The organism is Halomonas sp. B23F22_10 (assembly GCF_043496975.1).
GTDB classification, from domain to species: domain Bacteria; phylum Pseudomonadota; class Gammaproteobacteria; order Pseudomonadales; family Halomonadaceae; genus Halomonas; species Halomonas smyrnensis.
Map to the genome: position 1 here is coordinate 275,305 of NZ_JBIEKF010000002.1, position 110,342 is coordinate 385,646.

The following is a 110,342-nucleotide window of genomic DNA, read 5'->3' on the forward strand; positions in this document are numbered from 1 at the left end:
ATCCCGGGGCGGGCCCGGTCGATTCTCCGAAAAGCAAGGTTACCAAAAGTATACTGGTTGTTTTTGGTTACCCCTCGCGTCATCTTAACGCCTGCAGAGCTTGTTGATCCACTACTCGTTGCCCGTCGTGGCGGAGGATTTCATGCGTAAGATCTTGATCATCAACGGACACCAGCCCTACCCGTTTGCCAAGGGTACGCTCAACGACAGCCTCGTCGAGCGCGCGCGCTCCTGGCTTGACGCCCAGGGGCACGAGGTGCGCGTCAGCCGCATCGCCGAAGGGTATGACGTCGAGGAGGCGATCGACGCCCACCAGTGGGCCGACGTCGTGATCATGCAGTTCCCGATCAACTGGATGATGGTGCCCTGGTCCTTCAAGAAGTACATGGATGAGGTCTATACCGCCGGCATGGACGGCCGCTTCTGCGAGGGCGACGGGCGCACCGCCCAGAAGCCGAAGGAGAACTACGGGCTGGGCGGCACTCTCACCGGCACACAGTACATGCTCAGCGTCACGCTCAACGCCCCGGCCGAGGCCTTCAACGACCCCGACGAACCCTTCTTCGCCGGCAAGTCGCTGGATGACCTGGTCGCCCCCGTGCATCTGAACGCACGCTTCTTCGACATGAGCGCCCTGCCGACCTTCGGCGCCTACGACGTGATGAAGAACCCCGATATCGACAGCGACCTCGCCCGCTTCGACGCCCACCTCGAGCGCGTCTTCGGCTGATGCATCCGTCACACCCAGGAGATCACCTCATGACAACGTCTCAATGGCCCGACGCTGGGCGCCCGGTACCGCTGGCCGACCAGGCCTCCCCGGAGTTCTATCGCGAGCTCATCAACACCGGCGAGACACGCCTGGTACACATGACCATGGCCCCCGGGGCCGCCGATGCGCCTCACCGCCATCCGGAGGAGATCGTCTACTTCCTCTCCGCCGGCCGCCTGCGCATCGCACTGGAAAGCGGCGATGTCGTGGAGCGGGACGTGGTGGCAGGCGACGTCATGCACAACGAGGCCTGGGCGCACCAGGTGACCAACGTCGGCGCGACGCCCGTCGAGGCCATCATTTTCGAGCGCCTGGATCACGACGACCTGGCGTAACCCCACTTATCTCGAGGAGAGAGACGATGAAAACCATTCTGATGACCGGGGCCGGCAGCGGCCTGGCGGAAGGGGCGGCACTGGCACTGGCGCAACAAGGGCACCGGGTGATTGCCACGGTGGAAATCTGGCCCCAGGTGTCGGCCCTGAAAGAGAAGGCGCAGCAGCAGGGCGTTGACCTGGAGGTCGAGAAACTCGACATCACCGATGCCCAGGATCGCGACAGCGTCTTTGCGCGCTACGGCGCCGAGGTGGATGTCGTGGTGGCTAACGCGGCGATCGGCGAGACCGGCCCCATCGCCGAGATTCCCGTGGACCGCGTGCGCAAGGTCTTCGAGACTAACGTCTTCTCGACGCTGGAGTTCGTGCAGCCTTACGCCAAGGCCTTCGCCGACCGCGGCCAGGGCAAGATCGTGCTGGTATCGTCCATCGCCGGCTTCACCACCTTCCCGTACCTCGCGCCCTATGTCGCGTCCAAGCATGCCCTGGAAGGCATTTCTCAGCTGCTCCACGAAGAGCTGGCACCGCTGGGCGTGAAGGTCGCCACCATCAACCCGGGCCCCTTCCGCACCGGCTTCAACGACCGCATGTACGACACCCTCGACCAGTGGTACGACCCGGCGACAAACTTCACCCCCGAGGCGCCGATCCGCGAGACCCAGCAGCTGTTCGCCGGGGACGATCTGCAGCTCGACCCCTCCTCCATGATCGATGAGATGGTGCGCCTCATCCCGCTGGACGAGCATGCGTTCCGCAACGTGCATCCCGCACGATTCGAGGAAGACGTGAAGCGCTACCAGGAGAGCCTGTGGGACCGTCAGATATGACCGTCCACAGGCAACAGGCAATGCGCGTCGGGCCCGATGCAAGAGGGTACCGGGCCCGACGCGCATTGCCCTTCATCGCGTCACCCCCATGAGGACACTCCCCATGTCACAGCCGGACATTCACCTGTACACCGCCGCCACCATGAACGGCTACAAGCCGGTCATCTTTCTCGAGGAAGCGGAGGTGCCCTACGAATTGACCTTCATCGACTTCGGCAAGAAGGAGCAGAAGGCGCCCGACTATCTCAAGCTCAATCCCAACGGGCGCATTCCCACCATCGTCGACCGGGGCAACGACGACTTCGCCGTGTTCGAGAGTGGCGCCATCCTCTGGTACCTGGCCGAGAAGTACGACCGGTTCCTGCCCAGAGAGGCCAAGGCCCGCAGCGAAACGCTGCAGTGGCTGATGTTCCAGATGGGCGGCATCGGCCCGATGATGGGCCAGGCCATGTACTTCCAGCGCATCGCCGCCCCCAACGGCCAGGAAGAACCCTTCTCCATCAAGCGCTACGTGGAGGAATCCCGTCGCCTGCTGGAGGTCCTGAACACCCGCCTGGAAGGCCGCGAGTGGCTGGCGGGGGATCAGTACAGCATCGCCGACATGGCGACCTACCCCTGGGCCCGCGCCTACGTCTGGGCCAAGGTGTCGGTCGAGGGTCTCGACCACCTGAAGGCCTGGTTCGAGCGGCTCGATGCGCGCCCCCAGATCCAGAAGGCCTTGACCATCCCGAAGGCACAGCCCGCCTTCTGGGGTGACGCCGACGACAGCGAGTTCCTCAGGGAGAATGCCGCTCGCTTCGCCACCGATGTCAGGAAGTGAGAGCCCATCACGCAACCTGGGGCTCAGCCTTGCACGTCAGGATCATCGCAAGGACAGACAGTCCAAAGGGCAGCTGGGGCAGTGTCCGGGGCAGTTGAATACGAAACGCCCTCGTGGGCAGGATATCGGCTGAACCAGCCCTGCCTCAGGATGCAGCCCCCGTCCGACACGGGGGCAACGCAAACACCGAGACCGACGTTATCACGCGGGCTGGACCATTGACGTCGAATAGCGATGGATGGCCATGAAAGAACTGACCCAGCAACTGCGGACCTTGCTCAAGGTCGCCGAACATCAGAGCTTCGCTGCGGCCGCGCGGGAGCTGGATATCGCGTCCTCGACGGCCACACGACATGTCAACCAGCTGGAGCGTCACCTGGGCGAGCCCCTGCTGGTTCGTACGACCCGGCATGTGCGTCTATCGCCAGCCGGAGAACATGCCTTGGTGCGCTTTCGCGCCATCCTCGCCGAAGTGGAGCACCTGACCCGCGACCTGGACACCCTGGGAGAGCGCGTCGCCGGGCCGCTCAGAGTGTCCGTGCCCTGGCGCTACTCTCGCCTCTACCTCGCTCCAATGGTGAGCGAGTTCATGCAGCTGTATCCCGAGGTGGCCCTGGAGATCATCAGCAGCGATGACATGGTCGATCTCGTGAAGAACGACTTCGATGTCGCCATTCGCATCGGTCATCTCGACGACTCCAGCCTGATTGCGCGCCGCATTACCGATCAGCGTTTCATGCTGGCGGCAGCCCCCTCCTACCTCGAAGCCAGGCCCCCGATCAGCGAGCCGAACGATCTGGATCAACATCGTTTACTGACGTTCAGCTACAGCGCCAGCAACCATTACTGGCGGCTGACGCAGGGGGGGATATTACACCGCATCTCGGCGCGATCCGGCGCTCTGCGGACCAATAATGCCGACATCCTCACCCATGCCGCGCTGGATGGAGCCGGCGTGGTGGTCCAGCCGCTCTGGGCTATCCGTCACGAACTGGCCATGGGTCATCTGGTACCGGTGCTGGAGGACTATCATGTGACATCGACCGATTTCGATACCGGCATTCATGTCGTCTTCGCCCGAGAGAATCAGAGTAACCCTCGTGTACGCGCCTGGGTCGATTTCTTGATAGCGCGACGCGAGCGCCTCTCCTGTTGAATGCCTCTCGGGATGCAAGAGGAAGCGCCGCACCAAGGGGCCCTCGGCAAGGATTAGAAAAGAATATCGCTGCGGATGATGTACTTGGCCCCCTCCGTGATCGGTTCGCTGGCATGCACGCAGTGCTGCGGATGAGAGCCATGCGGGAAGCACAGCACCGCGCCCTTGGGGGTCGAGACCGAGACGGTCTGGATGTCATCGCGTGACCGGGCCGGCTTGCCGGGATCGGTGCGGCTGACCAGGAACTCGGTGCGACCGCCGGTGTAGCCATCGCTCAGGAAGATCAGGAAGGTGTAATGGCTCATCAGGGCCGGGTAGGCATCCGTGACGACTTGACCGTCGATGACGCGACTGCCGGGCCAGGCCCCATCGGTATGCGGCTTGAAGAAGTCGCCCGCCTCATAGCGATAGACGCGAAAGCGCGCATTGATACCCTTGGCCTGTTCTCCGTCGATACGCTCGTTGACCAGAGAGGCCACACGCGACCAGATCACCCTGTCGATCGCCTCACTGACGATCCAGTTGACGTTATGGTTGTGACGGACCGAGCGCGGCAGGGAAACGGGAGCGTCCTCCTCGAAGCCCATCTCCTCGACGGCCTGCACGAAGTGGTCGGCTTCCCGGGGGGTCAGTACGTCGAGTAGCTGGAAGGCGCCCGGAACGCCCTCTACTTCCTGGCGGGTGGCGGCAGCCACGTCATCGGTGTCGAAGAAGTCGCCCACCTCGCCGTTGTCACTCCAGATAGGGAGGGGCTTGGGATTGAAGCCGCGTTCGTGACTCACGGCATGGAAAGACAGGCTCATGACAAAAGCTCCTGAGTGACGAGAAACATGTGATGGATGACAGGCGCGCGGCTGAGGTCGCCCGGCGCCAGCCGAGGCAGGCGACGGGGCGCGAGTCTCAGTCGGCATAGCGCACCAGCACCCGCGTCTCGAGACTGGTGCGTGTCGGCGCCTCGGGCGCGGTATTCAGCAATTCGGCGGCAGTATGCGCGACGGGTGGCTTGCCGGCGCTATCGAAGGCATTGAAGAGGATGGCCTCATTCGGCCGCATGCGGGAGGCGAAGTACCAGCGGTGAGCGGGATTGTGAACCAGCCCCTGAATCTGACCGCGGCGATCCGGATAGAGAATATCGATGTCGACCCAGTCATCGGGCTGAACGGTAGACACATCCACAAACGCCAGTGGGTCACGCTCCACGCTATGTTCCACGGGCTGCCACACATTGACGATGCCATAGTGGCCGCGCAGCCATTGCTCGGCCTGTGCCGGTGGCAGAACGTCACGCAGACGCTGGGAGCCGGCATCTGACGAATAGTCGACGTGAACATGCTGGGCCGGCACACGTTCCCCCTCGAAGCCGCGCAGGGTGTGATCGAAGACATGCACGTCGCTTGCCCCCAGCTGTTGCTTGAGCAGTGTCTCTATCGCCGGCGTGTGCTGGCGGTCTCGTGTTTCGGGATCCCGCACGTCCACGGCAAGGGACGGCGTCTCCAGCAAGACCAGCCCCTGCGTGACGAAATCGGTCGGCACCACGCGAAGATCATGCAGTCTGACCCCACGACGATCGTGCTCCGGCTCGATACGTCGTCCGGTCTCCCCGTTAGGATCCACCTGAATCTGCAAGCCTTCGGGGCGATCGACCTGATAATTGACGTAGGCAAGGCGTGTCGATGTGGCTGTTGACATGAGAATGGAAGCGCTCTCCCTCACGATGAACGATCCGTCGGCAAGTCATTGAAGCAGCACGCTCTTCTTCTCCTTGCCAGTAACGGCCTCACCTCCCGAGGCTAGGGCAGGGCCCAGGCGGGAAAAAGGCGACAAGATGCAATTGGCTATTGCCGATTCGGCAATGGTGTCATCCCGCCAGCCGAAGTCGCATGGCGGATCGTCGATCGCCGAGACGCTCGCGCCGGGCGTCGACGTCGCCGCCCGCGGGCAGGGCGAGAAGCCCCGCGACGCGGGCTCCAACGAGGCGCGGCCCGATATAGCCAAATAAGGTTATTACATTGAAAAATAGCCCTGAGAATCTATCCTGAGGCATGACCGTCGCCCTCGGGAGTCTCCATGGCCACACGTCTCGCCGTCATCACCGGCGACATCATCGATTCGCGCCGCCTCGAGGAGGGCCAGCGCCTCCACCGGGTGCTCGAGACGACCCTGGAGGGCCTCGCCGAGCGCCACGAGGGAGACTATCAGCGCTATCGCGGCGACGGTTTCCAGCTCGCCATCGCCCGGGTCGAGGCGGCACTGGAGGCGGCCGTGGCGCTGCGCGCCGCCCTGATCGCGCACTCCGAGGCCGGACACCGCTGGGACGCCCGGCTCGCCATCGCGATAGGGAGTGACGACTGGCGGCCCGGCGAGGCGCTGGCCTCCGCCGACGGCCCGGTCTTCGTCGCCTCCGGCCGCACCCTGGATGCGCTGGACGCATCGGACGCGCACCTCGCCCTGCGGCACACCGACGTCGATGAGGCCCCCTGCGAAGCATTGCTGATCCGCCACCTCGACGCCCTGCTGGCCGACTGGTCGCCCCGCGCCGCCGAGGCGGTCGGCCTGCGTCTGGCCGACGATCTCACCCAACAGGCGCTGGCCGAGCGGCTGGGCATTCGTCAGCCCAGCGTCCACAAGCGCCTGCGCGCCGCCCGCTGGCCCCTGCTGGCCGACACCCTGACGCATTTCCGCACATCGCTCGCCGACGAGGAGGCGACGCCATGACCGCCACGGCCCTGACGACGCTGTTCGCCCTGATCCTCGTCCACCTGGTGGGCGACTTCCTGCTCCAGCCGCGGCGCTGGGTCGAGGCACGCCAGCGCGACAAGGCCCGCGCCGGCGTGCTCTACCTGCATGCCGGGATCCATGGGCTGCTGGCCCTGGCGGTGCTGGTGGTCGCCGGCATCGATTCGCTCGCCGCCGTCGCCTGGGGGGTGACCATCGCCGCCAGCCACGCGCTGATCGACCTCGGCAAGGCGCATCTGGACCCGCGGCGGCTGTGCTGGTTCGTGCTCGATCAGGCCCTGCACCTGATCGTGCTGCTGGGCGTCTGGCTGGCCTCGCTGGGCAGCCTGGCGCCTCTGAGCGCGGCGCTCGACTGGCTGAGCCGTCCCGAGGTGATGGCTCACGCTCTCGCCTATCTGCTGGTCACCCGCCCCATGGCCATCGCCATCGCGCTGGCCATGCGCCCCTGGAGCGAGGAGGTCACCGACCCCGGCACCCTGGTCGCCGCCGGGGCTCGCATCGGCATGCTCGAACGGCTGCTGGTGCTGACCCTGGTGCTGCTCGACGAGCTGACCGCGGTGGGCTTTCTGCTCACCGCCAAGTCGGTGCTGCGCTTCGGCGATCTGCGTGCCCGCCGCGACCGCAAGCTCACCGAGTACGTGCTGCTGGGCACCCTGCTCAGTGTCACCGCCACCCTGGCGCTGGGGCTGGCGGTGCGCCAGCTGCCCTGGGCAGCCTGAGCCATGCGATCCATGACACTGCTCTACATGGTGCTCGCCCTGCTGCTGGGCGGCTGCGCCGGCGGCGAACGCCCCGTCGGGCCCGGCGGCGTGGCGATCGACGACAGCCACCCGTCCAGCGCTCACTCCAGCCGGGTGCGCTTTCTGGTGCTGCACTACACCGACGAGGACGAGGCGACCTCGCTGGAGATTCTCCGCGGGCCTCGCGTCAGCGCCCACTACCTGGTGCCGCGCCGGCCCGGCCGGGAGCGCGGCGCGCCGCGGGTCTATCGCCTGGTCGACGAGTCGCGTCGCGCCTGGCACGCCGGCGCCAGCGCCTGGGCGGGCCGCACCCATCTCAACGACAGCTCGCTGGGCATCGAGCTGGTCAACGCCGGGCCGGATCGCCCGTCCATCGAGGCCGCCCCCACGGTGGCCTGGGCGCCCTTCCCCGACGAGCAGATCACGGCGCTGATCGCCCTGCTCAGGGACCTGATCGCGCGCCACGACATCGCCCCCACCGATCTGCTCGGCCACGCCGAGATCGCGCCCACGCGCAAGATCGACCCGGGACCGGCCTTCCCCTGGCGGCGCCTGTATGCGGCCGGCATCGGCACCTGGCCGCTCGAAGCCGACCTGGCCCGCTACCGTCGCCTGTTTGCCGCGGGCCCACCGCCGCTCGCCGTACTGCAGCGGGCGCTGGCGGCCTGGGGCTACGCGGTCACGCCGAGCGGCGAACTCGATAGTGCGACCCGAGGCGCGCTGCGCGCCTTCCAGATGCGCTATCGGCCCGCCGACCATCGCGGCCGGCCGGACGCCGACACCGCCGCTCGGCTGTGGGCGCTGCTCGCCCGCTACCGGCCCGAGGCGCTGGTCGATCCGGCGCTCGCCTCGCCGCTCTCGCCGTCCGCGGCGACGCCCGGGAAGCCACCCGCGCCGCGGGGATAGTGGATGACGTCGTGGAAGCGCGCCGGCCCCTCGCCCGGGTTGCGATAGGCGTGGGGCCGGTCGGCGGCGAAGCGCAGTCCCTCGCCCGCCGCCAGACGCCGCCAGACGCCGTCCACCCGCACCTCCAGCTCGCCCTCGACCACCACAAGATGTTCGACCACGCCCGGTGCATGGGGCGCCGACTCGCTGACCGCGCCCGCGGCCAGGGTGCCCACCAAGAGCTCGAAGCCGAGCACGGGGTCGAAGGGAAACAGCGGCACGGCCGCCATCCCGGCGGCATCGCCCTCGGAGGCCGGCGCAGCCTGAGGCGCGGCACCGGCCAGTCCCGCATCCGGAACAACGGCCTCGGGTTCGAACAGGCTCGAGAACGGCACGCGAAAGCCGCTGGCGATCTTCCACAGCGTCGCCACCGTGGGGCTCGATTCGCCGCGCTCGATCTGGCCCAGCATGGCCTTGCTGACCCCGGTCTCCCGGGCGGTGCGATCGAGGCTCCAGGCCTCGACGCGGCGCAGCGCCCTGAGCCGTTCGGCAATATGCTGCGAGATCTCCTGCATCGGCCTCTCCCGGTCGCGTTCAGACAGTTCCGATAGATCGTTCGGATAGATGGAAAGGCGCCATTGTAGCGCGGCCGCCGAGGCCTGCCTGTCCATTTGTGCGTTATAGCGCACGGTGCTAGGGTGGCGCCATCGTGCGCTATCACGCACAGCCACCCGGAGCCCTCCCATGCCCACGCCCAGCCGGCCAACGCCGAGCCCCGCCAGCGCCGAGCGTCCCTCGCTGTGGCGCGACGGCAGCCTGTCGACCCTCACCGCCGGCTTAATCGCCGTGCTGATCGGCTATTCCAGCTCGGCGGCGATCATCGTTCGGGCCGCCGAGGCGGCCGGCGCCAGCCAGGCCGAGATCGGCTCCTGGCTGTGGGCGCTGGGCATCGGCTCCGGCGTCACCACGCTGATCTTCTCGCTGCGCTACCGCATGCCGCTGCTCACCGCCTGGTCGACCCCGGGCGCGGCGCTGCTCGCCACCAGCCTGCCGGGGCTGCCCATGAGCGAGGCGATCGGCGCCTTCCTGTTCTCGTCGCTGCTGATCACCCTGTGCGGCGTGACCGGGGTGTTCGAGCGCCTGATGCACCGCCTGCCGCGGGCGCTGGCCTCGGCCATGCTGGCCGGCGTGCTGCTGCGCTTCGGACTCGACCTGGTGATGACCGTGGAACACCGACTGGTGCTGCCGCTGGCGATGGGGCTGACCTATCTGGTGGCCAAGCGGCTGTGGCCGCGCTATGCCATCCCGCTGGTGCTGGCCGTGGGGGGCCTGGTGGCCAAGGCCCAGGGCCTGCTGGATCTCGGCGCCATTACCCCGGGGCTGGCGGTGCCGGCCTATACGGCACCGAGCTTCGACCTCGGCACGCTGATTGGCGTCGGCATCCCGCTGTTCGTGGTCACCATGGCCTCCCAGAACCTGCCCGGCGTGGCCGCCCTGCGCGCCGCCGGCTACCGGCCGCCGATCTCGCCGCTGGTCGGCGGCACCGGGCTTACTGGCCTCGTGCTCGCGCCCTTCGGCGGTTTCGCCCTCAATCTGGCGGCGATCAGCGCCGCGGTCTGCCAGGGCCCGGAGGCCCATCACGACCCGCAGCGACGCTACGCCGCCGGGGTCGCGGCGGGCGGTTTCTACCTGCTGCTGGGGCTGTTCGGCGCTACCGTGAGCTCGCTGTTCGCCGCCCTGCCAGGCGAACTGGTGGTCGCCATCGCCGGTCTGGCACTGCTGCCGACCCTCGGTGCCTCGCTGGCCGACGCCCTGGGCGATGCCCACCAGCGCGACGCCGCCCTGCTCACCTTCCTGGTCACCGCCTCGGGCATCGCGCCGGGCGGCATCGGGGCGGCCTTCTGGGGGCTCGTGGCCGGGCTGGTGGCACTGGCCATCGGCCGCTGGCGCGCCACCGGAAAAGACGACTGAACCATGTCGCCCTGGGCACTGCTGGCGTCGCCTCGGTGCCGCACCATGGCGGTGGGACTGCTAGGCTGCCGCGATCCAATAACAACTTCCCTGGAGCATGCCCATGGCGATCCCGACTCTCTCCATCTGCCGGGGGCGCGACATCACCCCGCACCTGCCGGCCCTGGCCCAGCTGCGCATCCGGGTCTTCCGTGACTACCCCTATCTCTACGACGGCAACGAGGCCTACGAGGCCAGCTACCTCGAGCGCTATGCCGCCAATCCGGAAAGCTTCTTCGTGCTGGCCTTCGACGGCGACACCCTGGTCGGCGCGGCCACCGGCCAGCCGCTGGACGACGAGATCGACGACTTCCGTGCCCCCTTCGAGGCCGCCGGCTACCGCCCCGAAGGCGTCTTCTACTATGGGGAATCGGTGCTGCTGCCCGAATACCGCGGCCGCGGCATCGGCAAGGCCTTCATGGAAGCCCGCGAGAGCCACGCCGAAAGCGAGGGCTTCGGCCATGCGGCCTTCTGCGCCGTGGAACGCCCGATCGACCATCCGCTCAAGCCCGACGACTACCGGCCGCTGCACGACTTCTGGAACGCCTGGGGCTATCGCCGCACGCCGTCACTCTCGACCACCTTCACCTGGAAGGACATCGATGCGGACGAGGAGACCGCCAAGCCGATGATCTTCTGGTGCAAGACGCTCGACGGGTAAACCACGGGAGACGGCCCGGCGGCTTTTGCCGCCACTGGCGCTTGGTCGTACAATGCCGCTCATCGCTGGGCGGCCTTCCGCCCCACCCGACAGACGCTTTCGAGGACATCCCGGACCCATGCGCGCCAGCCAACTGTTGATCTCCACCCTCAAGGAAACGCCCGCCGACGCCGAAGTGGTCAGCCATCAGCTGATGCTGCGCGCGGGGATGATCCGCCGCCTGACCTCGGGGCTCTATACCTGGCTGCCGCTAGGCCTTCGCACCCTGCGCAAGGTCGAGCGCATCGTCCGCGAGGAGATGGATCGCGCCGGCGGCCAGGAAGTGCTGATGCCGGCCGTGCAGCCCGCCGAACTGTGGCAGGAGTCCGGCCGCTGGGACCAGTACGGCCCCGAGCTTTTGCGCCTCAAGGACCGCCACGAGCGTGACTACTGCGTCGGGCCGACCCACGAGGAAGTCATCACCGACCTGGTGCGCCGCGAGATCTCCAGCTACAAGCAGCTGCCGTCGAACTTCTATCAGATCCAGACCAAGTTCCGCGACGAGATCCGCCCGCGCTTCGGCGTGATGCGCTCCCGCGAGTTCGTGATGAAGGATGCCTACTCCTTCCACATCGACGAAGCCTCGCTGATGGACACCTATCAGGTGATGTACGACACCTACGTGCGCATCTTCACTCGCCTGGGGCTCGACTTCCGCCCGGTGATCGCCGACAACGGCTCCATCGGCGGCACCGGCTCCCACGAGTTCCACGTGCTGGCCGACTCCGGCGAGGACGACATCGTGTTCTCCACCGAGTCCGACTACGCCGCCAACATGGAGAAGGCCGAGGCGATGGCGCCCCAGGGCGAGCGCGACGCCCCGCGCGAGGAGCTGCGCCTGGTCGACACGCCGGATGCCAAGACCATCGCCGCGCTGGTCGAGCAGCACGGCCTGCCGATCGAGAAGACCATCAAGACGCTGATGGTGCACGCCACCGAGGGCGGCCTGATCGCGCTGCTGGTGCGCGGCGATCACGAGCTCAACGAGGTCAAGGCCGAGAACCTGCCCGAGGTGGCGAGCCCGCTGACCATGGGCACCGAGGAAGAGATCCGCGCGGCGGCCGGCACCGGCCCCGGTTCGCTGGGTCCGGTGAACCTCGACATGCCGATCGTCATCGACCGCAGCGTGGCGATGATGAGCGACTTCGGCGCCGGCGCCAACGTCGACGGCAAGCACTACTTCGGCATCAACTGGGAGCGCGACCTGCCGCTGCCCAAGGTCGCCGACCTGCGCAACGTGGTCGAGGGCGATCCCTCCCCGGACGGCCGGGGCACCCTGTCGATCAAGCGCGGCATCGAGGTCGGCCACGTCTTCCAGCTGGGCCAGAAGTACAGCGAAGCGATGAATGCCACCGTGCTGGACGCCAACGGCAAGGCCGCACATCCCTGGATGGGCTGCTATGGTATCGGGGTGACCCGGGTCGTGGCCGCCGCCATCGAACAGAACCATGACGACGGCGGCATCATCTGGCCGGACGCCATCGCGCCCTTCCACGTCACCGTGGTGCCGATGAACGCCCACAAGTCGCAGCGCGTGCGCGAGGAAAGCGAGCGTCTCTATCAGGAGCTCAGCGCCGCCGGCTTCGACGTGCTGCTCGACGATCGCGACCTGCGCCCCGGCGTGCGTTTCGCCGACCAGGAACTGATGGGCATTCCCCATCGCCTGGTGGTCGGCGACCGCGGGCTGGACAAGGAAGAACTGGAGTACAAGGGACGCCGTGACAGCGACGCCACCATGGTCCCCGCCGGGGACATCCTCGCCTTCCTGCACGAGAAGATCGACGCCCGCTAAGCGGCGACTGACGGCCGCCCTGGCGGCGGCCGCCTCCCTGCTGCTGGCGACCCCGCTCGTCGCCCAACCGCTCGACGGCCAGGCGGGCAGCGACTTCCTCGATGCCCTCTCCGCGCACCCGGTCCCGGACCGGGCGCCGGTGGTTCGGGCCCTGCCGCCGCTCCCCGCCACGCTGCGCCCGACCCTGGACGGCGCCCGGCGGACGCCGCGCTCGCCCGCCGAGGTGTGGGCGGCCCGTCAGTGGATCAACGACATGGCACCGCGCCTGGCGCGCTACGTGCCCGATGCCGATCGTCGCCAGACGCTGCTGACCCGCATCCATCAGGAGGCGAGCCTGGCCGGCCTCCCGCCGGCGCTGGTGCTGTCCGTCATTGAAGTGGAGAGCGCCTTCCACGCCGAGGCGGTGTCATCGGCCGGCGCCGTGGGGCTGATGCAGATCATGCCGTTCTGGATCCGCGAGCTCGGCCTGCCCGCCGACGACCTCAAGGATCCCATCCGCAACCTGCGCTATGGCTGCACGATACTGGCCCACTACCTGGCGGTGGAAGACGGCGACCTGACCCGCGCCCTGGCCCGCTACAACGGCAGCCTGGGAAAGACCTGGTACCCCGAGCGGGTGATGCGCGCCCTGGCCCGTCGCTGGACGCCCGCGGCCCTCGGCCTGCCCGAGCGCCTGACCGCCGACCGCTGAGCGACCCCCTCTGCCGAACGACGGCACAAAAAAAGGCCGGCCCCGAAGGGTCGGCCTAGTGGGGGGTAGCCCCCCTCCCCTGACGACTGTGGAACGGCGGATCAGCGCTTCTTGTTTTCGCGACGATGGTGGTCGCGGATGACGAAGGCCACCCAGCCGCCCATGAAGGCGATCATCATGCCGACGGTGGCAAGCCCGAAGATCACGGCATCGTCCCAGTACATGGTGCTTGCCTCCCGTCGCGATGTGATGGCCCTACTCTAGCGGCCCGTCCCGGGCGATACGCTGATCTGGGTCAAGTGCGCCACCCGGTGTGAACAGGCCGGCCGTACGGGCTTGATCCAGGTCAGTTTCACGCTCGCGACGCTGCCGCTGGGAGCTCCTCGGCCCCGGAAACGATGCCGCATCGCGCCGCAGGGAAGGAGGGGGGGCAAGGAGGAGGGAGAGAAACGCGGGAAACGCGGCCGCGCCGAAGGGCGACGCGGCCGGCGCTCCCGAGCCGAGGGCTCAGACCATCTTCTTGTCTTCGACCTGATCCGGCGTGGTGCCCGGCGGCAGCGGGTGGCCCTTGGCGAGCTCGGCGCGGGTGGCCTCGCGCACCTCCAGCACCTCCAGACGATAGTGCAGGTGGCGACCGGCCAGCGGATGATTGGTGTCGATCCGCACGCCGTCGTCGCGCACCTCGAGCACGGTGACGATCTCCGGGCCGTCATCGCCCGGCGTCTGGAAGCGCATGCCCGGCGCGAGATCGGGCACTGGGAAGGCCTCGCGGCCGACCTCGCGCACCAGCGCCTCGTCGCGCAGGCCATAGGCCTCGGCGGGGGCCAGGGTCACCTCGAGCTCGGCGCCGGCCTCGCTCCCGGCCAGGGCCTGCTCCAGCCCGGCCATCAGGTTGCCGTGGCCGTGAAGGTATTCGAGTGGCTTCTGGCGCGCGCGGGAGTCGTCGAGGACCTGGCCGTCCTCGTCGCTCAGCACGTAGTGCAGGGTCACGACCCGCTGGGGGGCGATGGTCATGGGGCCTCCGGTACTGGGGAATGAAAGATAGGGTTAAAGGGCATCAGTCGCGACGGCGCAGTCGGGAGACGGGCATCTCCAGTCGCTGCTGCTGATGCAGCATGTTGAGCAGCACGATGGCGCGCTCCTCGCCCTTGTGGCTGGCGAAGACCGCCTGCAGGTCCTTGAACGGCCCCTCGGTGATCTCCACCGCCTCGCCGGCGCGGAAGTAGACGTGGGCGACGTCGTCATCATCCTGGCTGGCCTGACGGCGCAGGGCCTCGATCAGCCCGTCGCCGACCGGCACCGGCATGTCGCCGCCGAAGGTCACGAGCTTGAGCACGCCGCGCGTCGAGCGGATCGGCCGCCAGTTGCTGATCAGCCGGTCGAGGCGGATGAACAGATAGTAGGGAAACAGCGGCTCGCTCACCCACTCCAGCTTGCCGCGGCGCTTCTTCTGAACCTCGAGCACCGGGTGGAAGACCTCGTAGCCCTGGTTGCCCAGGTGCTCGGCGGCACGGAAGGACTCGCCTCCCTTGCACTGGATGGCATACCAGCGGGGCACCGCATCCTCGGTGGCCTCGAGAGAAAGGTCGTCATCACGCATGTCGTCGATCGTCTCTGGCTGGTGTCGGCGCCGGGGCTCTGCAACAATCGGCGGCGCGTGCCGCCGGTGTCGTCGGCCCCGGTCGAGACCGAGATTTTAACATCGATGGCCCGGCACGTGCCCTGACCCATCGCAAGGAGAGCCCCTCATGCCGCCCCCCACCGCGCATCGCAGCTGGCGCAGCGCCCTGTCGGTCTACCTGCGTGCCCCGGTGCTGACCATGCTGTTCCTGGGCTTCTCGGCGGGCCTGCCCTTCCTGCTGGTGTTCTCGACACTGTCGGCCTGGCTGCGCAGCGACGGCGTCGAGGTGGCCGCGATCGGCTTCTTCGCCTGGATCGGCATCCTCTACTCGATCAAGTTCTTCTGGGCCCCGGTGGTCGACCGGCTGGCGCTCCCCGGCCTGACCCGCCGGCTCGGCCAGCGCCGCGGCTGGATGCTGCTGGCGCAGGCGATGATCGCCGCCGGCCTGGCGGGGCTGTCGAGTCTCGATCCACCGAACCAGCTGCCGCTGGTGGCGTTGTTCGCGCTGCTGGTGGCCTTCGGCTCGGCGACCCAGGACATCTCCATCGACGCCTTTCGTATCGAGTCGGCGCCGGAGGACCTGCAGGCGGCCATGGCCTCGACCTATATCATCGGCTATCGCGGCGGGCTGATCGCCGCCGGGGCGGGAGCGCTCTACCTGGCCTCGCTGGTGTCCTGGCACGTCGCCTACCTGGCGATGGCGGCGCTGATGGCGGTGGGCATGGTGACGGTGCTGGTGCGCCCGGAACCCGAACGCCAGGCGCTGGGCGTCCAGCTGATCCACGAGCCGCGGGTGCGGGCCTTCCTGCGCGCCAGCCGCGGCCGGCCGGCCTGGCTGCGCCGCCTGGGCGCCTGGGTGATCGGCGCGGTGGTCTGCCCGTTCACCGACTTCTTCGGTCGGCACGGGCTCAAGGCGCTGTGGCTGCTGGCCTTCGTGGCCGTGTTCCGGATCAGCGACCTGGCGATGGCCTCCATGGCCAACCCGCTCTACATCGATCTGGGCTTCAGCCTCGAGGCCATCGCCAACGTGACCAACGTGTTCGGCATCGCCATGAGCATCGGCGGCGGGCTGATGGGCGGCCTGCTGGTGGCGCGCTACGGAGTGGGGCCGATCCTGATCCTCGGCGCCTGCGCCACCGCCCTGACCAACCTGCTGTTCGTGGCCCTATCGCTTGCCGGCGACAGCCTGCCGATGCTGGTGGTCACCATCGTCGGCGACAACCTCTCCAACGGCCTCGCCAGCGCGGTGTTCATCGCCTTCCTCTCGGGGCTGACCTCGCGGGCCTACACCGCCACCCAGTACGCGCTGTTCTCGTCGCTGATGACGCTGCCCGGCAAGTTCCTGAGCGGCTTCGGCGGCCTGGTCGTGGCCTCGCACGGCTACGCAGACTTCTTCCTGGCGGCCTCGGTGCTGGGCCTGCCGGCCATCGCGCTGGCGATCTGGGTCAGCCGCGACCGCCGTCTGGCACCGGCGCCGACCACGGCCTGAGGCCGCCCCTCTCGGCCCCGCCGCTCAGTCCAGCCGACCGGCGAGCCATTCCAGCGCGCCCGGGGTGGCGCGCCACTGGTCACGCATCAGGGTGCGGTACTGCCAGGCCTCGGCCCGCGAACCGGGCGCCGCCGTACCGTCGCCCGACGGGCTGGCCGGACGCGGATTCTCGGCGCACAGCAGCGACAGGGCGTGACCGTTGTGGCGCCGGGACTCGCTCAGCGCCTCGACGGCCTCGTCGAGGCGCTCCAGGCGGTAGAGCGCCAGCGCCCGGCCCATCAGCAGCCCCAGCACCGCCTCGTCCTCGGACGGCTTGGCCAGCGCCGACTCGCTGAGCGCCAGCGCCTCGGTGTCGCGGCCCTCGCGCAGCAGCTGGTCGAGCACCAGCTCGCGCAGCCCCAGGCTGTCACGATCATCCAGCTCGAGCAGCCGCTCGGCCAGATGCCGGGAACGCTGCCGCGCGCCGCGTTCCATGCCGACCACCAGCGCCAGGCCGGTGCGCAGCAGCATGGCGTTATCGGCGGCGTCCCAGTCCAGTGAGGCGTCGCCCGGCGAGGCGTCGCCGGACGCCGCCTCGCGTGCCTGATCCAGCCAACGTTCCAGGCGCTCGGCCAGCGGCTCGAACAGGCTCGGCGCCATCCACGGCAGGCTGCCGAAGCGGCTGGTCAGCGCCAGCGCCAGCGACTGCACCACCGCCGGCGAATCGAGCCACTCCGGCTGGGCACACAGCGCCGGCAGCCAGTCGCCGGCCGCCTGCCAGGGATCGTCATCGAAGCCCAGCGGGGCCTCGTTCTCGACCTCGGCGGGGAACACCGCGCGGAAACCGGCATAGAGCGTGTCTTCCCGGGCGCTGCGGTGATAGGCCAGCTGGCCCTCCTCGACGCGCAGGTCCAGCGTCGGTGCACCGTCCAGCGACTCGAGCAGCGCCTGCAGCGCGACCAGCGGCTCGGCCAGATCCTCCTCGGCGTTGAGCAGCTGTTCGGCCAGGGTCGCGCCGGGGTTATCGGCCAGGTCGGAGAGGAACTGCAGCTGGTCGGGATCGAGCTCGCCTTGACGGGACAGGCGGCGGAACCAGAAGCTCGAGCGCTCGCGGGCCTCTTCCTCGTGCCCTTCATGCAGCAGCAGCATGGCCTCGATGTAGGCCAGGGTCGGCGAGTCCGGCAGCGCTTGCTGGGCGCGCACGAAGGCGGCCCGGGCGCTGTCCAGGTCATCGTTGTCCAGGTGCATCAGGCACAGCCGCTCCAGCGCCACGCCGCGCAGGAACAGCGGGCCGCGATCGAGCACCGCGTCGAGCAGCGCCTCGCGCTTGCGATGGAATCCGCGCTCCTGATAGAGATCGACCAGGATCTCGAAGGCCGGCTCGGCCTGCTCCGGCAGGCGCGACCAGTCGGCGGTCTCGAACAGCGACTCGAGGATCTGCTGGGCGCGACCGCGCTGGCCGGATTCGGCGGCGATCAGCCCGGCCTCGAGCAGCGCCTGGGCGGGCGCCTTGCCGCTGGCCAGCGCGGCCTTGAGGGTATCGCCCTTCCACTCGCGCAGCGACAGCATCCACATCAGGTGATCGGGCACATCGCCCGGCAGGCTGACGGCGCCGCAGCAGCGCTTGGTCTTGCGCCCGGAGTCGCACCAGCAGGGCTCGTTGCGCCCCGGGCGGGCCAGCGCCTCGCATTCGAAGTCCAGCCGCGCCAGCGGGGTCTGCGACCACAGCTCCGGAGCCAGCGCCTGGGCCATGGCCGGATCCCCGGTCAGCTTGGGACCCTCCTCGCGGGCCCAGGCCATCAGCGTCGGATAACGCTCGTCTTCGCGAATCGCCTTGAGGGCGCCCGAGGCGAACCCCAGCAGCTGTTCTACCCATACCGCCAGCATGGCCGTCTCCCCTGCCGAAAAACCGCACAGTCTACCAGCCGCGCGCCGGGCTGGCAGCCGCTCAGCGTGATACCTTCGCGAACAGCGGCCTCACCCGGGCATCCATGTCCAGCCGCGCGCCGAGGCGCACCAGATTCCAGTAGTGGCCGTTCAGGGTCCGCGACAGCAGCAGGGTGTCCGCCGGCGGCTGCAGGCGATCCATGGCCGCCCACACCCGCGGGCTCAGCTCGCGCAGCCGGCGATGCACGCGCACGTCGCCGAAGTCCTGGATGCCGGGGGCGAACAGCGGGCCTACCGCCTCGGCGGCCTCGCGATAGAGCGCCAGGGGCGCGCCCTCGCCCTGGCGGCCGCCCAGCTCGAGCATCGCCGCATCCATGGCCATGGGGTCCGCGGCCAGGGTGGCCTCGAGCAGGCGCATCATCGCCGCCAGCCGCTCGCGCGGCACCGGGATGACGGCGCCGAAGTCGTAGATCACCAGCCGACCCTGCTCATCGGCGGCGAAGTTGCCGGCATGGGGGTCGGCGTGCAGCTCGCCGAAGGTGAACAGCTCCTCGATCAGCCAGTCGGCCAGCGTCGTGGCCACCCGCTGGCGCACGGCGTCGTCGGCATCCTCCAGCTCGCGCAGCGGCGTACCCGCCACGTGGCGCATGGCCAGCACATGGGGCCCGCAGAGATCGGGCAGCGGCTCGGGGATCACCAGCGAATCGAGATGCGCGTAGCGCGCCCGGTAGCGCACCAGATGCTCGGCCTCGGCGCGATAGTCGAGCTCGTCGCGCAGGCCGGCGGCGAGCTCCTCGAACAGCGCGTCGAGGCGCGCCTGGGGCACCTTGAACCAGCGCCCCAGACGCATCAGGCGGCGCAGCTGGGCGAGATCGCCCTCCAGCACCTCGGCGAGGCCGGGATACTGCACCTTGAGCACCACCGTCTCGCCGTCTCGCGTCACCGCCCGGTGCACCTGGCCCATGGAGGCGCTGGCGAAGGGCGCGGTCTCGACCTCGGCGAAGACCGCCTCGAGGTCGCCGTACTGCGCCTCGAGGGTCCCCCGGATGGCCTCCCAGGGCATCGGCGTGGCCTGACGCTGCAGCCGGGCCAGCTCATCGGCCAGGTCCGGCGGCAGCAGGTCATCCCACTGCGACATCACCTGAGCCAGCTTCATGGCCGGCCCCTTGAGCTCGGAAAGCCCCTCGAACAGCGCCTCGCCGAGGGCACGCCAGTCGGCCTGCCCGCCGAGCCGGGTGCGCAGCAGGGCACCGCCGGTGCGAGTGCCGAGGCCCAGCAGGCGCCGTGTGCGACCGCGTTCGCGCATCTATCACGCCCTCCGATAAAGTGTGACAAGCATTGTACAACGGATCACCATCTTACCCCTGGCGACCCGCGACAAATACTGTAAGAATCCCCATGACTTTCATCCTATCGACGTTTACCCCGCCGACGAGACGCCATGCGCCTGATCATCGCCGAGAAGCCGAGCCTGGCCCGGGCCATCGCCGAGGCCCTGCCCGCCGCCGTTCGCCGCGAGGACGGCGCCCTGGTGGCCGGTGACACCACCGTCACCTGGTGCCTCGGCCACCTGCTGGAACAGGCCCCGCCCGAGGCCTACGACCCCGCCCTCAAGAGCTGGCGGCTCGATACCCTGCCGATCCTGCCCGAGCAGTGGAAACTCGCCCCGCGGCCCAAGGCCAGGGGGCAGATCGCGGTGATCCGCCGGCTGCTCAAGCAGGCCGGCGAGGTCGTGCATGCCGGCGACCCCGACCGCGAGGGCCAGCTGCTGGTACAGGAGGTGATCGAGCATCTGGGCTGGAAGGGGCCGGTGTCGCGACTGCTGGTCAGCGACCTCAACGCCCCGGCCGTCAAGCGCGCGCTCTCGCGGCTGGAGGACAACGCCCGCTACGCGCCGCTCTACCGCGCCGCCCAGGCCCGCTCCCGGGCCGACTGGCTGTACGGCATCAACCTGACCCGCGCCTGGACGCTGATCGGCCGACAGGCGGGGCACGATGGCGTGCTCTCGGTGGGCCGGGTACAGACGCCGGTGCTGGGCCTGGTGGTGCGTCGCGACGCCGAGATCCGCGACTTCGAGCCGCGGCCCTTCTATGTGCTGTGGGCCGATCTGGCCGTTTCCCGCGGCCGCCTGCGGGCCTGGTGGGCGCCCGGCGAGACGCACCCGCTGGACGATCAGGGGCGGCTGATCGAGCGTGCCCCGGCGGCCGCGCTGGCCGAACGCCTGCCCGGCGCCGAGGGCCGGCTGTCCAAGCTCGAGCGCCGCAACAAGCGCCAGGCCGCGCCCCTGCCCTACTCGCTGTCGGCGCTGCAGGTCGACGCCGCCCGCCGCCACGGGCTCTCGGCCAAGGCGGTGCTGGACATCTGTCAGCGCCTCTACGAGCGCCACCAGCTGATCACCTATCCGCGCTCGGACTGCCGCTATCTGCCCGAGGAGCACTTCGCCGGCGCCCGCCGCACCCTCGAGGGCGCCTGCGCCGGCGACGACACCCTGCGCGGCTGGCTCGCCGGCGCCGACTTCTCGAAGCGCTCCAAGGCCTGGAACGACAAGAAGGTCGGCGCCCACCACGCCCTCGCGCCCACCGGCAAGACCGCCGATCCGGCGACGCTCTCGCGCCAGGAGGCCGACGTCTTCCGGCTGATCGCGCGCAACGTGCTGGCCCAGTTCTACCCTGCGCTCTCGACCCGCGAGGTGAAGGCCGAGTTCACCGTCATCGGTGAACGGTTCCGCGCCCGCGGCCAGGAGATCCTCGATCCGGGCTGGAAGCCGCTGTTCACCACCCGCGACGAGGCCCCGCCGCTGCCGCTGCTCGACGAGGGCGAGGCGTGCCGCGTCGAGGACGCAGGGGTGGAGGATCGCGAGACCCGGCCGCCGGAACCCTTCACCGACGCCAGCCTGATCAAGGCGATGATGAACATCGCCCGCTACGTGGACGACCCGGAGGTGCGCCGTACCCTGCGCGACACCGACGGCCTGGGCACCGAGGCCACCCGCGCCGGCATCCTCGAGACCCTGGAGACCCGTGGCTACCTGGTGCGCGAGGGCAAGGCCCTGCGCGCCACCCGCCTCGGCGACGCCCTGATCGCCTCGCTGCCCGAGGCCGTGAGCCGCCCCGAGCGCACCGCCCTGTGGGAACAGCGGCTCTCCGCCATCGCCGAGGACGGCGACGCCCCGGCGCCCTTCCTCGACGCCCTCGTCACCGATCTGCGTACGCTGCTGGGCCGCGCCGACGCCGGCCGCATGCGCCAGTCTCTGGCCGATGCCCGGGGCGCCGAGCCGGCGGCCCGCTCGGGCAAGTCGGGCGGCAAGGGGCGACGCGGCGCAAAAAGCCGGAGCGCCGGCAAAGGCGGCAGCAAGAGCACCGGCCGGCGCGGCGCCGCCGGCAAGGCCACGAAAGGCACCAAGGCCGGCAGCGGCACCGCCCGACGCAAGCGGAGCACGTCCTCATGAACACGCTGATCCTCGGGCCGGGCGCCGTCGGGCGCCTGCTGGCGCTGCACCTGGCCGCCACGATGCCCGTCACCCTGATCGGCCGCCGCGAGCTGCCGCGTCGTCAGACCCTGACCACCCCGACCGGTGAGACGCACTCGCACGAGATCGACAGCGTCACCCCCGCGACGCTGGCCGACGGGCTCGCCGCACGCGCCGACATCCTTCACCTGACCACCAAGGCCTACGCCGCCGAGGCCGCCTTCGAGGCGATCGCGCCCCGGCTGGCGCCGGACACGCCGCTGGTGCTGTGGCAGAACGGCTACGGCGTGCAGCCGCGCCTGAGCGAACGCTGGGACGGCCCGGTGCTGTGCGCCAGCACCACCGAAGGCGCATATCTCGACGGTGACGCCGGCGTGGTGCATGCCGGGCGCGGGCAGACGGTGATCGGCGATCTCGCCGGCCGTCACGCCGAACTGGCGGAAACGGTCGCCACCAGGCTCTCGACGGCGGGCCTCGCCGCCGGCGCCGTCGACGATATCCGCGTACGGCTGTGGCACAAGCTGGCCGTCAACGCCGCCATCAATCCGCTGGTGGCCCGCTTCCGGATCCGCAACGGCCAGCTACGCGACCGCCCCTTCCGGCCCATGGTCGAGGCCGTGATCGAGGAAGTCTCGGCGGTGATGGCCGCCGAGGCCATTCCGGCCCCCGCTTCCGGCTGGTCGGCGCGGGTGTGGTCGGTGGTGTCGGCCACCGCCAACAATCGCGCCTCGATGCTGCAGGACGTGCTGGCCGGCCGGCCCACCGAGCACGACGCCATTCTCGGCCCGCTGCTCGCCGCCGGGCGCCGCCACGGCCTGGCCACGCCCGTGCTGACGGGGCTCCATGCCCGCCTGACCGCGGCCGACACCGTGCCCGCCTCCAGCGCCACCGGATGATGCAGCGCCTGGCCGTTTCGGGTGTCGCCTGCTAGCCTCATCTTGTTGATGACACCCGACGGGCTCCCCTTCCCAGGCCTGAGCGATGAAGATCCCGGACTCCTGGCGGTCGACGCTGATCGCCCTGCTGCTGTTCCCCGCCATCGGCGTCGCGCCCGCGCTGGCGGGTTCCAACGAGCCCGCCTTTGCCGGCGACGCCATCGATCTTGCTCACTTCGATAACGGCATGCGGCTGCTGGGCGGTAACGTCGAAAGCCCCGACGGCGTGACCTCGGGCTTCCGACTGACCACCGGCATCTCGCCCCGGGGGCTGCCGAGCTTCGACTTCGGCGCCGAGGTCCGCTATCGGGAAAGCAACGACGTACCCGTTTCCCACGCCACCCGCGACACCCTGCTCGACACCACCAGCCTCGGCGGCAGCCTGATGGCCGGCGTGCGCTTCGGTGCGCTCGGCCTCTACGCCAAGTCGGGACTCGCCGGCTGGCAGGGCAAGGCCGCCAGCGGCCATGCGCCCGAGCTCTCCGAAGGCGGCATGACACGCGTCAACGGCATCGGTGCGCGATTCGGCTTCGCCAACGACTGGGTCAGCCGGCTGGAAATGGAGCGCGTCGACGATCCGGCACTCGAACATCTCAATATGGTCACCGCCTCGGTGCACATGCCCTTCTAGCCGGCCTCATCAGACACCCGCGCCTACGACCCAACGCCCACCACCGCACACCCCCAACGAAAAACCCCGAGGGCCGAGGCCCTCGGGGTGTACTGTCGCAGGTGCTGTCCAGCGATCAGCCGGTGTTGCGCAACCCGGCGGCGATGCCGGCCATGGTCACCATCAGCGCCCGGGAAAGATCCCCGCTGATCGCGCCGTCGGCATCGCGGTTACGCTGCAGGAGCTCGGCCTGAAGGCCGTGCAGCGGGTCGATGTAGGGATTGCGCACCTCCACCGCCTGACGGATCAGCGGCGTGCTCTCGAGCAGCTCGTCCTGATCCAGGATCGAGAGCACCGCGCCGTTGAGACGACCGAAGCGCTCGCGCAACCGCTCGCCGAGGGCCTGCAGGGCCGGCTCGTCGACCAGGCGCTGCTCGTAGTAGGCCGCGATGCTGACATCGGCCTTGGCCAGCAGCATCTCGAGCATGTCGAGATAGGTGCCGAAGAACGGCCAGCGGTCGCGCATCTCGCGCAGCACCTCGAGCCCGCCCGGCTCCTGGAGGCGCTTGGCGAAGGCCTCGCCGCTGCCCAGCCAGGCCGGCAGCATCAGGCGCGTCTGGGTCCAGGCGAAGATCCAGGGAATGGCCCGCAGGGTCTCGACGCCGCCCTCCTGGCGACGCTTGGCCGGGCGCGAGCCCAGCGGCAGGCGGCCCAGCGCCGTCTCCGGCGTCACCGAGCGGAAATAGGGCACGAAGTCGGGGTCCTCTCGCACCACGCCCACGTAGGCCTGGTGGGCCACGTCGGCGAGGCGATCCATCTCCTCGCGCCAGGCCGGCTCGGGCGTCGGCGGCGGCAGCAGCGAGGCCTCGAGCACCGCACAGGCGTAGATCTCCATGGAGCGCAGCGCGATGTCGGGCTGGCCGAACTTGAAGCGGATCATCTCGCCCTGTTCGGTCACCCTGAGGCTGCCGTTCACCGAGCCCGGCGGCTGGGACAGGATCGCCGCGTGGGCCGGGCCGCCGCCGCGACCGACGGTGCCGCCGCGGCCGTGGAACAGCGTCAGGTCGACGTCGTGACGCCGGCATACCTCGACCAGGGTCTCCTGGGCACGATACTGGGCCCAGGCCGCGGCCAGCTGGCCGGCGTCCTTGGCGGAGTCCGAGTAGCCGATCATCACTTCCTGACGATCACCGGCCAGTCGACGATAGCCCGGCAGCGCCAGCAGTCGGTCGATGACGTCGCCGGCACGGTTGAGGTCGTCCAGGGTCTCGAACAGCGGCGCGATCGGCAGCGTGGCCTCGCCGCCCACTTCCTTCATCAGCAGCGCCACGGCCAGCACGTCGGAGGGCTGGCCGGCCATGGAGATGATGTAGGTGCCCAGCGCCTCGACGTGCTCGGAGCCGATCACGCGGAAGGTGTCGATCACCTCGCGGGCCTCGGCGGAGCACTCCCAGCGACGCGGAATCAGCGGCCGGCGGGAAGACAGCTCGTTGAGCAGGAATTCCTGGCGCTGCTCCTCGCTCCAGTCGCGGTAGTGGCCGAGCCCCAGGCTATCGGTGAGCTCCTCGAACACCTGCTCGTGGCGAGTGGATTCCTGGCGCAGGTCGAGCTTGGTGAGGGTGACGCCGAACACCGAGACCCGGCGCAGGGTGTCGAGCAGCACGCCGTTGGCGATGGTGTCGAGGCCCACGTCGCACAGCGAGCGGTAGCAGGCCAGCAGCGGCGCGTAGAGCTGATCGCGGGTCTCGATGATCGGCCCGCCGTCGTGGTTGACGCCGTCGAGCTGGGCCTGGGCCCAGTCGCGGGTGGCCTCGACCCTGCTCAGCAGGCGCTTGATCAGCTCGCGATAGGGCTCGGCGACATCGCCCACCTCGGCCTTGAGCGCGCTGTTGGCCTTCCACATGGAGAGCTCGGCCTTGAGCTGCTCGAGGTCGCGCGAGTAGAGGTCGGCGGCCATCCAGCGGCCCAGCAGCAGCACCTCGCGGGTGACCTTGGCGGTGACGTTGGGGTTGCCGTCCCGGTCGCCGCCCATCCAGGAAGCGAAGCGGATCGGCGCGGCGTCCAGCGGCAGCCGCTCGCCGGCGGTATCGAGCAGCAGGTTGTCGAGGTCGCGGTGGAAGTCCGGCACCGCCTGCCACAGCGAGTTCTCGATCACCGCGAAGCCCCAGCGGGCCTCGTCGACCGGCGTCGGGCGCTCGTGGCGGATCTCGTCGGTATGCCAGGCCTGGCTGATCAGCTCCTCGAGGCGACCGTGGGCGCGGGCGGCGCGCTCGGGATAGTCGGCAGAAGACTCGATGATGGTCAGACACTCATCGATGGCGTCGTACTTCTGGATCAGGGTGCGGCGGATGACCTCGGTCGGATGCGCGGTCAGCACCAGCTCGACGCGCATGTTGGCCAGCGCCTCGACCAGCTTGCGCGGCGTGTGGCCCTCGCTGCGCGCGCGCTCGAGCAGTTCGCCGAGCGCCGGCTGGGCGCCGGGTTTGTAGTCCTCGACCCGGCGGAAGCGGGCGCGATAGTGCTGTTCGGCCATGTTGGCCAGGTTGAGGAACTGGTTGAAGGCCCGGGTCACCGGCAGCAGGTCGCTGTCCGGCAGGCCCCGCAGGTAGTCGATCAGCTGGCGGTTGCTGTCGGCCTCGCGCTGGCGACCCTGCTTGGCAAGGCCGCGGATGGTCTCGATGCGATCGACGAAGTCCTTGCCGAGATCATCGGCAATGGTACGTCCCAGACTGTCGCCCAGGATACGGACGTTGTCCCGCAGCGATTCGTGCAGGTCGTGGCTCATGTCCAGGCTTCTCCTTTCCTCGTGGGTGGGGATATCGTTATGTTTTTTCTTGTCGCTTCGCCGCCTGCCAGTGCCGTTCCATGCGCTCGAGCCCCGCTTCCGCCAGCGGCACGCCCTCATCATCCAGGGCGGCCTCCACCTGACGGAAGCGGCGCTCGAACTTGCCGTTGGTGACCCGCAGGCAACGTTCGGGGTCGGCATCCAGCGTGCGCGCCAGGTTGACGGCGGCGAACAGCAGATCGCCGACCTCTTCCCTGGCATGGTCATGATCGTCCTCGGCCAGCGCCTCCTCGACCTCGGCCAGCTCCTCGCGCAGCTTGGCGATCACCCCGCGGGTGTCCGGCCAGTCGAAGCCGACCCGGGCGGCCCGCTTGGAGAGCTTGGCCGCACGGGACAGCGCCGGCAGGTTGCGCGGCACATCGTCCAGCACCGAGGTAACGGCCGCGTCCTCGGCCCGCGCGTCGCGTTCCTCGGCCTTGAGCGACTCCCAGCGCGAATGCACCTGCTGCGTTTCCACCTCGGCGGCGCTCACGCCCTCGCGCCGCGAGGACAGGGTGCCGTCGGGGAAGACGTGGGGATGACGGTGCAGCATCTTGGCGGTGAGGACATGGACCACCTCATGGAAATCGAAGCGGCCCTCCTCGGCGGCGAACTGACTGTAGTAGACCACCTGGAACAGCAGATCGCCCAGCTCGCCCGGCAGCTCGTCCCAGGCACGCCGCTCGATGGCGTCGGCGACCTCGTAGGCCTCCTCCAGGGTGTGGGGCACGATGCTGTCCCAGTGCTGCTTCACGTCCCAGGGGCAGCCCTGCTCGGGGTCACGCAGCACCGCCATCAGCGTCAGCAGGTCGTCGAGATCGAAGTGGCGCTCGCTCATGGCTTCTTGCCCTTCTTCTTGTGACTCTTGCCACCGCTGCGCAGGCGACGCACCTCGATGACGTTCGACAGCTGCTGGATGCGCGAGAACAGCCGCCCGAGCGTCTCCAGGCCGTCCACCTCCAGGGTGATCTGCATCCGCGCGATGCCATCATCGGTGTCGGTCAGGGTGTTCACCGACAGCACGTTGACCTTCTCGTTGCTGAGCACCGCGGTGACATCGCGCAAGAGCCCCGAGCGGTCCCAGGCCTGGATCTCGATGTCCACCGGATACTGGGTGCGGGCCCGCTCGCCCCACTCCACCTCGATCACCCGCTGGGGCTCGTCGAGGCGCAGCTGAAGGATGTTCGGGCAGTCCTCGCGGTGCACGGTGACGCCGCGCCCCTGGGTGATGAAGCCGACGATCGACTCGCCGGGCACCGGGTGGCAGCAGTTGGCCATGCTGGTCTTGAGGTTGCCGACCCCGAGCACCGTGATGCCGTTGCCATCGGGCTTGTCGGCGGCCTTGCGCGGCTTGGCCAGCAGCTTGTCGAGCTGCTCCTGATCATCGCTCTCGCCGAACAGCTGCTGGGCCTGGTGCAGCACCTGGCCGATGCGCAGGTCGCCGGCGCCGAGCGCGGCGTACATGTCTTCGGGACCGCTGTAGTTGACCTGGTTGGCCAGCCGGGTGAGGTCCATGTCGCCGACGTCGAGACGCTTCATCTCGCGCTCGAAGAGGATCCGTCCCTCCTCGAGGTTGCGGTCGCGGGCCTGATGCTTGAACCAGGACTGGATCTTGGCCCGCGCCCGGGAGGTGCACACATAGCCGAGGTTGGGATTGAGCCAGTCGCGGCTCGGGCCGCCCTTGCTGGCGGTGAGGATCTCGACCTGCTGACCGGTGCTGAGCCGGTAGGTCAGCGGCACGATGCGCCCGTTGACCTTGGCCCCGCGACAGCGGTGGCCGACCTCCGTGTGCACCCGGTAGGCGAAGTCGATCGGCGTGGCCTCCCGCGGCAGATCGATGACGTGGCCGTCGGGGGTGAAGACGTAGATGCGGTCCGGCGCCACGTCGCTCGACAGGCCCTCGCGAATGTCGCCGAAGTCGCCGACCTCCTCCTGCCACTCGAGCACCTGGCGCAGCCAGGCGATCTTGTCCTCGTAGCTGGCGCTGCGGGCGTTGGTGTCGTGGCCCTTGTAGCGCCAGTGGGCACAGACCCCGAGCTCGGCCTCCTCGTGCATCGAGAAGGTGCGGATCTGGATCTCCAGCACCTTGCCCTCGGGGCCGAACACCGCGGTGTGCAGCGACTGGTAGCCGTTCTTCTTGGGGTTGGCGATGTAGTCGTCGAACTCCGTGGGCACGTGATGCCAGCGCGAGTGGACGATGCCGAGCACGGTGTAGCAGTCGGTGATCTCGGGGACCAGGATGCGCACCGCGCGGATGTCGTGGACCTGGGAGAAGTCGATGTGCTTGCGCTTCATCTTCCGCCAGATCGAATAGATATGCTTGGCGCGCCCGTCCACCTGGTACTGATGGATGCCCTGGGCCTCCATCAGCCCCTCGAGGGTGGACACCACGTCCTCGATGTAGCGGTTGCGATCGAGGCGCTTCTCGGCCAGCTGGCGGGCGATGGTCTTGTAGTCCTCCTCGTGCAGGTAGCGGAAGGACAGGTCCTCCAGCTCCCACTTGAGATGGCCGATGCCCAGCCGGTGGGCCAGCGGTGCGTAGATATCGAACACCTCGCGGGCCACCTGCAGGCGCTTCTCGCGCGGCGCATCGCGCACCTGGCGCAGCGCGCAGGTGCGCTCGGCGATCTTGATCAGCGCCACACGCACGTCGTCGATCATGTTGACCAGCATCTTGCGCAGGTTGTCCTGCTGGTCGTGCTGGCTCAGCCCCTGGCTCGGCATCTGGGAGGTGCTGATGGCGGCCATCTGCAGCACGCCGTCGATCAGCCCGGCGACCTCATGGCCGAAGCGCTTGGTGACCTCGGCCAGGTCGATCAGCCCCTCGCGCACCGCGCGATACAGCACCGCGGCCTCGAGGGCCGGCTGGTCGAGGCGCAGCTCGCCGAGGATATCGGCCATTTCCAGGCCCATGCGGAAGCTCGAGCCGTCCTTGAGCCAGGTCTTGTGAGGCCGGTCGGACTCCTGCTCGAGTCGCTGGGCCAGCTCGCAGGCCACGCGCATCTCGTCGCCGTCGCGCAGCTTGACGTCGTCCTGGAGACGCTCGACCCAGCGGGGGATATCGACCGTCCCCCACTCGGTCAGGGGCTGATCTTCCCGCACTTTAACCATCGCTTGACGCTCCTTCGTCCCGCTGCCCGGCGTCCGGGTGCTCGAGCAGCAGCATGGATTCCAGATGGGCGGTGTGGGCGAACATGTCGGCCACCGCCCACCGCCGGATGACGTAGCCCGCCTGCACCAGATGCGCGGCATCCCGCGCCAGGGTGGCCGGGTCGCAGGATACGTAGAGCACCTGCGGCACCGGTCGTTCGGCCAGCGCCCGGCACACGGCCTCGGCGCCGTCGCGGGGCGGGTCGAGCAGCACGTGGCGCAGCCCGGGCGCGTCGAACAGGGCGCCCACGGCCTCGCTGCGGTTGAGGTCGGCCTGACGGGCCGTCACCTCGAGCGCGTTGCAGCGGGCATTGTCGGCCAGCCGTTCGACCATCGCCGGGCTGCCCTCCACCGCCGTCACCTCGGCGCCCAGGGCCGCCAGCGGCAGGCTGAAGTTGCCGACCCCGGCGAACAGGTCGAGCACCCGCTCGCCGGGCGCCAGCGGCGAGAGCCATGCCAGCGCCTCGGTCACCATGCGCCGGTTGACCGCCTCGTTGGCCTGCAGGAAATCGCCGGGGGCGAAACCCAGCCGCAGCGAGCGTTCGTCGACCGCCAGGTGAGCGTGCAGGTCCGGCGCCGGCGTCAGCCATTCGAAGGTCGGCGATTCGCGCCCCACCCAGCGGGCCAGATGCAAGCCGCGGGCCAGGGCGAACTCGCGCCAGCGGCGGGTATCGGCGTCGTGCTCGCGCAGCTGGCGGACCACCAGGGTCACGCCGGCGTCGCTCGAGGACAGCTCCAGATGGCCGACCTGCCGCGGCGCCTCCAGTTCGGCCAGATGCCGGTGCAGCGGCGCCAGCAGGGCGGCCAGCGCCGGCACCAGAATGGGGCAATCGTCGAGATCCACCAGCCGGTGACTGTGCCGGGCGCGGAAGCCCAGGTGCACCCCGCCCTCGGCATCGACCTTGACGCCGAGGCGCGCCCGGCGCCGATAGCCCTCACCGACCTCCGCCAGCAGCTCGGGCTCGCCGTCCGGGGCGATGCCCTGGCGGGCCAGCAGCTCGCGCAGCACCGCCTGCTTGTGACGACGCTGCCCGTCCAGGCTCAGGTGCTGCAGGTCGCAGCCGCCGCAGGTGCCGTAGTGGACGCAGGGCGGCGTGACGCGCTCGGGCGAGGCCTCGACCACCTCGCGCACGTGGGCCTCGTCGAAGCGCTGGCGGGTCCGATGCACGGCGATCTCGACGCGCTCGCCCGGCAGGGCTCCGTCGACGAACACCGTCTTGCCGTCGGCCAGACGCCCCACGCCGCGACCGTCATGGGCCAGGCCATCGATCGTCAGGATGGCGCCCTGATCGCCGCCGCCACGGGCGGCCTTCTTGCCGCGTTTCGCCGTCTGCAGCCCCGAGACGCCGGAGCTCGCCCGCGCGGGGCGTCGTTGTCCCAGCCCCATCTCAGGACTCCGGGGCGAACAGGCCGGTGGACAGATAGCGGTCGCCGCGGTCGCAGACGATGAACACGATCACCGCGTTCTCGACCTCCTCGGCAACGCGCAGCGCCCCGGCCAGAGCCCCCCCGGACGACACGCCGGCCAGGATGCCCTCGTCCCGGGCCAGGCGACGCATATGATCCTCGGCCTCGGCCTGGCCGATGTCCAGCACCCGGTCGACGCGGGCGGGTTCGAAGATGCCCGGCAGATAGGCCTCGGGCCAGCGGCGGATACCGGCGATGCTGGCGCCGTCTTCCGGCTGCAGGCCGACGACCTGCACCTCGGGGCTCTGCTCCTTGAGGTAGCGCGAGACGCCCATGATGGTGCCGGTGGTGCCCATGGAGCTGATGAAGTGGGTGATGGTGCCACCGGTCTGCTCCCACAGCTCGGGGCCGGTGCCCTGGTAGTGTGCCAGCGGATTGTCGGGGTTGGCGAACTGATCGAGCGGCTTGCCCTCACCCCGGGCGATCATCGTCTCGGCCAGGTCGCGGGCCGCCTCCATGCCCCCCTCGCGGCTGACCTCGATCAGCTCGGCACCGTAGGCGGCCATGGCCTGCTTGCGCTCGCTGGAGGCGTTCTCCGGCATGATCAGGATCAGTCGATAGCCCTTGATCGCCGCGGCCATGGCCAGGGCGATGCCGGTATTGCCCGAGGTCGCCTCGACGAGGGTGTCGCCCGGAGTGATGGTACCGCGCGCCTCGGCCTGCTCGAGCATGGACAGCGCCGGACGGTCCTTGACCGACCCGGCCGGATTGTTGCCCTCGAGCTTGGCGAGCAGGGTGTTGTTGCGCCCTGCCGTGATGCGCTTCAGGCGGACCAGCGGCGTGTGGCCGATGGTCTCCTCCAGGGTGGGGAAATGCATGCAACCGTCCTTCTGGAAACGTCTTTTCGGCATTATATCCTCGGGCACCGACACTGGACAGGCATCCTGTTCGGCTGTGGCATACTGGGCCACGACACTCCAGCCGACGAGCCCTCCCGATGTCCTTGAAGACCCGCCTGATGCTGGCCATCCTCGCCCTGCCCCTGGTGCTGTTCACACTGCTGTTGGTAGGGGTCACGGAACTGGAAGATCGCCACCATCGCCAGCAGCTGCGCGAGCGCCTGACCCAGGCCACCGGCCTGCTGACGCCGAGCCTGGGCCAGGCGCTGGCGGAGGGTGCCACACGCGAGCTGGAGGTCCTCGCCGATCGCCTGCTCGACCTGGAAGACGTGCGCGCCCTGAGCATTCGCGATGCCGATGGCCAGCGCCGGCTGGAACTGGGTCGACTGCGACAGGCCGCGGATCTCTCGCCGCAAGAGGGCCCGGCGCTGATCGAGGACGGTCGTCACTGGCGGCTGCAGGCGGCGCTGCCCGGGGCGCCCGGCGCCCTGCTGATGCTGGACATCGACGCCTCGACGCTGCCACTGACCTACTATCGCCACCTGGCCGGCGGCGGGCTGCTGCTGATGATCGTGGGTCTGCTGCTGTTCCTGGTGGGCTACGGCCTGAGCCGGCGGCTGACCCAGCCGCTGGAAGACGTCACCCGCTCGCTGGAGTGGCTGACCGCCGGCGGTGCCCCTCAGCCCCTATCGGTGCCGAAGGAAACCGAGCTGGCCCGCCTCGCCCAGGGACTCAACGCCCTGGGTGAGCACCTGGCCTCGGCCCGCGACGACCTGCAGGCCCAGATCGAACAGGCCACCGGCGAGCTGCAGGAATCGATGGAAACCATCGAGGTGCAGAACATCAAGCTGGACCTGGCACACCGCCGCGCCCTGGAGGCCAACCGTGCCAAGTCGGAGTTCCTGGCCAACATGAGCCACGAGATCCGCACCCCGCTCAACGGCATCATCGGCTTCTGCCGCCTGCTGCAACGCACCGAGATGGCCCCTCGCCAGCGCGAATGGCTCGACCACGTGCAGCGTGCCTGCGACAACCTGCTGATGCTGGTCAACGACGTGCTCGACTTCTCCAAGATCGAGGCCGGTCGCCTGGAGCTCGAGCACGCCGAGCTCGACATGGTGGCACTGGTCGACGAGGTGCTGGGCCTGCAGGCGCCCCAGGCCCAGCCCAAGGGCATCCAGGTGCTCGGCCTGGTCTATGACGACGTGCCCGACACGCTGAGCGGCGACCCGCTGCGCATCCGCCAGGTACTGACCAACCTGGTCGGCAACGCGGTGAAATTCACCGAGCACGGCGACGTCATCGTCCGCGTCATGGTCGAACAGCGCAGCGGCGGACACGTGGTGCTACGCGTGGCGGTCAGCGATACCGGCATCGGCATGAGCGACGACGCCCAGCGCCGGCTTTTCCAGGCCTTTCGCCAGGCCGATGCCAGCCACCAACGCGAGTTCGGCGGCACCGGCCTGGGCCTGGCCATCAGCCGTCAGCTGGTGGAGCAGATGGGCGGCAAGATCTGCGTCGAGAGCGCCCCGAACGAGGGCTCGACCTTTGCCTTCACCCTGCCGCTGGCCTGCCCGCCGGATGCCGCGGAAGAACGCGAGCCCGAAATCAGGCTGGACGGCCAGCGAGTGGTGCTGCAGGAACCCCACGGGCCGACCCGCTCCGCCCTGCGGCATCTGCTGGGCCGCTGGGAAGGCCGCGTGATCGGCGAGGAGCGAGCGCCTGGCCACGACGCCTCACTGGCGGTGTTGGGTCTGACCGATGCCGACCTCACCCCATCGGGACAGGCGGCCCTGCAGCGGCGACTGGAGTGCCTGGGATGCCCGGCGATGCTGCTGGTCAACGCCAGCCCGCCAGACCTGCCGGCACTGCCGCTGCCTCACGGCGGCGAGGTCCTGAGCAAGCCGCTATCCAGGCGAACGCTGGTGGAATCGGTCAGCCGCGCCCTGACGCGGGCCCGTCGCGACCCGCAGCCGGATCGCCAGACGCAGGCGCCCCACGGGCCGCTGAGCCTGCTGGTGGTGGATGACACCGAATCCAATCGCCTGCTGCTGCAGGAACTGATCAGCGGCCCGCAGCTGGAGGTGGGGCTTGCCGCCAGCGGCGAGGAGGCGCTGGCCATGGCCGAGGAAAGATGCTTCGACGTGGTGTTGATGGATATCCGCATGCGCGGCATGGACGGGGTGGAAACGACGCGCGCCCTGCGCGCGCTGGGCGGACACTGGCGTCACGTGCCGATCATCGCCGTCACCGCCCATGTGCAGAACGAGCAGCGTCGCCAGCTGCTGCAGAACGGGCTGGACGGCGTGCTCGAGAAGCCGCTGGACACGGCCCAGCTGTCGAGCCTGCTGCGCCATCATATGGGCGTGGGCCTGGCGCTGGACGAAGACGACGAGGCGCCGAGGGCCGACCCGGCCACCGATAACGAGCTGGCCTCGGTGGACCTGGCCCTCGGCACCCAGCTGGCCGGCGGCCGCGAGGCCCTGGCCCGCAAGCTGCTGGGCCAGCTGATCGATTCGCTGGACGAGAGCGAGGCCCAGGTTCGCCAGGCCATGAAGGACGGCGACGCCGAGGCGCTGCTCGACGCCATTCACGCCCTCAACGGCGCCTGCCGCTACTGCGGCGTGCCGCGCCTGGGGCTGCTGGCCGAGACCCTGGAGACCCGGCTGCGCTCCCGCGGGCTGGACGCGGTCACGCCGCTGCTGCCGGACCTCTACGCGGCCATGGCCGCGCTGCGCGACTGGCAGGCGGCTCAGCCCACCTCGACGTCGCCGTCCGGCGCCTGATCGGGCGAGGTGCCGGATCGCTCCGGCACCTCGCCTCAGGCCTCGAGCACCACGAAGGCCACGGCGAAGGCCGCCTCGTCGGACAGCGACAGGTGAAGGTTCCTGACGCCTTCGGCCTCGGCCAGCTCCCGGGCACGCCCGGACAGCACCAGCGCCGGGCGCCCCAGGGCATCGTTGACGACCTGGATCTCGGTCCAGCGCATGCCGTGACGCAGCCCGGTGCCCAGCGCCTTGACGAAGGCCTCCTTGGCGGCGAAACGCTTGGCCAGGAAGGCGGCCGTCTGACCGCGCTCCCGGTAGCCCACCAGCTCGTCGTCGCCCAGCACCCGCCGGGCGAAGCGCTCGCCGTGACGCGCCTGGGCGGCCTCGAAGCGCGCCACCCGGGCGATATCGGTGCCGACCCCGAGGATCATCCGCAGCAGCCGCCGTCGGCCTGATGGTCGTGATCATGCTCGTGGTCGTGCTCGTCGAGCGCCGCCACGAATCCCGCCTCCTGGCCGGCGATCGCCAGGCGCTTCATCTCCGCCACCGCCTCCTTGAGGCCGACGAACAGCGAGCGCGCGATGATGGCGTGGCCGATGTTGAGCTCGCAAAGCCCCGGGATGGCGGCGATGGCCTCGACGTTGTGGTAGTGCAGGCCGTGGCCGGCGTTGACGGTCAGCCCCAGCTCGCTGGCCATCTCCGCGGCGGCCACCAGGCGGGCGTGCTCGGCGGCCGCATCCGCGCCGGTGGCCTCGGCATAGGCCCCGGTGTGCAGCTCGATCACCGGCGCCCCGGCCTTGGCCGCCGCCTCGATCTGCGCCGGTTCCGGGTCGATGAACAGCGACACCTCCGAGCCCGCCGCGGCGAGTCGGCGGCAGGCCGCCTCGATCGCCTCGAAGCCGCCGACCACATCCAGACCGCCCTCGGTGGTCAGCTCCTCGCGCTTCTCCGGCACCAGACACACGTGGGCCGGGCGAATCTCCTCGGCCATCGCCAGCATCGCCTCGGTGACCGCCATCTCCAGATTCATGCGCGTGTTGAGCACCTCGGCCAGCAGCCGCACGTCACGCTCCTGGATGTGCCGGCGGTCCTCACGCAGGTGAACGGTGATGCCGTCGGCCCCGGCCTCCTCGGCCAGCAGCGCCGCCTGGACGGGATCGGGATAGCGGGTGCCGCGCGCCTGACGCAGGGTGGCGATATGGTCGATGTTGACGCCGAGCAGGATGCGGGGAGGATGCATGGGGAACTCTCCAGGTCCGGAATACGAGGAAAACAGGGTCACAAGGATAAGGGTAAGCGGACGGTCGCCCAAGCGCCCTGGGCTGCCGTTCGGCACAGGCCGTTCAGCCGCGGGCGGCGTCCTCGCCGGCCCGGCGGCGCGCCACCAGCTGCTGCATCCACTCGCGGGAGCGCAGTGGCCGGCTGCCCAGCAGCGGCGCCAGCGCCGCCCGGGTCACCGCCTTGGCCGGGCCGGCGAGACCCGGCTCGCGCCAGTCGCCGCCGGACAGCAGCTTGAGCGTACGGCCGTCGATGCCGCGCTCGGCGGCCACGAAGGCGCGGGAATCGACGTCGAGGCGATAGCGGGTCTGGGGATCGAGGGCCTCACCGCCCGGCGTGCAGAAGCGCGGCTCGGCATCCAGCGCCTCGAGCAGCGACAGTTCCAGGCGACGCAGGGCACCGGCCCGGCCGTCCGGGCGCGGCAGCGCCTCCAGGGCGGCGGCGTAGAAGGCGAAGACGTCGCCCACCGGCAGCTCCACCGGCAGCAGCCGGGTGAGCAGCTCATTGGCGTAGAGACCGCACAGCAGCCCCTCCCCCACCAGCATCGCCGCCGGCGCTCGACTCTCCATCAGCGACAGGCGCTTGAGCTCGCCCTGACCGCTCCAGGTGATGTGCAGCGGCGCGAAGGGCTGCAGGGTCGCCCGGGCACGACTCCCCGGGCGCTGCACGCCTCGCGCCACGGCCCGCACGCGCCCGTGATCGAGCGTCAGAAGCTCGACCAGGGCGCTGGTCTCGCGGTAGGGGCGCTTGTGCAGCAGATAGGCTGGCTGGGGTTGCATGATCGGTCCTTCGGCCAAGCGGCCAAGCGGCCAAGCGGCCAAGCGGCCAAGCGGCCAAGCGGCCAAGCGGCCAAGCGGCCAAGCGGCCAAGCGGCCAAGCGGCCAAGCGAAGGATAACGGCCAGGTCGCAAGGGGCCAGGCGCTCACCGCTCCTGGCGACCGCTATCCTGGCTGACCGGCGCTTGGCGCTTAACGGTCAGTCCAGGTCGTAGCCCAGGCTCTTCAGGGCCCGCTCGTCGTCGGACCAGCCGCTCTTGACCTTGACCCAGAGGTTGAGCATGACCTTGGCGTCCAGCGCCCGTTCCATGTCGAGGCGTGCCTCGCGGCCGATCTTCTTGATCCGCTCACCGCGCTCGCCGATCAGGATCTTCTTCTGACCGTGGCGCTCGACCATGATCAGGGCGCTGATGTGCACCACCCGGCCCTCGTCGCGGAACTCCTCGATCTCGACGGTCATCTGGTAGGGCAGCTCGTCGCCAAGCTGGCGCATGACCTTCTCGCGAACCAGTTCGGCAGCCAGGAAGCGCTGACTCTTGTCGGTGACCTGGTCCTCGGGGAAGTAGTGGATGCTCTCGGGCAGGTGCTTGGCGACCTCGGCCTCCAGCGCCTCCACATGGGTGCCGTGCTTGGCGGCGATCGGCACGATGGCGGCGAAGTCCCGCCGCGCGCCGACCGATTCCAGCCAGGGCAGCAGCTCCTTCTTGTCCTTGAGACGGTCGACCTTGTTGACCGCCAGGATCACCGGCACCTCGACCTTGGCCAGGCGGTCGAGCACCACCTGGTCTTCCTGGGTCCAGCGTGTGCGATCGATGATGAAGACCACCGCATCCACGTCACGCAGGGCCTGGGTGGCGGCCTGGTTCATGAAGCGGTTGATGGCCTTGTCACGATCCTTCTCGAGGATGTGGATGCCCGGGGTGTCGACGTAGATGAACTGATCGTCGTCCTCGGTCTTGATGCCCATGACCTGATGGCGCGTGGTCTGCGGGCGCCGCGAGGTGATGGAGATCTTCTGGCCGAGGATGCGGTTCATCAGCGTCGACTTGCCGACGTTGGGGCGGCCGACGATGGCCACGAAACCACAGCGTTGCGTCATGAGCGACCTCCATGGCCTTCGAGGTGGGACAGGGCCATCTCGGCGGCCTGCTGTTCGGCGTGGCGGCGGCTGGAACCGATCCCCAGGGTATGCTCCTCGAGCATCTCGACGTGACATTCGACGGTGAAGGTCTGGGCATGGGCCTCGCCCTCCACCGAGATCACCTCGTAGCGCGGCAGCGCCGACTGACGCGACTGCAGGAACTCCTGCAGCCGGGTCTTGGGATCCTTCTGGGTATCCTGCAGGTTGATGTCCTCCAGGCGCTCGGCGTACCAGGCCAGCACGCGGGCACGAGCGGTTTCCATGCCGGCGTCCAGATAGATGGCGCCGATCACCGCCTCGACCGCATCGGCGAGGATCGAGTCGCGGCGATGGCCGCCGCTCTTCATCTCGCCGGAGCCCAGCAGCAGGTGGCCGCCAAACTCCATCTCACGAGCCAGCTCGGCCAGGGTCTGGCCCTTGACCAGCCGCGCGCGCAGGCGCGACAGCTGCCCTTCCCGCGCCTGCGGGAAGCGCTGGAAGAGGTCCTCGGCGATGACGAAGTTGACGATGGAGTCGCCGAGAAACTCCAGGCGTTCGTTGTTGCGGCCGCCGTAGCTGCGATGAGTCAGGGCCAGCTCGAGCAGGTCGGGCTGCGCGAAGTCATGGCCGATGCGACGGCTGAATTGGGTCAGGGAATTGCTCACGAAGCTCCTGCTATGTCATGCAAGGAATGCCGCTCCCGGCATTCATTGGATACGGCGTACACTGGTGAAACTCGGCAGCCCGCCATCCCAGTGCATCCAGACGGCGAAGGCCTTGCCCACGATGTTCTCCTCCGGCACGAAACCCCAGTAGCGGCTGTCGTTGGAGTGATCGCGATTGTCTCCCATCATGAAGTAGTGATCGGGAGGTACCGTGATCTCGCGCATCTGCGGGCCGGGATCGCGTGGATTATTGTAGATAGGGTGCAGCGCCTCGCCCAGCCGCTCTTCCAGCAGCCGCTCGCCGGGCGCCGACTCGGGGCCGCTCTCGAGCAGTGACTTGGGCACCGGTTCGCCGTTGACGAACAGCTGCTTGCCCTCGTAGCGAATGCGATCACCCGGCAGGCCGATCACCCGCTTGATGAAGTCGACCGACGGATCGTTGGGGAAACGGAACACCATGACGTCGCCGCGCTCGGGCTCACCGAGATCGGCGATCTTGGTGTCCAGCACCGGCAGGCGCAGGCCATAGGAGAACTTGTTGACCAGGATGAAATCGCCCACCTCGAGGGTCGGGCGCATCGAGCCCGACGGGATCTGGAAGGGTTCCACCACGAAACTGCGCAGCACCAGCACCACCAGCAGCACCGGGAAGAAGGAGCGCGCATAGTCCACCGGCCAGGGCTCTCGGAGCGCCCTCTCGCGGGTGGCGGGATCGGCGCCCTCGGTGGTGCCGGCCTCGACGCTGGCCGTCAGGCGCGACCGGCGCGCCGGCCGCCACCACACCAGGTCGAGCAGCCAGATCGCGCCGGTGGCCAGCACGGCCACCGTCAGCAGGAGAGTGAAGTCCATCGGTCGTTGCCTTCCCTAGTCGTCGTTGACCTTGAGCACGGCGAGGAAGGCATCCTGGGGAATTTCCACCCGGCCGACCTGCTTCATGCGTTTCTTGCCCGCCTTCTGCTTCTCGAGCAGCTTCTTCTTGCGCGAGGCATCGCCGCCGTAGCACTTGGCGGTCACGTTCTTGCGCATCGCCTTGACGGTGGAGCGCGCCACCACCTGGCCGCCGATGGCCGCCTGGATGGCCACGTCGAACATCTGACGCGGAATCAGCTCCTTCATCTTCTCGACCAGCGCCCGACCACGGGCATGGGCATGGTCGCGGTGGATGATGATGGCCAGGGCATCGACCCGGTCGCCGTTGATCAGCACGTCGAGACGCACCAGCTGGGCGGCCTCGAAACGCTCGAAGTTGTACTCGAGCGAGGCGTAGCCCCTGGAGATCGACTTGAGGCGGTCGAAGAAGTCCATCACCACCTCGGCCATGGGCAGCTCGTAGGTGAGCTGGATCTGGCTGCCGAGGAACAGCATGTCGAGCTGGGTGCCGCGGCGCTGTTCGCATTCGGCGATGACGTTGCCGACGAACTCCTGGGGCACCAGGATACTGGCCCGCACCACCGGCTCGCGCATCTCCTCGACGTCGGCCATGTCGGGCAGCTTGGACGGGTTGGAGACGTAGCGAACCTCGCCGTCCTTCATCAGCAGCTCATAGATGACCGTCGGCGCGGTGGTCAGCAGGTCGAGGTTGTACTCGCGCTCCAGCCGCTCCTGGATGATCTCCATGTGCAGGGTGCCGAGGAAGCCGACCCGGAAGCCGAAGCCCAGGGCGTCGGAGTTTTCCGGCTCGTAGTCCAGCGAGGCATCGTTGAGCGCCAGCTTCTCCAGGGCGTCGCGGAACTCCTCGTAGTCGTCGGAGGAGACCGGGAACATGCCGGCATAGACCTGCGGCTTGACCTTCTGGAAGCCCGGCAGACGCTTGACGTCGGGCGTCTTGGCGTGGGTGATGGTGTCGCCCACCGGCGCGCCGTGGATGTCCTTGATGCCGGCGACCACGAAGCCGACCTCGCCGGCGCGCAGGACGCCGGTCTCGCGGCGCAGCGGGGTGAAGATGCCGACCTCGTTGGCCTGCCAGTCGCGGCCGGTGGAGGTCATGCGGATCTTGTCGCCCTTCTTCAGCGTGCCGTCGAAGATCCGCACCAGCGACACCACGCCCAGGTAGTTGTCGAACCAGGAGTCGATGATCAGCGCCTGCAGCGGCGCCTCGGCATCGCCCTTGGGCGGCGGAATGTCGCGCACCAGGCGCTCGAGCAACGCATCGATGCCGAGCCCGCTCTTGGCCGAGACCTGGCAGGCGTCGGTGGCGTCCAGCCCGATGATCTCCTCGATCTCGGTGGCCACCTTGTCCGGGTCGGCCTGCGGCAGGTCCATCTTGTTGAGCACCGGCAGCACCTCGAGGCCCTGCTCGATGGCGGTGTAGCAGTTGGCCACCGACTGGGCCTCGACGCCCTGGCCGGCGTCCACCACCAGCAGCGCCCCCTCGCAGGCATACAGCGAGCGCGAGACCTCGTAGGAGAAGTCCACGTGCCCCGGGGTGTCGATGAAGTTCAGCTGATAGGTATTGCCGTCCGCGGCCTGATAATCCAGCGTCACCGACTGGGCCTTGATGGTGATGCCGCGCTCACGCTCCAGGTCCATGGAATCGAGGACCTGCTCCTTGAGCTCGCGTTCGGTGAGCCCGCCACAGGTCTGAATCAGGCGGTCGGCCAGGGTCGACTTGCCATGATCGATGTGGGCGATAATGGAGAAGTTCCGTATCCCATTGATTACTTTGCGGTTATCGCTTTCTGACATTCGAAAAGATCCGGTTCGTGTACACAACCCTATACCAACTACAGGCTTGCCGCCCTCTTCGGGTGCGTCGAGTGAGATGGCGGCATTGTAGCGGGATGCGCCTTCCAGATACAGCGACCCGACGGCGCAGGCCGTCGGGTCGCGGATCACGACGTGAGCGGGTCAGGCGCTCAGTCGTCGGCCAGACGCAGAGCCACGTAGTAGGAGCGGCCGTCGCGATAGAGGCGCACCGGCACCGCGCTGCCGGCCGGAAGCTCGGCGACCAGTTCGGCCAGCTGCGCCGGGCTCTCCACCGCCTGGCGGGCGATGCTGACCAGCACGTCACCGGGACGGATGCCGGCCGCCGCGGCGATGCCGTCCGGGTCGACCTGGGCCACCTGGACGCCATGATCCAGCTCCAGCTTGCGGCGCTGGGCCTCGTCCAGCGCCTGGACCACCACACCGAGGCGGGCGGGCGAGGCATCGCCGTCGCTGCCGTCACCGCCGGCCTTCTGACTGCCCGGCCACTCGCCGACCTCGACGTCCAGGGTCTGGCGATCGCCGTCACGCAGCACGGTGATCGCCACGTCGCCGCCCGGCGAGACTCGGCCGATCAGCCGCGGCAGGGTGCTGGAACGATCGACCGTCTGGCCGTTGACCGAGAGGATGACGTCGCCGGCCTGGAGACCACCCTCGGCCGCCGGCCCCTCGGGATCGAGATCGGCGATCAGGGCCCCCTCCGGATTGTCCATGCCGAAGGACTCGGCCAGCTCGCGGGACACCGGCTGGATCATCACGCCGAGCCAGCCGCGCTCGACGGAGCCGCTGGACTTGAGCTGATCGGCCACGTCCATCGCCACGTTGATGGGGATGGCGAAGGACAGCCCCATGAAGCCGCCGCTGCGGGTGAAGATCTGGGAATTGATGCCGACCACTTCGCCGTCGAGATTGAACAGCGGGCCGCCGGAATTGCCGGGATTGATCGCCACGTCGGTCTGGATGAAGGGCACGTAGGCGTCACGCGGCAGGGTGCGGTTGATGGCACTGACGATGCCGGAGGTCACCGAGTGATCGAAGCCAAACGGCGAGCCGATGGCCGCCACCCATTCGCCCACCTCGAGCTGGTCGGAGTCGCCGAGATCCAGGGTCGGCAGGTCGCTGGCTTCGACCTTGAGCACCGCCACGTCGGTCTTCTCGTCGGCGCCCACCAGCTCGGCCTCGAGCTCGCGGCGATCGTTGAGTCGCACCAGGATCTGATCGGCGCCGTCGACCACGTGAGCGTTGGTCATGATGTAGCCGTCTTCACTGATGATAAACCCGGACCCCAGCGACTGACGCTCCTCGCTGTGGCTGCGGCCATTGCCGTCGCCGCGGGGCATCGGCAGCTGGTCGCCGAAGAAGTGACGGAAGATCTCGGGGATCTCCTGATGGCCGAAGCCGCGCAAGGGCGAGTCGCGACGCTCGACCATGCGCGAGGTGGAGATGTTGACGACCCCCGGCGCGGCCTCCTTCACCAGCTCGGTGAAGTCCGGCAACTCGCGGGCCAAGGCGGACTGTGCGGAGAACAGCCCCACGACCAGCAGCACCCAGAGGGATAGCGTGCGCGTCATGCGTGTCATGAATGACTCCTGTGACAAGGTGCGATGAATGGCAAGGACAACTGCCCCACTTCTTTACCCCGACGAGGGCAAAAGGTTCAGCACGGCGGCCGAGCCGGCGCACCCGGCGTCGCCCAAGGGCGGCGGCACTCAGCGCGCGCCATCGCCGCTCGGCGCCGCCGCGGCAGCGCTCGACGCCCCGGCCGTGTGCGGCATCGGCTGTCCGCCCGCGTCCCAGGCGATGGACTCGACCACTCGCCGCAGCACGCCCGGCGGCAGCTCGCCCATGGCCACGATCTGGCGCGGATGGCCGCCCAGCTCGCGGTGCAGCACCGCCGCATGGGACACGCCCAGCCGATGGAGGCCGGGAATCAGGAGGTCGCGATCCTCGAGGGGTTCGACGAACAGGCTCAGGGCCGAGAGGCCGTCGCCATAGACCCGATGACTGCCCCCGGGACGCCGCTCGCCACCGGGCGACACCGGCTGGGCCACGAAGCCCTCCGGCAGCCATCCCGGTCGCCAGTCCACCTCGGGAAGCGACGCAGGCGAGGCCAGCTCAATGCCGCCGCGATAGAGCTCCGGGGCACGCAGCTCGGTGATCTGGAAGGTCTCGAGCACCCTGCCCCGCTCGTCGAGCAGCATCTTCTTGAGCGGCAGGGCGGTATCGGCGTCGAGCCACAGGCGATGGCCGTAGCGATGGTCGTCGAGGGGCTCGATGTCCAGCCGCACGCTCGAACGGCCCGCGATGCGGTCCATGCCGGACAGCTGGAGACGATAGAGGCCGTCGAGATGCGCGACGAGGGCCCCGGGCGGGGCCGCTTGAGAGGCATCCTGGGTAAGCCCGCCAGGGCCGGCGATGCGGCTCTGACGCTCGAAGGCGACGGCGGGCCCGTCGAGGAAGCGGGCGCGTTCGCGTTCGACGCCGTCGTGAATCTCGTGAGAGAGGGCCAGGGTGCGAACGCCATCGCTGCCGATGCGCACGGCCCTGGCCCGGAAGTCGTAGCAGTGACTGGCCCACAGGCTGCGCTCGTACCAGCCCGAGGCCGAGTCGGGCTCGTCCTCCTCGGCCAGCGGGGCACAGTCGAAGTCGGTGGAGACCGGAGACGCCTGAGCGACGGGCATCAGCGCGGCGGTCATGAGGGCCGCGCCGGCCAGCCGCCACGCCCCGGGGCGCACCGACCGTCTCCACCGGGCCAGCATCAGCGCTGCCCCAGCGACTCGCTTCCCGAGGCCCTGAGCAAGGGCATCCAGGGATCGCCCCCGGTGGCGGCCGCGCCCTCGGCGTGACGATCCAGATAGGACTGCAGCAGCAGCGCCTGCTGGCGATCCATGCGCAGCGACTGACGCTGCGCGGGGGACAGCACCATCGGCGCACCGGCGCCGACGGTCATCACGCCCTGCTCGCTGCCACCGCCGCCCTGGAAGATCGGCATGTCCACCAGCGACGCGCCCTGGCCGAAGGAGGAGCCGCCCAGCGATTCCAGTCCGGACGTCGCATGGGTGGCGGCGCTGGTGGCGCTGGTGGCGCTGGCGGTCGTGACGCCGGCATTGGACGCGCCAGCATTGGAGACCCCGGCGTTGGTCGCGACCGGTGAGTCGCCACCGCCCAGCGGGGAAGCGCCGTTGTAGAACTGCACGCCGGTGATCACCATCAGCGACACCGCCGCGGCGATGCCGGCACTGCGCCCCAGCGGCAGGGAACGGCGCGACGCCGGCTCGGGTTCCGCCATCGGCGTCGGCTCGTCCTCCAGCGCGGCCATGACGCCCACGGAGAGGTCGGCCGACATGTCGGCCTCGCTCTCGCGTCGCATCAGGCTGCGCATCAGATGGTAGCGGCGCCAGGCATCCGCCGCATCGGGCTCGTCATCCAGCGACTTGAGAACGCGCCGCAGCTCGAGCTCGTCCCCTTCGTTGTCCATTAGCGCAGAAAGCGATTCCCGTGCGTTCTGACTCATGTCTCTACACCCTCACAATCGTCAAGGCGACACTGCCTTGCAGCCTGTTGGAAGCCCGGATTCCCGACCATGCAGGCCGTCATGCCGGCCATGTCGAGAGGCCCCTGCCTCGTCGTGTATGAATCGGTCACCGCATATGACGTCACTGTCGCTCGACAGTTCAGCCAATCGGCAAAAACGATGGAAATTCGGCTCATTCGGTGACCGCTTCCTGGTTGCGCGACGTGGAGACCAGCGGCCGAATATGCTGGTCCACGGCCTCTCGGGCGCGGAAGATGCGCGAGCGCACCGTGCCGACCGGGCAATCCATGATGTTGGCGATGTCCTCGTAGGACAGCCCGTCGAGCTCGCGCAGGGTGATCGCCGTGCGCAGATCATCGGGCAGCGCCTCGATGGCCTCGAACACGGCACTCTGCAGCTCGTCACGCGCCATCGCCGCCTCGGGCGTCTCGATGTCGGCCAGCCGGCCGCTGTGATCGACCACCTCGGCATCGACGATATCCATGTCGCTGCCCGGCGGGCGACGCCCCTTGGAGACGAGATGATTCTTGGCGGTGTTGATGGCGATGCGATACATCCAGGTATAGAAGGCACTCTCGGCGCGAAACTTGCCCAGCGCCCGATAGGCCTTGATGAAAGCCTCCTGCGCCACGTCCTGGACCTCGGCGTGGTCATGCACGTAGCGGCCGATCAGGCCGATGATCTTGTGCTGGTACTTCTTCACCAGCAGGTCGAAGGCGCGGGTATCTCCCTTGCGCGCGCGCTCGACGAGTTGCTGGTCGGTTTCCCGGTTGCTCATTCAACGCCTCCCCGTGGCGGGAGCTTGCCGCGACGTCCGCTGACGTCGCGATGAGACGGGTGTCGCTTCCATATGTATCAACCTAGACCCTGGGGTGAGCGTGCGCCGTTCTCGGCGGGAGACCAAGTGTTCCTGTTTCGCCGGTCGGCATCAAGCCTGGACACCGCCACGAGGCCCGAGCGGACGCGGCTAACCATGGGGCGCCGCCGACGCGAGCGCTCAGACAGCCGAGACGGCCGGAGAGTTCCGTCTTCGATTGAATTTGCCTGTCACGCGGGCGATAGTAGGCGTTTGACGCCGCAACAGCGCTGACACGATACAGGTAGCAGAATTCCATGTCCGAGCAACAGGTCAACAACCTCAACGTCCTGGCCGAAGACGTCCTCCTCCCCCCGGCCGACCTCAAGCGGGAAATCCCGCTCTCCGAGGAGGCCGAACGCACGGTGATCGAGGGTCGCCAGGTCATCCAGAACATCCTCGACGGCAGCGATCCCCGCCTGCTGATGGTAGTCGGCCCCTGCTCGATCCACGACGTCGATGCCGCCCTCGACTATGCCCGCCACTTGCGCCGCCTGGCCGATCAGGTCAAGGACAGCCTCTTTATCGTGATGCGCGTCTATTTCGAGAAGCCGCGCACCACCGTCGGCTGGAAGGGCCTGATCAACGACCCGCATCTCAACGGCTCCTTCGAGATCGAGGAAGGCCTGCACATCGCCCGCCGCCTGCTGGTCGAGCTGGCCGAGATGGGCCTGCCGCTGGCCACCGAGGCGCTGGACCCGATCTCGCCCCAGTATCTGCAGGACTGCATCAGCTGGTCGGCGATCGGCGCGCGCACCACCGAATCCCAGACTCACCGCGAGATGGCCTCCGGCCTGTCCGGCCCGGTGGGCTTCAAGAACGGCACCGACGGCAGCCTCGACGTGGCCGTCAACGCCCTGCAGTCGGTCGCCCACCCGCACAATTTCCTGGGCATCGACCAGGCCGGCAAGGTGGCGATCATCCGCACCCGCGGCAACCGCTACGGCCACGTGGTGCTGCGCGGCGGAAACGGCAAGCCCAACTACGACAGCGTCAGCGTGGCGCTGGCCGAGCAGGAGCTGCAGAAGGCCGGCGTGACGCCCAATATCATGATCGACTGCTCCCACGCCAACTCCAACAAGGATCCGAGCCTGCAGCCGCTGGTGCTGGAGAACGTCACCAACCAGATCCTCGAGGGCAACCGCTCGATCATCGGCCTGATGGTCGAGTCCAACATCGGCTGGGGCAATCAGAAGGTCCCCGAGGACCTGAGCCAGCTGACCTACGGCGTCTCCATCACCGATGCCTGCATCGACTGGGACGCCACCGAACAGGCCTTCCAGACCATGAACGACAAGCTGGCCCCGGCACTGGCCAAGCGTCGCGCCAAGGACTGATCGCCTCCGCCTGACGCGACGAGGGCCCGCCGAATGGCGGGCCCTCTGCGTTGCATTCCATGGCAAGGGCCCGCTACCCCGGCGCGCCCGGCCCTCGAATCAGCCTCCGGGCCCAGGGCATCGCCTCGGGGTACTGCTCGGCGTCCAGCACGAACTCCTGCCCCCGGGCCACGGCCTGCAGCGCGACCTCGTCGCCGCGCCGCGCCCAGCGCCCGGGATCGGCATGATAGGAAAGCGGCGCCCGACCCTCGCCGGGATGCCACCAGCCCGGCAGTCGCCACTGCGATACCGTCTCGGCGTCCGGCGCGGTCAGCCGCTGCCGGGGCGTCTCCCGAGGGAAGATCCCCGCTCCCGGCAGCCCGCCGCCTTCGCCGCCGGGCAACGCCAGTTCGTCACGCGCGATATAGAGCGCATTGCGCGCCTCGCCGAGCCGCTGGCAGTGCGGGTGCTCGGCAGCCCACTCGAGACCCGCCGGCAGATGATCGCCCAGCATCAGCGCCTCGCCCACCTGCAGCCAGCCCCATAGCACATGTCGCGGCCGCGCCTCGGGCACGAAGCGCCAGCCACCATCGACGCGCTCGATGTCGCGAAACAGCCCGAAGAACAGGAACAGGTCGCCAGGCCCCACGCCCTGGTTGCGCAGATGGCCCTGGGCCGCGCCCCGCTGTCCGAACAGCGGCGTCCAGCCCGCTGGGCGCGGATGCTGGTCGGCCCGCAGGTCGGGATCCAGATGCGCCCCGTGACCCGGCGAGACACGCCCCCGGGTCAGGTCCTGTACCAGCGGCCCGAGCGGCTCGCCCTGCTGCGTGATCGCCTCGTAGGGCATCACCGACTGAGGATCGGGAATCGGCAGCGCCAGCAGCCGGCCGTCGGGCAGGATCGGGTTGGGCACCCCGCCGGCAGAGGTATCGAAGCCCTTGCGGCTCAGGATCAGTTTCATCGGGTCTCCGGTCGGTAGGCGCGATCGACGCGCGCGGCATGGTGGCCAACGGCGGCGCGGGTTTCAAGCGTCAGCGGCCAGCGTGGAGCGGGCCGTTTGCCGGTCCGGCACGCCTCGGCTAGCTTGAGGCATGAGGCGCCCCCTGCCACGAGGAGCCCGGATGCCCGAGTCGACGGAACCTTCGATCCTCGCGACCGCGCTGCACTGGCTCGCGCCCTGGGAATTCGAGCCGCTGTGGGGGCTGGCCTGCCTGGCGGCGCTCGGCATCTACTGGCGCGGCGTGCGCCACCTGCGTACGCTCGACCCGGGCGCCCCGCCACCGGGATGGCCGAGGCACGCGACCTTCCTGATCGGCCTGACGCTGATCTACGTCGTGAGCCAGACCCGCTACGACTACCTCGCCCAGTACATGTTCTTTCCCCACCGGGCGCAGCATCTGGTACTTCACCACGCGGCCCCCTTCCTGCTGGTGCTGGCCACGCCGCCCCGGGTGCTGGCCGCCGGGCTGCCGCCCCGGGCCTCGTCGGTGCACCGCCTCGCCCGCCCGCTGCTCGACCTGCTGCAGCATCCGCTCGTCGCGCCGCTGCTGTTCGTCGGCCTGATCGCTTTCTGGCTGACCCCGTCGGTGCACTTCGACGCCATGCTGAGCCGCCGCCTCTACCAGCTGATGAACTGGAGCATGCTGCTCGACGGCCTGCTGTTCTGGTGGCTGGTGCTGACGCCTCACGGTCGACTCGGCCCGGGGCGACGCATCCTGCTGCTGCTGGCGGTGATTCCGCCGCAGATCCTGATCGGCGCCTACCTGACCTTCAGCCCCACGGTGCTGTTCGATGTCTACGAGGTGTGCGGGCGCGCCTGGCCGCTGGCGCCGCTGGTCGACCAGCAGATCGGCGGGCTGATCACCTGGATTCCGGCCACCATGATGAGCGTACTCGGTACCCTGATCGTGCTGCGCCAGCTGCGCCGCGGCGACAGCCAAGGACACCGGCATCCGTCATCGCCGGCCCACCCCTAGCTCCACGAAGGAGACGCCATGCGCCGCGCCCCGCTGACCTCGCTTGCCCTATGCGCCCTGTTGACCCTGGTCGGCTGCGGCGACAAGGCGTGGCAGACCAAGGACATCGCCCCACTGATGCCGCCGCTGGCCTTCACGCTGATCGACGAACGCGGCGAGACGGTCGAGGCCGGCCACTATCGCGGCGACGTGACCCTGCTGGTCTTCGGCTATACCCACTGCCCCGACGTCTGCCCCATCACCCTGGCTCGGCTCGCCGGCCAGCTGCGGTCGCTGCCGGCCGAGCGCCGGGATGACGTACGCGTGCTGTTCGTCTCGGTCGATCCGGACCGCGACGACCCCGAACGGCTCGCGGCCTACACCGACGCCTTCGGACCGGCCATCGTCGGCCTGACCGGCCGCCCGGCGCAGCTCGACGCCCTCACCAAGCGCTATCGGGTGACCTACGGCTATGGCGACAAGGACGCCGTCGGCGGCTATGCCGTCTCGCATCCGAGCGGCGTATTCGCCTTCGACCGAGCGGGCGATGCCCGGCTGCTGATCCGCGACGGCGACGGCCCCGAGGACGTGCGACACGACCTCGAGCGGCTGCTCGCCGAGGAAGGGTGATCTCACCCGGTGGTAAGCCATAACGCGCCGTTACTTGCCGTCGATCTCCCGGATGAAGGGCGGCAGCGCATCCAGCAGCGCGCGGCCATAGCGACGGGTCAGCACCCGGCGATCGAGCAGCGTGATGCGGCCGCGATCGGCCTCCTTGCGGATCAGCCGGCCGCAGGCCTGGACCAGCTTGATGGAGGCGTCGGGCACGCTGATGCGCATGAACGGATTGCCGCCCTGGCGCTCGATCCACTCGGCCAGCGTCGCGCCCACCGGATCGTCGGGCACCGCGAAAGGCAGCCGGGTGATGATCACATGAGTCAGGTAGTCACCGGGCAGATCGATGCCCTCGGCGAAGCTCGCCAGGCCGAACAGGATGCTGCCCTCGCCCTTGTCGATCTTCGCCCGGTGGCGCTCCACCAGCTCGCGCTTGGGCAGCCGGCCCTGGGCCAGCACCCGCTCCCGCGTGCCATCAGAGAGCGCGCGCTCCACAGCCCGCAGCTGGGCGCGGGAGGAGAACAGCGCCAGCACCGCCTCGTCGTTTCCGAGGGCTTCGACGAAGTCGACGATGGCGCGCTCGTGGCCCTCGCGGTCGGACGGGTCGGCCGCCTCGCGGGGCACGCTGAGCACCGCCCGGGAGTAGTCGAAGGGACTCGGCAGGCTCTGGTAGCGATAGCGGTTGGCGAGCCCGGCGCGCTCCTGCAGCCGCTCGAAGCGGCCCAGGGCGGTGAGGGTCGCCGAGGTCACCACGGCGCCGAAGCAGCGCTTCCACAGCGACTTGGCCAGGGTATGAGCGGCGGACACCGGGCTCGCCGAGAAGGTCAGCTCCGGGTCGCCGCCGAAGCGCTCCAGCGTCAGCCAGCGGGCCCGCGGCGGCTCGCCTTCCGGATCGGTCTCGGCGAAGGCCTGCCACAGGGCATGCGCCTCCAGCGCTCGGCCGTGGAGCAGCGCCACCAGCGGCAGCCAGGGCTCGGCCTGCTCCTTGGGCAGCCCGGTGGACTTCTCCGGGTCCAGGCTCTCGCGCAGGATATCGGCCATCGACTCCAGGGTCCGCGACAGCTCGGCGAACATCGTCACCAGACCATCGGCCTGTTCGCGCAGCGCGTCGGGGATTCGGCCCATCTCGAAGCGATGCTGGGCGCTGTCCTCGCCGTCGCCCAGGCCCTCGGGGCGCCCGGCGAGCTGATGGCCCAGCGAGAAGGCGTCGCCGAGGCGCGGCTCGAGCCCCTCGAACAGCGGCGGCAGGCTCGACAGCAGGCGCGCCAGCGTCGGCTGCACGGCCAGCGCCTGATTGAGCTCGGTGAGCGACTTCTTGAGCGTGCTCAGCCAGCGCAGGCCATGGCCCACGGCGAAGCGATGGGTGAAGTGGTTGAGCGCCTTGTCCGGCAGGTGGTGGCCCTCGTCGAAGACGTAGATGCAGTCGCCGGGGTCCGGCAGCACCACGCCGCCGCCCAGGGCCAGGTCGGCCAGCACCAGGTCGTGGTTGGCGACGATCACCTCGGCGCTGTCCAGCTCGCGCCGTGCGCGGAAGAAGGCACAGGCGCCGTAGTGTCCGCAGCGGCGATTCGTGCACTGGCGATGATCGACGGTCAGCTTGCGCCAGTGGGCGTCGTCGATGCCCTCCGGCCAGCTGTCGCGATCGCCGGCCCAGCGGCCGTTGCCGTAGGCCTCGCCGAGGGACTGGACGAGCTCTTGAAAATCGTCGCCGCCGCTGTCCAGGGCCTGCTCGAACAGCGACAGGGTGGGATTGTCGTCCTCGCCCCCGTCCATGGCCTGGTCGAGGCGCGCCACGCAGACGTAGCGACCTCGGCCCTTGGCCAGGGAGAAGTTGAAGGAGAGCCCGCTGTGGGCCTTGAGCGCCGGCAGGTCCTGGTGCAGCACCTGCTCCTGCAGGGCCACCGTGGCGGTGGCCACCACCAGGCGCTTGCCATGGGCCTTGGCCACCGGCAGCGCGGCGAGCAGATAGGCCAGGGTCTTGCCGGTGCCGGTGCCGGCCTCGAGCACGCAGACGTGCTCATGGCTGGTGCGCTGGCCGGCGTCGTCGGCCTCGATGCCGCCCAGGGTGCGGGCGATCTCGGCGATCATCAGCCGCTGGCCGTAGCGTGGGGTGAGGTCGAGGCCGTCGAGCACCTTGCGATAGGCGCCCTGGATCTCGCCCTTCAGGGCCTCGTCAAGCATGATGGGTCCATAGAGAAACGCGGCTGTTCCGGCGGCAGGGCGTCGCGAGGACGCGGTACATCCTTCCCTGGACGCTCCCTTTGTCCTGCGGCGCTCTCGCGTCCTGCTTCACTTGCAGGACCGGTGTTGGCCATCCTTGGCCAACCCGTTCGGCGAGTATCGCATCAGCCATGACAAAAGAGCCTCGCTTCACCCTGCCCCCGGCGCCGCTCGCCAGGGGAAAGCCGACCGTTGTGTCGTCTCGTCAAGCGGCGAAGCCGCGCCTGCGCTTCCAGGCGCGCAGCGCCGCTCCTCCAGCTTTACAGCAGCCCTTCCGGCGGATGCTCGCAGGGCAGCTTGTCGTTGATGAAGCGCTCGATCTCCGGCAGCGAGAAGGCGTCTTCCTCGCCCACGAAGCTGATCGAGACCCCCTTGGCGCCGGCGCGACCGGTGCGGCCGATCCGGTGGACGTAGTCCTCCGGATCCTCGGGCAGGGTGTAGTTGATGACGTGGCTGACGTCCTCGATGTGGATGCCGCGGCCGGCCACATCGGTGGCCACCAGCACCTGGATCTCGCCCTCGCGGAACTGCTCCAGGGTACTGATGCGCTGGTTCTGGGGCACGTCGCCGGAGATCATGGCGGCGTTGATGCCGGCATCCTTGAGCAGGCCGTCGAGCTTGCGTACCAGATCGCGGCGGTTGCCGAACACCATCACCCGATCGAAGCTCTCCTGCTGCAGCAGCTTGACCAGCAGCTTCGCCTTTTCCTCGTCGCCGACCAGGTAGACCCGCTGATCGATGTTGGCCGCGTTATCGACGGTGACCTCGATATCCACGTGGGTCGCATCGAGGGTCCACTGGCTGGCCAGATTGAGGATGTCCTCGGTGAAGGTCGCCGAGAACAGGAAGGTCTGGCGCTCCTCGGTCTTCGGCGTGTGACGGATGATGCGCTTGACGTCGGGGATGAAGCCCATGGAGAGCATCCGATCCGCCTCGTCCAGCACCAGTACCTCGACCTGGGAGAGATCGACGTCACGCTTCTGGTGGAAGTCCAGCAGCCGGCCCGGGGTGGCCACCAGGATGTCGAGCTGCTGGCCGAGGCCCTCGAGCTGCTTCTGGTAGTCCATGCCGCCGACCACGCTGGCCACGTTGAGCTTGGTGAAACGCGCCAGCGCCTTGGCGTCCTTCTCGATCTGCAGTGCCAGCTCGCGGGTCGGGGCCAAGATCAGCGCCCGCGGCGCGCCCGGCTTCTGGCCGTCCGGCGCCTCTTCCTCGAGGAAGTAGGCGAGGATCGAGATCAGGAAGGCGGCGGTCTTGCCGGTGCCGGTCTGGGCCTTGCCGACCACGTCGCCGCCGAGCAGCGTGTGAGTCAGCGCCTCGGCCTGGATCGGCGTGCAGTATTCGAATCCCTGAGCATGGATGGCACGCATCAGCGGCAGCGGCAGGTCGAAATCGTGGAAGCGCCACTTGCCCGCCACGGCGGGGACCTGGAACTGGCGCAGATCCCAGTTCGACTGGCGACGACGCGGCTTGCGGCGGCGACGCTTGGGCTTGCGGTTCTCGGTCTGGGCCGGTGCTGTGGTCTGTTCCGACTCGCTCATAGGCTGTGCTGTCTCGTCCATGTTCGTGGATGGAGGTGCATCGATGAGAGATGCGTGACGCAAACGCGCATTGTACCAGTCTCAGGCGCCGAGGGCGCGTCTGCTGTCGAAGGGAAGCCTCCGGCTGCTAGAATGGCGCCCATTGAAAGAGGAGCCGTGTCATGACACGCAGGAAGAAGACCCGTTCCATCGCCGACAAGGTGACCATCCGCACCGGTCGGCGCAAGGACTACAAGAAGTGGCGCCACGAGAATCCCGACGAGGTGACCTCGTCGCGGCGCTACACCGAGAAGAAGCGCCAGCAGCGCAAGCAGCAGGCGGAGCGCAAGCTGGCTCGCCAGGAAAGCGGCCAGAAGATCGATATCCATCCCGACAAGCCCGAGCAGAAGGACGACTGACCGATGCGCCTGGTGTCATTCAACATCAACGGCATTCGCGCCCGCCTGCATCAGCTGGAGGCCCTGGTCACCGCGCATCGCCCGGCGGTGATCGGCCTGCAGGAGACCAAGGTCCAGGACAGCGAGTTCCCGATCGAGGCCGTCGAGGCGCTGGGCTACAGCGTCCACTTTCACGGCCAGAAGGGCCACTACGGCGTGGCGCTGATGATCTGCAACGAGCAGTGCCCGGACGGCCCGGAGGCGATCCACCGCGGCTTCCCGGACGACGGCGAGGACGCCCAGCGCCGGCTGATCGGCGCGCGGCTACGCATCGCCGGCGGCGAGCCGCTGACGGTGTGGAACGGCTACTTCCCCCAGGGCGAGAGCGTCGACCATCCGGTGAAGTTCCCGCACAAGCGCGAGTTCTACGCCCAGCTGTCGCGCCTGCTCGGCGAGCATCACGCCCCGGACGAGCGCCTGGCGATCATGGGCGACTTCAACATCTCGCCCGAGGATATCGACATCGGCATCGGCGAGCCCAACCGCAAGCGCTGGCTGCGCGAGGGCAAGACCAGCTTCCAGCCGGTGGAGCGCGAGTGGCTCGCGGGCATCAAGGCCTGGGGCCTGGCCGACAGCTACCGGCTCTGCCATCCGGACGTGGACGACCGCTTCAGCTGGTTCGACTACCGCTCCAAGGGCTTCGACCGCGACCCGAAGCGCGGCCTGCGCATCGACTACATCCTGGTGACGGAGCCGCTGGCCGGCCGGGTGCGCGACGCCGGCATCGACTACGAGCTTCGCGGCATGGAGAAGCCGTCCGACCACGCCCCCGTGTGGACCGAATTCGAAGCGTAATCACGCCTCAGGCCGCATCGGCGGGACCACCCTCCTCGGTCCCGCCTGTTGCCTCACCGCCTTCCTGCGCCGGCAGGCTCGACAGCCACTCTTCCGCCTCGGGCTCGCCCAGATCGCGCGCCTTCGCCAGCGCCTCGCCGGCGATGCCCCACTCGCCCCAGCCGTAGGCCAGCTCGCCCAGCCGCAGCCAGTCGTCGCCGGCCCCGCTGCGCTCGGCGACGTCGCGCCAGGCGTCCAGGGACCTGTCGTGATCGCGCGCGGCCTGCCAGGCGCGCGCCAGCAGGCGACGATGCTCGAGATCGTCCGGCAGCGCCTGCTCTTCGAGGGCGGTGGTCAGAAGTTCGGCGGCCCGCGCCGGCGTGCCGCCGACCAGGTGAAGACGGATGCGCTGGCGCAGGTCATCGGCGCCGGACAGCACGCCACGGCGCCAGCCGGCCTCCCAGATCGCCGCGGCCCGGCCCGGATCGCCCAGGCGCTGGGCCAGGCTGGCCGCCCGGCGCCAGGTCTCGGCATCACCGTCGGCGGCCTGGAGACGCCGCTCGATCAGCGCCAGCGCGCCGCCCTCGTCGCCGGCACGCTGCAGCACGGTGGCGGCCAGCGTCGCACGCGCCTCGCTCGGCTCGCCGCCGCCACTCAGGGCGCGATTCACCCAGCGCGCCGCGGCGTCCCAATCGGCCTCGGCGGCCAGCAGCTGGGCCATCAGCCAGTGATCCTCGCGGGTGCCGCCGTGACGCTGGAACCAGTCGCCCAGCAGCGCCCTCGCCCGTTGGGGCTGATCGCCCCGCAGGCGCAGCCCCGCCTCCTGGCGCAGCCAGCGATCCGCCTGGGCGCGCTCGACGCCGCGGATGCCGCGCGCCTCAGCCAGATGACCGGCGGCAGCGCGCGGATCGTCGAGGCGCGCCTCGGCGCTGGCGGCGAGCTGCAGGTAGAGGGCGCGGGCCCAGCGATCCGAGGCATTGCCGCCGGCCAGGCGTTCGGCCTGGCTCAGGGCGCGTTCGCGCACGGCGGAAGACTCGGACCGCCCCAGGCGCTGCTCGAGGCCCCGAAGATCGTCGATGCGCGCCCCGGACAGGGTCGGCGCCGCCAGGGCGGGCGAGGCCAGCAGCAACCAGGCGAGCAGGCACAACGGGCGAGTCGGCGTCATGATCGTCATCTCAGCTGGAACTCCAGGCGCTGGCGGGCCCGACGGCGCTGGTCGGCGGAGGCGAACTGCCAGCCGGCGATGGCGCGGCGAGCGACGCGGTCGAAGACGCGGCGCGGACTGGCCTCCACCACCTGGATGCTGTCGCGTTCGACGCTGCCGTCGCGGCGAATGATGAACTGCACCACCACGTGGCCCTCGAGACCGCGACGGCGGGCCCGCGAGGGATACTCGGGCGGCACGCGACGCGTGGCCTGGGCGGAGGACCCGACATCCACCGGCTCATTGGAGGCCGCCTGACTCGCGGCCGGGGCCGACGACGCGCTGGCCGTGGCCTGGCTCGGAGCAGGGTCCGGTGCCGGCGTCGGCGCGGGTTCCGGCTGCGGTTCGGGCTCGGGCTGCGGCTCGGGTTGCGGTTCGGGCCGGGGCTCTGGCGTCGGTTCGGGCGGCGTCTCGGTGAGCTCCGGCAGGGCCTCGTCCACCGGCGCCTCCGGCGTTTCCATGGGCGGAAGCTCCGGCTCCGGCAGGGAAATGGCGCTGTCGACCTGGGGCGCCGGTGCCGGCTGTGGCGGCGGCGTCGGGGCACTGGGCGGCGGCGGTGGCGCCGCGCTGGCCGCCGTGGCCGGCTCGGGGGCCATCTCGGCCGGCGCCTCGGCCAGCGTCATCATGATCTCCTGCTGCGGCTCGGGCTCGGCCTCGGGCGGCGCCACCAGCAGGGCCAGCAGCGCGAACAGCGCCAGGGTCAGGGCCGCCCCGGCCAGCAACGACACCGGTAGCCGCATCAGTCACCGCTCCGCTGGGCGGCCACCGCCACGTTGTCGACGTCGGCCTCGCGCAGGCGATCCATGACCTCGATCAGCACGCCGGTGGTGGCATCGCGATCGGCCTGGATCATCACCGAGCCGTCGTCGCTGACCAGGCCGGCCACGCGCGGGCCGACCCGGTGCAGGTCCACCGGCTCGCCGTCGACCCATACCGCGCCCTCGGGGGTGATCGCCACCAGCACCTGAACGTCCGGCCGCGGCGACGCCGCGCTGGACTCGGGCCGCTCGATCTCCACCCCGCTCTCCTTGATGAAGCTGGTGGTCACGATGAAGAAGATCAGCATGATAAAGACCACGTCCAGCATCGGGGTCAGGTTGACCTCGCTGCTCTCCTCACCGGCCGCCGCCAGTCGACGTCTACGCATGTGCGTCCTCCGCGGCGCGTGCCAGGCGGTCGTGCAGCCGCTGATCCTCGCGCCGGATGATGTGTTCGAGACGAGCGATGAACAACAGCCCCACCACCGAGACCGCCATGCCGCTCAGGGTCGGCAGGGTGGCGCGGGCCACGCCGTCGGCCATGGCCCGGGCCTGATTGACCTCGCTCACCGACAGGCTGTCGAAGACGGTGATCATGCCGGTCACCGTGCCGAGCAGGCCGAACAGCGGGCAGATCACCACCAAGAGCTTGAGCCAGGGCAGCGGCGCGCGCAGCCGGGTGATCAGCTCGCGGGCCCAGATCTCGCGCAGGGTCAGCGCACTCCAGCTGGCGTGATCCTCGCGGGCCACCCAGCGCGCCACCAGGGCGTGGCGCGCCGGACGATAGTGGAAGCGGAAGAACCACCAGCGCTCCAGGCCCAGCGAGAACAGCAGCACCGCCACGCCGATGATGACCACCAGCACCGGGCCGCCGGCCTCGACCAGCCAGGCCAGGGGATCAAGCCAGCGCATCGGCATGGCGCGGCGTCACGCTCGGGGAAGCGGCGTCGCGGCCGGCCTCCAGGGTGTCGGCGAGCACGGCACTGGCGCGCCCTTCGAGGGTGCCGATCAGCGAACGGCTGCGGCTGGAGAGCGCCGTCTGGGCGAACAGCAGCGGCACCGCGGTGATCAGGCCCAGCACCGTGGTCACCAGCGCCTGACTGATGCCGCCGGCCATCAGCTGCGGGTCGCCGGTGCCGAACACGGTGATCGACTGGAAGGTCACGATCATGCCGGTGACGGTGCCGAGCAGCCCCATCAGCGGCGCCACGGCGGCGAGCATCTTGACCAGCCCCTGGCCGCGCTCGAGCTTCGGCTGCTCGGCGAGCAGCGCCTCGTCGAGGCGGGCCTCCAGCGCCTCGGGCGCATGGCCCGGGCCGAGGGCATGGAAACGCTCGAGCACGCGCCCCAGCGGATTGTCGTCGCGCAGCCGATCGAGATCGCCGAGCTGACGACGCAGCCGCACGGTCACCCGCGTCAGATAGAGGTACTGCACCAGCGCCACCAGCAGGCCGACGACGCCCAGCGCCACGACCACATAGCCCACGGCGCCGCCCTGCTGGAAGCGCTCCCACAGGCTCGGCGTCTGCGCCATGGCCGCGACGACCTGACCGTCGGCCGGATCGAAGGCCAGGGTATCGCCCTCGCCGCTCTGGAAGGCCGCCAGGGGGTCGGCGATCGCCCCGGGCGTCGTCGGCAGCACCGCCAGGCGCCCGTCCTCACCGGAACGCTCGAGCAGCCGACCGTCGTCGGTCGCCGCCAGCAGATCGCCGACCCGCAGCACCGAGCGCTCGGACACCTCGCCATCGGCACCGGCCACCGGGGCCTCGAGCTCCGCCACCCGGGCGGTCTCGCGCGTCAGCGCCATCAGGCTGTCGGCGAGGCCGGCCACCTGATCGGCGCCGAGGATACCGTCGGCCTCGAGGCGCGGCGGCAGCTCCGCCTGGCCGCCGAGGGTCAGCCAGCTGGCGGCGAGATCGTCCCGCAGCTCGCCGCTGACGCCGGCCACCTCATCGAACAGTCCCTGCAGATCGCCCCCCTGTTCCTGGCGGCGGGCGTCGAGTTCCTCGAGCGCCTCGCGCTGGGACTGCTCCCGGGCGTCGAGGGATTCGCGCCGCTCGCGGGCATCGGCCAGGGCGTCCTGCGCCTCGGCAAGCGCCTCATCCAGCGCCGCTTCGTCATCGACCAGCTCGGCCAGGCGAGCGTTGTCGCGGGCCTCGGCGGCCTCGCGCTCGGCGCGCAGGGTGGACAGCGTGGCCTCGTCGTCCGGCGCGGTCGCCTGCTGGGCCTGGGCCAGCAAGGGAGAGCCGGCCAGCCACAGGCCCACCAGCGCGGCGCGCATTGCCGTCGTCAGGTGCATCAGGCGTCCTCCCCGGCGGGTGTCTCTGACGCAGACACGGGTTGAGAAACGGGCAGTTCGAGCAGCGCGGGGGCGCGTCGCTCGCGGGCGATGGCCAGCCCCTTGCGGACCTCGGCCAGGGCCGCGCCCTCCAGCGGCTGCCAGTCGCCCTGCTCGGCCTTCCACACGCCGCCGCGATGGCCGTCGGGCGTCAGGTAGTACCAGCCGACCCGGCCCAGGCGCAGGTAGTCCACCTCGCGGGAGGAATCGCCGGCCAGCTCGCCGCGCCAGGCGTCGATCTCCCGGCCATAGTCGAGCTCGGCGCGCCAGGCGGCCAGCATCCGCGACAGCTTCTCGTCGCGGCTCGTCTCGGGGTCGGCCAGCAGACGCTCGAGGCTCTCGACCCGAGCCAGGCGCTCGTCCTGCAGGAAGGGCATGTCGTGCTCCACCCAGGCACGCAGACGCTCGACCATGTCGCGCATCAGGCCCGGCAGGGCCTCGCGGGTCGCGGACAGGGTGGAAAGCGCCTCGTCACGGCGGGCCAGGGTCTCGGCCTGACGCTCGACCAGCGGCGCCAGCTCGGCGTTGTAGTCGCTCAGGCGCCGCGTTTCCTCGCGCGCCTGGCGCAGTACCTGGAGCTTGTCGCGCACGGCCTCGTCGGCGTTGTCGATGCGCGCCTGGAGCTCGGCCTGGGTACGCTGGGCATCGAGCGCCTCGTCGCGCACCGTCGACTGGGCGGCCGCGGTGCCGGCCACGAGCAGGGCGAGCCCTGCCACGGCAAGGCGAAGCCGGGGATGGTGGTAGGACACGCTAGTCTCCGAAAGGTCCAACAGATCCTCGAAACCCTACTCGGAACAAGAATAATTATCAATGCTTGACGCTCCATGGCGCGCCCGCGAGCGACTCTCATCGCCGAAGCGTTCTCCCGACCAGGGCCGGCGCCGGTTGACAGGGTATGGCTCTCGATAAAAGAATGAGAATTAATACCAACAAGGAGAGCATGTCATGTCGGCGGCGCATCCCCAGCTGCACTACACCTGCATCTTCCTCTCGGTCTCCTTCCGGGCGCTTCGCGACGATCTGGGCAAGGCTGCGCCATCCGCCACGAGCCCCTGCTGGCCGGATGCCCGGCTGATCGAGATGCTCACCGGCGAACTGACGCGCTGCCGGGATGCGGCCGCCCGCCATCCGGCGGCCTGGCAGTCGCTCGACGCCGCCCTCGCCCATGCCAGCCTGCTGCTCGCCCAGTGCCCCGGCGGCATGGATCGCGAGCGCTGCGAGACCCAGATCGACGCCATCATCACGCCGCTGCAGGAGGCCGCCGCCTGGCTGAGCGGCAGACGCCCCTCCCGGGCACAGGAAAGCCACTGGCAGGCCGCGACCCGGCGACTGGTCGGCTGGCTGGGCCGCTGAGCGCCCTCGCCGCCTCTCCGACACGCGCCCCGGCATCGACGACGCCACCAACGCAAACGGGCCGGCCTCTCCGTGGAGAGGCCGGCCCGTTGTCTAGCTGACAACAGAGAGCCTTACAGCTTGCTCTCGAGCTCCGGCAGGATCTCGAACAGGTCGCCGACGAGACCATGGGTCATCGAGAGCGCGATCGGGAAGATCCCGATCTTCGCCTTACAGCTTGCTCTCGAGCTCCGGCAGGATCTCGAACAGGTCGCCCACCAGGCCATAGTCCGCGACCTGGAAGATCGGCGCCTCGTCGTCCTTGTTGATGGCGACGATCACCCGGGAATCCTTCATGCCCGCCAGGTGCTGGATGGCACCGCTGATCCCCACCGCGATGTAGAGCTCCGGCGCCACGATCTTGCCGGTCTGGCCGACCTGCATGTCGTTGGGCACGTAGCCGGCATCGACCGCCGCGCGGGAGGCACCGATGGCCGCGCCCAGCTTGTCGGCGATGCCGTCGAGCAGCTTGAAGTTCTCGCCGCTGCCCATGCCGCGGCCGCCGGAGATCACCACCTTGGCGCCGCCGAGCTCGGGGCGGTCGCTCTGCTCGAGCTGCTCGTCGATGAACGACGACAGGGCATTGTCGACGCCGCTCTCGACGGCCTCGACGCTCGCGCTGCCCTGATCTTGTGAAGAGGCGCCGACGGCATCGAAGGCGGTGGAGCGCACGGTGATCACCTTCAGCGCGTCCTCGCTCTGCACGGTAGCGATGGCGTTGCCGGCGTAGATCGGGCGCTTGAAGGTGTCGGCGCCGACCACCTCGATGATCTCGGAGATCTGGCTGACGTCCTTGAGCGCGGCGAGACGCGGCAGCACGTTCTTGCCGTTGGTGGTGGCGGCGGCCAGCACATGGCCATAGTCGCCGGACAGCGCCACCAGCAGCTCGCTCAGCGGCTCGGCCAGCTGATGGGCGTAGACGGGCGCATCGGCGACGCGCACCCGGCTCACGCCGTCGAGCCTGGCGGCGGCCTCGGCGATGGCGCCCACGTTCTCGCCGGCGACCAGCACGTCGATGTCACCGCCGATGGCCTGGGCCGCGGCGACCACGTGTGCCGTGGTCTCGGCCAGCTGACCGTCGTGATGTTCGGCAAGGACCAGGATACTCATGAGATCACCTTCGCTTCGTTCTTCAGCTTGTCGACCAGCTCATCCACGGAGCCCACCTTGACGCCGCCCTGGCGCTCGGCCGGCGGCTCGACGGAGACCAGCTTGAGGCCGGAGGCCACCGCGACGCCGAGTTCCTCGGGCGTTTTGGTGTCCAGCGGCTTCTTCTTGGCCTTCATGATGTCGGGCAGCTTGGCGTAGCGCGGCTCGTTGAGGCGCAGGTCGGTGGTGACGATGGCCGGCAGCTGCAGGGCCACGGTCTGCAGGCCGCCATCGATCTCGCGGGTGACCTTGAGCATCTCGCCTTCGACCGCGATCTCGGAGGCGAAGGTGCCCTGGGGACGACCGGTCAGTGCGGCGAGCATCTGCCCCACCTGGTTGTTGTCGCTGTCGATGGCTTGCTTGCCGAGGATGGTCAGCTGCGGCTGCTCCTCCTCGACGACCTTGGCCAGCAGCTTGGCCGCGGCCAGCGACTCGACGGGCGCTTCGGTCTGCACGTGCACGGCGCGATCGGCGCCCAGCGCCAGCGCGGTGCGCAGCTGTTCCTGGGCGGCCTTCGGCCCCACGGTGACGGCGACCACTTCGGTGGCCACGCCGGCTTCCTTGAGCCGCACCGCCTCTTCCACGGCGATCTCGCAGAAGGGATTCATGGCCATCTTGACGTTGGTGAGGTCGACATCACTGTTGTCCGGCTTGACCCGGATCTTGACGTTATAGTCGATGACGCGTTTGACCGCGACGAGTACCTTCATAATGTCCTCGCTGGGTTCTGTCTCGGAACCTGGGAAACGGAGCTCGGCGACTCGCTGACGTCACGCGACACCGACCCCATAGAACTGGCCGATATGCTTTTATGCGTTTCAGACGAGCGTTTGATAGGCGCCTTGCCGAAAAACCCCCTAAATGTGCCACAACCCGGACCACTCCAACAATCCCCGGCATGCCGGGAGTGAGGCTTTCCGGGGTTTGGCCATCGTAAGGGGGGGCCAATCCCGCTATCATGCGACCCATGGGGCAACCCCGGAAGCAAACGACCGTTTTAATACCCTGACGATGCCGAGAACGCCTCGGCCAGGACGTCGTCGAGATGGGAGGAGAAGGATCCAATGACAGAACAGATCGAGCGCGACGCCATGGAGTTCGACGTGGTCATCGTCGGCGCCGGCCCCTCCGGCCTGGCCGCGGCCTGCCGCCTGATGCAGCAGGCCAACGAGGCCGAGCAGGAGCTGTCGGTGTGCCTGGTCGAGAAAGGGTCCGAGGTCGGCGCTCACATCCTCTCCGGCGCCGTCTTCGAACCCCGCGCCCTGCAGGAGCTGTTCCCCGACTGGCAGGAACGCGGCGCGCCGCTGACCACGCCGGCGATTCGCGACGAGCTCTATCTGCTCAAGGACGCCGAGAAGGCCCAGAAGCTGCCCAATGCCCTGGTGCCGAAGACCATGCATAACACCGGTGGCCGGCACTCCGGCGGCGACCAGACACGCTACGTGATCAGCGCCGGCAACCTCTGCCGCTGGCTGGCGGAACAGGCCGAGGAGCTCGGCGTCGAGGTGTTTCCGGGCTTCGCCGCCCAGGAGCCCCTCGTCGAGGACGGCGTGGTCAAGGGCATCCTGGTGGGCGACATGGGCGTGGGCGCCGACGGCCAGCCCAAGGACGGCCACATGCCGGGCATGGAGCTGCGCGCCAAGTACACCCTGTTCGCCGAGGGCGCCCGCGGCCACCTGGGCAAGGGGCTGATCGAGCGCTTCGAGCTCGATGCCGGTAAGGATCCGCAGCACTACGGCATCGGCCTCAAGGAGCTGTGGGACGTGCCCGCCGACAAGCACGAGCCGGGCCTGGTGCTGCACGGCTCCGGCTGGCCGCTGGACACGTCGACCCACGGCGGCTGGTTCCTCTATCACGCCGAGAACCAGCAGGTGGTGGTCGGCCTGATCCTCGACCTGTCCTACCAGAACCCGTACCTGTCGCCCTTCGACGAGTTCCAGCGCATGAAGCACCACCCGGTGCTCAAGCAGTACCTGGAAGGCGGCTCGCGGGTCGCCTACGGCGCCCGAGCCATCGCCAAGGGCGGTCTCAACTGCCTGCCGAAGATGACCTTCCCCGGCGGGCTCTTGATCGGCTGCGATGCCGGCACCCTGAACTTCGCCAAGATCAAGGGGCTGCACACCGCCATGAAGTCCGGCATGGTCGCCGCCGAGAGCGTCTTCGAGGCGATCGCGGCCGGGGGAGAGAACGATGAAGGCGGTGCCGATCTCACCGCCTTCGAGGCCAAGTGGCAGGCCAGCTGGGCGTACCGGGAGCTCGACGAAAGCCGCAGCTTCGGCCCGGCGATCCACAAGTACGGCACCGTGGGCGGCGGCGCCTACAACTTCCTCGACCAGCTCACCGGCGGCAAGTTGCCGACGGTCCACGACACCACGCCGGACCACGCGACGCTCAAGCCGGCGGCCGAGTGCGAGAAGATCGACTATCCCAGGCCCGACGGCGTGATCTCGTTCGACAAGGCCTCCTCGGTGTTCCTATCGAACACCAACCACGAGGAAGATCAGCCCTGCCACCTGCGCCTCGAGGACCCGGAGCTGCCGATCCGCGACAACCTGCCGACCTACGCCGAGCCCGCGCAGCGCTACTGCCCGGCCGGGGTCTACGAGGTGGTCGAGGACGACGACGGCAAGCCCGCGTTCCAGATCAACTTCCAGAACTGCGTGCACTGCAAGACCTGCGACATCAAGGACCCGGCCCAGAACATCACCTGGGTCGCGCCGGAGGGCGGCGGCGGGCCGAACTACCCCAACATGTGAGGAAAACCCGGCTCAGACGGGGCCATGTCATCGGCAAGCAACGACTCGCTTGCACCAGGACGAAACCCCGGCGCTCCGCGAGCCGGGTGACGCGCTCGGGGCGGAACAAGGTCCCTCTGGCCGCCCCTGAATCGACATCCCTGTCGATTCGCGCTACCCGGCGCGCTGCACGGCGGCGCCCTGGTGAAATCGCTCGCATTGCTTGTCGATGCCGCCTGACCGCTTAGCTAAAAACGCCCCGCAGGCACACAGCCTGCGGGGCGTTTGTCTTCAGGCTTCCAGGCGCGAAGCGCCGCTCTTCCCTCTTATCTCTCTGGACGCTGCCCAAGCTCAGTCGCCGGTGGCGATGGGCCGGTCGGCGTCGGTGATCCAGTCGCTCCAGGAGCCGACGTAGAGCCGCGGCAGCGGGCGGCCGGCGATGGCGTAGGCGAGGATGTCGTGGCAGGCGGTGACGCCGGAGCCGCAGTAGGCGATCACCGGATCCGCATCCGGCAGCTCGGCGTCGAGCGTCTCGGGCGACTTGAAGCGGCCGCTGGCGTCGAGGTTCTCGGCGCTCGGCCGGGAGCGTGCGCCGGGGATGTACCCGGCCAGGGCATCGACGGACTCGGCCTCGCCGCGGAAGCGCTCGGCGGGGCGCGCATCGAGCTTCAGCGCCCGGCCGGAGAACACCTCGTCGGCCTGTACCATCACATCGTCGCGATAGCCGGGCGCCCAGTCGCTCGGCGCGGGCGCCGGCTCACGCCCCTGCGCCAGCTCGCCGCCGGCGGCCTGCCAGGCCCCGAGACCGCCGTTCAGCAGCCGCACGTCGGGATGTCCCGCCCAACAGGCGATCATCCACCAGGCCCGGGCCGCGGCCAGCTGGCCGCCCACGTCGTCGTAGACCACCACCAGCCGCTCGGGGGTGACGGCGAGGCGACGCAGCGTCGCCGTGAAGGCCTCGCGGCTCGGCAGCGGATGACGCCCGCCCGCGCCGTTCTCGCCCGGCGAGGTAGCCAGGTCGCGATCCATGTCCAGATGCTGGCTGCCCGGCACATGGCCCTCGCCCCACAGCCGCTCGCCGGCCTCGGGATCGCCGAGCCGCGCCCGGCAGTCCAGCACCAGCGGCGGCATATCGCCCGCGAGCGCCTCGGCCAGCTCGCCGGCTTCGATCAACACCTTCATGCGCCCTCTCCTTCCAGCCATTCGATGGGGGCCCGCCGGGCGATCAGTCGCCTACGGCCGGCCTGACGGAATCGCACCTCGATCACCGGGTTTGCCGGGTCGCCTTCCACCACGCTGATCTCGCCCTCGCCGAAGACGGCATGGTTGAGGCGCTGGCCGACCCGATAGTCGGCCGCTCCCTCGGCGACCTGCCCCGTCTGCGCCGCGGCGGCCTCGACGGGCAGCGGCCGGCCCAAGCGCTCGAGGTAGCGCTGCACCAGCGCCGGACGGGAGACCCGCAGCGGCGCCAGCGGTTCTTCAGAGTCCTCGGCGACCAGCCGCTCGGCCACCCGCTGGCCGTCCTGCCAGGCGGTCTCACCGAGGAAGCGACTGGGCCGGTGATCGCCGCCGTCGTGAAGCATCACCAGCCGCTCGCAGGCCCGGGTGATCGCCACGTAGAACAGCCGCCGCTCCTCTTCGAGGCGCGGCGGACTCAGCGGGTTGTCGCGGGTGTAGTGCGGGAAGTCTTCCTCGTTGACGCCGCCGAGCATCACCAGCGGCCACTCCAGCCCCTTAGCACCATGCACGGTGGTAATCAGCACGCCGTCGTCGCGGTTCTCCACCGGGCGGCGCAGCAGCTCGATGAAGGCCGCGAGATCGGAGGCCTCCTTCGCCTGCTCCACCAGCACGTCGAGCAGGCGCACGTCCTCCTCGCCCTTGTCGCGGCGCGCCGCGGCGCGCTTTAGCACCTTCTCGGCCTCGACCTCCTCGACCACGTGCTCGAGCAGCTTGGCCGGCGACCAGCCGCCGCGTTTCGGCAGCTCGCAGAGCAGCGCCCAGCGACGCTTGAGGGTCCGCCGCTGGTGCGGCTTGAGCGAGGCCAGCAGCGGGTCCTGGCGCTCCGGCCAGCGCTGGGTCTCGGCCAGCCGGGCGGCCAGCGCCGAGAGCCGTTCGCGGGGCACGAAGGGCGTGGGCTGGGAGAGCAGCAACAGCAGATGGCCGGGGTCGCGCAACAGCTGACCGTCGAGCGCCAGCGCCAGGTAGCCGGCCAGCGCCTCGACCAGCGGCAGGCGGAACACGAAGCGGTCCTCCCGGGACAGCCGGAAGGGCACGCCCTCGCGCAGCAGCGCCAGCTGCAGCGGCACCGACAGCGCCCAGCTGCGCACCAGCAGGCAGGCCTCGTCGAGACGGCGGCCGTCGCGCTGCCAGCCGGCCAGCTCGTCGAGCAGCGCCTGGCTCCCCTGCCCCACCGCCAGCCGGGTGTCGGGATTGTCCGGCGCGGCCAGGCACAGCTGGTCCGGACGACGCCGATTGGCCTCGATGGCGTGATTGGCCGCCAGCGCCAGGGCGTGGCCGTGGCGGAAGGTGGTGGAGAGCGGGTAGTCACGGGCCTCGCCGAAGATGGCGGTGAAGTCCTCGAGCATGGTGTCGGGGTGGGCACCGCGCCATTCGTAGATGCACTGGTTGGCATCGCCCACCGCCATCACCGCCGCCTCGCGCCCGGCCAGCACCGCCAGCAGGCGCTGCTGGGTGGGGTTGATGTCCTGGTACTCGTCGATGATCACCTGGTCGAGGAAGCCCTGGACCCGGGCGCGCAGCGCGGGATCCGCCTCCAGCGCGCGGACCGGCCGATACAGCAGGTCGGCGTAGGTCATCAGGCCCTGATCGGCGAGCAAGGTCTCGGCGTGTTCGAAGGCGGCGACGAAGTGCTCGGTGTCCTCGCCGAAGTCGAGGCGGGCGTAGAGTTCGGCGGGCTCGGCCATCTCGGCCTTCACCAGGCCGCTGAAGTGGGCCAGGGCCTCGAGCTTCTCGGCTTCCAGCGCGCGCTCGCCGGCCTCGGGGAAGGCCTCCAGCGCCTGCTGGGTGGCCTGGCGCAGCAGCCGCTCGAGCTGCCAGTCGGCGGTCAGCAGACGGCGATTCTCCAGCACGCCCCAGCGCGTCAGGCTCTGGGTCAGGCGATGACCCAGCGAGTGGAAGGTGCGCACGTCGGGCAGCGCCTGGCCGGCGGGCGCCGCCGCGGCCAGCCGGGCCTGGAAGTCCTCCCGCGCCGAGCGATTGAACATCAGCACCAGGATGCGTCCGGGCGCCATGCCGCGCTCGAGCAGGTGCAGAACCCGCGCCACCAGGGTGGTGGTCTTGCCCGCCCCGGCCACGGCGGCGACGCGGGCATGGCCATCGGGATGGCTGACCACGGCGTGCTGTTCCGGCGTCAGCCTCATGATGCCTCGTCATCCAAGCGGCCCAGCGAATGCCAGGCGCCGCCGCTCTCGAGGCCCAGCTCGTCGCCGCGGCACTCGGCAGCCTCGGCGAGGCGATAGAAGACGTTGCGCCCGAGGCGCGCGGCCAGCCCGAAGCGTACCGGCACCTCCGGCACGGCCTCGCCGCGGGGCGTGTCGCTGACCGTCAGCCGGTGCGCCTCGTCGAGCCTCACGCGATCGCCGGCATTGGTGACGAGGCACCAGTCGCCGGCGGCATCGCGCTCGGCATCGACGACCAGCAGCGGGCGATCCTCGACGCGGATGCGCCATTTCTCGCCCGGCGCTACCAGGTAATACTCGCCGTCGTCCTCGCGGCGCAGCACGCTCGCCAGCAGCCGCACCAGCGCAGGACGCGCGATGGCGGCCCCCTCGTGGATCCAGCGGCCGTCGGCGACGATGGTCAGGTCCATGTCGCCCCGGCAGTCGGGATGCCAGCGCTCCAGCGGCGGGATCTCGCCCTCGGGCGGAATGCCGGCCAGCCAGGTGTCCAGGTTCATGACGCCTCCTTTGCGCGCCGGATCAGACCACCAGGCCGGCGCTCGAAAGCGCCTCGCGGACTTCCGCCGACGCCTCGGGCACGGCCGCCCTGAACAGCCGGTAGAAGTTGGCGGTGGTCTGCATGGCCACTTCCTCGACGCTGATGCCGCGCTCCTCGGCGATGCACTCGGCGACCTCGACCACCCAGGCCGGCTCGTTGGGCTTGCCGCGATGCGGCACCGGCGCCAGATAGGGGCTGTCGGTCTCGATCAGCAGGCGATCAAGCGGCACCTTGCGGGCCAGCTCGCGCACCGATTCGGCGTTGCGGAAGGTGACGATGCCCGACAGCGAGACCATGAAACCGTGGGCCACCGCCTCGCGGGCCATGTCCAGGTCCTCAGTGAAGCAGTGCAGCACGCCGCCGACCCGCGGATCGACGTGTTCGCGGATCAGCGCCAGGGTGTCCTCGCGCGCGGCGCGGGTGTGGATGATCACCGGCAGCTCGAGCTCGGTGGCGGCGATCAGGTGGCGCCGAAAGCGCTCGTGCTGCACCTCGCGGGAGACGCCATCATAGTGATAGTCGAGGCCGGTCTCGCCGATCGCCACCGCCTCATGGCGCTCCGCGCACTCCTTGATGGCCTCGACGCTCGGTTCTTCCGGCACCTCATGCAGCGGATGCACGCCGGCGGAGATCACCACGTCGTCGTGTTCGCGGGCGATGGCGGCGATGCCCGGCACTTCCTCCAGGGTGACCGCGATGGCCAGGAACTGGCGCACGTTGCGGGCGCGGGCGGCGTCCAGGGCGGCGGCGACGTCGCCGTCGTGGGTGCGGGGATCGAGGCGATCGAGATGGCAGTGGGAATCGACAAACATCGGCAGGTTCACACGGAAAGTAGGATAAGTTCGGGAGCTCGACGCGGGTCAGAGCGTGTAGGTCGGCGCGTCCTTGTCCAGCTGGCCCGCCAGCAGGGTCTCGATATGATCACGCACGCCCTGGTCCTCGACGCCAAAGTGAACGCCGATGCCCGGCACGCGGCGCCCGGAAACGCCCTCGGGCGAGACCCACACCACGCGGCCGGTGACCGGCAGGCGTTCGCTCTCCTCGGGCAGGGTCAGCAGCACGAAGACCTCCTGGCCGAGTTCGTAGCGCTCGCGGGTCGGCACGAAGATGCCGCCGCGCTCCAGCGACGGCATGTAGGCCGAGAGCAGCGTGGGGATATCCCGGATCGTCAGAGAGAGGGCTTTCTGGGCGGACATCGGCTAGCCTCCTCGGGCAGTGTCTTCAGGAGCGCAACAGCGCGGACCAGCGCACCAGCCAGGCTTCCAGCACCAGCTGCGGGTTGGGATTGCCTCCCGCGCCGAGCAGGCGCCGCTGTTCGCGAGCATAGTCCAGCAGGCGGAACCAGTCGCGGACCCGGCCGTTCTTCACCGCCTGGCGATAGAGCGGCAGCAGGTCGGGGTTGCGCAGCGTCGCGCTCTCCCCGGACAGGCCCAGCCGGATCAGATCCTCGAGCCAGGCGATACCGTACCACAGGATGGCATCGAGCGACTGGCGGTCCAGCCGCGCGGCCTCGGCCACCGGCTCGGCACCGCGCACCAGGGCGTCGAAGGTCTCGTGGAGCTGCTGGCGCAGCGCCCGGGCGTCGGGCTCGGCGAGCTCCAGGGCCCGCAGCGGCAGTCCGCCGGCGGCCTGATACCAGAAACGGGCATCCTCGCGGCCGCCGAGCCGCTCGGCCAGCCAGTCGAGGCACTCGGCCTCGTCCGGCGCCGTCAGGCTCCAGTGCTGGCAGCGCGAGCGGATGGTCGGCAGCAGGTGCGAGGGAATGTCCGAGAGCAGCAGGAACAGGGTCCGACCGCCGGGCTCCTCCAGGCTTTTGAGCAGGGCGTTGGAGGCGGCCACGTTCATCGCCTCGGCCGGCGAGATGACGATCACCCGGTAGCCGCCCTGCTGGGCGGTCTGGGAGACGAAGCCGTTGATCTCGCGGATGGCATCGATGCGGATCTGGCGCTTGCCCTCGTCCGGCGACACCCGCATCAGGTCCGGGTGATAGCCCGACGCCAGCATCTGGCAGGCGTGGCAGCGGCCGCAGGCGACCTCGCCCGGCGCCTGACACAGGGTGCGGGCGATCAGCGCCTCGGCCAGCGACGGCTTGCCGACGCCGTGGGGGCCGGAGAACAGCAGCGCATGGGGCAGGCGGCCGGCCTCGGCCAGCGCGATCAGCTCCTGCCAGCGGGGCTCGAGCCAGGGCAGCGGCCGGACGGGCTCGCTCATGACGCCTCCAGATGCGCATCCAGCCGGCGGCCGAGCTCGGCCTGCACGTCCGCGAGGGCGCGGTCGGCGTCGACCACGGCAATGCGCTCGGGCGCCGCGGCGGCGCGGGCCAGATAGGCCTGGCGCACGGCCTCGAAGAACTCGGCCCGCTCGCGCTCGAAGCGATCACGCTGGCCACCGCTGCGCTCCAGGCGTCCCTCGAGCCGGCGCTGGGCCGCGACCATCGGCATGTCGAGCAGCAGCGTCAGGTCCGGCTGCAGCCCCTGCTGGACGAAGGCTTCCAGCTCGGTGATGCGCTCGGCCGAAATGCCGCGCCCGCCTCCCTGATAGGCGAAGGTGGCGTCGGTGAAGCGGTCGCAGACCACCCAGGCGCCCCGCTCGAGGGCCGGCCGCACCACCCGTGCCAGATGCTGGGCGCGGGCGGCGAACACCAGCAGCAGCTCGGCATCATCGTCCAGCGGCTCGTCGGACGCGGGATCGAGCAGCAGGCCGCGGATCGCCTCGGCGCGCGGCGTGCCGCCCGGCTCGCGGGTGCGCACCACCTCAAGGCCGCGGGCCTCCAGATGCTCGGCGACCCAGGCCAGGTTGGTGGACTTGCCCACCCCTTCGCCGCCTTCCAGGGTGATGAAGCGTCCTCGGCGTTGCATGGCCTCTCCGATGGTCAGCGGTTGCGAATGTAGCGATTGACGGCATTGTTGTGCTCGCGCAGCGAGCGCGAGAAGTGGTGGGTGCCGTCGCCCCGGGCCACGAAATAGAGCGCCTCGCCCTCGGCGGGCTGCACCGCCGCCTGCAGTGCCGCCCGTCCCGGCAGGGCAATGGGCGTCGGCGGCAGGCCGTCGATCACGTAGGTGTTGTAGGGCGTGGCCTCGCGCAGGTCGGCGCGGGTGATGTTGCCGTCATAGTCGTCGCCCATGCCGTAGATCACGGTGGGGTCGGTCTGCAGGCGCATGCCCTGCTCCAGGCGCCGCACGAAGACGCCGGCGATGCGGTCGCGCTCCTCGGGCGCCCCGGTCTCGCGCTCCACCAACGAGGCCAGGATCAGCGCCTGATAGGGCGTATCGATGGGCAGGTCGTCGTCACGCGCGTCCCAGGCCTGGGCGAGCAGCTCGTCCATGCGCGCCATCGACTGGCGCAGGATCTCCAGATCGCTGATGCCCTTGCGGTAGCGATAGGTGTCGGGGAAGAAGCGGCCCTCCGGCAGCTCGCCCTCGCGGCCGAGCTCGGCCATGATCTCGGCATCAGGCCACTCGGCGGTGCGATGCTCGAGTTTCGGCGCGGCGTTCAGCGCGGCGCGCATCTGGGCGAAGGTCCAGCCCTCGGGGACGGTCAGCGGATAGGTGACCACCTCGTGACGATCGAACAGGCCGAGCAGCTCGCGACCGCTCATGTCAGGCGTCAGACGGTACTCGCCGGGGCGCAGGTCGGGCAGCGCCTCGGGGTCGAGCCGGCTCAGCAGGCGATAGGCCCAGCCGTCGGCCAGGATGCCGCGCTCGTCGAGCTCACGGATCACGCGATGGAAACCGGCGCCGGCCGGCACCTCGTAGAGCGTCGGCGCCTCGAGGGCCAGCGGCGCCTCGAGCCGGCTCTGCCAGTAGCGATACCCCGCGCCCAGCACCAGGGCGGCCAGGATCAACAGCAGCTTGGCCACTCGCCTCATGGGAAGTCCTCGTTCAGTCGTGGGGATAGCCGAGCCGCGCGTGGGCCTCGGCCCGCAGGGCGCGATGGCGATCGCCGATGTCCCAGCGCGCCAGGCGGCGGCCGTCGGCGTCATCGAGCCGGGTCACCGGCCACAGGCCCTGCACGGAGTTGGCCAGGCACACCGCCTCGGCCGTCGCCAGCGCCTCGGGCGAGGTGTCCGCCTTGCGGATCACGCCGTCGTCGAGCAGCGATGCCCGCAGGGTGCCGGCCACGCCGCAGCGATCGAGCCTGGGCGTGTACCAGTCGCCGTCCTGCCACCAGAAGAGGTTCATGCAGGTCGCCTCGACCAGCCGCCCCTCGGCATCGGCGAGCAGGCCCTCGGCGATCTCGGGATCGGACCATTCGGCCCGGGCCAGGACGTTCTCCAGCCGATTGAGATGCTTGAGGCCGGCCAGCGCCGGCTGGATGCCCAGCCGCAGCCGGCAGTGGCGAACCCGCACACCGTCGCGCCAGCGGGCCTCGAGCGGCGCGAAGGGCACGGCCTGCCAGCGCAGCCGCGGCTCGGGCTCGGCGGGCGCGAGATAGCCGCGCCCGCCGGAGCCGCGGGTCAGCATCAGCTTGAGCACCGAGAACCCCTTGCCGGCCCGGGCCGGCAAGGCGTCGAGCGTGGCCCGATCCGGCATCGGAATGCCGAGGATCTCGGCACCGCGGGCCAGCCGAGCCAGGTGCTCGGCCCACAGCCGCGGCTCGCCGTCGCGCACCAGCACGGTCTCGAACAGGCCGTCGCCGTAGGCCAGGCCACGGTCGTCGAAGGGCACGCCCTCCCCCGGCGGCAGCCGGGCGACATCGACGCCGCCCGTCATCCTCACACCTTGGAAAACAGCAGCGTGCCGTTGGTGCCGCCGAAGCCGAAGGAGTTCGACAGGCTGACGTCGATCTTCATCTCCCGGGCGGTATGGGGCACGTAGTCCAGCTCGCAGCCTTCCTGGGGGTTGTCGAGGTTGATGGTGGGCGGCGCGACCTGATCGCGGATCGCCAGCACCGAGAACACCGCCTCGACGGCGCCGGCGGCGCCCAGCAGGTGGCCGATCATCGACTTGGTGGAGCTGACCGCCACGTCCTTCGAGGCCTCGCCCAGCACGCGCTCGACGGCGCGGCTCTCGGCCAGATCGCCGGCCGCGGTGGAGGTGCCGTGGGCGTTGATGTAGTCCACCTCGGCCGGATCGATCTTGGCGTCGCGGATGGCATTCGCCATCGACAGGGCCGCCCCGCTGCCGTCTTCCGGCGGCGCGGTCATGTGGTGGGCGTCGTCGCTCATGCCGAAGCCGGTCAGCTCGGCGTAGATGGTCGCGCCACGGGCCTTGGCGTGCTCGTACTCCTCGAGCACCATCACGCCGGCGCCATCGGAGAGCACGAAGCCGTCGCGATCGCGATCCCAGGGGCGGCTGGCCGCGGCCGGATCGTCGTTGCGGGTCGACAGCGCGCGGGCGGCGGAGAAGCCACCCAGACCCAGCGGCGTGGTGGCCATCTCGGCGCCGCCACAGACCATGACATCGGCGTCGCCGTAGGCGATGGTGCGGGCGCTGTAGCCGATGTTGTGGGTGCCGGTGGTGCAGGCGGTGGTGATGGCGATGTTGGGACCGCGGAAGCCGTGCTGGATCGCCAGGTTGCCGGAGATCATGTTGATGATCGAGCCCGGCACGAAGAACGGCGAGATGCGGCGTGCGCCGCCCTTCTGCAGGGCATTGTGGTTATGCTCGATCATCGGCAGACCACCGATGCCGGAACCGATCGCCACGCCGATGCGGTGGGCGTTTTCCTCGGTGCACTCGATGCCGGCGTCGCTGATCGCCTGTCCACCCGCGGCCACGCCGTACTGGATGAACAGATCCATCTTGCGGGCGTCCTTGGGGTTCAGGTACGGGCTGATGTCGAAGTCCTTGACCGACCCGCCGAACCGCGTGTTGAAGCCGCTGGCATCGAAGTGCTCGATGGGGGCGATACCGCTCTTCCCGGCCAGGATGTTGCCCCAGCTCTCGTCCACGGTATTGCCGACTGGCGTGACCAGGCCAAGCCCCGTCACCACAACCCTTCTACGAGCCATCCGCTCTCCTCCAGATCCAGATAGTGTCACGGCCCCGCGGGACCGTCTTGGCGCGCATTATACCCGAGTCCGCGGCCGCTGTGGTCGCGCGCACCCCCCAGATAGCACGAGAGCCGTCCTGCATGGCAGGACGGCTCTCTCACCAGGGCGCGTGGCCCCAGGCACACCTCAGCAAGCGGTGTCCGACAGCACCCTTACTGGTGGGCGTTGACGTAGTCGACGGCTTCCTGAACGGTGGTGATCTTCTCGGCTTCCTCGTCGGGAATCTCGGTGTCGAATTCCTCTTCGAGCGCCATCACCAGCTCGACGGTATCCAGGGAATCCGCGCCGAGGTCCTCGGTGAAAGAAGAAGAGTTCTGGATGTCCTCTTCCTTGACGTTCAGGCGCTCGGCCACAACCTTCTTCACGCGCTCTTCGATGGTGCTCATTATGAAGTACTCCAGTCGTTCACGTTAAGCGACTGCTAACCAGCCGTTTCAGATCCGCAAGCCAATAAGCTGCGGGGTAGTTTATAGACCGCTCAAGGACAACGCAACCGCCGCATGACGCGGCTTCAGCGCATGTTCATGCCGCCGTTGACGTGTAGTGTCTCACCGGTGATGTAGCCGGCCGGCTCGCTGGTCAGGAATCCCACCGCCGCGGCAATTTCCTCGGGCTGACCGAGGCGCGTCAGGGGGATCTGGCCGAGCAGCGCGTCCTTCTGCGCCTCGGGCAGGGCCTCGGTCATGTCGGTGGCGATGAAGCCCGGCGCCACCGCGTTGACGGTGATGGCGCGGGAAGCCACCTCACGAGCCAGCGCCCGGGTGAAGCCTTCCATGCCGGCCTTTGCCGCAGCGTAGTTCGTTTGGCCGAGGTTGCCCATGGTGGCCACCACCGAACTGACCGAGACGATGCGACCGAAACGCGCCTTGGTCATGCCACGCAGGCAGGCCTTGCTGACGCGATACACGGACTTGAGGTTGGCGTCGATCACCGCATCCCACTCATCTTCCTTCATGCGCATGAGCAGGTTGTCGCGGGTGATGCCGGCGTTGTTGACCAGGATGGTCGGCGCCCCGAACTCTTCGTTGATGGCCCGAACCAGGCCGTCGACGCTGGCCTGATCGGTGACGTCGAGGCGGCGCCCGGCGCCCTCGATGCCATGGGCCTTGAGGTCGGCGTCGATGCGCTCGGCACCGGCATCGCTGGTGGCGGTACCGATCACGATGCGGCCCTGACGACCGAGCTCGTGGGCGATGGCGCGGCCGATGCCGCGGCTGGCCCCGGTGATCAGGGCGACTCTAGACTCGCTTGACATGGTCTCTTCCGTTCTCGTCCAGGAGAGGGGTCAGCCGTTGGCCGACGTTGACTGATCCGCCGCTTCGCGGGCCAGCTCGAGGGCCGCCGAGAGGCTGTCGGGATCGTTGACCGCCAGCCCGCGGCTGCCCCGGGCGATTCGCTTGTTCAGACCGGTGAGCACCTTGCCTGGCCCGCATTCGATGAACACTTCGGCACCACGGCCCACCATGTTCTCGACGCAGGAGGTCCAGCGCACCGGCTGGTAGAGCTGCTCGATCAGGCGCGTGCGCAGGGTATCGACGTCGGCGTGGGCCTGGGCATCGACGTTCTGCACCACGGTGTAGCGCGGCGCGCGCAGCGTGATGTCATCCATCGCCGCGGCCAGACGCTCGGCGGCCGGACGCATCAGATCACAGTGCGAGGGCACCGACACCGGCAGCGGCATCGCACGCTTGGCACCGGCCTCCTGACAGGCCGCGATGGCGCGCTCGACGGCGCCCTTGGCACCGGCAATGACCACCTGCCCCGGAGCATTGTAGTTCACCGCGGAGACCACTTCGCCTTCGGCGGCCCGCTCACAGGCCTGCTCGACGGCGGCGTCGTCCAGGCCGAGGATCGCGGCCATGGCGCCCTGCCCCATGGGCACGGCATCCTGCATCGCCTCGCCGCGCAGCTTGACCAGCCGCACGCCATCGGCGAACGACAGCGCACCGGCGCACACCATGGCGCTGTACTCGCCCAGGCTGTGGCCGGCCATGGCGCCCGGGCGCGGCCCTTCGAGCTCCTGCCAGACGCGCCAGATGGCGACGCTGGCGGTCAGCAGCGCCGGCTGCGTGCAGGCGGTGGCGTTGAGCGACTCGGCAGGCCCTTCCTGGACCACCTGCCAGAGATCATAGCCCAGCGCATCGGCGGCCTCCTCGAAGGTCGTGCGCACCACGCTGTAACGCTCCGCCAGCTCGCGCAGCATGCCGATCTGCTGGGAGCCCTGCCCGGGAAAGATGAGGGCAAGGGGTTGTGTCATGTCGATCACCTTTGCACTTGTTGACGGTTCCCGGCCCCGCCACTGTCCGTGGCGGCGGAGCCGGAAGTCCTGGATCCGCTGTCGGCTCGGTCACCGGAAGTGGCCGAATCGACGACAGACCGTCGAAGACGAAGCTCGTCGGCCAGCCGCTCGGGCAGGCCATGCTGTACTTCCTGCGCCGCACGAGCCACGGCGTAGTGGAAACCGGCGGCGTCGGCGCCGCCATGACTCTTGATGACGATGCCGTTCAGGCCCAGAAGACTGGCGCCATTGTAGCGCACCGGATCCAGCTCACGGCGCAGGCGCGCCAGCGCGGGACGTGCCAGCGCGCCCACCAGGCGGCTGGTCCAGTGCGCCTCGAAGGTCGCCTGGACCCGACGCACCAGCATCTTCGCCAGCCCTTCGCTGGCCTTGAGCACGGCATTGCCGACGAAGCCGTCGCACACGACCACGTCGGCCTCGCCGGCGAAGATGCCGTCGCCCTCGACGAAGCCCACGTAGTCGAGGTCGTCGCGCTCGCGCAGCAGCTCATCGGCCCGCTGCACGCTCGCCGTGCCCTTGGTGCCCTCGACGCCGACGTTGAGCAGCGCCACCCGCGGACGCGCAAGACCGTCCACGTGGCGCGCCATGACGTCTCCCATCAGCGCGAAGTCGAGCAGCCGCTCGGCCTCGACATCGACGTTGGCGCCGAGGTCGAGCAGATAGCAGCGCCCCTCGCGGTCAACGGGAATCGCCGTGCTGATCGCCGGTCGTGCTACGCCGGCAACGGTACCGAGCGCACGCCGCGACAGCGCCATCAGCGCACCGGTATTGCCGGCGCTGACACCGGCCTGCACCTCACCGCGGGCCAGACAGGCCAGCATGGCCGCCATGCTGGAGTCCCGGCCCCGGCGCAGCGCCTCGGCCGGGCGCTGATCCTGACGAATCTCGCCGGGCGCATTCTCGATGCTCAGATGCGACGACGCCGCGGCGAGAGGCCGCGGCAGCCGGGAGAGCTCTTCTTCCAGCCGGGCGGCAGGGCCGAACAACCGGATATCGAGCTCGGGATCGGCCATGACGGCGCTGGCGGCGCCTGCCACGGTGGCGCGGGGACCGAGATCCCCGCCCATGGCATCGACGGCAATCCGCATGTCAGCGGGCGTCAGGCGTCATGACGATCGGTAGGACGCGTCGCTTCAGGCGTCGACGACCTTGCGACCCTTGTAGAAGCCGTCCGGAGAGACGTGGTGACGCAGGTGCGTGGTACCGGTCTCCTTGTCCTGGGACAGCGCCTTGTTGTCAGCCAGGGCGTCGTGGCTGCGACGCATGCCGCGCTTGGAACGGGTCTTGCGGTTCTGTTGAACTGCCATGAGATATCACTCCAGAGTGAATCGATGAGGTAATCAGGTTTTGCCTTTGAGCTGCTTGAGCACCTCAAAGGGATTCTCCGCGGGCGAGTCCGAGACGGACTCGGCGCTCTCCCCACTGCTCAGCTGGTCGCGCGAGACCGTACAGTCGGCCTCGTCGTGGTAAACCACCTGGGGCAGACTGAGGATCAGCTCGTCCTCGATCATCGCCAGCAGGTTCAGCTGTTCGTCTTCCACCAGCACCGGTTCATGGGTGCTCGGCAGAGAGGCCGCCAGGGCGTCGCTGGAGACCATTCCCAGCAGGAACTCGCTCTCGACCGGCTGCGGCATGGGCGAGAGGCAGCGCCGACACAGCAGCTGCAGCTCGGCCGTCAGACGACCGCGGATTTCTCGACGCCCCTGGGCGTCGATGGCGAAGTCCAGCCATACCTCGGCATCACCGTCTTGCACACCGGCTTCATCGGCGAGACGGGGCATATCGCCCAGCGCCACCAGGCCTTCGAGATGTTCGGCATGCGCGGCGAGCTTGTAAGGCTCGACCCTGCCAGGGAGTCTTGAGGTCAACATAGGCGCGCAATGATAGGCACTCCCCTCCCCCCTGTCAAAGCCCGCACGCTTCGGGGTTACAATGCCCACCCGTTGCGGCAGAGACCGCCCCACCGTGTCACACGAGGAGCCCACCATGCCACGCCTGGTACTCGCCTCGAGCTCGCGCTTTCGCCGCCAGCTGCTCGACCGACTGGAACTTCCGTACGCCTGGGAAAGCCCGGACATCGACGAGACGCCCCGCCCCGGCGAAACGCCCCGCGCGCTGGTGCATCGCCTGTCGCTGGCCAAGGCCGAGCGGCTGGCCGACGACTGGCCTGACCATCTGATCATCGGCTCCGATCAGGTCGCGGTCTTCGACGGCGAGGCACTGGGCAAGCCCGCCGACGAGACCGCCGCACGCGCCCAGCTGGCCCGTTTTTCGGGCCATCGGGTGAGCTTCCTGACCGGACTGGCGCTGATCGATACCCGCCATGCCAGCCACCGGGTCTGCCACGAACGCTACGACGTGGTGTTCCGCCAGCTCGGCGACAGCGAGATCGCCCACTATGTCGAGCAAGAGCGCCCGCTGGACAGCGCCGGCAGTTTCCGCATGGAAGGTCTCGGCATCACCCTGTTCGAGCGCCTCGAGGGAGACGACCCCAACGCCCTGATCGGACTGCCGCTGATTCGCCTCTGCCAGCTGCTGCGCGAGGCAGGCATGGACCCGCTGAGCAGCGGCTAGGCGCGCTTCAACGCCAACCGCCCCGGGCCGAGGCCACGGGGCGGCAGATGACGGCGATGCGCCAAGGCAGACGCGCTACCGGAGCGCGAGCCCGAACACGGGACTAGGGCGCGAGCTGATAGCGCAGCGGCGAGGCCGCCTGCGGCACGCCCACCCACTCGGCGGCAACCCGACCGAAGCGCCGCGCCAGACGCTCGAACGGATCCAGCTGCGGCGTGTAGTCCTGGGTACGCGGCGTCTCCAGCCGCTGCCGCGCCAGGGTATCGAGGCTGCCCAGCTCATCCACGAGACCCAGCTCCAGCGCCTGCTCCCCGGTCCAGATCAGACCGGTGAACAGCCGCTCATCATCGGCCAGCCGATCACCGCGCCCGGCCTTCACGTCATCGATGAACTGGCGATGGGTGGTGGCCAGCACCTGCTGCCAGAAGTCGCGCTGCTGCGGGGAGATATCCGAGAACGGGTCGAGGAAGGCCTTGTTCTCACCGGCGGTGAACACCCGACGCTCGACGCCGAGGCGCTCGAGCGCCTCCTCGAAGCCGAAACCGGCATTGATCACTCCGATCGACCCCACCAGGCTGGCCGGCGCGGCGACGATCTCGTCGGCGGCCGAGGCAATATAGTAGGCGCCGCTGGCGCCGATATCCTCGACCACGGCGATGATCGGCTTGTCGCCCTGCTCGCGCAGGCGCATCAGCTCGTCATAGATGCGCTGCGACTGCACCGGACTGCCGCCGGGACTGTCGATGTGAAGCACCACCGCCTCGGCATCCGGCGCCTTCCAGGCCCGCTGCACGCCTTCGATGACGCGCTCGGCGCCGGCCCGGGAATCGCCGTCGATCACGCCCTCCACCTCGACGATCCCCAGGTGCGGCCCGGCCGGATCGGTCGCCCCCGGCACCACGAAGAGCCCATAGAGGGTGGTACTCAGCGAGGCCAGGATCAGGAAGGCGAACAGGAAGCGGAAGAACAGCTTCCAGCGCCGCGAGCGACGCTGCTCGGCCAGCACGCCGTCGATCCAGCGATCGAGCATGTCCTGTTGGGCAAGGCGCTGACGCTCGCGCAGCGTCTCGGCATCGTCATCCCTCTCCTGCGGCGCCTGTCCCACGCCCTCGCGGCGCCGGCGGGCCTCCCGGGCCTGGTCGGCGCTGAGTTCGGGACCTCGGGTCCAGTCGTCGCGTCGATCGTCGTCCATAACGTCGCCTCCTTGTCGCTCGAGGAAAATCCGTGATCAGGCGCGCAGCCAGTCGACCAGCTCGGGAAAGCCGTGGGCGGTGAAGGCCGGGCGGCTCAACGCCAGGCGCTCCGGCGCGTGAACGCCGTAGGTCACGGCGACACGATCCATGCCCAGCGCCCGCGCCATCTCCAGATCATACTCGGTGTCGCCGATCATCACCGCCTCCTCGACCGGCACGCCGAGCTCCTCGAGGAGCTCCTCGAGCATGCGCGGGTGCGGCTTGGAGAGCGTCTCGTCGGCGGTGCGACTGGCATGGAACCAGTGGCCGCAGTCGCTCTCGCGGAAGATGCGATCGAGCCCGCGGCGACTCTTGCCGGTGGCCACCGCCAGACGACTGGCATCATCGGTGCGCAGCCGCGACAGCCCCTCGGCCACGCCGGGATAGAAGGCCATCGGCGTCACGTCGCCTTCCACGAAATGATAGGCATAGCGCTGACGCAGGGCCTCGGCCTGCTCGGGACCGATCCCCGGGCACAGCCTGGCGATGGCCTCGGGCAGCCCCAGGCCGATGATGTCGCGAACCGCCTCCTCGGACAGCTCGCCCCAGCCGACGTCACGCCCGGCCGCCTGCATGCAGGCGACGATGCGCTCGAGCGAATCCATCAGGGTGCCGTCCCAGTCGAAGATCATCAGTCGGTAACGCATGTGGGCTCCGGATCAGCGGGCATTGCGGGCGCTTCCCAGCACGCCGTCGAGGGTCTCGCCGAGCGGCGCGCGGATCTTCACCGGCTTGCCGCTGGTCGGCTCGGGAAAGGTGAGAGATGCCGCATGCAGGAACAGCCGCGACAGCCCCAGCTGGGCGGCGATGCGCCCGCCCTCGCGGGTGCCGTACTTGTCGTCGCCGAGCAGCGGATGGCCGGCGTGGGCGGCGTGCACGCGAATCTGGTGGGTGCGGCCGGTGATCGGCTCGGCCTCGACCAGGGTGGCCCGGGCGAAGGCCTCGCGTACCGCGAAACGGGTGCGCGCCACCTTGCCGCCGCTGTCGACCCGCACCCGCCGTTCGCCGTTGCCGGCGTCGAAGCGATCCAGGCGGGCGCTGACGAAGTCGCGCCGCGCCGGCCAGCGGCCGGCCACCAGCGCCAGATACTGCTTGCTCATCTCGTGGCGCTTGAGCGACTCGTTGAGACTCAGGAGCGCCGGGCGCGACTTGGCCAGCAGCAGGCAGCCGGAGGTATCGCGATCGAGCCGATGCACCAGCTCGAGGAAATCCAGGTCCTCGCGCACCTGACGTAGCGCCTCGATCAGGCCGATCTTGACGCCGCTGCCGCCGTGCACGGGCAGCCCGGAGGGCTTGTTGAGCACCATCCAGTCTCGCCCCTCCAGCAGCACGCTGCCGGCCAGCAGATTGCGCAGGTTGTCGCTGACCTCGCGCACCGCCTCGCGCGGCGCGAGCTTGAGCGGCGGGATGCGGACCACGTCGCCCAGGGCCAGGCGGGTATCGGCCTTGACGCGCTTCTTGTTCACCCGCACCTCGCCCTTGCGCACGATGCGGTAGATGAGCGCCCGAGGCGCGCCCTTGATGCGCGTAATCAGGAAATTGTCGACCCGCTGACCCACCTGGCCCTCGGTCACTTCCACCCACTGAACCTCGCGACCATCGGTCATCCCGCTCTCCACTTGCCACCGTCGTAAAAGACGCATTCTACCGCACTGTGCGCCGTCCTGCCGCCAATTGCTGGGCACCCCCTTTACTGTTATATTGCCGAGGCGTTCCAATGGACAGAACCGTCCGCTTGGCGCCTGCACGACAGACACGCAGGCCGGAACGACGAAATCAGGCCGCGACGACGCTCCCGCATGAGGTCCCGCCGCCGACAGTAAAGCGATACAACGCCACGCCCGCCCCGCCCCGCTCCCGACGAGCAGGCGGCGACCACGGGATACGTATAACACCGTGCCGGAGGCCGGCGTTGGCGAATCGATGAATGCCAGGTGTTGGCGGTGACCGCAGGACCGGATGGGCAACGAGACCCGCCGAGAACATGTCCTGCCTCCGCCCCGTACTCAACATGATCCTGCCGTGCCGGCCCGCCACCGCTATCAGGCCCCGACACGGCCGGGCGCAGTTCCGCTTCCGCGACATGCGCTGAGCACAAGCACGCAGCACCCAGCGGTTCGCCTTCGTCATTGCCCATGGGCGCCCACCGGCGCGTCCATTTTGCGAGACGACATGAAACGGATGCTCATCAACGCGACCCAGCCCGAAGAGCTGCGCGTCGCCCTGGTCGATGGACAACGCCTGTACGATCTGGACATCGAATCCGGTGCCAGGGAACAGAAGAAAGCCAACATCTATCGCGGCAAGATCACCCGCGTGGAACCCTCTCTCGAAGCCGCCTTCGTCGACTTCGGTGCCGAACGGCACGGCTTCCTGCCGCTCAAGGAAGTCTCCCGCGAATACTTCCTCAAGGACCCCTCCGGCCGCCCCAGCATCAAGGAAGTGCTCAAGGAAGGCCAGGAAGTCATCGTCCAGGTCGACAAGGAAGAACGTGGCAACAAGGGCGCGGCCCTGACCACCTTCATCAGCCTGGCCGGCCGCTTCCTGGTACTGATGCCCAACAACCCCCGCGCCGGCGGCATCTCGCGCCGCATCGAGGGCGAGGAACGCGCTCAGCTCAAGGAGGCCATGAGCCACCTGACCGTGCCCGACAAGATGGGCCTGATCGTGCGCACCGCCGGCATCGGCCGCAATCCCGAGGAACTGCAGTGGGACCTCGACTACCTGACCCAGGTCTGGGAGTCGATCACCGAGGAAGCCGGCAAGCGCGCCGCGCCCTTCCTGATCTACCGCGAGTCCAACGTCATCATCCGCGCCATGCGCGACTACCTGCGCCAGGACATCGGCGAGGTGCTGATCGACAGCGAGCAGGTGCACCAGGAAGCGCTGGGCTTCATCCGCCAGGTGATGCCCTCCTACCAGCAGAAGATCAAGCGCTACGCCGATGAGGTGCCGCTGTTCTCGCGCTTCCAGATCGAATCCCAGATCGAGACCGCCTACGAGCGCGAGGTCAAGCTGCCCTCCGGCGGCTCGATCGTCATCGACCACACCGAGGCGCTGGTCTCCATCGACATCAACTCGGCGCGCGCCACCCGCGGCAGCGACATCGAGGAGACGGCGCTGCAGACCAACCTCGAGGCTGCCGACGAGATCGCCCGCCAGCTGCGATTGCGCGACATCGGTGGCCTGGTGGTCATCGACTTCATCGACATGTCGCCGGCGCGCAATCAGCGCGAGGTCGAGAACCGGGTGCGCGACGCCCTGAAGATCGACCGTGCCCGGGTGCAGATCGGCCGCATCTCGCGCTTCGGCCTGATGGAAATGTCCCGCCAGCGCCTGCGCCCGTCGCTCGGCGAGACCAGCGGCGTGGTCTGCCCGCGCTGTGACGGCCAGGGCACCATCCGCGACGTGCGCTCCATCTCGCTCTCCATCATGCGCCTGATCGAGGAAGAGGCGATGAAGGAGCGCAGCGCCCAGATCCGCGCCATCCTTCCGGTCCCGGTCGCCACCTACCTGCTCAACGAGAAGCGGGCGATGCTGGCCGACATCGAGCGCCGCCAGGGCGTGCGCGTGGTGCTGCTGCCCAACCCCGAGATGGACACGCCCCACTACGACGTGCAGCGCCTGCGCGACGATCACGTCGACGAGGAAGGCACCTCCCACCTGCCGAGTCACGAGCTGCCCACGGAGACCGAGGTCGGCAAGGAGCCCGAGGCCGCCTTCGGCAAGCCGGTCAAGCGCGACGAGGCCGCGGTGAAGACCGTGGTGCACCACGAGCCCGCTCCCGCCTCCCTGCAGGAAGAGCCCGCGCCCCAGGCCAAGGCCAAGCCTGCCGAGAAGCCGGCACCGCAAAGGCCCGCCCAGAAACCCGCCGCCAAGCCGGCCCCGGCGGCCAAGCCCGCTGCGGCCCCCGCCGCTCGCGAGGGCGTGCTGAGCCGCCTGGTCAAGGGCTTCTCTCGCCTGCTGAGCGGCGAAGAGACCACCCCGTCCAGCCAGCAGCAGCGTCAGTCCGAGGGCAGCGGCCAGCGCCAGGCCGACACCGCCCGCTCAGGCGACCGCGGCCAGCAGCGCGGCGACAGCGGTAAGAGCGCCGACAACCGCTCCGGTAGCGGCAACGGCCGCCAGCGCAACAATCGTCGTGGCGGCCAGCGTCAGGAGCGCGGTGACAATCGCGACGAGTCACGCAGCACCAAGCCGCAGCGCCAGGGTGAGGACAAGGCCCGCGGCGACCGCTCCGAGAAAGGCGAGAAGGCCGACAAGGGCGGCAGCCAGAACCGCGGCGGCCGCGGTCGCAACCAGCGCCAGGACGACGGCCGCCAGCAGGCCGAGGGTCGCAAGCCCCAGGAAGGCAAGCAGGAAAGCAAGGGCCAGGAGCGCAAGGACAAGGACCAGGGCGGTCGCAAGCCCCAAGACACCAAGTCCCAGGACACCAAGCGCCAGAGCGACAAGCCCCAGGACGCCAAGCCCCAGAAGTCCAAGGGCGACGCCGAGGCGGCTGCCACCGGCGAGCAGGCACCGGCCAAGGCCGAGACGAATGGCAAGCCGAAGCGCACCCGCAACAACCCGCGCCAGCGCCGTCGCCAGCAGGCCCTGAACCCGGAGTCCGTGGCCGAACAGCAGCGCCTGCAGGCCGAAGCCGCCAAGGCAGAAGCACAGCCGGAAGAGGCCAAGGCGGAGCAGCCGAAAGCAGAAGAGCCCAAGGTCGAGCAGCCGAAGGCTGAGACCAAGGCCGATGCCAAGGCGGAACAGCCGAAGGCCGAGACCAAGGCTGAAGCGCCCAAGGCCGAGGCCAAGGCGGAGCAGCCGAAGGCCGAACAGCCCAAGGCAGAACAGCCGAAGTCCGACGCCAAGGCCGAGCAGCCGAAGGCCGAGACCAAGGCCGAAGAGCCGAAGGCCGACGCCAAGGCGGAACAGCCGAAGGCCGAGACCAAGGTTGAAGCGCCCAAGGCCGAGGCCAAGGCGGAGCAGCCGAAGGCCGAACAGCCCAAGGCAGAACAGCCGAAGTCCGACGCCAAGGCCGAGCAGCCGAAGGCCGAGACCAAGGCCGAAGCGCCCAAGGCCGACACCAAGGCGGAACAGCCGAAGGCCGAGACCAAGGCTGAAGCGCCCAAGGCCGACGCCAAGGCGGAACAGCCGAAGGCCGAGACCAAGGCTGAAGCGCCCAAGGCCGATGCCAAGGCGGAGCAGCCGAAGGCCGAACAGCCCAAGGCAGAACAGCCGAAGTCCGACGCCAAGGCAGAACAGCCGAAGGCCGAAGAACCCAAGGCCGAGCAGCCGAAGGCGGAGCAGCCGAAGTCCGACGCCAAGGCGGAGCAGCCGAAGGCCGAAGAACCCAAGGCCGAGACCAAGGCCGAAGAGCCGAAGGCCGAAGAACCCAAGGCCGAGCAGCCGAAGGCCGAGTCCAAGGCCAAAGAGCCCAAGGCGGAACAGCCGAAGGCAGAAGCCAAGGCCGAAGAACCGAAGCCCGAGACCAAGGCTGAAGCGCCCAAGGCCGACGCCAAGGCGGAGCAGCCGAAGTCCGAAGAACCCAAAGCCGAGCAGCCGAAGGCCGACGCCAAGGCAGAACAGCCGAAGGCCGAGAGCAAGACGGAAGCGCCGAAGGCCGAGACGCCGCGCCGCCGCCGCGCCCACAACGACCCGCGGGAAATCCGCCGTCGTGAACAGGAGGCCAAGCGCCAGGAAGGCCAGCAAGGCTGATCCCGACGCCCGCCCCTGAACGACAACGCCCGTGGCCATTGGCCACGGGCGTTTTCGTTGACGTCTATCGCAGGCGCCGGAAGCGCCGATGTCCCTATTCTGTCGCCAGGCGCGGCTCGCGCTCCAGCATCACGCCGAAGCGCCGCTCCACCGTCGCGGCGACCCGCGCGGCGAAGGCCAGCAGCCCGGCCGCATCGCCGCCGCCGTGGTGCACCAGCACCAGGGCCTGGCGGTCATGGACACCGAAGGGGCCCTCGCGCCAGCCCTTGAGGCCGCAGCGATCGATCAGCCAGCCGGCGGCCAGCTTGGTCCGGCCATCCTCCAGCGGGAAGCTCGGCATGTCGGGATGCGCCTCGCGCAGCGACGCCGCACACTCCGACGACACCACCGGGTTCTTGAAGAAACTGCCGGCGTTGCCGAGCACCGACGGATCCGGCAGCTTCTCGCGCCGCACCGAACAGACGGCCTCGGCGACCTCCAGCGGCGTGGGCACCTCGCCGACGCGGCCGGCCAGGTCACCGTAGCCCAGGCGCGGCTCGGCCGAGCGCGAGACGCGCAGCACCAGCCGGGTGATCGCCACCCGCCCCGCCAGGGCGCGCTTGAAGACGCTGTCGCGATAGCCGAAAGCGCACTCGTCGGCCCCCAGCACCGCTTCGCGGCCGTCGTCCAGGTGCACCAGATGCACGGCCTCGAGGCGCTCGGCGAGCTCGACGCCGTAGGCGCCGATGTTCTGGATCGGTGCCGCACCGCAGTGCCCGGGAATCAGCGCCAGGTTCTCGAGCCCCCAGAGGCCGCGGGCGGCCAGGGCCATGACCAGCTCGTGCCAGACCACTCCGGCCTCGGCGTGCACCCGCACGCTGCCGTCGCCGACCTCCTCCAACCACCAGTCGTTCATGGCGGTCCGGATGACCAGCCCCGGCTGAAGGGCGGGCAGAATCAGGTTACTGCCCCCACCCAGCACCAGGGTCGGCCAGCCGACGTCCCGGGCCAGCGACAGCGCCTCGCCGAGCTCGGCGACACTTGCCGGGGCGGCGAAGCGCTCGGCACGGCAGGCCAGTCCCAGGGTATTGGCCGCGGTCAGGTCGTGGTCGGCGAGAATGGCCAGGCTCAAGCGCCCTCCTCCAGGCGCCGCCGCACGTCCTCGACGAGGCCGCGGGAGGCCGCCTCGACCAGGTCCAGCACCTGCTCGAAGCCGTCGTCGCCCCCGTAGTAGGGGTCGGGCACGGCGCGATCGGGCAGCCCGGCGAAGGCCAGGAAGAGACCGACGTGAGCGGTACTGTCGGCCGGCCGACGCGCCTCCAGCGCCGCCAGGTTGTCGTGGTCCATGGCCAGCAGATAATCGAAACGCGCGAAGTCGCCGTCATCGAGCTGGCGGGCCCGCAGGCCGGAGAGATCGAGCCCGCGCGAGGCGGCCGCCGCCTGGGCACGCGCGTCGGGCGACTTGCCCACGTGCCAGGGTCCGATGCCACAGGAGTCGACCTCGACCCGACCGGCGAGGCCGACCTCGTCGAGATGGCGGCGGAACATGCCCTCGGCGGTGGGCGAACGGCAGATATTGCCCAGGCAGACGAACAGTACCCTCATCGGCACTCTCCCTTGTCGTCGCGGCCTGCCTCCTGCCCCAGGATCTGGCGCACACGGGCGAGATCCTCGGCGGTGTCCACGCCCGCCGGATGTGGCTCGCGGGAAAGGGCGACCTGGATGGCATGGCCATGGTGCAGCGCGCGAAGCTGCTCGAGCTGTTCGAGCTGCTCCAGCGGCGACGGCGCCCAGTGACGATATTCGTCGAGGAAGCTCGCCCGGTAGGCATAGAGACCGATATGGCGCAGCCAGGCGTCGGTCTCGAGCAGCTCGGGGCGCGCGGCGAAGGCCTCGCGGTCCCAGGGAATCGGCGCACGGGAAAAGTAGAGGGCCCGCCCCGAGAGCGCGCGCACCACCTTGACCACGTTGGGATTGAACAGCGTCTCGACGTCGCCGATCGGCTCGGCCAGCGTCGCGATGGAGGCGCCGGGATCGTCCATCAGGCGCGCCGCCACCTGGTCGATCAGGGTCGCCGGCAGCAGCGGCTCGTCGCCCTGCACGTTGACCAGCACGGCGTCATCGGCGAGGCCCAGCGTATCGGCCACCTCGGCCAGCCGATCGGTGCCGGAGGGATGATCGTCGCGGGTCATCACCACCTCGGCGCCCAGCGGCGTCATGGCGTCACGAATGCGAGCATCGTCGGTGGCGACCACCACCCGGCCGGCGGCGCTGGCCGAGGCCCGGCGCCAGACGTGGGCCACCATCGGCTCGCCGGCGATGTCGAGCAGCGGCTTGCCCGGCAGACGGGTCGACGCGAAACGCGCCGGAATCACGGCGATGAAGTCCTGCATCTTGCCTCCTCAGCCCTCGGCGCCGGTCGACGGCGGCAGCTTCTCGTCCACGTCGATGGCGCGCGCCTCGTCGGGCAGCATCACCGGGATGCCGTCGCGCACGGGATAGGCCAGGCCATCATAGCGGCACACCAGCTCGCCGGCCTCACGATCGAAGGCCAGCTTGCCCTTGCACAGCGGGCAGACCAGCATCGCCAGCAGTTGCTTGTCCATCTCTCACGCCTCCAGGGTCGGTATCGACGGCCGCACGAACGGCGACCGCACGGAATTCACAGGGCCGCCAGGCGCGCATCCAGCCAGGCGACGAAATCGGGGTCGGGCACCGCCTCCACCTCCAGCACCCAGGCATCGTCCGCCGGCAGGTCACGGCACTTCACCGCGTCCTTGGCGGTCATCACCCGCGGGCGCCCGTCGGCGAACGCCAGATCGTCGGCGGTGAAGCGGTGATGGTCGGCGAAGGGGTGGGTCCAGTGGGCGATGCCCAGGCCTTCGAGGGTCTCGAAGAAGCGCGCCGGTCGACCGATGCCGGCCAGGGCATGCACCGGCTCGACGAAGGGCGCCGGTGCCACCGCCCGACGCTCGCCGCCGCCCAGCGGGCGCCAGCCGGCGGGCGTCAGGGTCATGCGGTAGTGATCGTCCAGGCGCTGATCCCGCGGCGCCCCGTTGACCACCACGGCATCCACGCTATCGAGCCGCTCGGCAGGCTCGCGCAGCGGGCCGGCCGGCAGGCAGCGGCGATTGCCGAGCCCGCGATGGCCATCCACCACCACCAGTTCCAGGTCGCGCCCCAGCGGCAGGTGCTGCAGGCCGTCGTCGGCGAGCAGGATGTCGCAGCCTTCCTCCAGCAGCCGCCGGGCGCCTCGCGGGCGATCCGGGTCCACCACCACCGGCACGCCGGTCTGGTCGGCCAGCATGCGCGGCTCGTCGCCGCAGGCCGAGGCCGGGGTATCGGCCTCGACCCGCAGCGGATAGCGATCGGCGCGGCCGCCGTAGCCACGGGACAGGATACCGGGCCGCCAGCCGGCCTCGTCGAGATGGCGTGCCAGCCAGGCCACCAGCGGCGACTTGCCGGTGCCGCCGAGGGTGATGTTACCGACCACGATCACCGGCACCGGGGCCCGCCAGGCCTGGCGTCGTCCCTCGGCGTAGGCCCGCGTGCGGCGCGCGATCAGCCGACGATATAGCGCCTCGAGCGGTCGCAGCGGCCACAGCCAGGCGGCGCCGGCATAGGCCGCCTCGAGCCAGCGCTCGCCGAAGCCGCCGCTCATGCCGTCTCGGCGTCCTGGAACTGCAGGCGATGCAGGGCCGCGTAGGCGCCGTCCCGCGACAGCAGCTCGGCATGGCTGCCCTGCTCGACGATCTCGCCGCCTTCCATCACCAGGATGCGGTCGGCACGCTCGATGGTGGACAGCCGGTGGGCGATGACGAAGGTGGTCCGATCGCGACACACCTCTTCGAGCGCCGCCTGAATGTAGCGCTCGGACTCGGTGTCCAGCGCCGAGGTGGCCTCGTCGAGGATCAGCAGCGGGGCATCCTTGAAGATCGCCCGGGCGATGGCCAGACGCTGGCGCTGGCCACCGGAGAGCATCACCCCGTTCTCGCCGACCACGGTGGCGTAGCCCCCGGGCAGGCGCTCGATGAACTCGTGGGCATGAGCCGCCCGCGCCGCGGCCTCGACCGCCTGCGGGTCGGGGTCGTCGATGCCGTAGGCGATGTTGTCGGCGATGCTGGCGTTGAACAGCGTCACCTGCTGCGAGACCAGGGCAATGCTGCGACGCAGGGGCAGCAGCTTGAAGTCCTCGAGCGACACCCCATCGAGGCAGATCCGTCCCGCGGTGGGCCGGTAAAAGCGCGGCAGCAGCCCCATCAGGGTCGACTTGCCGCTGCCGGAGCGGCCGACGATGGCGATCATCTCGCCGGGCGCCACGTCCAGGTCGATGCCCTTGAGCACCTCCGGCTGGTCGGCACCGTAGGCGAAGCGCACGCCTTCCAGGGTCACGCGCCCCTCGAGCCGACCCGGCTCGCGGGTGCCGTTGTCTTCCTCGGGCGGCACGTCGAGCAGCCCGAACAACTCGCCGGCGGCGGCGATGCCCTTCTGCACCGTGGCGTTGATCTCGGTGAGCTGGCGCACCGGCTTGGCCATCAACGAAGCCGCGGTGATGAAGGCGACGAACTCGCCGGGGGTCATGTCGGACAGCATCGCCGGCGACATGGCGAGCCACACCAGCACCGCCAGCGCCAGCGCCACCATCAGCTGGATCACCGGGGTGCTGGTGGCCTTGGTCAGCGCCTCCTTCATGCTCTGGCGACGATTGACCTCGCTGGCCTCGGCGAAGCGGGCCTGCTCATAGGCTTCGGCACCGTGGGTACGCACCACCCGATAGCCCGACAGCGCCTCGGAGGCCACATGGGTCACGTCGCCCATGGAGCGCTGGATGCGCCTCGAGATCCGGCGGAAACGCTTGCTGGTATAGCTGACCACGCCGCCGATCGGCGGCGTCACGGCCAGGAACAGCAGGGTCAGCATCCAGTTGGTCCACAGCAGGTAGACCACCAGCCCGATCACGAACAGCCCCTCGCGCAGCAGGATGGTGATCGCCTTGGTGCCGGCCCCGGTGACCTGCTCGACGTGGTAGGTGACCCGTGACACCAGATGTCCCGAGGAATGCTCGTCGAAGAAGCGCCCCGGCAGGTGCAGCATGTGATTGAAGACGTCGCAGCGCAGCGCGTGGACCAGGTTGCGGGCCACGTTGCTCATGAAGTAGGTGCCGAGGAAGGTGCCCAGCCCGCGAGCGGCGAACATGCCCACCACGAACAGCGGCAGCATCAGGCGAAAGGCGGCGTCCGGATTCTGGATGCCGTCGATCAGGCGTTTCATCATCTCGGCCAGCGCCGTGCTGGACGCCGCATAGATGGCGTAACCGACGATGGCCAGGGCGAAGGCCTTCCAATGGGGCTTCACATAGCCCAGCAGACGCTTGTAGAGGGTCCAGCCCGAGTGTTCGCTCACGGTGTCTCCGCTTCAGAATGTGTTGCCTTGGCGGTGGCGATACGCACCCGCCGAATGTCCAGTGCGCCGGCGCGGTCGAGCACGCGCACCACGTCGGCGTGGGCGGCGCGACCATCGGCCTCCACCACCAGCCCGCGCTCTCGGGCGCGCGACGCGACGGCCTCGAGTGCCGCTTCCAGCTCGCCGGGCGCCAGGGCCCGCTCGCCCAGGCGATACTCGCCCTCGGGGGTGATCACCACGGTGACCGGCGAGGCCTCGGCGGCGACGCCGGTCACGCTCTCGGGCAGTACCAGCTCCAGCGCCTGGCGGGTCTCGAAGGTGGTCGAGACCATGAAGAAGATCAGCAGCAGGAAGACCACGTCGATCAGTGGGGTCAGATTGACCTCCACCGCCTCGCGCCGCCTGCGCGGCACCCTCATGGGCGCCCTCCCCCCGCCGGCGAACGCTCGTCGGCCGCGCGGGGCCTCGCCTCCGTCGCCGGCTCGTGGCGCTCGTCCAGCGTCAGCTGGCCCTGGTGATGCGCCAGGAACTCGACCACCTGGCCGGCCTGCTCCTCGATGCGCACCGTGATGTCCTCGACCCGCCGCTGGAAGTAGCGGTGGAACATTAGCGCGGGAATCGCCACGGTCAGGCCCGCCGCGGTGGTCACCAAAGCCTGGGAGATGCCGCCGGCCAGCTCCGCGGCACGCTCGCCGCCGTCGCTCGAGACGAGCACCGCGAAGACCTCGATCATGCCCACCACGGTGCCCAGCAGGCCGAGCAGCGGGGTGATCGAGGCGATGGTGCCGAGCGGACTCAGGAAGCGCTCCATGTCATGCACCACCGCGGTGGCCGCCTCCTGAAAACGCGCCCGGACCTGCTCGTGGCCGAGCCGGGCGTTGCGCAGCCCGGCCGCCAGTACGCCACCCAGCGGCGAATGGCTCTCCAGCCAGTAGAGGTTGACCTGGCCACGCGCCGCCAGCGAACAGACCTCCTCGCCGAGCCCCCTCGGGGCAATCCGTCCGGCGCGCAGTGCCCACAGGCGTTCGACGACGATCACCACCGCCACCAGCGAACAGCCAAGCAGCGGCAGCATCAGCCAGCCCCCGGCGATCAGGGCCTCCATCAGGGTCATGGGGTCACCTCCCTCGAGCAGTCACCGGCGCCTCCGGCGTCATTGCAGGCGATTCTAACGCAAGGCACTCGCCTCCGACACCGCCGCGCCACCAGGCCGCCGGGCGCGTGGTCGCGACGCGTGCCATCCCGCCCAGCCACAGGGTCACGGCACCGTCCTCGGCCGTGTTCCACAGAGAGCTGCCGAGGCGCCGGAAGCGACGCACCACAGACGGCGCCGGGTGGCCGAAACGGCCGTCGCGTGCCGCGCTGAAGATCACCTGCCGTGGCCGGACCGCGGCCAGGAAATCGGGGCCGGAGCTGGTCGTGCTGCCGTGATGCCCCGCCACCAGCGCGTCGATGGGGCCATCGATCCGCGTCAGGAGTTCCTGCTCCACCCGAGCGCCGGCATCGCCGGTGATCAGCAGCCGCTGCTGACCCGCGGTGATCAACAGCACGCAGGAGCGGTCGTTGTCGGACAGGCCCACGGCCTCGGCGGGCGGCCACAGCACGCGGAAGCTCACCCCATCGCGGCGCCAGCTCCGCCCTGCCACGCAGGGCTCGGACGTCACCGGCAGCACGCTGCCGGGCGGCGCCAGATAGCGCCCGACCGAATGCTCCTCGATCAGCGCCTCAAGCCCCCCGGCATGATCGCGATCGTCATGGCTGACGATCACATCGTCGAAGCGCTGCCCCTCGGGCCAGAGCGTCGAGAGCGGCATGAAGCCGGAGGGAAAGCGCGGCCCGGTGTCGATCAGCGCCCGGTAGTGGGCGGTGCGCAGGGCCACCAGCTGGCCCTGCCCCACGTCATGGACGCGCACGCGCAGCGCCCCGGGTTCCGGCAGCGACGGCGTCAGCCACAGCGCGCCGCAGGCCAGCAGCGCGGTGCCCGCCAGGCGCAGTCGTTCGGCCAGCCCCGGCAGTGCCCACAGCAGACCGATCAGGATCAGCGCCGTGCCCAGCGCCTCGGCCACGGCCGGCGGCGGCTGCCAGAGGGGCGCCAGGCGCGACGCCATCTCTAGCCCGGCGGCGACGCCCTCGGCAAGCGCGCCGAACAGCCCCCAGGCCATATCGCCCAACGGCGGCACCCAGGCCAGCGCCCAGCCCGCCAGGCCCAGCGGCACCAGTACGCTGCCGACCAGCGGCACGGCCAGCAGATTGACCAGCGGCGCCGCCGGTGCGAGGCGATCGAAGGCCAGCAACACCGCGCCGGCCATCACCGGCGCCAGCAGCAGCTGGCTGCGCACCAGCGCCCACAGCCAGCCGCGCCAGCCCCGCGGGCGGGGACGGCCCTGCCAGATCAGGATCAGCAGCGCCACGGCACCGAAGGACAGCCAGCTGCCGGGGCGCCAGACCGCCAGCGGATCGAGGATCACCACCAGTGCCAGGGCCAGCCACCAGGCCTGCCAGGGCCCCGGCGAATGGCGCCCACTGGCCACCCACAGGCCCACCAGCACCATGATCATGGCCCGCATCGCCGGCGGCTCAAGCCCGGCCAGACAGGCATAGGCCACCGCCGCGGTGCCGGCGATCCACCAGGGCCAGATCGCCATGCGCCAGCGCCCCGACGCGAGAAGACGCGCAGCCCCACGCGCCAGCCACAGCGCGACACCGGCCACCAGGCCGACATGCAGCCCGGAGATGACCATCAGGTGGGTGGTGCCGCTGGCATTGAGCAGATCCCAGTCGTCGTCGCCCAGCCGTTCGCCGGCGCCTAGGGTCAGGGCCGCTAGCCAGCGCGTCGTACGCGGGGCGAGGTCGCGCTCATCGAGCCGGGCGAGCGCCCATCGGCGAACCGAGCCGCCGGCCGCCTCGAGACGCGCCGGCGGCGGCGCCTCGCGCACGTAGCCGGTGGCCTGGATGCCCTCCCGGCGCAGCCAGGCGCGATAGTCGAAGGTATCGGGGTTGGCGAACCCCGCGGGCGGCCTTAGCCGGACGGTCAGCCGCCAGCGCTCGCCCGCGACCATGGCCGGCGCTCGATAGGCGTTGAGACGCACGCGCGACAGCCGATCACAGTCCGGCAGCCCGGGGACCAGAGGACGACAGCCCGCCACCGCCAGCATCAGCCGGGTCAGGCCGGCCTCTCGTGACACGGTCGTCAGGCGCCCCTCCACCGTCAGATCCTGACGACTGAGCCCCCGGGGCAGCTCGCCGCCGCGGCTCCACCACAGCTGGCCGGCCACCAGCGCGATCAGCGACAGCATCAGCAACAGGCGCCAGCGCCGGGCCGCGATAGCCATCAACAGCGCCAGCCCCAGCGCCTGGGACCAGAGGGCCGCATCGCCCTGGTCGACGAGCGCCCCGAGCAGCGTTCCGGTGAGCGCCGCGAGAGCGAGCGGCAGGGCCAACCCGATTACCATGGACATCATCCTGAGCAGGCTGCCCGGCATGGCGTGACGACCCGGCGCCAACGCGTTGAGCAACGCCATGGCGAGGGAGCGGGCTTGTATGGATAATAGCGCGCATATCGAAGCCGCGAGCCCGTCGTCATGCCGCGCCGTCTCCTGCAGCGCTACCTGCCCCATCCCGAGACCCTCAGGCGCCAGCGCTCTCTGCGCTTCTTGAGCCACCTGATCGGCAATCCCTCGCTGTGGATGCTGTCGCGACGCAGCGTGGCCAACGCCTTCTTCGTCGGGCTGTTCTGCGCCCTGCTGCCGATCCCGTGCCAGATGGTCCTTGCCGCCCTGGGCGCCTGGGCGTTACGCGCCAATCTGCCGCTCTCGGTGGGACTGGTGTGGATCACCAATCCGCTGACCATGCCGCTGATCTTCTACGGCAACTACCGACTCGGCGCCTGGCTGCTGGACCTGCCGGCGCGTGCCGCGCCCACGCAGCTATCCACCGAATGGGTTGCCGGGCAGCTGATCGATGCCCTCCCGGCCCTGGCGGCCGGCTCACTGGTGGCGGCCGTCCTGGCGGGCGGGCTGGGCAGCGTGACGATTCGTCTGGCGTGGCGCTGGCAGGTGTCGCGCAGCTGGAAGCGAAGGGCGCGGCGCCGCCGTGACCGGCTGGGCGACCGCGCCTGAAGCGGGAAGGAAGAAGGCAGGATCGGGCGTCAGGCGCCGGAGGTATCCGGCGTCAGGCGACCGCCATCGAGGCGCAGCACCCGATCCTGATGGGCGGCGAGCCCCGTGTCGTGGGTGACGATCACGAAGGCGCAGGCAGCGCTGGCGGAAAGTTCGTCCATCAGCGCCAGGATGCTCGCCGCGGTGGTCTGATCGAGGTTGCCGGTGGGCTCATCCATCAGCACCAGGCTCGGGTCGGTGACCAGCGCCCGGGCGATGGCCACGCGCTGGCGCTCGCCGCCGGAGAGCTCACCGGGCTTGTGGGCCGCGCGCTCGGCCACGCCCACCCGATCCAGCAGCTTAAGCGCCCTGGCCTCGGCGTCCTTCTTGCGCTGGCCGCGCACGATCAGCGGCAGCGCGGCATTCTCCAGCGCCGTGAACTCGGCCAGCAGATGGTGGAACTGGTAGACGAAGCCGATGTGCCGGTTGCGAAAGCGCCCGAGGGCGGCATTGCCCAGCTCGTGCAGCGCCTGCCCGGCGATGCGGACCGCGCCGCTGCTGGGATGATCCAGCCCGCCCAGCAGGTTGAGCAGCGTGGTCTTGCCGGAGCCGGAGCTGCCGACCACCGCCACGCGCTCGCCGGCCCGCACCTCGAGGGCCAGATCGTCGAGCACCGTGAGGTCGCGCGGCCCCTCGCGGTAGACGCGGGTCAGGTGATCGCAGGCCAACATCACCTCACGCTGCCCCGCGTCACGGGTGAACGCCTGGGTCATGGCGGGATCATTCATAGCGGAGCACCTCGGCAGGCTGAACCCGAGCCGCGCGCCAGGCCGGGTAGAGGGTCGAGAGGAAGGTCAGCACGAAGGCCGCGGAAACGATCTGGCCCACGTCGGACCACAGCAGCTGCGAGGGCAGCTCGCTGATGAAATAGACACCGGCATCGAGGAAATGGATGCCGAAGGTCGACTCGACGAAGGCGAGGATGTCGGACACCGTCAGCGCCAGCAGCACGCCGAGCCCCACCCCGATCAGGATGCCGATCACGCCGATGGCCAACCCCTGGACCATGAAGATGCCCATGATCGAACGTGGCGTGGCACCGATGGTGCGCAGGATGGCGATATCGGCATGCTTGTCGGTGACCACCATCACCAGGGTCGAGACGATGTTGAAGGCCGCCACGGCGATGATCACCGTCAGCAGCAGCGCGATCATGCGCTTCTCCATCTGGATCGCCTGGAACAGATTACCCCGGGTATAGGTCCAGTCCAGGCCGCGATAGCCCGCTCCCAGATCGTCGATGATCGAGCGCGTCACGCTACCGGCCTGGAACAGGTCGTCGAGCTCCAGGCGCAGCCCGCCCACGTCATCGCCCATGCGCGCGAGGGTCTGCATGTCGGCGATGTTGGCATAGGCCAGGTTGGCATCGAGATCCGCCCCGACGCTGAAGATGCCGCTGACGGTGAAGCGCTTGAGGCGCGGGAAGACGCCGGCCGGCGTGATCGAGGCCTCGGGCACCAGCAGGGTCACCCGGTCCCCCACCGTCACGCCGAGCTGACGCGCCAGCATCGAGCCGAGCACGACGTTCCATTCGCCGGGCTGCAGGTCATCGAGGCTGCCGCGCTCCATGTGCTCGTCGACGATCGAGACGCGCTTCTCCCAGTCGGGCTTGATGCCGTTGACCAGGGCGCCGTTGTTGCGCCCGCCGACCGAGAACATACCCTGCTGCTGGATATAGGGCGCCGCCCCGATGACGTGCTCGCGCTGCTGCAGGCGCTCGGCCAGCGGCTGCCAGTCGGTAAGCCCGGAGGGCACCTCGATACGGGTGTGCGGCACCATGCCCAGCACCCGCTCGCGCAGCTCGCGGTCGAAGCCGTTCATCACGGACAGCACGAGAATCAGCACCGCCACGCCCAGGGTCAGGCCCAGCATGGAGGTCAGGGAAATGAAGGAGATGAAGTGGTTGCGTCGCTTGGCCCGCACGTAGCGCAACCCGATCAGGAGAGGCAGACGATCCAGCATTTGAGCGTTCCTTGTCGGCGGGCGCTCATGGTACGTGTTTTTGGCCGGCCCTGCATCGGGAAGGCAAGGCTTGCACGATGACTGCACCTTGCCGGTTCGGCGACGCGAGACACCATCTGACAGGGGCGCGGCACCCGGCCCCGTCGCCCGGGGAGCCGACGGCCTCGCCGGGCTTGCATCCCGACGCACCGCCCCCTACATTGCGCCGGATTCCTTCATCGAGGAGGCCTGCCATGGCCGTCTGCCTGCTCCCCGAATGGCATCCCCAGGATGCCGTGCAACTGACCTGGCCGGGTCCCGACAGCGACTGGGCGCCGCTGCTGGCGAACATCGAGGCGACCCTCGAGACCCTGGCGGTGGCCATCGCCCGCTACCAGCCGGTGCTGATCGCCGTGCCGGACGACGCCACCCGCCTCCGGCTGGCCGAGGCCTTCCGCCATCGCGGCGTGTCCGCCGAGCGCCTGCTGCTCAGGGTCGCCGAAGCCGACGACACCTGGGCCCGGGACCACGGTCCGCTCACTGTCGAACGCGACGGCGAACCCGTGCTGCTCGACTATGTCTTCACCGGCTGGGGCGGCAAGTTTCCCGCCGGCCGCGACGACAGCCTGACCCGGCGTCTCGCCGCCGACGGCGTCTTCGACGCGCCGCTGTTCTCCCACGACCTGGTGCTCGAGGGCGGTGCTCTGGAGAGCGACGGCCAGGGCACCCTGCTGACCACCGAGGCCTGCCTGCTCAACGTCAACCGCAACCCGCACCTCGACCGGGCCGCCATCGAGGCGAGACTGGCCGACGAGCTGGGCGCCGAGCGGGTGCTGTGGCTGGCTCATGGCCATCTGGAAGGCGACGACACCGACAGCCACGTGGACACCCTGGCGCGCTTCTGCGACCCGCAGACCATCGCCTACGTGCGCTGCGACGACGAGGCCGACCCGCACTATCCGGCGCTGGCCGCCATGGAAGACGAACTGCGGGCGCTGCGCCGCGCCGACGGCGAGCCCTACCGGCTGATCCCGCTGCCCTGGCCCGCCGCCTGCTTCGACGCCGAGGACGGCCGCCGCCTGCCGGCCACCTATGCCAACTTCCTGATCATCAACGGCGCGGTGCTGGTGCCCACCTACGGCGACGCCGCCGATGCGCGCGCCCTCGCGGCCCTGGCCGAGGCCTTCCCGGACCGTGACATCGTGCCCATCGACTGCGGCACCGTGATCCGCCAGCATGGCAGCCTGCACTGCCTGACCATGCAGCTGCCCCGCGGCACCCTGGCCGGGGCTCGCCGCCATGAAGGAGAGACATCATGACCCGCACCCTCAAGGTCGGCCTGGTCCAGCAGCCGGCCTGGCCCGACAAGGCCAGGAGCCTGGCCGAGAGCGAGGCCGGCATCCGCGAGCTGGCCGGTGCCGGCGCCCAGCTGGTGATGCTGCAGGAGCTGCACGCCACCCACTACTTCTGCCAGTTCGAGGACACCGCGCTGTTCGATCTGGCCGAGCCGCTGGACGGCCCCACCGGCCAGCGGCTGGCAGCGCTGGCCGCGGAGCTCGACATCGTGCTGGTGGGCTCGCTGTTCGAACGCCGCGCCCCGGGGCTCTACCACAACACCGCCGTGGTCTACGATGGCGGCCGCGGCCGGGTCGGCCAGTATCGCAAGATGCACATTCCCGACGATCCGGGCTTCTATGAGAAATTCTACTTCACACCGGGCGATCATGACGCCGCTCGCGGGGAGGGCTTCACCCCCATCGACACCTCACTGGGCCGCCTCGGCCTGCTGGTGTGCTGGGACCAGTGGTATCCCGAGGCCGCGCGTCTGATGGCCATGGCCGGTGCCGACCTGCTGCTCTACCCCACCGCCATCGGCTGGGACCCGCAGGACGATGACGACGAGAAGGCACGCCAGCGTGACGCCTGGACGCTGATCCAGCGCAGCCACGCGGTGGCCAACGGCCTGCCGGTGGTGGTGGCCAATCGCGTCGGCCACGAGAGCGACCATTCCGGGGTGGGCCCGGGCATCGACTTCTGGGGCGGCAGCTTCATCTGCGGCCCCCAGGGCGAACTGCTCGCCCACGCCGGCCAGCAGGCCGAGCGGCTGCTGGTGACACTGGACATGGAGCGCGGCGAGGCGGTGCGGCGCATCTGGCCCTACCTGCGCGACCGCCGCGTCGACGCCTATGGGGACCTGACCCGCCGTTATCGGGACTAGCGGCCAGTCGACTGGCTGACATTGCCTGAAGCAAAAGAAAACCCCGCAGGGCTGTCCCTCGGGGTTTTCTTGTCGCTCGGTGCTGGTCGCTCGGCGCCGATTACTTCCAGAAGTCGCGGATCGAGGCGATGCCCTGGGCGCCCACGGCGCGGGCGTGATTGGCGTCGAAGCGGGTCATGCCACCCAGCGCGAACACCGGCATGCCGGCGTGCTCGACCAGCTGCTGGAAATCGTGCCAGCCGATCGGCGCCACTTCCGGATGCGAGGGCGTGGTGCGCAGCGGCGACAGGGTCGCGAAGTCACAGCCGACGCGATGGGCCTGATCCAGCTGCTCGCGATCATGGGTCGAGGCGGAGAGCCACTTGCCCTCGCCCAGCGGACGACGATCGAGACTCATCAGTCGCGCACTGGTCAGATGGATGCCGTCGGCGTCCACCTCGTCGAGCAGCTCGGGCTCGCCGTTGAGCATCAACCGTGCCCCGTGACGACGGCATACCGCCAGGGCCTGCTCGGCGCGGGCCAGATAGGCCTCGCGGTCCAGATCCTTGGCCCGCAGTTGCACCAGGCGCACGCCATCCTCGACCAGCGCCCGCTCCAGCCGCGACAGGAAGATCGCCTCATCCTCTTCCTCGGCGCTGATCAGGTACTCGGTGGGCAGCATCACCGCCCGCAGGATCGGCACGTTGGCCGCCGGGAAGGGGTAGTTGAACAGCTCGTTCATCGGCACCCAGCGCACCGCCTGGCCCTCGCGCCCGAAGGGCTCGCCGGCGAAGTCATGCACCTGCCAGACGTCGAGCAGGATGTGCTTGTCGGTGTACTCGTGATGGATGCGAATCAGCGGCTGGGCGCGACGGATCTCGATCCCCAGCTCCTCGTGCAGCTCGCGCTTGAGGGCCTCGAGACCCGTTTCGTAGGGCGCCAGCTTGCCGCCGGGAAACTCCCAGAGGCCACCTTGATCGACGTTGGACGGGCGCCGGGCGAGCAGCACCTCACGACCGTCCGCGCTGATGATGGCGGCGGCTGCCACATGCACCCTTCTCTTGACCATTGCGTTCATTCACCTTATCCCACTTGTCCCCACGGCGATGGCGCGGGGGGTTACTCTCTTGATGTGGCCCGGGAACGCCGCGGCCCCGCGGCGCTCAGCTGCGGTAATCGGCGTTGATGGCGACGTATTCCCGGGTCAGATCCGTGGTCCAGACGGTGGCGCTGCGCTCACCGCGCCCCAGATCGATGCGGATCGCGATCTCCTCGCGAGCCATGACGGCACTGCCGGCCTCCTCGGTGTAGCCGGCGGCTCGGCCGCCGTTCTCCACCAGGCGCACATCGCCCAGATCGATGACCACGCGCTCGACGTCGAAATTCTCCACCGGCGCCCGGCCCACGGCGGCGAGAATCCGCCCCCAGTTGGCGTCGCTGGCGGCCAGCGCCGTCTTGACCAGCGGCGAATGCGCCACGGTGAAGGCCACGTCCAGGGCTTCCTGGCGCGACACCGCGCCGTCGACCTGCAGGCCGACGAACTTGGTGGCGCCCTCGCCGTCGCGCACGATGGCCTGGGCCAGCTCGATCATCAGCCGCTCGAGCGCCTCGCGGAATACCGCCAGTCGCTCGTCGTCGTCGATGGCCGCGCCTCGCCCGGTGGCGATCAGCATGCAGGCATCGTTGGTGGAGGTATCGCCATCCACCGTGATGCAGTTGAAGGAGCGCTCGACGGTCTCGCGCAGCAGCTCGTCCAGCAGCGCCGGGGCGATGGCCGCATCGGTGGCCACGAAGGCCAGCATGGTGGCCATGTTGGGCTTGATCATCCCCGAGCCCTTGCTGATGCCGTTGAGGGTGACCGTCTCGTCCCCCAGCGGCACGGTCACGCTGGCGCCCTTGGGCCGGGTATCGGTGGTGAGGATGCCCTCGCCCGCCGAGGCCCAGCCCGCGGCGCCCTCGTCGAGGCAGCGCAAGGCCTCGGGCAGCCCGCCCAGCAGGCGCTCCATGGGCAGCGTCTCGCCGATCACGCCGGTGGAGAACGGCAGCACGCGGGAGGCATCCACCCCGACCAGGCCGCCGAGCTCGGCACAGGTGGCCCGCGCGTCGCGCAGACCGGTCTCGCCGGTGCCGGCGTTGGCGTTACCGGTGTTGATCACCAGATAGCGCGGCGCCTCACCGTGCAGGGTGCAGGCCGCCAGATGCTCGCGGGCCACGGTCACCGGCGCGGCACAGAAGGCGTTGCGGGTGAAGCTGCCCGCCACGGCCGCGCCCTCGGGCACCTCGATCACCACCAGATCACGGCGATCGGCGGTCTTGATCCCGGCCCGGGCCGTACCCAGGCGCACCCCATCGATCACCGGCATCTCGGGAAAGCTTGCTGGGCCCACTGCCATCGTCTGTCTCCTGTATGAATTCGCTTGGCGGGGCCGGCGCGGACGACTCGCCCGGCCCCCGACCGATCAGCTCAGCTTGCCGCAGCACTGCTTGAACTTCTTGCCCGACCCGCAGGGGCACGGATCGTTGCGCCCGACCTTGGGACCTTCGCGACGCTGGGGGCGGGCCTCGCCGGCCGGTGCCGCGGCGGCGGCCGGCTCGGCTTCCGACTCGGCGCCCTCGGGCGCGTCGTGGCGGCTGGCCGCGGTCGCCTTCTCGCGCTCCAGCGACTCGCGGCGCTGCCGTTCCAGGGCCTCGACTTCCTCGGGCTGACGCACCTTCACGTGGCTGAGGATGCGCGTGACGTCGGACTTGATGTTGGCCAGCAGCGTCTGGAACAGCTCGAAGGACTCGCGCTTGTACTCCTGCTTGGGGTTCTTCTGGGCGTAGCCACGCAGATGGATGCCCCGACGCAGGTGGTCCATGGACTGCAGGTGCTCCTTCCAGCGGGTGTCCAGCACCTGCAGCATCACCTGCTTCTCAAAGCGGCGCATCAGCTCGGGCCCGGCGATCTCGATCTTCTCGTCGTAGGCCTGGCGATGCATCTCGTGGAGACGCTCGCGCAGCTGATCCTCGTGGAAGCGCTGGTCTTCCTCGGCCCACTGCCGCACCGGCGCCTCGAGGTTGAACTCGGTGCTGAGATGGTCCTCCAGTCCGGCCAGGTCCCACTGCTCGGGCAGGCTCTGGGGCGGCACGAACTGGCTGATGCCCTCGTCGAGCACCTCGGCGCGGATGCCGATGACATTCTCGGAGACGTCGTCGGCGGCCAGGATCTCGTTGCGCTGCTCGTAGATGACGCGACGCTGGTCGTTGGCCACGTCGTCATATTCAAGCAGCTGCTTGCGGATATCGAAGTTGCGGCCCTCGACCTTCTTCTGGGCGCGCTCCACGGCGTTGGAGACCATCTTGTGCTCGATCGCCTCGCCGCGCTCCAGGCCCAGCGCCTGCATCAGCTTCTGCACGCGCTCGGAGCCGAACAGCCGCATCAGGTTGTCTTCCAGCGACAGGAAGAAACGGGTCGAGCCCGGATCGCCCTGGCGACCGGAACGGCCGCGCAGCTGGTTGTCGATACGCCGCGACTCGTGACGCTCGGAGCCGATCACGTGCAGGCCACCGGCCGCGAGTACCGCCTCGTGGCGCTCCTTCCACTCGGCCTTGAGGCGCTCGATCTGCGCCTCGCTGGGCGATTCGAGCTGGGCGGCCTCGGCTTCCCAGTTGCCGCCCAGCACGATATCGGTGCCGCGACCGGCCATGTTGGTGGCGATGGTGATGGCCCCGGGACGACCGGCCTGGGCGATGATCTGCGCCTCGCTCTGGTGCTGCTTGGCGTTGAGCACGTTGAAGGAGATGCCCGCCCGCTTCATCAGATCGGCGAGATACTCGGAGGTCTCGATGGAGGCGGTACCCACCAGCACCGGGCGGCCGGCCTCGGTCTGGACCTTGACGTCCTCGATGATGGCCTCGTATTTCTCCTCGGCGCTGAGATAGACCAGATCGTTATGGTCCTTGCGCGCCAGCGGCCGGTTGGTGGGAATCACCACCACGTCCAGGCCATAGATCTGGCGGAACTCGAAGGCCTCGGTATCGGCGGTGCCGGTCATGCCGGACAGCTTGTCGTAAAGGCGGAAGTAGTTCTGGAAGGTGGTGGAGGCCAGCGTCTGACTCTCGCGCTGAACCGTCACCCCCTCCTTGGCCTCGACCGCCTGGTGCAGGCCCTCGGACCAGCGCCGGCCCGGCATGGAACGGCCGGTGTGCTCGTCGACGATCACCACCTGACCGTCGCTGACGATGTAGTCGACGTCACGCTGGTAGAGATGGCGGGCCCGCAGTGCCGAGTGCATGTGCTGCAGCAGATTGAGATTCTGGGCGGCATAGAGGGAGTCCTCCTCGCCCAGCAGCCCCTCGCCGCGCATCAGCTGCTCGACCTTGTGGTGACCGCCCTCGGTGAGCTCGACCTGTTTCTGCTTCTCGTCGAGGGTGAAGTCACCGCTCTCGGGGTCTTCCTCGTCGGTGCAGACCGTGAGATCGAGGGCCAGCCGGTCGACCACCTTGTACAGCTCGGTGTTCTCGTCCACCGCACCGGAGATGATCAGCGGCGTGCGCGCCTCATCGATCAGGATCGAGTCGACCTCATCGACGATGGCGTAGTGCAGCCCGCGCTGAACCTTGTCCTCCAGCGAGAAGGCCATGTTGTCGCGCAGGTAGTCGAAGCCGAACTCGTTGTTGGTGCCGTAGGTGATGTCGCAGGCGTAGGCCTCACGTTTCTCCTCGGGCGTCTGGCCGGCATAGATGGTGCCGACGGTCAGGCCGAGGAATTCATAGAGGGGACGCATCCAGTCGGCGTCGCGGCGGGCCAGGTAGTCGTTGACCGTGACCACGTGCACGCCCTTGCCGGGCAGGGCATTGAGATAGACGGCCAGGGTCGCGACCAGGGTCTTGCCCTCGCCGGTCTTCATCTCGGCGATGCGACCGCCGTTCAGGGTGATACCGCCGATCATCTGGACGTCGAAATGCCGCATGCCCATGATCCGCTTGCTGGCCTCACGCACGGTGGCGAAGGCCTCGGGCAACAGGGCATCGACGCTCTCGCCGGCGGCCAGGCGTTCGCGGAAGTCGGCGGTACGCGCCTGCAGCGCGGCGTCGTCGAGGGTCTCGAGATCCTTCTCGAGGGTGTTGATGCGGGCCACGGCGCGGCCCATGCGCTTCACTTCACGGTCGTTCTTGGAACCGACGACCTTGCGTAACAGGTTGTTGATCATGAAGAGTCCATCGCTGGGGTGCTCAAGACCGGGCCTCGTGCCCGGTCGCTCGTCGTTCAGGCGAGAAGCACCCGCGGCGGCCCGCGGCGGGTCAGGACATCGTGGGCCGCCACGGCCCGCTGCCGCGGGGCGACGATGGGCAGCCGCAGCGCGAGTCGTCCGGCACGGCGGGGGAGCGGGCGGGTCGGCCAGCGACGCCGGGCACGCCGACGAGCCTGGAGTCGCGAGCTGGCCCGGATCAGCGCCGGCGCCAGGATGCAGACCTGGATGACGCGCTCGACCGGCGTTGCCGCCCCGAGCGGTGACAGCCCCGCCGGCAGCAGGCAGCCCACCAGCAGACCCGCCAGCCACCAGCGAGGCGGACGACGGCGCTCCGGCGTGCGGCGAGACGTCGAGTCATGCTCGACGGACGCTGCCGGTGCTGTCTGCGCGGTAAGACTGGCCATGCTGTCGAGGGACTCCCGTGCCTGTGCTAGGCTCATGCGTTCAAGGCCGTCGACGCCACGTCGACGATTCCCCACCCCGGGCCGGACCCGAGAATCAAGCTGATGAGTATAAAGGTTAAGCGCAGGCGAGCCCAGCCCATGACCCAGGTGCTGAACGGCCGCGGGGAGCTGGGCAACCTGATGCGCCGGGCCCGACTGATCGAGCAGGCCCAGCAGCACCTGCGCGATCATCTGCCCGCCGAGCTCGGCGAGCACCTGTTCGTGGGCGGCTTCCATGAAGGACGGCTGACGGTGATTACCGATCGCGCCGTATGGCTGACCCGACTGCGCTACGAACAGTCACGGCTGCTGTCGCTGCTCCACGAGCTGCCAGGGTTCGCCGCGGTGACCGGCTTCGACTTCAAGGTCCGCCCCGTGCGCCCGGCCAAGGTGCCACCGCGCCAGACGCGTCACCTGCCCGCCCGGGCCGCCGACGAGCTCTCGAGCTGCGCCGCCGACGTCGAGGACCCCAAGCTCAGGCGCGCCCTGGAACGCCTCGCCTCCCACGCCGAACGCGAGCCCTGACGCCCGCAAGCCCGATCACCTGCTCGCCAACGAGAAAGGCCCGCCAGAAGTCTGGCGGGCCTTTCTCTACAGGGCTCACGGGCGAGGCGTCAGGCCATGGCCGGCGCGGCGTAGGAGATCGGCGCCTTGGCGGCTTCTTCCTCGAAGGTGACGATTTCCCAGGCGTCCTGATTTTCCATCAGCGCGCGGCACAGCTGGTTGTTCAGCGCATGGCCGGACTTCACGCCGCGGAATTCGCCGATCAGGCTGTAGCCCAGCTGATAGAGATCGCCGATGGCGTCCAGCACCTTGTGCTTGACGAACTCGTCGTCGTAGCGCAGGCCACCCTCGTTCACGATCCGATAGTCATCGACCACGATGGCGTTGTCGAGGCTGCCGCCCAGGGCCAGATTATTGGAGCGCAGGTACTCGAGGTCGCGCATGAAGCCGAACGTCCGCGCCCGAGACACCTCCTTGACGAAGGAGGTGGTCGAGAAGTCGACCTCGGCGCTCTGCTTCTGGGCCTCGAACACCGGGTGATCGAAGTCGATGGCGAAGGAGACCTTGAAGCCCTGATGGGGCAGGAAGATCGCCTCCTTCTCGCCGTCGCGCACCACCACTTCACGCTTGATGCGAATGAACTTCTTGGCGGCGTTCTGCTCGGCGATACCGGCGGACTGGATCAGGAACACGAAGGGACCGGCGCTGCCGTCCATGATCGGCACCTCGGGGGCGCTGACGTCGACGTAGGCGTTGTCGATGCCGAGGCCGGCGAGCGCCGACATCAGATGCTCGACGGTGGCCACCTTGACGCCGTCCTTGGACAGCGCGGTGCACAGCGTGGTGTCGGTGACGCTGTCGGCACTGGCCGGAATCTGCACCTCGGGATCCAGGTCGGTGCGCACAAACACGATACCGGTATCGACCGGTGCCGGCCGCAGGGTCAGGTAGACCTTCTTGCCGGAGTGCAGGCCGACGCCGGTGGCGCGGATGACGTTCTTCAGTGTGCGTTGTCTGATCATGGGCAGTCGCCAGGCTCGGTGGTTATCAAACACCGTTCACTATAACACCGAACGCACGTTTCAACAAAAACAACGTGCGTTCGGTGTGCCTATGCGAACGATAGCGGCGCTCAATCGGCCTGGCGGCGCAGGAACGCCGGAATATCCAGGTAATCGTCGAGCTCCTGGGACTTGCGCGGCTCCTGCTGGGGCCGTGACGACTCCTGAGGCTCGGCCTTGGAGGCCGCGGCCGAACCGCGACCCGCGGCAGGCGCCTGCTGCTGCGTACGGCTCGCCGCCGCCGGCTGCCGCTGGCGATAGTCGCCGCCGCTGCCCGTCTCGCGGCGCGAATTCTGGCTGGCCGCCGCCGGTTGACGCTGGCCGTCGAGACCGGCGGCCACCACGGTAACGCGCAGCTCGTCGGTCATCTCCATGTCGATGGAGGTACCCACCACGATGGTCGCGTCCTGGGAGGCGAACTCCTGGACCGTGGCACCGACGTCATTGAATTCGCCGATGGACAGGTCCGGGCCGGCGGTGATGTTGACCAGGATGCCGCGAGCGCCATGCAGGTCGATGTCTTCCAGCAGCGGGCTGCGGATCGCCTTCTCGGCAGCCTCGCGGGCGCGATTCTCGCCGGTGGCGCCGCCGGTGCCCATCATCGCCATGCCCATCTCGGACATCACGGTGCGCACGTCGGCGAAGTCGACGTTGATGATGCCGGGGCTGGTGATCAGCTCGGCGATGCCCTGCACCGCCCCCAGCAGCACGTCGTTGGCGGCGCTGAAGGCGGTCAGCAGGCTGGCGCTCTTGCCGAGCACCGAGAGCAGCTTCTCGTTGGGAATGGTGATCAGCGAGTCGACGTGCTCGGACAGTTCCTTCATGCCCTCTTCGGCCGAGCGCATGCGCTTGGGCCCTTCGAAGGGGAAGGGACGCGTGACCACGGCCACGGTCAGGATGCCGAGCTCCTTGGCGACCTGAGCGACCACCGGTGCACCGCCGGTGCCGGTACCGCCCCCCATGCCGGCGGTGATGAACACCATGTCGGCGCCATGAAGGAGCTCGGCGATGCGCTCGCGGTCCTCCATGGCGGCCTGACGGCCGACCTCCGGGTTGGCGCCGGCGCCGAGCCCCTTGGTGATTTCGCTGCCGAGCTGGAGAACGGTCTTGGCCGCCACCCGCTTCAGCGCCTGGGCATCGGTGTTGGCGCAGATGAACTCGACGCCCTCGATGCTGCTTTCGACCATGTGATTGACGGCGTTGCCGCCACCACCGCCGACACCGATGACCTTGATGACTGCACTGCTTGAGGGTGCACTGTCTACCAGTTCGAACATTAGCCCCGTCTCCTGGACCGCGATCGCGGCCCTGTCAGAAATTTCCTTTGAACCAGCCCTTGAGCTTTACCAGCGCCGGAATCCCTTCCCCTGCTCCGCGCCGGGAGGCGTCCCCACGCCTCGGCTGCGCCGACATGCCACTGCCCGACGTCTCTTGTTGGCCGTGCCCCTGACGGGCCTCGTTTAGAGCGTAATGTAGCAAACCGACCCCCGTCGAATAAATCGGATTGCGTACCACATCGGCGAGCCCTCGCACATTCTGGGGACAGGCGATTCTCACCGGCATGTGAAAGATTTCCTCGGCCAGCTCGACGACCCCCTCCATGCGCGAGGTGCCGCCGGTCAGAACCACACCGGCGGCCACCAGGTCCTCGAAGCCGCTGCGCCGCAGCTCGTCACGCACCAGGGTGAAAAGCTCCTCGTAGCGCGGCTCGACCACTTCGGCCAGCGACTGCCGGGACAGGTCCCGGGCCGGCCGGTCGCCGACGCTGGGGACCTTGATCATCTCGTCGCTGGCGGCCATCTGGGTCAGCGCGCAGGCATACTTGACCTTGATTTCCTCGGCGTGCTGAGTCGGCGTGCGCAGCGCCATGGCGATGTCGTTGGTGACCTGATCGCCGGCGATGGGAATCACCGCCGTATGGCGAATGGCACCCTCGGTGAAGACCGCGATGTCGGTGGTGCCGCCGCCGATGTCGACCATGCATACGCCGAGTTCGCGTTCGTCCTCGGTGAGCACCGCGTGGCTGGAGGCCAGCTGCTCGAGGATGATGGCGTCCACGTCGAGCCCGCAGCGGCGCACGCACTTCTCGATGTTCTGCACCGCGTTGAGCGCCGCGGTCACCAGGTGCACTCGAGCCTCCAGGCGCACACCGGACATGCCGAGCGGCTCTCGAATGCCGCCCTGGGTGTCGATCGCAAACTCCTGTGGAAGCACATGCAGCACGCGCTGGCCTTCGGAAATGGCCCGGGCCCTCGCCGAATCGATGACGCGCTCGATATCGGCGGGCGCGACTTCACGCTCCTTGATCGCCACCACGCCATCGGAGTTCATCGAGCTGATATGACTGCCGGCGATCCCCACGTAGACGGAATGGATGTCACAGCCGGCCATCAGCTCGGCCTCTTCCACGGCACGCTGGATGGACTGCACCGTGGATTCGATGTTGATCACCACGCCCTTTTTCATCCCGCGGGAGGGATGAGAGCCGATGCCGGCAATCTCGATGCCGCCATCATCGGTGGGTTGACCCACGATCGCCACGACCTTGGATGTTCCGATATCCAGCCCGACTACCATATTGGACGCATTGGATGGACCTGACATGAGTCGGGAAATCTCCTCGCGCTGACCCGCTTGGGGAAATTAAGCATTAATAATAAAAAAACCTGGGCCAATTATAGGAACAACTTCCCGTGCTCCACCAGCCCAGAGCGAAAAACATCCGTCACGATACGGCGATTTTGCACTAAAAGGAACACCCGCGAGATGCTTCAATCCATCACATGGTGTTCGCCGATCGCCCTCAACTTTCCTTAGCACCCTCTTCATCGACCGGCTCGCTTTCACCATGCCAGGCCACCGACACGCCGTTCGGATAACGCAGATCGATGTAGCGAATATGCGACGCCACCGGATCGAACTCCCGATCCCAGGCCGCCAGGAAGCGAGCCAGTCGGGGCTCGCGATTGCTGCGCCCCAGCATCACCCAGATGCCATCATCGGTCTGCAGCCGCCAGGCACCGCGATCCTCGAGCCGCAGCTGGCTGATGGACAGCCCGTGCTCGGCCAGCTGCGCGCTCAGGGTATCGTGATAGGCCAGCACCTCCGCGCCGCTGCCGGACGGCCCGGCCAGATGCACCAGCCCCTCCGGCGCCGACAGCGGGGCGAAGGTGAAGGGCTCGCCGGCCGGGTTGAGCAGTTGCTCATCGTTCCAGCGCGCCACCGGTACCTGCTCGACCAGCTCGAACACCAGCGCATAGGGCCATTCGCGACGAATGCGCACCTCGCTCAGCCAGCCGATGTCACGGGCCTGTTCGCGCAGCTCGCCGATGTCTGCCGACAGCCAGGTCTGGCCCCGCACCAGCGGCGCCAGCTTGCCACGCAGATAGTCGGCGCTGACCCGTTCCAGGTCACCGCGGATCGAGACGCGCTCGAGCGGGCGGTCGAGCCACAGCCACAGCGCACGGCCGCCGGCGCCGAGCACCAGCAGCAGCAGCAGGACGCCGACCAGGCTTCCGCGACGCGCCATGACCTCAGGACCGCCCGGCGGTGTCGAGGATGCGCCGCACCAGCGCATCGAAGTCGATGCCGGCGTAGGCCGCGGCCTGAGGCACCAGGCTGTGATCGGTCATGCCGGGCACGGTGTTGACCTCGATCAGCCAGAAACGGCCTCCGGCATCGCGCATCACGTCGACGCGCCCCCAGCCGTCACAGCCGACGGCAAGGAAGGCTTCACGGCTCAGGTCGGCGAGCCGTGCCTCGTCCTCGGCCGACAGCCCGCAGGGCAGGTGATAGAGGGT

Annotated in this window: 105 protein-coding genes (1 of these 105 running past the window's edge); 31 read left to right on the forward strand and 74 right to left on the reverse strand. The window is 69.3% G+C overall.

Annotated elements, in window-relative coordinates; translation table 11 throughout:
• Positions 1 to 142 precede the first annotated feature (142 nt).
• The 5 genes from ACGTNF_RS05350 (at position 143) to ACGTNF_RS05370 (ending at position 3,910) form a co-directional block, all read left to right on the forward strand.
• On the forward strand, positions 143 to 730 hold the full coding sequence (locus tag ACGTNF_RS05350; protein WP_394600772.1) for an NAD(P)H-dependent oxidoreductase: 588 nt from the start codon (positions 143 to 145) through the stop codon (positions 728 to 730).
• Between the two features lie 29 nt (positions 731 to 759).
• Positions 760 to 1,107: a cupin domain-containing protein gene (locus ACGTNF_RS05355; RefSeq protein ID WP_394600773.1), complete on the forward strand. Its 348-nt coding sequence runs from the start codon at positions 760 to 762 to the stop codon at positions 1,105 to 1,107.
• 26 nt (positions 1,108 to 1,133) lie between these two features.
• The gene (locus ACGTNF_RS05360; protein WP_394600775.1) at positions 1,134 to 1,934 is read left to right on the forward strand and encodes an SDR family oxidoreductase; all 801 of its coding nucleotides are present in this window, start codon (positions 1,134 to 1,136) and stop codon (positions 1,932 to 1,934) included.
• A 103-nt stretch (positions 1,935 to 2,037) separates the two neighbouring features.
• Complete coding sequence (locus ACGTNF_RS05365) at positions 2,038 to 2,754, forward strand: glutathione S-transferase family protein (protein ID WP_394600776.1); 717 nt, start codon at positions 2,038 to 2,040, stop codon at positions 2,752 to 2,754.
• Between the two features lie 244 nt (positions 2,755 to 2,998).
• A complete protein-coding gene (locus ACGTNF_RS05370) occupies positions 2,999 to 3,910 on the forward strand; it encodes a LysR family transcriptional regulator (protein WP_394600777.1) in 912 nt (303 codons plus the stop codon).
• A gap of 53 nt (positions 3,911 to 3,963) precedes the next feature.
• On the opposite strand, the gene ACGTNF_RS05375 is transcribed toward ACGTNF_RS05370, so the two are convergent.
• Together ACGTNF_RS05375 and ACGTNF_RS05380 are read right to left on the reverse strand one after the other, a co-directional pair.
• Positions 3,964 to 4,713, reverse strand: coding sequence for a 2OG-Fe(II) oxygenase family protein (locus ACGTNF_RS05375; RefSeq protein WP_394600779.1), 750 nt, complete (start codon positions 4,711 to 4,713; stop codon positions 3,964 to 3,966).
• A 97-nt stretch (positions 4,714 to 4,810) separates the two neighbouring features.
• Positions 4,811 to 5,599: a CmcJ/NvfI family oxidoreductase gene (locus ACGTNF_RS05380; RefSeq protein WP_394600780.1), complete on the reverse strand. Its 789-nt coding sequence runs from the start codon at positions 5,597 to 5,599 to the stop codon at positions 4,811 to 4,813.
• Between the two features lie 136 nt (positions 5,600 to 5,735).
• Between ACGTNF_RS05380 and ACGTNF_RS05385 the strand changes: the two genes are divergently transcribed.
• The 4 genes from ACGTNF_RS05385 (at position 5,736) to ACGTNF_RS05400 (ending at position 8,292) form a co-directional block, all read left to right on the forward strand.
• Positions 5,736 to 5,909 (forward strand): hypothetical protein, encoded by a 174-nt coding sequence (locus ACGTNF_RS05385; RefSeq protein ID WP_394600781.1) that lies wholly within the window; start codon positions 5,736 to 5,738, stop codon positions 5,907 to 5,909.
• Positions 5,910 to 5,977: 68 nt separating this feature from the next.
• On the forward strand, positions 5,978 to 6,625 hold the full coding sequence (locus tag ACGTNF_RS05390; protein ID WP_394600782.1) for a hypothetical protein: 648 nt from the start codon (positions 5,978 to 5,980) through the stop codon (positions 6,623 to 6,625).
• Complete coding sequence (locus ACGTNF_RS05395) at positions 6,622 to 7,365, forward strand: DUF3307 domain-containing protein (RefSeq protein WP_394600784.1); 744 nt, start codon at positions 6,622 to 6,624, stop codon at positions 7,363 to 7,365. The genes ACGTNF_RS05390 and ACGTNF_RS05395 overlap by 4 nt, the downstream gene beginning before the upstream one ends.
• Before the next feature lie 3 nt (positions 7,366 to 7,368).
• The gene (locus ACGTNF_RS05400; protein WP_394600785.1) at positions 7,369 to 8,292 is read left to right on the forward strand and encodes an N-acetylmuramoyl-L-alanine amidase; all 924 of its coding nucleotides are present in this window, start codon (positions 7,369 to 7,371) and stop codon (positions 8,290 to 8,292) included.
• On the opposite strand, the gene ACGTNF_RS05405 is transcribed toward ACGTNF_RS05400, so the two are convergent.
• Positions 8,199 to 8,846 carry a helix-turn-helix domain-containing protein gene (locus tag ACGTNF_RS05405; RefSeq protein WP_394600786.1) on the reverse strand — a complete coding sequence of 216 codons (648 nt, stop codon included), beginning with the start codon at positions 8,844 to 8,846 and terminating at the stop codon, positions 8,199 to 8,201. The two genes, ACGTNF_RS05400 and ACGTNF_RS05405, sit on opposite strands and share 94 nt — an antisense overlap.
• A gap of 169 nt (positions 8,847 to 9,015) precedes the next feature.
• Between ACGTNF_RS05405 and ACGTNF_RS05410 the strand changes: the two genes are divergently transcribed.
• The 4 genes from ACGTNF_RS05410 (at position 9,016) to ACGTNF_RS05425 (ending at position 13,464) form a co-directional block, all read left to right on the forward strand.
• Positions 9,016 to 10,242, forward strand: a complete 1,227-nt coding sequence (locus ACGTNF_RS05410; protein ID WP_394600788.1) for a benzoate/H(+) symporter BenE family transporter — start codon at positions 9,016 to 9,018, stop codon at positions 10,240 to 10,242.
• A 103-nt stretch (positions 10,243 to 10,345) separates the two neighbouring features.
• Positions 10,346 to 10,942, forward strand: a complete 597-nt coding sequence (locus ACGTNF_RS05415; RefSeq protein ID WP_394600790.1) for a GNAT family N-acetyltransferase — start codon at positions 10,346 to 10,348, stop codon at positions 10,940 to 10,942.
• A 118-nt stretch (positions 10,943 to 11,060) separates the two neighbouring features.
• Positions 11,061 to 12,773 carry a proline--tRNA ligase gene (locus tag ACGTNF_RS05420; protein WP_394600791.1) on the forward strand — a complete coding sequence of 571 codons (1,713 nt, stop codon included), beginning with the start codon at positions 11,061 to 11,063 and terminating at the stop codon, positions 12,771 to 12,773.
• A 139-nt stretch (positions 12,774 to 12,912) separates the two neighbouring features.
• Complete coding sequence (locus ACGTNF_RS05425; RefSeq protein WP_016854298.1) at positions 12,913 to 13,464, forward strand: lytic transglycosylase domain-containing protein; 552 nt, start codon at positions 12,913 to 12,915, stop codon at positions 13,462 to 13,464.
• Between the two features lie 101 nt (positions 13,465 to 13,565).
• On the opposite strand, the gene ccoM is transcribed toward ACGTNF_RS05425, so the two are convergent.
• From ccoM to rfaH, 3 genes are all read right to left on the reverse strand, one after another.
• Entirely contained in the window at positions 13,566 to 13,688 is a 123-nt protein-coding gene (gene ccoM / locus ACGTNF_RS05430) for a cytochrome c oxidase subunit CcoM (RefSeq protein WP_016854299.1), read from the reverse strand.
• A 283-nt stretch (positions 13,689 to 13,971) separates the two neighbouring features.
• On the reverse strand, positions 13,972 to 14,478 hold the full coding sequence (locus ACGTNF_RS05435) for an FKBP-type peptidyl-prolyl cis-trans isomerase (protein WP_016854300.1): 507 nt from the start codon (positions 14,476 to 14,478) through the stop codon (positions 13,972 to 13,974).
• Positions 14,479 to 14,521: 43 nt separating this feature from the next.
• The gene (rfaH, locus tag ACGTNF_RS05440) at positions 14,522 to 15,064 is read right to left on the reverse strand and encodes a transcription/translation regulatory transformer protein RfaH (RefSeq protein ID WP_016854301.1); all 543 of its coding nucleotides are present in this window, start codon (positions 15,062 to 15,064) and stop codon (positions 14,522 to 14,524) included.
• Positions 15,065 to 15,212: 148 nt separating this feature from the next.
• Here rfaH and ACGTNF_RS05445 point away from each other — a divergent pair, with 148 nt between their 5' ends.
• Positions 15,213 to 16,574, forward strand: a complete 1,362-nt coding sequence (locus ACGTNF_RS05445; protein WP_394600794.1) for an AmpG family muropeptide MFS transporter — start codon at positions 15,213 to 15,215, stop codon at positions 16,572 to 16,574.
• 24 nt (positions 16,575 to 16,598) lie between these two features.
• On the opposite strand, the gene ACGTNF_RS05450 is transcribed toward ACGTNF_RS05445, so the two are convergent.
• Both ACGTNF_RS05450 and ACGTNF_RS05455 read right to left on the reverse strand, forming a co-directional pair.
• A complete protein-coding gene (locus ACGTNF_RS05450; protein WP_394600796.1) occupies positions 16,599 to 18,440 on the reverse strand; it encodes an SEC-C metal-binding domain-containing protein in 1,842 nt (613 codons plus the stop codon).
• A 61-nt stretch (positions 18,441 to 18,501) separates the two neighbouring features.
• Positions 18,502 to 19,746 carry an ABC1 kinase family protein gene (locus tag ACGTNF_RS05455; protein ID WP_394600798.1) on the reverse strand — a complete coding sequence of 415 codons (1,245 nt, stop codon included), beginning with the start codon at positions 19,744 to 19,746 and terminating at the stop codon, positions 18,502 to 18,504.
• Positions 19,747 to 19,881: 135 nt separating this feature from the next.
• On the opposite strand from ACGTNF_RS05455, the gene ACGTNF_RS05460 reads away from it, so the two are divergent.
• The 3 genes from ACGTNF_RS05460 (at position 19,882) to ACGTNF_RS05470 (ending at position 23,475) form a co-directional block, all read left to right on the forward strand.
• On the forward strand, positions 19,882 to 21,888 hold the full coding sequence (locus ACGTNF_RS05460; protein ID WP_394600800.1) for a DNA topoisomerase III: 2,007 nt from the start codon (positions 19,882 to 19,884) through the stop codon (positions 21,886 to 21,888).
• Complete coding sequence (locus ACGTNF_RS05465) at positions 21,885 to 22,805, forward strand: ketopantoate reductase family protein (protein WP_394600802.1); 921 nt, start codon at positions 21,885 to 21,887, stop codon at positions 22,803 to 22,805. The genes ACGTNF_RS05460 and ACGTNF_RS05465 overlap by 4 nt, the downstream gene beginning before the upstream one ends.
• 85 nt (positions 22,806 to 22,890) lie before the next feature.
• Positions 22,891 to 23,475, forward strand: a complete 585-nt coding sequence (locus ACGTNF_RS05470) for a hypothetical protein (RefSeq protein ID WP_394600804.1) — start codon at positions 22,891 to 22,893, stop codon at positions 23,473 to 23,475.
• Between the two features lie 115 nt (positions 23,476 to 23,590).
• Here the strand turns inward: ACGTNF_RS05470 and ppc are convergent, their stop codons facing one another.
• The 5 genes from ppc to cysM are packed head-to-tail and all read right to left on the reverse strand — an operon-like array spanning position 23,591 to position 31,713.
• A complete protein-coding gene (gene ppc, locus ACGTNF_RS05475; RefSeq protein ID WP_394600806.1) occupies positions 23,591 to 26,239 on the reverse strand; it encodes a phosphoenolpyruvate carboxylase in 2,649 nt (882 codons plus the stop codon).
• 37 nt (positions 26,240 to 26,276) lie between these two features.
• Complete coding sequence (gene mazG / locus ACGTNF_RS05480; RefSeq protein WP_394600807.1) at positions 26,277 to 27,116, reverse strand: nucleoside triphosphate pyrophosphohydrolase; 840 nt, start codon at positions 27,114 to 27,116, stop codon at positions 26,277 to 26,279.
• Positions 27,113 to 29,389, reverse strand: a complete 2,277-nt coding sequence (gene relA, locus ACGTNF_RS05485; RefSeq protein ID WP_394600809.1) for a GTP diphosphokinase — start codon at positions 29,387 to 29,389, stop codon at positions 27,113 to 27,115. Before relA ends, mazG begins: the two co-directional genes overlap by 4 nt.
• Positions 29,382 to 30,815, reverse strand: a complete 1,434-nt coding sequence (locus ACGTNF_RS05490) for a TRAM domain-containing protein (protein ID WP_394600811.1) — start codon at positions 30,813 to 30,815, stop codon at positions 29,382 to 29,384. Before ACGTNF_RS05490 ends, relA begins: the two co-directional genes overlap by 8 nt.
• Position 30,816: 1 nt before the next feature.
• Entirely contained in the window at positions 30,817 to 31,713 is an 897-nt protein-coding gene (gene cysM / locus ACGTNF_RS05495) for a cysteine synthase CysM (RefSeq protein ID WP_394600813.1), read from the reverse strand.
• Between the two features lie 119 nt (positions 31,714 to 31,832).
• On the opposite strand from cysM, the gene ACGTNF_RS05500 reads away from it, so the two are divergent.
• Positions 31,833 to 34,520: an ATP-binding protein gene (locus ACGTNF_RS05500; protein ID WP_394600815.1), complete on the forward strand. Its 2,688-nt coding sequence runs from the start codon at positions 31,833 to 31,835 to the stop codon at positions 34,518 to 34,520.
• Between the two features lie 35 nt (positions 34,521 to 34,555).
• On the opposite strand, the gene acpS is transcribed toward ACGTNF_RS05500, so the two are convergent.
• From acpS to rpoE, 11 genes are all read right to left on the reverse strand, one after another.
• On the reverse strand, positions 34,556 to 34,933 hold the full coding sequence (acpS, locus tag ACGTNF_RS05505) for a holo-ACP synthase (RefSeq protein WP_394600817.1): 378 nt from the start codon (positions 34,931 to 34,933) through the stop codon (positions 34,556 to 34,558).
• Positions 34,930 to 35,742, reverse strand: coding sequence for a pyridoxine 5'-phosphate synthase (gene pdxJ, locus ACGTNF_RS05510; RefSeq protein ID WP_394600819.1), 813 nt, complete (start codon positions 35,740 to 35,742; stop codon positions 34,930 to 34,932). The genes acpS and pdxJ overlap by 4 nt, the downstream gene beginning before the upstream one ends.
• A 103-nt stretch (positions 35,743 to 35,845) precedes the next feature.
• Positions 35,846 to 36,559, reverse strand: coding sequence for a DNA repair protein RecO (gene recO / locus ACGTNF_RS05515; protein ID WP_016854316.1), 714 nt, complete (start codon positions 36,557 to 36,559; stop codon positions 35,846 to 35,848).
• A gap of 196 nt (positions 36,560 to 36,755) precedes the next feature.
• Positions 36,756 to 37,655, reverse strand: coding sequence for a GTPase Era (gene era, locus ACGTNF_RS05520; protein ID WP_016854317.1), 900 nt, complete (start codon positions 37,653 to 37,655; stop codon positions 36,756 to 36,758).
• Complete coding sequence (gene rnc / locus ACGTNF_RS05525) at positions 37,652 to 38,341, reverse strand: ribonuclease III (RefSeq protein WP_016854318.1); 690 nt, start codon at positions 38,339 to 38,341, stop codon at positions 37,652 to 37,654. The genes era and rnc overlap by 4 nt, the downstream gene beginning before the upstream one ends.
• 42 nt (positions 38,342 to 38,383) lie before the next feature.
• A complete protein-coding gene (gene lepB, locus ACGTNF_RS05530) occupies positions 38,384 to 39,190 on the reverse strand; it encodes a signal peptidase I (protein WP_394600822.1) in 807 nt (268 codons plus the stop codon).
• A gap of 15 nt (positions 39,191 to 39,205) precedes the next feature.
• Positions 39,206 to 41,026: a translation elongation factor 4 gene (gene lepA, locus ACGTNF_RS05535; RefSeq protein WP_394600824.1), complete on the reverse strand. Its 1,821-nt coding sequence runs from the start codon at positions 41,024 to 41,026 to the stop codon at positions 39,206 to 39,208.
• 170 nt (positions 41,027 to 41,196) lie between these two features.
• Entirely contained in the window at positions 41,197 to 42,624 is a 1,428-nt protein-coding gene (locus tag ACGTNF_RS05540) for a DegQ family serine endoprotease (RefSeq protein WP_394600826.1), read from the reverse strand.
• A 129-nt stretch (positions 42,625 to 42,753) separates the two neighbouring features.
• Entirely contained in the window at positions 42,754 to 43,740 is a 987-nt protein-coding gene (locus ACGTNF_RS05545) for a MucB/RseB C-terminal domain-containing protein (RefSeq protein WP_394600828.1), read from the reverse strand.
• Positions 43,741 to 43,802: 62 nt separating this feature from the next.
• Positions 43,803 to 44,558 (reverse strand): sigma-E factor negative regulatory protein, encoded by a 756-nt coding sequence (locus ACGTNF_RS05550; protein WP_394600830.1) that lies wholly within the window; start codon positions 44,556 to 44,558, stop codon positions 43,803 to 43,805.
• Between the two features lie 193 nt (positions 44,559 to 44,751).
• Positions 44,752 to 45,357 carry an RNA polymerase sigma factor RpoE gene (gene rpoE, locus ACGTNF_RS05555; RefSeq protein ID WP_394600831.1) on the reverse strand — a complete coding sequence of 202 codons (606 nt, stop codon included), beginning with the start codon at positions 45,355 to 45,357 and terminating at the stop codon, positions 44,752 to 44,754.
• Between the two features lie 335 nt (positions 45,358 to 45,692).
• On the opposite strand from rpoE, the gene ACGTNF_RS05560 reads away from it, so the two are divergent.
• On the forward strand, positions 45,693 to 46,772 hold the full coding sequence (locus ACGTNF_RS05560; RefSeq protein ID WP_394600833.1) for a 3-deoxy-7-phosphoheptulonate synthase: 1,080 nt from the start codon (positions 45,693 to 45,695) through the stop codon (positions 46,770 to 46,772).
• 73 nt (positions 46,773 to 46,845) lie between these two features.
• On the opposite strand, the gene ACGTNF_RS05565 is transcribed toward ACGTNF_RS05560, so the two are convergent.
• Entirely contained in the window at positions 46,846 to 47,712 is an 867-nt protein-coding gene (locus tag ACGTNF_RS05565; RefSeq protein WP_394600835.1) for an Nmad3 family putative nucleotide modification protein, read from the reverse strand.
• A gap of 160 nt (positions 47,713 to 47,872) precedes the next feature.
• Here ACGTNF_RS05565 and ACGTNF_RS05570 point away from each other — a divergent pair, with 160 nt between their 5' ends.
• Both ACGTNF_RS05570 and ACGTNF_RS05575 read left to right on the forward strand, forming a co-directional pair.
• Positions 47,873 to 48,727: a cytochrome c oxidase assembly protein gene (locus ACGTNF_RS05570; RefSeq protein ID WP_394600837.1), complete on the forward strand. Its 855-nt coding sequence runs from the start codon at positions 47,873 to 47,875 to the stop codon at positions 48,725 to 48,727.
• An 18-nt stretch (positions 48,728 to 48,745) separates the two neighbouring features.
• Positions 48,746 to 49,336, forward strand: a complete 591-nt coding sequence (locus ACGTNF_RS05575) for an SCO family protein (protein WP_394600839.1) — start codon at positions 48,746 to 48,748, stop codon at positions 49,334 to 49,336.
• A 30-nt stretch (positions 49,337 to 49,366) separates the two neighbouring features.
• On the opposite strand, the gene dinG is transcribed toward ACGTNF_RS05575, so the two are convergent.
• Together dinG and ACGTNF_RS05585 are read right to left on the reverse strand one after the other, a co-directional pair.
• Positions 49,367 to 51,502: an ATP-dependent DNA helicase DinG gene (dinG, locus tag ACGTNF_RS05580; protein WP_394600840.1), complete on the reverse strand. Its 2,136-nt coding sequence runs from the start codon at positions 51,500 to 51,502 to the stop codon at positions 49,367 to 49,369.
• A gap of 299 nt (positions 51,503 to 51,801) precedes the next feature.
• Positions 51,802 to 53,082, reverse strand: coding sequence for a DEAD/DEAH box helicase (locus tag ACGTNF_RS05585; protein WP_394600842.1), 1,281 nt, complete (start codon positions 53,080 to 53,082; stop codon positions 51,802 to 51,804).
• A gap of 161 nt (positions 53,083 to 53,243) precedes the next feature.
• On the opposite strand from ACGTNF_RS05585, the gene ACGTNF_RS05590 reads away from it, so the two are divergent.
• Positions 53,244 to 53,480, forward strand: coding sequence for a hypothetical protein (locus ACGTNF_RS05590; protein ID WP_016854331.1), 237 nt, complete (start codon positions 53,244 to 53,246; stop codon positions 53,478 to 53,480).
• A gap of 3 nt (positions 53,481 to 53,483) precedes the next feature.
• Positions 53,484 to 54,314: an exodeoxyribonuclease III gene (xthA, locus tag ACGTNF_RS05595; RefSeq protein WP_394600844.1), complete on the forward strand. Its 831-nt coding sequence runs from the start codon at positions 53,484 to 53,486 to the stop codon at positions 54,312 to 54,314.
• Between the two features lie 7 nt (positions 54,315 to 54,321).
• Here xthA and ACGTNF_RS05600 read toward each other — a convergent pair whose 3' ends face one another.
• The 6 genes from ACGTNF_RS05600 to ACGTNF_RS05625 are packed head-to-tail and all read right to left on the reverse strand — an operon-like array spanning position 54,322 to position 59,342.
• Complete coding sequence (locus tag ACGTNF_RS05600) at positions 54,322 to 55,458, reverse strand: hypothetical protein (RefSeq protein WP_394600846.1); 1,137 nt, start codon at positions 55,456 to 55,458, stop codon at positions 54,322 to 54,324.
• A 5-nt stretch (positions 55,459 to 55,463) separates the two neighbouring features.
• Positions 55,464 to 56,237, reverse strand: coding sequence for an energy transducer TonB (locus tag ACGTNF_RS05605; RefSeq protein WP_394600848.1), 774 nt, complete (start codon positions 56,235 to 56,237; stop codon positions 55,464 to 55,466).
• Entirely contained in the window at positions 56,237 to 56,644 is a 408-nt protein-coding gene (locus ACGTNF_RS05610; RefSeq protein WP_394600850.1) for an ExbD/TolR family protein, read from the reverse strand. The genes ACGTNF_RS05605 and ACGTNF_RS05610 overlap by 1 nt, the downstream gene beginning before the upstream one ends.
• On the reverse strand, positions 56,637 to 57,173 hold the full coding sequence (locus tag ACGTNF_RS05615; RefSeq protein ID WP_035599021.1) for a MotA/TolQ/ExbB proton channel family protein: 537 nt from the start codon (positions 57,171 to 57,173) through the stop codon (positions 56,637 to 56,639). Before ACGTNF_RS05615 ends, ACGTNF_RS05610 begins: the two co-directional genes overlap by 8 nt.
• Positions 57,154 to 58,554, reverse strand: coding sequence for a MotA/TolQ/ExbB proton channel family protein (locus tag ACGTNF_RS05620; protein WP_394600853.1), 1,401 nt, complete (start codon positions 58,552 to 58,554; stop codon positions 57,154 to 57,156). Before ACGTNF_RS05620 ends, ACGTNF_RS05615 begins: the two co-directional genes overlap by 20 nt.
• Positions 58,554 to 59,342 carry a DUF3450 domain-containing protein gene (locus ACGTNF_RS05625; protein ID WP_394600855.1) on the reverse strand — a complete coding sequence of 263 codons (789 nt, stop codon included), beginning with the start codon at positions 59,340 to 59,342 and terminating at the stop codon, positions 58,554 to 58,556. Before ACGTNF_RS05625 ends, ACGTNF_RS05620 begins: the two co-directional genes overlap by 1 nt.
• A 196-nt stretch (positions 59,343 to 59,538) precedes the next feature.
• On the opposite strand from ACGTNF_RS05625, the gene ACGTNF_RS05630 reads away from it, so the two are divergent.
• The gene (locus ACGTNF_RS05630; protein ID WP_394600857.1) at positions 59,539 to 59,946 is read left to right on the forward strand and encodes a hypothetical protein; all 408 of its coding nucleotides are present in this window, start codon (positions 59,539 to 59,541) and stop codon (positions 59,944 to 59,946) included.
• A 210-nt stretch (positions 59,947 to 60,156) separates the two neighbouring features.
• On the opposite strand, the gene ACGTNF_RS05635 is transcribed toward ACGTNF_RS05630, so the two are convergent.
• Both ACGTNF_RS05635 and ACGTNF_RS05640 read right to left on the reverse strand, forming a co-directional pair.
• Positions 60,157 to 61,095, reverse strand: coding sequence for an electron transfer flavoprotein subunit alpha/FixB family protein (locus tag ACGTNF_RS05635; protein WP_394600859.1), 939 nt, complete (start codon positions 61,093 to 61,095; stop codon positions 60,157 to 60,159).
• On the reverse strand, positions 61,092 to 61,844 hold the full coding sequence (locus ACGTNF_RS05640) for an electron transfer flavoprotein subunit beta/FixA family protein (RefSeq protein WP_394600861.1): 753 nt from the start codon (positions 61,842 to 61,844) through the stop codon (positions 61,092 to 61,094). Before ACGTNF_RS05640 ends, ACGTNF_RS05635 begins: the two co-directional genes overlap by 4 nt.
• 354 nt (positions 61,845 to 62,198) lie before the next feature.
• On the opposite strand from ACGTNF_RS05640, the gene ACGTNF_RS05645 reads away from it, so the two are divergent.
• A complete protein-coding gene (locus ACGTNF_RS05645) occupies positions 62,199 to 63,890 on the forward strand; it encodes an electron transfer flavoprotein-ubiquinone oxidoreductase (protein WP_394600863.1) in 1,692 nt (563 codons plus the stop codon).
• A 330-nt stretch (positions 63,891 to 64,220) separates the two neighbouring features.
• Here the strand turns inward: ACGTNF_RS05645 and ACGTNF_RS05650 are convergent, their stop codons facing one another.
• The 16 genes from ACGTNF_RS05650 to ACGTNF_RS05725 all read right to left on the reverse strand — a co-directional run bounded on the left by ACGTNF_RS05650 (position 64,221) and on the right by ACGTNF_RS05725 (position 77,991).
• The gene (locus tag ACGTNF_RS05650; RefSeq protein ID WP_394600865.1) at positions 64,221 to 65,051 is read right to left on the reverse strand and encodes a sulfurtransferase; all 831 of its coding nucleotides are present in this window, start codon (positions 65,049 to 65,051) and stop codon (positions 64,221 to 64,223) included.
• The gene (locus ACGTNF_RS05655; RefSeq protein ID WP_394600867.1) at positions 65,048 to 67,249 is read right to left on the reverse strand and encodes an ATP-dependent helicase; all 2,202 of its coding nucleotides are present in this window, start codon (positions 67,247 to 67,249) and stop codon (positions 65,048 to 65,050) included. The genes ACGTNF_RS05650 and ACGTNF_RS05655 overlap by 4 nt, the downstream gene beginning before the upstream one ends.
• Positions 67,246 to 67,785 carry a DUF1285 domain-containing protein gene (locus ACGTNF_RS05660; RefSeq protein WP_394600868.1) on the reverse strand — a complete coding sequence of 180 codons (540 nt, stop codon included), beginning with the start codon at positions 67,783 to 67,785 and terminating at the stop codon, positions 67,246 to 67,248. The genes ACGTNF_RS05655 and ACGTNF_RS05660 overlap by 4 nt, the downstream gene beginning before the upstream one ends.
• Positions 67,786 to 67,807: 22 nt before the next feature.
• Positions 67,808 to 68,638, reverse strand: coding sequence for a TatD family hydrolase (locus tag ACGTNF_RS05665; RefSeq protein ID WP_394600869.1), 831 nt, complete (start codon positions 68,636 to 68,638; stop codon positions 67,808 to 67,810).
• Positions 68,639 to 68,686: 48 nt separating this feature from the next.
• Entirely contained in the window at positions 68,687 to 69,022 is a 336-nt protein-coding gene (locus tag ACGTNF_RS05670) for a PilZ domain-containing protein (RefSeq protein ID WP_016854347.1), read from the reverse strand.
• 25 nt (positions 69,023 to 69,047) lie between these two features.
• Complete coding sequence (locus ACGTNF_RS05675) at positions 69,048 to 70,037, reverse strand: DNA polymerase III subunit delta' (protein ID WP_394600870.1); 990 nt, start codon at positions 70,035 to 70,037, stop codon at positions 69,048 to 69,050.
• Positions 70,034 to 70,684, reverse strand: coding sequence for a dTMP kinase (gene tmk, locus ACGTNF_RS05680; protein ID WP_394600871.1), 651 nt, complete (start codon positions 70,682 to 70,684; stop codon positions 70,034 to 70,036). Before tmk ends, ACGTNF_RS05675 begins: the two co-directional genes overlap by 4 nt.
• Positions 70,685 to 70,698: 14 nt before the next feature.
• Positions 70,699 to 71,694, reverse strand: coding sequence for an endolytic transglycosylase MltG (mltG, locus tag ACGTNF_RS05685; protein ID WP_394600872.1), 996 nt, complete (start codon positions 71,692 to 71,694; stop codon positions 70,699 to 70,701).
• 13 nt (positions 71,695 to 71,707) lie between these two features.
• Positions 71,708 to 72,538 carry an aminodeoxychorismate lyase gene (gene pabC, locus ACGTNF_RS05690; RefSeq protein ID WP_394600873.1) on the reverse strand — a complete coding sequence of 277 codons (831 nt, stop codon included), beginning with the start codon at positions 72,536 to 72,538 and terminating at the stop codon, positions 71,708 to 71,710.
• 2 nt (positions 72,539 to 72,540) lie between these two features.
• Positions 72,541 to 73,779, reverse strand: coding sequence for a beta-ketoacyl-ACP synthase II (gene fabF / locus ACGTNF_RS05695; RefSeq protein WP_026068348.1), 1,239 nt, complete (start codon positions 73,777 to 73,779; stop codon positions 72,541 to 72,543).
• Between the two features lie 194 nt (positions 73,780 to 73,973).
• On the reverse strand, positions 73,974 to 74,207 hold the full coding sequence (acpP, locus tag ACGTNF_RS05700; RefSeq protein WP_016854353.1) for an acyl carrier protein: 234 nt from the start codon (positions 74,205 to 74,207) through the stop codon (positions 73,974 to 73,976).
• Positions 74,208 to 74,332: 125 nt separating this feature from the next.
• Positions 74,333 to 75,076, reverse strand: coding sequence for a 3-oxoacyl-ACP reductase FabG (gene fabG, locus ACGTNF_RS05705; RefSeq protein WP_016854354.1), 744 nt, complete (start codon positions 75,074 to 75,076; stop codon positions 74,333 to 74,335).
• Positions 75,077 to 75,106: 30 nt separating this feature from the next.
• On the reverse strand, positions 75,107 to 76,078 hold the full coding sequence (fabD, locus tag ACGTNF_RS05710) for an ACP S-malonyltransferase (RefSeq protein ID WP_152479350.1): 972 nt from the start codon (positions 76,076 to 76,078) through the stop codon (positions 75,107 to 75,109).
• 5 nt (positions 76,079 to 76,083) lie between these two features.
• Positions 76,084 to 77,208: a phosphate acyltransferase PlsX gene (plsX, locus tag ACGTNF_RS05715; RefSeq protein ID WP_016854356.1), complete on the reverse strand. Its 1,125-nt coding sequence runs from the start codon at positions 77,206 to 77,208 to the stop codon at positions 76,084 to 76,086.
• A gap of 45 nt (positions 77,209 to 77,253) precedes the next feature.
• A complete protein-coding gene (gene rpmF / locus ACGTNF_RS05720; protein WP_016854357.1) occupies positions 77,254 to 77,427 on the reverse strand; it encodes a 50S ribosomal protein L32 in 174 nt (57 codons plus the stop codon).
• 33 nt (positions 77,428 to 77,460) lie between these two features.
• Positions 77,461 to 77,991: a YceD family protein gene (locus tag ACGTNF_RS05725; protein ID WP_394600874.1), complete on the reverse strand. Its 531-nt coding sequence runs from the start codon at positions 77,989 to 77,991 to the stop codon at positions 77,461 to 77,463.
• 115 nt (positions 77,992 to 78,106) lie between these two features.
• Here ACGTNF_RS05725 and ACGTNF_RS05730 point away from each other — a divergent pair, with 115 nt between their 5' ends.
• Positions 78,107 to 78,694: a Maf family protein gene (locus ACGTNF_RS05730; protein WP_394600875.1), complete on the forward strand. Its 588-nt coding sequence runs from the start codon at positions 78,107 to 78,109 to the stop codon at positions 78,692 to 78,694.
• A 103-nt stretch (positions 78,695 to 78,797) separates the two neighbouring features.
• Here ACGTNF_RS05730 and sppA read toward each other — a convergent pair whose 3' ends face one another.
• Genes sppA through ACGTNF_RS05745 form a run of 3 tightly spaced genes read right to left on the reverse strand, consistent with a single transcriptional unit; the run spans position 78,798 to position 81,533 of the window.
• A complete protein-coding gene (sppA, locus tag ACGTNF_RS05735; protein WP_394600876.1) occupies positions 78,798 to 79,886 on the reverse strand; it encodes a signal peptide peptidase SppA in 1,089 nt (362 codons plus the stop codon).
• Positions 79,887 to 79,922: 36 nt separating this feature from the next.
• Positions 79,923 to 80,573, reverse strand: a complete 651-nt coding sequence (locus ACGTNF_RS05740; RefSeq protein WP_394600877.1) for an HAD family hydrolase — start codon at positions 80,571 to 80,573, stop codon at positions 79,923 to 79,925.
• Between the two features lie 12 nt (positions 80,574 to 80,585).
• Positions 80,586 to 81,533 carry an RluA family pseudouridine synthase gene (locus ACGTNF_RS05745; RefSeq protein WP_394600878.1) on the reverse strand — a complete coding sequence of 316 codons (948 nt, stop codon included), beginning with the start codon at positions 81,531 to 81,533 and terminating at the stop codon, positions 80,586 to 80,588.
• Between the two features lie 565 nt (positions 81,534 to 82,098).
• Between ACGTNF_RS05745 and rne the strand changes: the two genes are divergently transcribed.
• On the forward strand, positions 82,099 to 85,623 hold the full coding sequence (gene rne, locus ACGTNF_RS05750) for a ribonuclease E (protein ID WP_394600879.1): 3,525 nt from the start codon (positions 82,099 to 82,101) through the stop codon (positions 85,621 to 85,623).
• Positions 85,624 to 85,717: 94 nt separating this feature from the next.
• Here the strand turns inward: rne and murB are convergent, their stop codons facing one another.
• Genes murB through ACGTNF_RS05795 form a run of 9 tightly spaced genes read right to left on the reverse strand, consistent with a single transcriptional unit; the run spans position 85,718 to position 94,457 of the window.
• Positions 85,718 to 86,734 carry a UDP-N-acetylmuramate dehydrogenase gene (gene murB, locus ACGTNF_RS05755; RefSeq protein WP_394600880.1) on the reverse strand — a complete coding sequence of 339 codons (1,017 nt, stop codon included), beginning with the start codon at positions 86,732 to 86,734 and terminating at the stop codon, positions 85,718 to 85,720.
• Positions 86,731 to 87,207: a low molecular weight protein-tyrosine-phosphatase gene (locus ACGTNF_RS05760; RefSeq protein ID WP_394600881.1), complete on the reverse strand. Its 477-nt coding sequence runs from the start codon at positions 87,205 to 87,207 to the stop codon at positions 86,731 to 86,733. The genes murB and ACGTNF_RS05760 overlap by 4 nt, the downstream gene beginning before the upstream one ends.
• Complete coding sequence (gene kdsB, locus ACGTNF_RS05765; protein ID WP_394600882.1) at positions 87,204 to 87,995, reverse strand: 3-deoxy-manno-octulosonate cytidylyltransferase; 792 nt, start codon at positions 87,993 to 87,995, stop codon at positions 87,204 to 87,206. Before kdsB ends, ACGTNF_RS05760 begins: the two co-directional genes overlap by 4 nt.
• Positions 87,996 to 88,004: 9 nt before the next feature.
• Entirely contained in the window at positions 88,005 to 88,208 is a 204-nt protein-coding gene (locus ACGTNF_RS05770) for a Trm112 family protein (RefSeq protein WP_016854367.1), read from the reverse strand.
• Between the two features lie 56 nt (positions 88,209 to 88,264).
• On the reverse strand, positions 88,265 to 89,263 hold the full coding sequence (gene lpxK / locus ACGTNF_RS05775) for a tetraacyldisaccharide 4'-kinase (RefSeq protein ID WP_394600883.1): 999 nt from the start codon (positions 89,261 to 89,263) through the stop codon (positions 88,265 to 88,267).
• The gene (gene msbA / locus ACGTNF_RS05780; RefSeq protein ID WP_394600884.1) at positions 89,260 to 91,005 is read right to left on the reverse strand and encodes a lipid A export permease/ATP-binding protein MsbA; all 1,746 of its coding nucleotides are present in this window, start codon (positions 91,003 to 91,005) and stop codon (positions 89,260 to 89,262) included. The genes lpxK and msbA overlap by 4 nt, the downstream gene beginning before the upstream one ends.
• A complete protein-coding gene (locus ACGTNF_RS05785; protein ID WP_016854370.1) occupies positions 91,002 to 91,424 on the reverse strand; it encodes an ExbD/TolR family protein in 423 nt (140 codons plus the stop codon). Before ACGTNF_RS05785 ends, msbA begins: the two co-directional genes overlap by 4 nt.
• Positions 91,421 to 92,119: a MotA/TolQ/ExbB proton channel family protein gene (locus ACGTNF_RS05790; protein ID WP_394600885.1), complete on the reverse strand. Its 699-nt coding sequence runs from the start codon at positions 92,117 to 92,119 to the stop codon at positions 91,421 to 91,423. Before ACGTNF_RS05790 ends, ACGTNF_RS05785 begins: the two co-directional genes overlap by 4 nt.
• A gap of 4 nt (positions 92,120 to 92,123) precedes the next feature.
• The gene (locus tag ACGTNF_RS05795) at positions 92,124 to 94,457 is read right to left on the reverse strand and encodes a DNA internalization-related competence protein ComEC/Rec2 (RefSeq protein ID WP_394600886.1); all 2,334 of its coding nucleotides are present in this window, start codon (positions 94,455 to 94,457) and stop codon (positions 92,124 to 92,126) included.
• 129 nt (positions 94,458 to 94,586) lie between these two features.
• Between ACGTNF_RS05795 and ACGTNF_RS05800 the strand changes: the two genes are divergently transcribed.
• Positions 94,587 to 95,123: a DUF2062 domain-containing protein gene (locus ACGTNF_RS05800; RefSeq protein ID WP_016854373.1), complete on the forward strand. Its 537-nt coding sequence runs from the start codon at positions 94,587 to 94,589 to the stop codon at positions 95,121 to 95,123.
• Between the two features lie 29 nt (positions 95,124 to 95,152).
• Here ACGTNF_RS05800 and ACGTNF_RS05805 read toward each other — a convergent pair whose 3' ends face one another.
• Both ACGTNF_RS05805 and ACGTNF_RS05810 read right to left on the reverse strand, forming a co-directional pair.
• A complete protein-coding gene (locus ACGTNF_RS05805) occupies positions 95,153 to 95,890 on the reverse strand; it encodes an ABC transporter ATP-binding protein (RefSeq protein ID WP_394600887.1) in 738 nt (245 codons plus the stop codon).
• A complete protein-coding gene (locus ACGTNF_RS05810; protein WP_394600888.1) occupies positions 95,883 to 97,124 on the reverse strand; it encodes a lipoprotein-releasing ABC transporter permease subunit in 1,242 nt (413 codons plus the stop codon). The genes ACGTNF_RS05805 and ACGTNF_RS05810 overlap by 8 nt, the downstream gene beginning before the upstream one ends.
• A gap of 233 nt (positions 97,125 to 97,357) precedes the next feature.
• On the opposite strand from ACGTNF_RS05810, the gene ACGTNF_RS05815 reads away from it, so the two are divergent.
• Together ACGTNF_RS05815 and ACGTNF_RS05820 are read left to right on the forward strand one after the other, a co-directional pair.
• Complete coding sequence (locus tag ACGTNF_RS05815) at positions 97,358 to 98,422, forward strand: agmatine deiminase family protein (RefSeq protein WP_394600889.1); 1,065 nt, start codon at positions 97,358 to 97,360, stop codon at positions 98,420 to 98,422.
• Positions 98,419 to 99,321, forward strand: a complete 903-nt coding sequence (locus ACGTNF_RS05820) for a carbon-nitrogen hydrolase (protein ID WP_394600890.1) — start codon at positions 98,419 to 98,421, stop codon at positions 99,319 to 99,321. Before ACGTNF_RS05815 ends, ACGTNF_RS05820 begins: the two co-directional genes overlap by 4 nt.
• A gap of 100 nt (positions 99,322 to 99,421) precedes the next feature.
• Here the strand turns inward: ACGTNF_RS05820 and ACGTNF_RS05825 are convergent, their stop codons facing one another.
• The 4 genes from ACGTNF_RS05825 to ACGTNF_RS05840 all read right to left on the reverse strand — a co-directional run bounded on the left by ACGTNF_RS05825 (position 99,422) and on the right by ACGTNF_RS05840 (position 104,938).
• Positions 99,422 to 100,369 carry a Nudix family hydrolase gene (locus tag ACGTNF_RS05825; protein ID WP_394600891.1) on the reverse strand — a complete coding sequence of 316 codons (948 nt, stop codon included), beginning with the start codon at positions 100,367 to 100,369 and terminating at the stop codon, positions 99,422 to 99,424.
• Between the two features lie 94 nt (positions 100,370 to 100,463).
• Entirely contained in the window at positions 100,464 to 101,693 is a 1,230-nt protein-coding gene (gene argJ / locus ACGTNF_RS05830) for a bifunctional glutamate N-acetyltransferase/amino-acid acetyltransferase ArgJ (RefSeq protein ID WP_394600892.1), read from the reverse strand.
• Positions 101,694 to 101,759: 66 nt separating this feature from the next.
• On the reverse strand, positions 101,760 to 104,492 hold the full coding sequence (gene secA / locus ACGTNF_RS05835) for a preprotein translocase subunit SecA (protein ID WP_394600893.1): 2,733 nt from the start codon (positions 104,490 to 104,492) through the stop codon (positions 101,760 to 101,762).
• A gap of 56 nt (positions 104,493 to 104,548) precedes the next feature.
• Positions 104,549 to 104,938 (reverse strand): hypothetical protein, encoded by a 390-nt coding sequence (locus ACGTNF_RS05840; protein WP_394600894.1) that lies wholly within the window; start codon positions 104,936 to 104,938, stop codon positions 104,549 to 104,551.
• Between the two features lie 138 nt (positions 104,939 to 105,076).
• Here ACGTNF_RS05840 and ACGTNF_RS05845 point away from each other — a divergent pair, with 138 nt between their 5' ends.
• Positions 105,077 to 105,502, forward strand: coding sequence for a DUF721 domain-containing protein (locus tag ACGTNF_RS05845; RefSeq protein WP_016854382.1), 426 nt, complete (start codon positions 105,077 to 105,079; stop codon positions 105,500 to 105,502).
• Positions 105,503 to 105,591: 89 nt separating this feature from the next.
• On the opposite strand, the gene lpxC is transcribed toward ACGTNF_RS05845, so the two are convergent.
• The 5 genes from lpxC to ACGTNF_RS05870 form a co-directional block, all read right to left on the reverse strand.
• On the reverse strand, positions 105,592 to 106,503 hold the full coding sequence (gene lpxC / locus ACGTNF_RS05850; RefSeq protein WP_016854383.1) for a UDP-3-O-acyl-N-acetylglucosamine deacetylase: 912 nt from the start codon (positions 106,501 to 106,503) through the stop codon (positions 105,592 to 105,594).
• A 110-nt stretch (positions 106,504 to 106,613) separates the two neighbouring features.
• A complete protein-coding gene (gene ftsZ / locus ACGTNF_RS05855; protein ID WP_394600895.1) occupies positions 106,614 to 107,819 on the reverse strand; it encodes a cell division protein FtsZ in 1,206 nt (401 codons plus the stop codon).
• A gap of 34 nt (positions 107,820 to 107,853) precedes the next feature.
• A complete protein-coding gene (gene ftsA, locus ACGTNF_RS05860; RefSeq protein WP_026068353.1) occupies positions 107,854 to 109,146 on the reverse strand; it encodes a cell division protein FtsA in 1,293 nt (430 codons plus the stop codon).
• A 199-nt stretch (positions 109,147 to 109,345) separates the two neighbouring features.
• Positions 109,346 to 110,071, reverse strand: a complete 726-nt coding sequence (locus ACGTNF_RS05865) for a cell division protein FtsQ/DivIB (protein WP_394600896.1) — start codon at positions 110,069 to 110,071, stop codon at positions 109,346 to 109,348.
• Between the two features lie 4 nt (positions 110,072 to 110,075).
• On the reverse strand, positions 110,076 to 110,342 hold the end of the coding sequence (locus tag ACGTNF_RS05870) for a D-alanine--D-alanine ligase (protein ID WP_394600897.1). The gene runs 660 nt beyond the window's last position; the window shows 267 of its 927 coding nt (coding positions 661-927); the start codon falls outside the window, past its right edge — the gene reads right to left on this strand; its stop codon occupies positions 110,076 to 110,078.

Excerpts from the sequence above, each read along its gene's own strand:
- ACGTNF_RS05355 (WP_394600773.1), top strand. The coding sequence starts at position 760 with ATGACAACGTCTCAATGGCCCGACGCTGGGCGCCCGGTACCGCTGGCC.
- ACGTNF_RS05560 (WP_394600833.1), top strand. The coding sequence starts at position 45,693 with ATGTCCGAGCAACAGGTCAACAACCTCAACGTCCTGGCCGAAGACGTC.
- ACGTNF_RS05450 (WP_394600796.1), bottom strand. The coding sequence starts at position 18,440 with ATGCTGGCGGTATGGGTAGAACAGCTGCTGGGGTTCGCCTCGGGCGCC.
- ACGTNF_RS05420 (WP_394600791.1), top strand. The coding sequence starts at position 11,061 with ATGCGCGCCAGCCAACTGTTGATCTCCACCCTCAAGGAAACGCCCGCC.
- dinG (WP_394600840.1), bottom strand. The coding sequence starts at position 51,502 with ATGCTTGACGAGGCCCTGAAGGGCGAGATCCAGGGCGCCTATCGCAAG.
- ACGTNF_RS05410 (WP_394600788.1), top strand. The coding sequence starts at position 9,016 with ATGCCCACGCCCAGCCGGCCAACGCCGAGCCCCGCCAGCGCCGAGCGT.
- ppc (WP_394600806.1), bottom strand. The coding sequence starts at position 26,239 with ATGAGCCACGACCTGCACGAATCGCTGCGGGACAACGTCCGTATCCTG.
- ACGTNF_RS05575 (WP_394600839.1), top strand. The coding sequence starts at position 48,746 with ATGCGCCGCGCCCCGCTGACCTCGCTTGCCCTATGCGCCCTGTTGACC.
- ACGTNF_RS05725 (WP_394600874.1), bottom strand. The coding sequence starts at position 77,991 with ATGTTGACCTCAAGACTCCCTGGCAGGGTCGAGCCTTACAAGCTCGCC.
- ACGTNF_RS05375 (WP_394600779.1), bottom strand. The coding sequence starts at position 4,713 with ATGAGCCTGTCTTTCCATGCCGTGAGTCACGAACGCGGCTTCAATCCC.
- ACGTNF_RS05615 (WP_035599021.1), bottom strand. The coding sequence starts at position 57,173 with ATGCCGATGCGCTGGCTTGATCCCCTGGCCTGGCTGGTCGAGGCCGGC.
- ACGTNF_RS05655 (WP_394600867.1), bottom strand. The coding sequence starts at position 67,249 with ATGAGGCTGACGCCGGAACAGCACGCCGTGGTCAGCCATCCCGATGGC.
- ACGTNF_RS05590 (WP_016854331.1), top strand. The coding sequence starts at position 53,244 with ATGACACGCAGGAAGAAGACCCGTTCCATCGCCGACAAGGTGACCATC.
- ftsZ (WP_394600895.1), bottom strand. The coding sequence starts at position 107,819 with ATGTTCGAACTGGTAGACAGTGCACCCTCAAGCAGTGCAGTCATCAAG.
- ACGTNF_RS05645 (WP_394600863.1), top strand. The coding sequence starts at position 62,199 with ATGACAGAACAGATCGAGCGCGACGCCATGGAGTTCGACGTGGTCATC.
- ACGTNF_RS05640 (WP_394600861.1), bottom strand. The coding sequence starts at position 61,844 with ATGAAGGTACTCGTCGCGGTCAAACGCGTCATCGACTATAACGTCAAG.
- ACGTNF_RS05350 (WP_394600772.1), top strand. The coding sequence starts at position 143 with ATGCGTAAGATCTTGATCATCAACGGACACCAGCCCTACCCGTTTGCC.
- ACGTNF_RS05630 (WP_394600857.1), top strand. The coding sequence starts at position 59,539 with ATGTCGGCGGCGCATCCCCAGCTGCACTACACCTGCATCTTCCTCTCG.
- relA (WP_394600809.1), bottom strand. The coding sequence starts at position 29,389 with ATGGTTAAAGTGCGGGAAGATCAGCCCCTGACCGAGTGGGGGACGGTC.
- ACGTNF_RS05635 (WP_394600859.1), bottom strand. The coding sequence starts at position 61,095 with ATGAGTATCCTGGTCCTTGCCGAACATCACGACGGTCAGCTGGCCGAG.
- ACGTNF_RS05565 (WP_394600835.1), bottom strand. The coding sequence starts at position 47,712 with ATGAAACTGATCCTGAGCCGCAAGGGCTTCGATACCTCTGCCGGCGGG.
- xthA (WP_394600844.1), top strand. The coding sequence starts at position 53,484 with ATGCGCCTGGTGTCATTCAACATCAACGGCATTCGCGCCCGCCTGCAT.
- ACGTNF_RS05585 (WP_394600842.1), bottom strand. The coding sequence starts at position 53,082 with ATGAGCGAGTCGGAACAGACCACAGCACCGGCCCAGACCGAGAACCGC.
- ACGTNF_RS05415 (WP_394600790.1), top strand. The coding sequence starts at position 10,346 with ATGGCGATCCCGACTCTCTCCATCTGCCGGGGGCGCGACATCACCCCG.
- ACGTNF_RS05365 (WP_394600776.1), top strand. The coding sequence starts at position 2,038 with ATGTCACAGCCGGACATTCACCTGTACACCGCCGCCACCATGAACGGC.
- ACGTNF_RS05865 (WP_394600896.1), bottom strand. The coding sequence starts at position 110,071 with ATGGCGCGTCGCGGAAGCCTGGTCGGCGTCCTGCTGCTGCTGCTGGTG.
- ACGTNF_RS05465 (WP_394600802.1), top strand. The coding sequence starts at position 21,885 with ATGAACACGCTGATCCTCGGGCCGGGCGCCGTCGGGCGCCTGCTGGCG.
- ACGTNF_RS05620 (WP_394600853.1), bottom strand. The coding sequence starts at position 58,554 with ATGCACCTGACGACGGCAATGCGCGCCGCGCTGGTGGGCCTGTGGCTG.
- lpxC (WP_016854383.1), bottom strand. The coding sequence starts at position 106,503 with ATGATCAGACAACGCACACTGAAGAACGTCATCCGCGCCACCGGCGTC.
- secA (WP_394600893.1), bottom strand. The coding sequence starts at position 104,492 with ATGATCAACAACCTGTTACGCAAGGTCGTCGGTTCCAAGAACGACCGT.
- ACGTNF_RS05370 (WP_394600777.1), top strand. The coding sequence starts at position 2,999 with ATGAAAGAACTGACCCAGCAACTGCGGACCTTGCTCAAGGTCGCCGAA.
- ACGTNF_RS05815 (WP_394600889.1), top strand. The coding sequence starts at position 97,358 with ATGGCCGTCTGCCTGCTCCCCGAATGGCATCCCCAGGATGCCGTGCAA.
- ACGTNF_RS05445 (WP_394600794.1), top strand. The coding sequence starts at position 15,213 with ATGCCGCCCCCCACCGCGCATCGCAGCTGGCGCAGCGCCCTGTCGGTC.
- tmk (WP_394600871.1), bottom strand. The coding sequence starts at position 70,684 with ATGCAACGCCGAGGACGCTTCATCACCCTGGAAGGCGGCGAAGGGGTG.
- ACGTNF_RS05460 (WP_394600800.1), top strand. The coding sequence starts at position 19,882 with ATGCGCCTGATCATCGCCGAGAAGCCGAGCCTGGCCCGGGCCATCGCC.
- ACGTNF_RS05660 (WP_394600868.1), bottom strand. The coding sequence starts at position 67,785 with ATGAACCTGGACACCTGGCTGGCCGGCATTCCGCCCGAGGGCGAGATC.
- argJ (WP_394600892.1), bottom strand. The coding sequence starts at position 101,693 with ATGGCAGTGGGCCCAGCAAGCTTTCCCGAGATGCCGGTGATCGATGGG.
- ACGTNF_RS05675 (WP_394600870.1), bottom strand. The coding sequence starts at position 70,037 with ATGAGCGAGCCCGTCCGGCCGCTGCCCTGGCTCGAGCCCCGCTGGCAG.
- ACGTNF_RS05795 (WP_394600886.1), bottom strand. The coding sequence starts at position 94,457 with ATGGTAATCGGGTTGGCCCTGCCGCTCGCTCTCGCGGCGCTCACCGGA.
- era (WP_016854317.1), bottom strand. The coding sequence starts at position 37,655 with ATGACGCAACGCTGTGGTTTCGTGGCCATCGTCGGCCGCCCCAACGTC.
- ACGTNF_RS05845 (WP_016854382.1), top strand. The coding sequence starts at position 105,077 with ATGACCCAGGTGCTGAACGGCCGCGGGGAGCTGGGCAACCTGATGCGC.
- ACGTNF_RS05550 (WP_394600830.1), bottom strand. The coding sequence starts at position 44,558 with ATGAGTCAGAACGCACGGGAATCGCTTTCTGCGCTAATGGACAACGAA.
- fabG (WP_016854354.1), bottom strand. The coding sequence starts at position 75,076 with ATGTCAAGCGAGTCTAGAGTCGCCCTGATCACCGGGGCCAGCCGCGGC.
- ACGTNF_RS05790 (WP_394600885.1), bottom strand. The coding sequence starts at position 92,119 with ATGACCCTGATGGAGGCCCTGATCGCCGGGGGCTGGCTGATGCTGCCG.
- ACGTNF_RS05490 (WP_394600811.1), bottom strand. The coding sequence starts at position 30,815 with ATGGGGCTGGGACAACGACGCCCCGCGCGGGCGAGCTCCGGCGTCTCG.
- fabF (WP_026068348.1), bottom strand. The coding sequence starts at position 73,779 with ATGGCTCGTAGAAGGGTTGTGGTGACGGGGCTTGGCCTGGTCACGCCA.
- ACGTNF_RS05760 (WP_394600881.1), bottom strand. The coding sequence starts at position 87,207 with ATGAGGGTACTGTTCGTCTGCCTGGGCAATATCTGCCGTTCGCCCACC.
- ACGTNF_RS05405 (WP_394600786.1), bottom strand. The coding sequence starts at position 8,846 with ATGCAGGAGATCTCGCAGCATATTGCCGAACGGCTCAGGGCGCTGCGC.
- pdxJ (WP_394600819.1), bottom strand. The coding sequence starts at position 35,742 with ATGCATCCTCCCCGCATCCTGCTCGGCGTCAACATCGACCATATCGCC.
- kdsB (WP_394600882.1), bottom strand. The coding sequence starts at position 87,995 with ATGCAGGACTTCATCGCCGTGATTCCGGCGCGTTTCGCGTCGACCCGT.
- ACGTNF_RS05740 (WP_394600877.1), bottom strand. The coding sequence starts at position 80,573 with ATGCGTTACCGACTGATGATCTTCGACTGGGACGGCACCCTGATGGAT.
- ACGTNF_RS05500 (WP_394600815.1), top strand. The coding sequence starts at position 31,833 with ATGTCCTTGAAGACCCGCCTGATGCTGGCCATCCTCGCCCTGCCCCTG.
- ccoM (WP_016854299.1), bottom strand. The coding sequence starts at position 13,688 with ATGTACTGGGACGATGCCGTGATCTTCGGGCTTGCCACCGTCGGCATG.
- ACGTNF_RS05470 (WP_394600804.1), top strand. The coding sequence starts at position 22,891 with ATGAAGATCCCGGACTCCTGGCGGTCGACGCTGATCGCCCTGCTGCTG.
- ACGTNF_RS05540 (WP_394600826.1), bottom strand. The coding sequence starts at position 42,624 with ATGACACGCATGACGCGCACGCTATCCCTCTGGGTGCTGCTGGTCGTG.
- ACGTNF_RS05605 (WP_394600848.1), bottom strand. The coding sequence starts at position 56,237 with ATGCGGCTACCGGTGTCGTTGCTGGCCGGGGCGGCCCTGACCCTGGCG.
- acpS (WP_394600817.1), bottom strand. The coding sequence starts at position 34,933 with ATGATCCTCGGGGTCGGCACCGATATCGCCCGGGTGGCGCGCTTCGAG.
- cysM (WP_394600813.1), bottom strand. The coding sequence starts at position 31,713 with ATGCATTTCCCCACCCTGGAGGAGACCATCGGCCACACGCCGCTGGTC.
- ACGTNF_RS05390 (WP_394600782.1), top strand. The coding sequence starts at position 5,978 with ATGGCCACACGTCTCGCCGTCATCACCGGCGACATCATCGATTCGCGC.
- ACGTNF_RS05400 (WP_394600785.1), top strand. The coding sequence starts at position 7,369 with ATGCGATCCATGACACTGCTCTACATGGTGCTCGCCCTGCTGCTGGGC.
- ACGTNF_RS05805 (WP_394600887.1), bottom strand. The coding sequence starts at position 95,890 with ATGAATGATCCCGCCATGACCCAGGCGTTCACCCGTGACGCGGGGCAG.
- ACGTNF_RS05650 (WP_394600865.1), bottom strand. The coding sequence starts at position 65,051 with ATGAAGGTGTTGATCGAAGCCGGCGAGCTGGCCGAGGCGCTCGCGGGC.
- ACGTNF_RS05570 (WP_394600837.1), top strand. The coding sequence starts at position 47,873 with ATGCCCGAGTCGACGGAACCTTCGATCCTCGCGACCGCGCTGCACTGG.
- ACGTNF_RS05610 (WP_394600850.1), bottom strand. The coding sequence starts at position 56,644 with ATGCGTAGACGTCGACTGGCGGCGGCCGGTGAGGAGAGCAGCGAGGTC.
- ACGTNF_RS05825 (WP_394600891.1), bottom strand. The coding sequence starts at position 100,369 with ATGGTCAAGAGAAGGGTGCATGTGGCAGCCGCCGCCATCATCAGCGCG.
- ACGTNF_RS05730 (WP_394600875.1), top strand. The coding sequence starts at position 78,107 with ATGCCACGCCTGGTACTCGCCTCGAGCTCGCGCTTTCGCCGCCAGCTG.
- plsX (WP_016854356.1), bottom strand. The coding sequence starts at position 77,208 with ATGCGGATTGCCGTCGATGCCATGGGCGGGGATCTCGGTCCCCGCGCC.
- ACGTNF_RS05545 (WP_394600828.1), bottom strand. The coding sequence starts at position 43,740 with ATGACCGCCGCGCTGATGCCCGTCGCTCAGGCGTCTCCGGTCTCCACC.
- sppA (WP_394600876.1), bottom strand. The coding sequence starts at position 79,886 with ATGGACGACGATCGACGCGACGACTGGACCCGAGGTCCCGAACTCAGC.
- ACGTNF_RS05395 (WP_394600784.1), top strand. The coding sequence starts at position 6,622 with ATGACCGCCACGGCCCTGACGACGCTGTTCGCCCTGATCCTCGTCCAC.
- ACGTNF_RS05770 (WP_016854367.1), bottom strand. The coding sequence starts at position 88,208 with ATGGACAAGCAACTGCTGGCGATGCTGGTCTGCCCGCTGTGCAAGGGC.
- ACGTNF_RS05455 (WP_394600798.1), bottom strand. The coding sequence starts at position 19,746 with ATGCGCGAACGCGGTCGCACACGGCGCCTGCTGGGCCTCGGCACTCGC.
- pabC (WP_394600873.1), bottom strand. The coding sequence starts at position 72,538 with ATGACGGGCGGCGTCGATGTCGCCCGGCTGCCGCCGGGGGAGGGCGTG.
- rpmF (WP_016854357.1), bottom strand. The coding sequence starts at position 77,427 with ATGGCAGTTCAACAGAACCGCAAGACCCGTTCCAAGCGCGGCATGCGT.
- lpxK (WP_394600883.1), bottom strand. The coding sequence starts at position 89,263 with ATGAGCGGCGGCTTCGGCGAGCGCTGGCTCGAGGCGGCCTATGCCGGC.
- lepA (WP_394600824.1), bottom strand. The coding sequence starts at position 41,026 with ATGTCAGAAAGCGATAACCGCAAAGTAATCAATGGGATACGGAACTTC.
- ACGTNF_RS05435 (WP_016854300.1), bottom strand. The coding sequence starts at position 14,478 with ATGACCATCGCCCCCCAGCGGGTCGTGACCCTGCACTACGTGCTGAGC.
- fabD (WP_152479350.1), bottom strand. The coding sequence starts at position 76,078 with ATGACACAACCCCTTGCCCTCATCTTTCCCGGGCAGGGCTCCCAGCAG.
- ACGTNF_RS05745 (WP_394600878.1), bottom strand. The coding sequence starts at position 81,533 with ATGACCGATGGTCGCGAGGTTCAGTGGGTGGAAGTGACCGAGGGCCAG.
- recO (WP_016854316.1), bottom strand. The coding sequence starts at position 36,559 with ATGCAACCCCAGCCAGCCTATCTGCTGCACAAGCGCCCCTACCGCGAG.
- ACGTNF_RS05665 (WP_394600869.1), bottom strand. The coding sequence starts at position 68,638 with ATGTTTGTCGATTCCCACTGCCATCTCGATCGCCTCGATCCCCGCACC.
- ACGTNF_RS05670 (WP_016854347.1), bottom strand. The coding sequence starts at position 69,022 with ATGTCCGCCCAGAAAGCCCTCTCTCTGACGATCCGGGATATCCCCACG.
- ACGTNF_RS05820 (WP_394600890.1), top strand. The coding sequence starts at position 98,419 with ATGACCCGCACCCTCAAGGTCGGCCTGGTCCAGCAGCCGGCCTGGCCC.
- acpP (WP_016854353.1), bottom strand. The coding sequence starts at position 74,207 with ATGAGCACCATCGAAGAGCGCGTGAAGAAGGTTGTGGCCGAGCGCCTG.
- lepB (WP_394600822.1), bottom strand. The coding sequence starts at position 39,190 with ATGGACTTCACTCTCCTGCTGACGGTGGCCGTGCTGGCCACCGGCGCG.
- ACGTNF_RS05840 (WP_394600894.1), bottom strand. The coding sequence starts at position 104,938 with ATGGCCAGTCTTACCGCGCAGACAGCACCGGCAGCGTCCGTCGAGCAT.
- mazG (WP_394600807.1), bottom strand. The coding sequence starts at position 27,116 with ATGAGCGAGCGCCACTTCGATCTCGACGACCTGCTGACGCTGATGGCG.
- mltG (WP_394600872.1), bottom strand. The coding sequence starts at position 71,694 with ATGAGGCGAGTGGCCAAGCTGCTGTTGATCCTGGCCGCCCTGGTGCTG.
- ACGTNF_RS05785 (WP_016854370.1), bottom strand. The coding sequence starts at position 91,424 with ATGAGGGTGCCGCGCAGGCGGCGCGAGGCGGTGGAGGTCAATCTGACC.
- rpoE (WP_394600831.1), bottom strand. The coding sequence starts at position 45,357 with ATGAGCAACCGGGAAACCGACCAGCAACTCGTCGAGCGCGCGCGCAAG.
- ACGTNF_RS05600 (WP_394600846.1), bottom strand. The coding sequence starts at position 55,458 with ATGACGCCGACTCGCCCGTTGTGCCTGCTCGCCTGGTTGCTGCTGGCC.
- rne (WP_394600879.1), top strand. The coding sequence starts at position 82,099 with ATGAAACGGATGCTCATCAACGCGACCCAGCCCGAAGAGCTGCGCGTC.
- ACGTNF_RS05360 (WP_394600775.1), top strand. The coding sequence starts at position 1,134 with ATGAAAACCATTCTGATGACCGGGGCCGGCAGCGGCCTGGCGGAAGGG.
- rfaH (WP_016854301.1), bottom strand. The coding sequence starts at position 15,064 with ATGCGTGATGACGACCTTTCTCTCGAGGCCACCGAGGATGCGGTGCCC.
- ACGTNF_RS05385 (WP_394600781.1), top strand. The coding sequence starts at position 5,736 with ATGCAATTGGCTATTGCCGATTCGGCAATGGTGTCATCCCGCCAGCCG.
- ftsA (WP_026068353.1), bottom strand. The coding sequence starts at position 109,146 with ATGTCAGGTCCATCCAATGCGTCCAATATGGTAGTCGGGCTGGATATC.
- ACGTNF_RS05800 (WP_016854373.1), top strand. The coding sequence starts at position 94,587 with ATGCCGCGCCGTCTCCTGCAGCGCTACCTGCCCCATCCCGAGACCCTC.
- ACGTNF_RS05380 (WP_394600780.1), bottom strand. The coding sequence starts at position 5,599 with ATGTCAACAGCCACATCGACACGCCTTGCCTACGTCAATTATCAGGTC.
- ACGTNF_RS05810 (WP_394600888.1), bottom strand. The coding sequence starts at position 97,124 with ATGCTGGATCGTCTGCCTCTCCTGATCGGGTTGCGCTACGTGCGGGCC.